Raw genomic sequence first — 115,343 nt, 5'->3', positions numbered from 1 at the left:
TCCGTCTTTTATCAGCAGAATATCCTCGATTAAATCCTCTATTTCGTTCAAGTGATGACTTGAAATGATAATCGTCCGGGGATGGGCAATGTAATCCTTTAATAAGGCGCGATAAAAATCTTTACGGACAGCTGCATCCATTCCAGATGTTGGCTCATCAAAAATGGTAATCGGGCATTTTGCCGCCAATCCTAAAATCATCTTAAACGTACTTTTCATCCCTTTTGAAAGACCATCAAATTGCTGCAGCGGGTGAAAGGAGAAATAGTCAAAAAGACGATGAGCAAGCTCCTCATCCCAGTTTTCATAAAAGCCAGCAGCTGTTTCTAAAATCTCCATCAAACCTAATGCTGAAGGAAGAGTCATTTGCTCATGGATAAAGATTAGGTTTGCCGAAACCTTAAGATTGTTAAAGGGATTTTCAGAAAAAACCTTTATTTCACCGGATGTCTCTTTTAAATGACCGGCAATGATTTTTAGCAAGGTCGTTTTCCCGGCACCATTTCTGCCAATCAGTCCAGTAATTTTATTTTCAGCAATTTGAAACGTTATCGCGTTTAACGCATTTTCTTCCCCATAGACCTTCATCAATCGATCGCATTCAATTACATTCATTCCTCTTCCTCCCCTATTTCTTCCTTTCTGATCATTTCAAGTAATTCATTCTTGCTAACATTAAGTCTTGCGGCTTCCATAACGATTTCCAAAACCAGGCGCTTAAGCGTTTGGTTTTTCCGTTTTTTTAGGATTGTGTCCTTTGCAGCTTCTGCAACAAACATCCCCAGACCACGTTTTTTATAGAGAATTTCTTCATCAGCCAAAATATTGAGACCCTTTGCTGCTGTCGCCGGATTAATAGTAAACATCTCCGCAAGCTGGTACTGGGAGTAAATTTTTTGGTCCTTTTCAAAATTTCCATTTAATATTTCTGTCTCCAGCCACTCTGAAATCTGAACATAAATTGGCTTCGATCCATCCAAATGAGGAATCACCCTTCTCCTCCTCCCCTAACACAGTACATTAGTGTTGTAATGTAGTATATTATAATTCCCAAATAATAACAATACATTTTTGGAAAATACTTCAACAAATAAAAAAGAGCGTCTGTCATCATGCTCAGCATGAAACAGACACCCTTCAATTCGATCAATTAGTTATTTATTTCTATAATTTTCAACTGTCCTCCTAGAGAGGACAAAAAGCTCAACTTGTCCACGAACAGTGACAGGCACCATGTAAAAATTCACATGGTGCCTGTCATGGTCATTTATGCTTCTATTACTTTTGAATTTTGGTAAACTTCTTTTTCGAACTCCCCAGTGACCTTACTTGTTAAGACACCAGCTGTCATCGCACCACTGACATTCAGCGCAGTACGCCCCATGTCAATTAATGGTTCAACAGAGATTAAAAGTCCAACGATCGCAATTGGAAGATTTAATACTGATAATACAATCAGCGCTGCGAAAGTAGCACCGCCACCCACACCAGCCACACCAAATGAACTTAGGGCGACAACTAGGATTAGAGTGAGAATAAATGATGGACTTGTAGGATTAATGCCTGCAGATGGAGCCACCATTACAGCCAACATTGCCGGATAAATACCTGCGCACCCGTTTTGGCCGATAGAAAGTCCGAATGAAGCAGCAAAGTTCGAAATCCCTTCGGAAACCCCAAAATCCTTTGTAAGTGTTTTTGTTGTTAAAGGTAATGTTCCTGCGCTAGTACGGGAAGTAAAGGCAAACGTTAAGGTTGGTAAGCCTTTTTTAACATATTGGACCGGGCTGAGTTTAGCAAGTGACAATAATAATAAATGGACAATGAACATAAGAATAAGAGCTGCGTAAGAAGCAATAACAAACTTGCCTAATTTTGCAATGGCTTCGTAATCGCTTGTTGCAGATACTTTTGTAATAATTGCCAAAATCCCATAAGGCGTTAATCTGAGAATAAGTGTTACAACTCGCATGATGATGGCGTATAAGGTATCTATAATTTTAGCGAAAAATTCCCCTTGCTCTTCATTCTTCTTTCTTACTCCTAAATAAGCAATCCCGATAAAGGCTGCAAAAATAACTACAGCTATTGTAGATGTAGGACGTGCACCCGTTAAATCTTGAAATGGATTACTCGGAAATAGCTGCAATATCTGTTGTGGGATTGTCGCATCTTTCACGGTAACAACGGTTTCCTTTAATTCTGCATTACGAGCAGCCTCCGCGTCACCTTGGCTCAAATGAATACCATCAAGCCCAAATCCAAGTGCGGATCCAATACCGATGGCTGCAGCAATAGCAGTTGTTCCAAGAAGCAAACCAATAACCAGGAAACTGATTTTCCCAATATTTTTCGTAATCTTTAGTTTCGTAAATGCACCAACAATGGAAATGAAAACAAGTGGCATGACCACCATTTGTAAAAGTTTTACATATCCACTTCCAACAATACTAAACCAATCGATGGTGTTAATCGTAACATCCGATGTTGTTCCATAGATTTGATGAATAGCTAAACCAAATATAAGACCTAAACCTAATGCAGTGAAAACACGTTTGGAAAAAGATACATGCTTTTTTTGCATTAAGAACAAACCTGAAATAAGCAATAATAAAACGACTAAATTGACTATTACTAGAATAGTATTCAAAATAATTCCCCCTTTTTCCATTTTTTTATGTATACGGGGATTTTATTACAATTATTCCTATTGGTCAAGTAGGAATTATAATATAGTTCTTCCCTCTTCGAATAATACACAGTCTTTATTTTCAAAATAAAACGTAATGCCTGTCACCATTTACATAGGTGACAGGCACCGCTCGTGGACATTTAGCTTATTTTATCCATTCCAGATGGACAGTTTTGTCGCAACCGCCTCAGCAGTAGTTCGGCAAACTTTCGGCACCGTTTTAGGTCCTGCAGCTGTGGTGTTAATTCCACCTTCAAGGTAACCGCTAATTCGCTCTGGACATAAAGCATGTCCCGGAACTTATCGACAGCCCCGCAATAGTGGGGGTAGAATTGATCTCCTGTGCCGAAAACCCCGGTTACGATTGTATCCGTCTCCTGTGTCTCAAATGCCCTAAACAAAGGCAGTATCTCTTCGGGTATTTCCCCGTTTCCCCATGTATAGGTTCCGACCACCACTCCATCAAATTGACTTATTTGCCATAAAGGAAACTCCTCAATCGTAAACAACTGTGTATCTATGTCATAGCCCTTGATTAATCCTCCTAAAATAGTTGCGAGTTCTTTCGTATTCCCTGTAATCGAGGTATAAACGATGGCTAACTTCATTCCCGTCTCCTCCTACAGTTCATCAAACCCATTCGATTGTGTCACCTTGGAATAAGTTCTGGATTTTTGCTCAAAGAAATCCGACTTCGTATCATTGATCATTTCATCGCTAAATACATGAATCCACGGCATTGGGTTTTCACGATCTGGGTAAAGATTTTGTAATCCCAGCTGCCGCAGGCGTTTGTTCGCCAAATATTCAACATAGCCACTGAATTCCTTCAAATCAATTCCTTCGATATCCTCTAAGATAAATCCGGCCCATTCTTTTTCAAGCTCCACTGCCCGGTCTATCGTTTGGTAGATATACTCCACATTTTCCTCTGTATTCAGCTCCGGATTCTCACTTAAAAGAATACGAATAAACTGCGCGATAAAATAAGCATGCTGCATTTCATCCCGCTGGATATAGCTGATCATCGTGCTCGTTTTGAGCATTTTTTGCTGGCGGGCAAGATGATAGAAAAAGGCAAACCCGGCATAAAAATAGATTCCTTCTAGATTAATAGAATTTACCGCTAGTTTAAATACGTTTAATGGTGTAGGGTTTTGTCGGAAGTTCTCATATGATTCTAAAATTAATTGATTTCTTTTCCGGACAATCGGATCATTTTTTGCTTGGTCAAACCGATTGTTTTGTTCACTTAACGGTACTAGTGAGCTCAAAATATAGGAATAGGATTCAGTATGTACTGCCTCCTGCTGTGAAATCACGGCAAAAATTGCCTTAAAGCTTGAGTCCGATACATAGTCCATGACCTGGCTCATCGTCGGTGTTTGCAGGCTGTCTAAGGAGGCTAGTTGGGTGTTAATCCTTAGAAAAACATCCTGTTCCACCGGTGAAAGGAATTCCCATTGCTTCAGGTCATCCTGCATATTAATCTCCTGAGCTTTCCAGAAGTTTGAAAGCAAGGTTTGATAGAGGTCATACATTTGCGGGTATGCAATGTCATTCCAGTTCAGTAGACCGGAGGATTTCCCGTTGATGACTCCGGTTGATTTATTTGGATATTCCGGGTTTAGTAGTTTTATTTTTTTTAATGGTAGATGGATGTTCATTTTGATGGCCTCCTTCAATAATTATATTGGGTCATTTAGTTAGTTTTGTAATTCAAGAGTTGTTTGAAGGACATTTAGTTTTTGAAGGACATTTCCATTCGGCTCTCCGCTAATTTTGTCCTTCATTTGGCTTTTGAAGAACATTTCCATTCGGCTCTCCGCTAGTTTTGTCCTTCATTCGGCTTTTGAAGGACATTTCCATTCGGCTCTCCGCTAATTTTGTCCTTCATTTGGCTTTTGAAGAACATTTCCATTCGGCTCTCCGCTAGTTTTGTCCTTCATTCGGCTTTTGAAGGACATTTCCATTCGGCTCTCCGCTAATTTTGTCCTTCATTCGGCTTTTGAAGGACATTTCCATTCGGCCCTACGCTAATTTTGTCCTTCATTCGGCTTTTGAAGGACATTTCACTTGGATTTCATGCCAATTCTGTCTTTTAAAATCTTTTTTATACATGTCGATTCGGCGGCTTTCTTAGTCTGTCCTTACTCCATGCAAAAGTGTATTTCCCCTAGCTATGACACGCTTCACACTCCTCAATCTCCGCCTGAGACGTACTCCGGATATAGTAAGTAGTTTTCAGCCCCTGCTTCCATGCCTCCAGATGAAGATTTAGTAACTCCCGTGCCTTAATATCATGACGAACATACAGATTAAAACTGATCGCTTGGTCAACGTGGCGTTGGCGGGCAGCGTTTTGCTTAATACTCCAGACCTGATCTAAATCATGGCGGGCCCGGCGGAAATACTCATACGTCACATGATCCAAATCTGGAGCCGTTACCTTGAACTTAAAGTTTTTCTTTTCCTCCGCGTACTCTACAGAATAAATTGGATCAATTCCATCCGTGGATCCGCCAATTTTAGCCGTCGAAGAATTCGGAGCAACTGCCATTAACCAGCCATTGCGAACCCCGAACCTCGAAACCTCCTGCTTCAATGAAAGCCAGCGGTCCGAGCGATACTTTTTACGTTCAAAATATACCCCAGTCTGCCATTCCGAACCCTCAAACTTGTTGTATGCCCCTTTTTCCCGAGCAAGCTCAACCGAAGAACGAATCGTATAATAAGCTATTTCCTCGTACAGCTCATCAGCTGCCCCGACCGCATCCTCCGATTCCCAATGAATTTTTTTCAAGGCAAGCAAATGATGCCACCCAAAGGTCCCGAGCCCAATGCCACGATATTTTTGGTTCGTTACCTGTGCCTGTCCGACCGCAATCGTATTTAAATCAATCACATTATCCAACATCCGCACCTGAATTGGGATCAGCCGCTCTAATACACCTGCCGGAACCGCCTTTGCCAAATTAATAGACGATAGATTACAAACAACGAAATCCCCAGGTCTGCGGACAATAACAATATTTCCATCCTCATCAACATGCTCTTTAACAACGGTGGAAGCAGACATGTTTTGCGCAATTTCCGTACACAAGTTACTGCAATAAATAGAAGTCCGCCCCGCCCCTAATAAGTGTTTATTTGGATTTTGCCTGTTCACCTCATCTCGATAGAACATATAGGGAGTCCCGGTTTCCAGCTGCGAGACCATAATCCGGGCCATAATTTCCATTGCCCGATAAGTTTTACGCGGAAGAAGCGGATTCCGGACAGCTTCCTCATATTTTTCGGTAAAATAAAGCTTGTCCTCCTCATCGTAAAAATCCTCCAAGCCAAGAGGCTGGCCAAACTCGTCCTTCCAGCCCATTATCTGCTTCACTTGATGTGGACAGAACGTGCACCACTGTCCAATACTTCTACCATTCTCGTCTGCTTCTTCAAGTTTTTTCATAAATAAATCCGGAATCGAGACTCCTGTAAAAATATCATGGGCTTTGCGCCGTTCATCACCATTGTTTGTTTTTAAATCCAGGAATCCATTCATCATATCCTTATGAAAAATATCCAGATAAACCGCAATAGCCCCCTGCCTTTGACCTAACTGATCAACGCTGACCGCTGTATCATTGATCAGCCGGATCCACGGGACAACACCTGAAGAATTGCCTTTAAATCCTTTAATATCGGAGCCAAGGGCGCGCACCTTACCAAAGTAAATGCCGATTCCACCGCCATCCTTACTTAATCTGGCACTGTCCCAATTGTTTAAATAAATCCCATCCAGCGAGTCATCGACAGTATCAATAAAACAGGACGACAACTGACCGAAGCTTTTCCCCGCGTTAGATAAGGTCGGTGTAGCCACGGTCATATAAAGATTGCTCATGGCCCAGTAGGCCTCTCTAACCAAGGCCATTCGGCGGTGAGGCTGCTCTTTTTGCATCAAGGTCATCGCAATTACCATGAATCTCTCCTGTGGAAGCTCGTATAAATTTCGCTCATGATCCTTGGCCAGATAACGATCTGCCAATAAAAATAATCCTATGTAGTTAAACAGGTGATCACGTTCAGGCTTGATTTCTTTACCCAGCTTCTCGATTTCTTCCCGCCCATAGGAATCCAATAATTCACTAGAATAGATTCCTTTATCCGTTAAAGACATAATCAACTGATAAAAATCACCATAATGCTCCACCTGTGAATAACCACGGTTGCGTGCAGCCTCCATATATAATTCCTGTAAATATAATCGTGCAGCGACAAACGTCCAATTGGGCTGATCCATCGCAATCCGGTTGAGTGCGTACATAAGAGCTTGCTGAGTTTGTTCTTTTTCTGTTGCATCTTGTATTTTTTGAACCAGTTCTGCAGTATCAAGACTATATTGCTCCGCCGCCTGCTGGATTACCTCGGAAACGTATTCTTTCGTGATCATTTAAAAACTCCTCCTAAAATAAAAAAATCCGCTCGGGGCGGATTCGAGCAGATGAAACGACAACAGAAATGAGGATTCAAGGCACGACTTTCTTCCTTGACCTAATTTGCCACCGTTCCAGCTCCCAATCCCCGAGGAAGTGAAACATCTCAAATTAGGACAGGTCTCCTGACTCATGCTTCTCCCTACTTTGAGCCCTTCCCGTATAAGCACCTATTTTCACAAGAAACTTATACAGTGGTCATCGCTCATTTCGTCTGCATTTACAGTTGCGGGGGCAGCTCTGGATTCTCACCAGATTCCCTTTTAAGCCGTATGGCATCCTAATTCAAGGCTAACACAATATGTAGATGTTTTATTTCTCACTAAAATCAATATATAGTAATAGATTTATTTTTTCAAGTTTAATTGTTTTCACTTCTATATATTGGTAATATTTATCTAAAAAAATAGGTGATAATCCATGACACTAGGAAAATTGATTGGGCGTGGAAACACAGCGGAAGTGTATGAATGGGGAGAAAATGAGGTCATCAAACTTTTTGATCAGCGGATTCCAGAAAGTCTAGTAGATGAAGAATATCAATCTAATCTGCTGATTCAAGGTTTAAAGCTGCCTTCCCCTCTTGTAAAAGGGAAAACAGAAATAGATGGTACGAAGGCAATTATCTATGAAAAAGTTAATGGCAATAGTCTGACAAAACAGCTTACAAGGAATCCCTTTGCAATACGGGACAAGGCAAAACTTTTTTCACAATTACACCAGCAAATTCATGAAAAAGATGGCGCATCCCTTCCGAAACAAACGGCTCACCTCACCAGAAATATTCAATACACCGATTTATTAACCACTGAAGAAAAGCACACTATTTGTGATTTTTTGCAAGAACTACCTGAAGGTAATCAAGTCTGCCATGGCGACTTTCACCCCGACAATTTACTCGTCTCCGAGAATCAAGTTAAAGTAATTGATTGGATGACTGCAACCTGCGGCAACCCTATAGGAGATATTGCGCGAACTTATATCATTTTAAAACATGCCTATTTGCCAAAAAACATGCCAGCTTTTGTAAGAGCTTCACTCAAGCGAGTTCGAAACAGATTTTGTACCTATTATCTTGAGGAATACGGGAAACAGCAATCGCTGAACATGGAAGAACTAGAAAAATGGACAATTCCAGTCATGGCTGCCCGGTTAATAGAGGGGGTTCACCCGGATGAAAAAGCGGTATTACTCGAGGAAACTCGTAATCTTCTAAAAAAATATTTTTCTCATTAAAAAAACGATCCTGCCCTCCTAATAAGAGTGGCAGGATCAGGTTTCCACAGATCAAGCTGATACTTTTTCAGTGTATACATGCTTCAGTTGTTTTCGAGCCCGATACAGACGGGTCTTAACAGTTGCTATTTTAAGATTTAACAGACTGGCAATCTCATTTTCTTTTAAACCATAATGGATTTTCAGGATCAGCACCTCCTGAAATTCCTTTGATAGACACCCCATCGTCTCGTTTACCTCTTCCTTAAAAAGACGGACTCCAACCTCTTCTTCGAGATTTTCCCCGGACCGTTCCAGTCCGATGATCGGTTCTATGATCGCAGGGTCTACGAGCATCCAGTTTTTTCTTTTTCCATTCGTAAAAAATCAATCGCGGTCCTGGCTGTAATGGCGGACAACCAGGCACCCAATTTATTTGAATCTTCTACTGTATCCAGTTTCTTATAGGCTTTCAATAAGGCTTCCTGAACGATATCCTCCGCGAGAAATCGATCCTTGGCGTAGGAATAAGCAATATAGTGTAGGCGCTGTGAATATTCTCTAAATATTTGATTAAAATCAATGGAGCCCATGACTCCACCTCCTTTATGAGAAAAAACACCATTATTTGAAATGTTCTTTTACAAAATCCGGCGCATGTGCTTCATCGAAAAATAAAACCTCTTTATAGTTACCCTTCTTATAGTAAAAAACAACAGTATAATCTTTTTGAGGATGACTCCCCGCTCTTTGCAGCGCAAGTTCAATTTCTTGCTTATTTGTACTTTTTAGTGAATTATTATCCTTTTCCAGCTGTTCAATCGGTTCCTCTGTTTCGAATGCATGAGAGTAATCCTTCTTTACGACCAGGATTTTTGAAATATCCTTGTTCGTAATTGTCACCCTTTCCAGCTGTTTCTTTTTCGTTAACCACTCTGTAAAATTAACAAAGGACGGTCTCAAAGTGAAATAGATATTTCTGTTTTTTCCCATATCCACTTCAATCCCAGAACCCCGATCCTGGTAATAAAGATTGTCCTCATAGGATTCTGCTAAAATATCGGACTTTAAGATCGAAATAGCCTCTTTTATTTCAATTGGATCAGCAAAAGCGGCTTCTTTGCCAACCGGCCCATTCGTACTAATACGAATCGATCTGATTTGATTCACATTGATTTTAAAAATCTCGTTCGTCGCAAGTTTATATTCTTTCGAATCGTTAATTGTTTTGAATAGATCCGCGTAAAGACGCTTATCCACCCTGTATTCTCGAGTTACATATCTTCCGTTTTTCAATTTATATCGTAAAAATAAATCCTGGGTCTGTTCAGAAATATGCCCCTTATTTAGCTTCTCATTCGCAATAATTTGCTTATGGAGCTTTCGCACCGACTCAATATTTGCTTCTTCTTTCAATGGTTCAGGTACCCGAAATTTTTCAGTTGATGAATATTGACTCATGAAAAGATATGGGTTATCCGTAATTAAAACGTTTTGGATTTCCGTTTGGTTCGGTACCCGTTTTTCATAAACTCCTAGTGTCTTAACACCTAGGATTAGCACTGCCGATATGGCTGAAAATACAACCAAACCCTTTAATCGTCTAAGGCTGAAAACGCGCCATGTTTTTTGCAGAACCATTTCCGCAATAAAATAGCCGATTACTGCTCCAATCACATATCCAAAGATAATCCAGCCGGTGTTAGCATTTTGTACTTCACTGAAATACACTCCGCCAAGGAACATGACGCAAATCGTCACACCATATTTAAAAACTGAACGTAAACGGACAATCGCAATTGCTTCGGTAACTGTTTCCAATTTTCTTTTTTTATAAAAAAACAATGAAAGGCCATAAAGGACCACCGATAAAAGCAAATAAATAACAACATACTCCCATTTTAAATCGGCATTATTAAGGGTGATCGCCGTCGTAATCGGTGACATCTTTTCCAAGTCCCTATTCAAAAGATAATCGCTTGGAAAACCATATAATAATATTTTTAAATTAGAGCAAACCAATATTGTTATTCCCACTGGAAACAGGACAAAAATATAGGTTAACACAGCCTGAACTACCGATAATCCAGTCATCATTGCAATAAACACACCAGCTATAAAAAACAGCAGGTCAAATAAAATCGTGGTTCCTGCCCAAATAAAAATATCGGTTTTGCTATAAATCGCCGTAATATCAAGGTTGATCCGAATGATTAATAGCAAAATCGTTGTAATCGCAACCGGTAAAACCAAAAGGATGATTCCCGTGAGCGCATAGTGATGGAAAATTTTATCCCTTTTAAGCGGAATACTATGCATCAGGTCTGAAGCCTGTTTTACATGTAAAAAACGGAATAAAAACACCGCCAGCAAAACAGGAACTGTAATCATTAAGGTAATTTGAATATCATAATAAAATTGAAAAAGGTTTTCAGGCTTCGTGTAAAAGGCTCTATTTTCTTCCGAAGAATACCTCATGATCAGCTGCAGTGGCAGCGCAAACAACAGTCCAAAAAAATAAACGATGGAAATCCAGCCCGTACCCCTGCCAATCTGCATGATTAGTTCTCTATTAAACAATGACATTTTTGATGGCATAGCCGATATCCCCCATTTCGTAAATAAAGATTTCTTCGAGAGTGAGCGGCAGCAAGTCAAAAATGACCGGATTCGTCTGGCGGATTTGTTTTGCAATTTGATCCTCGTCGCCTCTAATAATGAACAAGTAGATACTGCCCCGTTTTTCTTGATGGAGTAGGTCCAAATTTTTCAGCAAATGTTTTGGAAGTCCATCCTTATACGCAACCTGAACTTTTTGAACATTGGCTTTTAAATCATCCAGTTCTTTTTGTATGATGAGCTTTCCCTTATGGATGATGCCAATATGATCGCAAATATCCTCAATCTCACGGAGATTATGAGATGAAATAAGAATCGTCATTTCCCGTTCCGCCACATCATTGATGAGCAGATTCTTCACTTTTTTCCTCACAACTGGATCCAGTCCATCCATTGGTTCATCTAGAATAAGAATTTCAGGATTTGAAGAAAGAGCAAGGATGAAAGCAATTTGTCTTTGCCAGCCTTTTGAAAACGTGTGGATTTTTTTCGATAGGTTGACTTCAAACAGCTCAGCCAGTTTATGAAAACGCTCCTCACTCCAGGTTGGATAGATGTTTTTATAAAAACGGGCCATTTGCTTGGTTGTATAATGGGATAAAAAATACGGCTGATCTGGTATGTAAAAAACCTTCTGTTTCAGGCTGATGTTTTCAAATACTGGTTGACCCTCCACCGTGATTTCGCCTGACTCTTGGCGGTAAATACCAGCAAGCAGCTTGATTAAGGTTGTTTTCCCTGCCCCATTAGAACCGATTAATCCGTAAATCGATCCTTTTTGGATGGAAAGATTTACTTGGTCTACAGCTTTAAAGCAATCAAATGTTTTGCTGACATTGTTCATTTCAATCATTGCTTTCGCCTCCCCCTTTTGAAGCGTCTAAATCTTCGATTAATTCGATGATTTCTCTAGCTTGGATTCCCAGGTATAGTGCCTCTATAATTAGCTTCTCTAGCTCCTTTTTAACCTCAGTGATTTTCTCATTGTCCTTCACCTGGTTGTTCGGACTGACAAAGCTGCCTTTGCCTTTTATGGAGTAGATAAATCCTTGGGTCTCAAGTTCCCTATAAGCCTTCTGGATGGTATTGGGATTGATGGATAGTTCAGTGGCAAGCGCCCGGACCGAAGGCAGCTGCTCATCCGCTTTGACCACCTCATTCATAATCAATTCCTTCATTTTGTCGACAAGCTGTTCATAAATGGGCTTACGGCTTCGAATATCAAGCTCAAACATAAAGACCCCCCATCTGTACTAAGTGTACTATTATTCGCAATACAGTTGTATTATATTCCATCTACTACCAAAAGAAAAGGGGGATTCGAAAAAAAATTAAAAAAGCCCAGCTCTCAACCAAGAACCAGACTTTGTGATCAATTTAGTATTCGATTCAGAAGCGTCCGTCACACGTGGACAAATCAAGGTAAAAGTCCACGAACGGTGTCAGGCACCGTCTTAGGCATCGCCTTATTTTTTCTTTGCGTGTTTGCGCATGTCAAAGGCTACTGCGACGATGATGATGGCGCCTTTGACGATGAATTGGATGTATGGGCTTACGCCAAGGAAGGCTAGGCCATAGTTGATGATTTGGAAAATCAGTACCCCGGTGATCACGCCAGGTACAGTTCCGATACCGCCAGATAAAGATACCCCGCCGACAACGCAGGCTGCGATTGCATCCAGCTCATACATATTACCAGTATTGTTGGTGGCACTGCCGACACGGCCCGCTTCAAGCGTTCCAGAGAAACCGTACAAAATACCTGCTATCATATAGATAATAATAATATTTCTCGCAACGTTTACCCCAGATACCTTTGCAGCTTCTGGATTCCCACCGATTGCGTACATGTTTTTACCAAGTGTCGTTTTATTCCAAACTACCCAAATGATAGCCGTAACAATAATCGCATAAAGCACTAGATAAGGAATCTCGTATTGTCCAATAGGAATTCCCCGCTGAGCGAAAGTCGTAAATTTTTGACTTAATCCACCGATTGGCTGCGCCCCGTACGGAGGGCGGTCGAAATAGATGGAAGTGATTCCGTAAACTCCAATCATCATCCCTAATGTGGCAATGAACGGAGGAACATGGAATTTAGAAACAATCACACCATTTAGCACTCCAATAAGTCCCGTGATGGCCATTGCAATTAAAATTGGTACAAAAAGCGGCAATTCATGAAGATGAGGATACATTTTATAAGCATAGTCAGATGCCTGTAAAAGAGATGCAGACACAACTGCCGCAAGTCCGACCATCCGTCCAGCCGACAAGTCTGTACCCGCAGTAATCAAAATCCCAGCCATCCCAAGGGCAATAATGATCCGAGAAGATGATTGACTTAAAATATTGATTAAGTTCGTAACGGATAAAAAGTCTGGAGAAGCAATGACAATTCCCACGACTAATAGAATTAAAAACACATAGATTACATTATTAAAGAGCCATTTAGAGACAGTAGTTTTTTGTGAAACTTGATTATTCATTTGCATCTCCTCCTAATACAAAGCTGCTAATCGCATGATTTCTTCTTGCGACGTTGTGGCCGTTTCCACGATTCCAGCTGCTCTTCCATTACTCATGACTAAAATGCGATCAGTAGTCCCTAAAAGCTCAGGCATTTCAGATGAAATCATTATGATTCCTTTTCCTTCAGCGGCTAATTGGTTGATTAATTGATAGATTTCGAACTTCGCCCCTACGTCAATCCCCCGTGTTGGTTCATCCAATAATAGAATATTGGGTTTGGTTAACAACCAGCGGCCAATGATAACCTTCTGCTGATTTCCGCCAGATAAACTACCAATGGAGGTCTTTTGCGAAGGTGTCTTTACTTTCATCGAGTCAATCACCCATTTGGTATCATCAAAAACCCTTTTATCAGATAAGAACAATCCATTTGTCTTATATTGCTTCAGATTCGAAATGATAGAGTTAAAACTGATACTCAGCTCTGGATAGATTCCCGTTGTCCTTCTTTCTTCGGTAACAAGGGCAAAACCATTTTTGATGGCATGCTGCGGGGTAGGATTTTGGACCACTTTGCCATTCACTTCAATCGCCCCGGATTTTAGTGATCTCATTCCAAATAACGATTCCACCACTTCTGTTCGTTTCGAACCCACTAAACCGGCAATTCCTAAGATTTCGCCTTTACGAAGTTCAAAATCCACATTCGAAAAAGAACCTTCTGCTTCCGCTGTTAAATCGGACACCTTTAGGATGACTTCCCCTGGCTGATTGATTTTTGTAGGGAAGCGCTGTGAAAGATCTCGTCCAACCATCAGCTTAATTATTTCGTCGGTGGTTAAGTCCTGCGCACTCTTTGTTGCGATGTACTGTCCATCTCGCATGATCGTTACTTCATCAGAAATTTTTAAAATCTCTTCCATTTTGTGTGAAATATAAATGATCGCTACATTTTCACTTTGCAGTTTCTTAATGATTTTAAACAAATGATTTACTTCATTCTCTGTCAGGGATGATGTTGGTTCATCCATTACAATGATCTTAGAATGATAGGAGACCGCTTTTGCTATTTCCACCATTTGCATTTCCGAAACAGATAAGGTACTTACCTTGCTGCGCGGATCAAGATTAATATCAAGACTTTTAAAAATAGCGACAGTATCGTCATACATTTTTTTCTCATCAATGAAAATACCTTTTTTCGGATAGCGGCCGAGCCAGATATTATCCATGATATTTTGCTGACGGACTTGATTGAGCTCTTGGTGGACCATGGAAACTCCGTTTTCGAGGGCTTGCTTGGAATTCGCAAACGCTACTTCTTTTCCGTTAAAAGCAATCTTGCCTTCGTCCATGGAATAAATCCCAAATAGGCATTTCATCAACGTCGACTTTCCAGCACCATTTTCGCCCATCAAGGCATGAACGGATCCCGCTTTTACTTTTAAGGAAACATTTTGCAGCGCCATAACCCCTGGGAATTTTTTTGTTATATTAAGCATTTCAAGTAGATTAGTAGTACTTGATTCTGACATGAGCGAACCTCCTCGCGTAAAGTGAAACTTCGATCAGGAATATATTAGGGTGAAAAAGTGTCCAGCTTCACTAACGATGGAAGCCTAACCCCGAACGAAGGAAAAGCATGATCTTTTCCTTCGTTCGAGGAGCGCCATGCCCCTTGTGATCAGCTCAAGGTGCTGGACTAAGGCGCTGCCTCTATGAAACTAAACAAAATCGCTTCTGCTTTTTTATTGTCTAGCTGCAGCGCCCTTGGTCAAGGCGCTTCCGCTTTTTTTATTTATAAGCGTCTTTACCTTCTTGGATGTTATCCTTAGTGATTTGCACGTAAGGTACACGAACTGCCTTTGCATCGTCCAGCTTCCACTGAGTTCCGTCTAAAACATCCTTGCCTTTTGCAGCATTTGCAGCTAAGTCAATCGTAGCCTTCCCTTGGTTTTTCGCATCATTCAAGATGGTTCCAACCATTTTGCCTTTTTCAATCATTTCAAGTGCTTCCGGAATGGCGTCAACCCCTACAACCGGCATGAATTTGCCGCCAGTGAAATATCCTGCTTTTTCGAGAGAAGCAATCGCACCTAAGGCCATGCCGTCGTTGTTAGCAATAACAAATTCAATTTTGTCGCTGTATTTTGCTAACCAAGCATCCATTTTCTCTGTCGCTTTTGTAGCATCCCACATTGCGGTATCTAATGCTAACTGTTCTACCTGAATGCCTTTTTCTTTGATCGTATCCACCGCATATTTTGTACGTGCCTCTGCGTCCGGGTGCCCTGGCTCACCTTTTAATAAAACGTATTGGAGTTTGCCATCATGGTTTTTGTCCCATTTATCTTTGTTTGCTTCCCAAGCCTTAGCAATTAATTCACCTTGAAGGACACCAGATTCAGATGAAGTTGTACCAACATAGTAAGCTTTGTCATAGCCTTTCAATACAGCAGCATCCGGCTCTTTGTTAAAGAAGATAACAGGGATGTTTTTCGGTTTCGCTTTATCGATAATCGTTTGAGCCGCTTTTGGATCGACTAGATTAATAGCCAGTGATTTTGCGCCTTTTGCAATCAACGTATCCACTTGTTCAATTTGTTTGGATTGGTCATTTTGAGAGTCATTCAACATTAATTTCACATTGCCTTTTGCCGAGTCTTCCATTGAACGGCGTACATAGGACATGAAGTTATCGTCAAACTTATAAATCGTAGCGCCAACAGCCGGAAGGTCGCTGCCCTTGCCGCTTGCAGAATCTCCAGAGGTTGAGCTGCTGCAGCCCGTAGCTAAAAGAATACTAGAAGCAACCGATAATGAGAGGATGAGGCCTTTTTTCTTATTAAACATCGAATCAATCTCCTTTATGATAAAGTTATTGGAACCAGTTTCAGCATTTGATGTAAACCCTTACATTCATGGTAGCATGGAGCTTATTTTTCAAATAGTTCAAAACAATAGCACTAATTTGTGATTATCTAGACTATTTTGTTTTTCGAGAATTTCTCCAAAAAAATACTCTGTTACACTTAGCTGTTGATTTCCGCTCCAATCAACTTTGTTTTAAAGATCAACATTGATCTTTAACATAGCAAAAAAATAAGACCAAATCCGATTTGGTCTTATAAGCTATTATTCTTTTATTACCGCCTTGCGGAATTCTGATGGTGATGAGCCTGTCAGCTTTTTAAACACACGGCTAAAATAATTGGGATCCTTATAGCCAACGGAATAACAAATCTCCTTCAAGCTTTTCCCCGGATTCTCCATTAAGGCCTTTGCCTCTTTAATCCTAATTTCTGTTAAATAATCGATAAACGTCATCCCAAACCGGTCCTTAAACAATTTGCTAAAATAAAACGGACTTAGCTCGACATACTCTGCAACAGATTCTAATGTAATTGTATCGGCAAAATTCTTTTCAATATAATCCTTTGCTTTTTGCAGCATTCCTTTCGCATGATTGGTCCGCCATTGCTGCACGGATTGGACAATGGATATAAGGTGTGCTTTTCCGGCTTCAAGCATCTCAGCAACCTCCTCTGACTGATGAACCACAGGAGTTCGTTCTAAATTCACACCTAGATCATGCAGCATACGGGAAATCAATATGAAGAGCTCATCAAATGATTTTTTTACAACAGCAGCCTCTATCTTTGAGTTCGACTGGTGTTTGGTAATAAAGGAATCAAAGAGAAATAGTACCTTATTCACATCGCCTTGACGAACCGCTTCTAATAATTTTTTCTCCATCTCAAGGATTTCTGAAGCAATGGTTGAATTTTCTTCTTGTTCAGCTTGTTTTACCCCGATTAAATACTTTTGGTTTGGATTTTTCATGAGGTGGTTTAATGCCATCACAGCCTCATGATAGGATTTATTGAGTTCATAGGCATGATGGTAAGGGTGGCCAACGCCAATCCGTAATTCTGCTTGAAAGGACTCTTTTTGAAAATGGGTCAATAAACTTTCAATTACATACTGTGACAGCGATTTAAACAGCAATTTCTCGTTCGATTTTTTCCAAAGAAACAATACAGGCACTTGTAATTCTATTAATGGGCCAATCATGATTTCCTGCTTTTTTACGACCGAATGCAGGGCCTCCTTCAACCAGGTGTACCAAATTTGTTTCTCCGTAGCGGTAAACTCCCTTTGGTCCTTGGGCTTTAGAGAGAAAAGCATGATATAGCCCGTGGTAATCTCCACCCCTAACAATTGTCCCCATTCTTCAAAGGTGATGTCCTGAACTTGGTTAATAATAAGGGAAGAGACCCATTCTTTTTGTGCGAGGGTTACCGCACGGTTTAGGCTTTCCCGGAGACTTTGCTGTTCTTCCTGCTGTTTGCGCTCTTCCTGAATTTCAGAGGAAACCCGCGCGAGGGAGTCTAAAATATCCTGTTTTCTGCTGGGTTTAAGAATATACTCCTTAACTCCCTGCTGCATAACTTCTTTGGCATATTCAAACGTATTAAAGGCCGAAACCATGATGAATTTAATGGCCGCGTTGAGCTTTTTGATTTCCTTGACAGCTTGCACCCCATCCATTCCCGGCATTTTGATATCCATAAAAATAATGTCGGGATTAAGTTCGACGGCCAGTTCTACCGCTTTCCTCCCATTCGGGGCTTCACCAATTACTTCAACATCTTCCACGCTTTTTTGAATCATTTTTCCGATTGCCTTCCGCTCAAGGGCTTCATCATCGACAAGTAGAATTTTAACCACGTTCTCCTCCACCTTCCCCTTCATCAGGCAGGACTAGTCTAAACGTTGTCCCTTTCTCTAGTTCAGATTCAATTTCAACGATCTTGTTTCGCTGATAAAATAACTGAAGCCGTTTAATTACATTTTTCACGCCAATGCCCGTCGAATGGCCCGTCGATTTTTCCAGCTCAAAGTTCTCTTCTTTTTCAATCCCTTGAACATAGTCTTGAAGTTTTTTCTTGGTTGCCGCATCCATGCCTCCCCCGTTATCCTTCACTTCCACGAAAATCCGGTCCACTAGCCGATATATATTTAAGCTGATCACTGCATTTTCCTCGTATTCCTCCACTCCATGGATGAAGGCGTTTTCAACTAAAGGCTGAAGAATTAAACTTGGCATTTCAATATCTAAACAATCCTCTTGAATATCTGTCTTAAACTGAATTCGTTCCCCAAACCTTGTTTGCTGGATATAAAAATACTCTTTCACCACTCTAACCTCATCTCGAAGCGTGGATGCCTTATTTAAATCACCAAGATTATAACGGAGCAAGGCCGCAACCGCTTCAATTAATCTTGAAGTCTCTTCTGCGTCCTCTAGGTAAGCCATTTTAGAAACGGTGTTCAAGGTGTTAAAAAGAAAATGTGGATTGATTTGATTTTGCAGGCTCTTTAATTCCAGTTCCTTTAAGAGCTTGTCCAATTCGGACTTTTGTTTGATTTCAATAACCAGCTGCCTGATATTCGTCCGCATTTGGTTAAACGTTTCTGTTAATAATTTTAATTCATCATTTGTAGAAACCTTAATATCCTCTCCGGAAAAATTTCCTTTCGAAATTTCTTTTGCGGCCTTCGAAAGCTGGCGGATTGGTTTCGTAATTCCACCTGAAATCCACAAAGCAAGTAAGGTACTAAGAAAAAAAGTGGCAGCAAAAAGCGAAATCGCCATTAATTTGTAGTAATGGTTTTGCAATTCGATTTCACCATAAAATTTCTGATAGTCTGTCAGCTTATTATTTAACAATGATAGTGTACTTTCTTGCAGGAACGATGCAATTTTCAACGCTTCATTATAATGATTTGAATAGCGATTTATATCATCTTTTTGAAAAAAATGAATCGAGGAATCGCATTCTTCCAAAAAGCTGTCGATCATATTTTTATAGTTTACAAGGGTAATATCATTGGTGTTAATATCTTGATATAATCTCTTTTGATCTTTGAGCAGTTTTGTCTTTTTTGCTGTATAGTCCTCTAAATAACGTTCTTCTTTATCCAAAATATACGCATGCAGGCTCTCGGTAATTTGGTTAGTCCGTTTTGAGATATCATTTAACAAAAGGAACTGTTCAAAGCTGTTATCGTATTCTACCACCAGTTTTTCACTGCTATTATAAAAATAAAAACCGATGGAGGTTAACAAAACGACAAGCACAATAAAATAAAGCAACAGTTTGGATCTAATTCGGAATAGCATTTTTTTTGCCCGCCTCCATTCTGTTCTGATGTAAGTCGGACAAATCCTTTTTTCTGATTACCTGTGTTTCTGTATGGACAATCGACGGGATATGTTTCTTCTCCATTAGTTCAACCATCATTTTGACCGAACCATATCCCATTTCATAAGGCTGCTGGACTACGGTTGCATTTATGGTTCCTTTTTGAAGATTTGCAATGGTTTCCGGCAGGACATCAAAGCCAATTATATAGATGTCATGCTCTCTCTTTTTCAATTCAACCACTTTAGCAATACTGATTCCATCTAGGGCACTTGTCCCGTAAAAGGCATTGACTTCAGGGTGTTCCTGCAGGATTTGATAGGCCTTCTCCGCTGCCCGAATCCGGCTGATTTGTGATTCTTCGATCGCAACAATATGAATGCCTTTTGCTTTTTTTACTGCATCCTTAAACCCTTTTACCCGCTGAATCATATGATTCGCGTAAAAACTCCCGGTAATGATGGCTACATTGGCCTTTCCCTTTGTATCGGCAATTAGCGCTTTTCCCGCGAGGTAACCTGCATGATAATTGTCCGTACCAATATAAGCAATGCGATGGCTATTGGCTGCATCTGTATCAATCGTAATGACCGGGATTCCATAGGAGGAGACAACCCGATTAATCAGCGGGGTAAACTGCTTGTTGCTCAATCCCTGTGTGATGACTCCATCGACCTTAGCGGCTGCGGACATTTCAATTGTTTTTAAATGCTCATCAATATTCGCCTGTTTCGGCCCGACGTACTCAAGTACCACTCCATAATGCTTAGCCGCAGCTTTTGCTCCCTTTTCGACAAGCCGCCAATATTCGTTGTCAAGCTCTTCAGGAACTAGCACAAAATGATACCGTGCCTCTTCGATTGTTTTCTTCGTTTTTGGTACGTCATGGGTAAAGATTTTATATCCATAAAAAATCGCAAAAGAGCAGCTGATCAAAAAACAAAAGATGCCTAAAATATAAGCGGTTTTGGTTAATCTGCTCATAAAACAACCCCAGTCCCAGTAAGTGAAAAACTAAACTCATTATACGGAATTTTCACAAAATCAACAACGAAATAAAAAGTGACACATAAGGTGACAGGCACCGTTCGTGGACAAAACGCGAAATTTGTGCGTGTGGAGTGGACACAAGGGGAATTAAAAAACTAATCAAACGTTTGATTAAATCCAGCGGAAGCCTTGCGACATATGGCCTTTTTGGAACTAATCAAACGTTTAGTTAAATTTTGAGGGCTGTTTGGGGGAAATGGAGTCACGGTGTTGCTTCGATATAGAATAAATAAGATGAAAAGTCATTTTTTATCAGCGGCAGGTTGAGCCCGATCTGCATGAGTTCGCTGCCAAAATACTCTCGATTCTCATTGTTGAGTTTATAACTTTTTTTAGCCTCCAACCCCCGTAATTTCACACGCTGGAAGGGAGGATTTGGAGATGCCATGGTTTTAAAATAAAACAAGACTGCTTTTATTTTATCCTCTGAAATATACATCCAGGCTGTATCTGTACCAGCAAAGGGACTCATCAGCCGGTAGAGATTTCCAAAACAAACCAACTCCTTGATTTTATGATACTGTTTGATTTGGTCGGCGACCAACTTCTTATCCTCCCTGCTCAGCTTATCGATATTTAATTCAAAGCCAAGATTCCCCGCCATCGCTACATGGCATCTCATTAGGAGAGGTGTTGTCCTGCCCACTTGATGGTTTGGCACATCTGAAACATGGGAGCCCATAGTGATAGCGGGATAGAGCAGGCTCGTTCCGTATTGAATTTTTAACCGCTCGGCAGCATCAGTATCATCACTTGTCCAGGTTTGCGGCATGTAATAAAGCATGCCCGGGTCATACCGGCCGCCGCCTCCAGAACAACTTTCAAATAAGATATCAGGAAAACGTTCAGTCAGCCTCTCTAAGATCCGATACAGTCCCAGCATATAACGGTGAGCGGTTTCCCTTTGCCTTTCAGGCGGCAGTGCTGCGGAACCCACCTCCGTCATATTACGATTCATATCCCATTTAACATAAGCAATTTGGGCACTTCGAAAAACTACAGTTAAGGTATTGATTAAATAATTGCACACGTCTTCCCTGCTTAAATCCAGCACTAATTGATTTCTCGACGGTGTCCGTTTCCTGTCAGGCACATGCAGGCACCAATCCGGATGCTCCCTGTATAGGTTACTATCCGGTGAAACCATTTCCGGCTCCACCCATAATCCAAACTTCATCCCCTTTTTTCGGAGATATTCTTCTAAGCCCTCTAGTCCATTAGGCAGTTTCCTCTTATCAACCACCCAATCCCCCAATGAACTCTTTGCATTGTCCCGATGCCCAAACCAGCCATCATCCAGAACAAACAGCTCAATTCCTAATTCTTTTCCTGCATCAGCGATGGCCTTTAATTTTTTTTCATTAAAATTGAAATAAGTAGCCTCCCAATTATTAATTAAGATTGGCCTCGTTTGATCACGAGAAGCACCACGGCAAACTCTTTTTCTTAAAAATTTATGAAAGATTCGGGACATCCCGCCGAGACCTTCATTTGAATAAACCAGTAGCGCCTCTGGGGCTTGAAAAATTTCTCCCGGTTTTAACAGCCATGTAAAATCAAAGGAATTGATGCCCATGGCAAGCCGTGCGGTTTGAAACGGGTCCACTTCGATGGAAGCCTGAAAATTCCCGCTGTAAACGAGGCTAACCCCATAAACATCACCATTTTCCTCGTCTGCATTTTTGGAAAGCAAGGCGATAAACGGGTTCTGCTGGTGGCTGCTTGCCCCTCTTGCCGATGAAATCATTTGGCTTCCATGGTGCAGCGGCTTTCGCTCAATATGACGCTCCCTGCCCCAGGTGCCGTGGAGATGCAGCCAGTCCCAATTGGCTTGATGGAAATCTACCGACATACTCATACACTTCAAGATTTTTACTTGTTGGGACCCGAGGTGCTCAACGGAGGTGGATCTTGTGATGACTTCGAAGTCCTGATAGATAGAATATTGAAGATGGAGACCAATCCCAAGCTTGGAATCTACCAATGTAATCACGAGGGTTTCGGCTTCAGATCCATCCTCCACATAGGAAGCAGGCAATCCGGTTAAAGGGCGTTTTCCTTGAAAAATTTCATGGGAGTCGTAGATGAATTCTGTAATTGTGGAACCATCGGCGGTTTGGAGTTGATAGCTTGGTGAGCGGAAGTCCCCGTTCCCAAACGCCGGATACTCCTGTGGCAGTGTATCTAGTGAAAATTGCGGATAGGCCGGTTCTGTTGAAGGCGAAAATGCCCTTCCCTTAAATGAAAGAATGGCTGCAGCCTGCTTTGTTTCGACCCGCTTCCCCCAATACAAATGGGCAGGATACTTCCCATGAACAATCTGGATTAGATAGCTGACCTTGCTATTATATAAATGAAAGATTCCATCTTGTTCATTCCACTCAATTGGCATAACCCGTTCCCCCTTAAAACACGTCCTAATTCATCATATTCCCCTGATTGAAAACAATGTTCTATATTTCTAGTAAACCCTGAATGTCCACCTCACACGGACAAAATTAGGGATTTGTCCACGGGCGGTGCCTGTCACTTTGTTATTACTTTGAAGGATATAATTTTGATACACCGAATATATAATTGGGAAGCTATTTTGAAAGGGGAAAGGCTATGAGCTCTGTAAGTGAAAACTTAGCAGTAACAAGGAATGGCTTAGTTGATGAAATTAAATCTCTTACCTATGAGGAATTTAATCATAAGCATGTCAAAGAAAAATGGAGTGTTGCTGAGGTATGCCATCATCTAGTTTTATTGGAGAGACGAACAGCTAAGCTTATTCACCATCTAGTAACCAAGCCAGAAATTAACAAGGCCGAGTCAAAGCCCATCCAACATGCGACTGACCGCTCTACAAAATATATTGCTCCTGAAATCGTGCAGCCCAGCGGAGAGCCATTTGAAGTTCAACAGATGCTGGAAATGTTAAACGATGCTAGAAATAAGCTTCTAAAGGTTTTGGATAGCCTTGAAGATCAAAGCATTTTAGCGGAAAGATCCGCAGCTCACCCTGTCTTTGGAGAACTGCCCTTAACTCAATGGGTAGAACTGATTTATCTCCATGAACTACGGCATATTGAGCAAATAAAAGAGATTAAGCAGCTTGTTAACAGGCATTAAATCTCTCCATAAAAAAGATGCACTCGCCTTTGAGGACATCTTTTTTTATGCGAACAGTATTCCAAATTTTACAAAGGCCCCTTATGCTTCTTAATCATTTTTTTAATAATCCGAATCTGCCCTCGATGGCTTAGTTCATCTTCAAAAACATGGAACCATTTAAAATAGTTGTTCGCAGGGCGGTCCCACCAAAACGGAGTTTGTTCAAACAGCCATTCATCCGGGAGCTTTTTAAACATGGTGATAGTTTCATTCCGAATCTGCGCTAATTTTTCCAAATAATGCTCGATTGGTTGGCCCTTAATCACTTCTCTTGCTGGAGCGCCTAAATCTAACCCAGGGTTCAAACGATCGACCTCTTCATCCGTTAAGTCGCGATTTTCGAAAGTTAAAATTTGATAGGCCTTTTCCACCTCAGCCATATGGTCTAACAGCATACCAATCGAATTTGCTTCCTCATCATAATGAAAGTCGAGCTCCTCAACTGTTAGCGCTTTGACTTCCTCAATGGTGATTGTTCTTGTATAGTTCATCATTGATACTAATTTACTAAACTCAGAACTAAACCCCTCTTTTTGATCAATTAAATATAAAGTATCTAAATTTGCCATATTCCCCTCCAACATTTTGTACAAATACCCAATGTAATAATTCAATTTTTTGAGCCGGAAACCCTTTTTTCAAAAAAATAACCCCTTCGCTTCGGAGGAGGTCAGGGGCTATTATATTCTCAATCTAGAAAAATATGATTATTTATGACGGCACATCTTACAGACTTTGATTGTTACATTTTCCACTGTTTTATACGGATACAATAATTTAATTCTTGTTCTGCCGCACAACGGGCAAGTCCCGCGCCCCCTCGAAGGCAGATAGCTGATCGTTTTCCCCCGATTCCTCTTCGCCATTTCCATCCATCCTATTCAATAAATCTTGTTTCTTTATTAAATGATGGACGGGTACAAAGATTGATAGGCAGATAACTTTTTTCATTAAATTCGGCAAAAAATGGGGACAGTCACGCAAATCAACTGATGTCTCCCCCACACGGACAAAATTGAGGATTTGTCCACGAACGGTGCCTGTCACTTTAATGATTAGGAAGCAGGTCTGAGAGCCTTTTTATTTTTCCATCACCATCTTTAAATACGATATGGTCGCGGGTGAATTTACGAGGGGTATCAATTCCACAGGCTGCTGCTAAGGCGTACAAGCCCTGCCGGACATTTATAATGTAGTTCATAACACGCCATTTCTTTTCCTCCGGGACAAGGGCTTCTTGGTATTTGGGGTCAGTGGTGGTAATACCTGCCGGGCATTTTCCCGTATGACACTGCATCGCCATGATACAGCCACCCGCAATCATGAATCCCCGGGCAGAATTTACGGCATCCGCTCCAATAGCAAGGGCAATCGCAATTTTATCCGCCGAAATCAGCTTTCCAGAAGCAAATATCTTAAATTGATTGCGGACACCATATTCATTTGCCTTATCGACGAATGTAATCAATGCCGGGTACAGCGGCAGCCCCATCGTATCTGCCATTGATTTATAAGTAGCGCCCGTACCGCCTTCGCCGCCATCAATCGTAATGAAATCAGGATAGATATGGAGCTTTTTCATGGTTAAAAATAATTCATCAAGCATGGCCGGCGCCCCAACGACAATCTTGATTCCAACCGGCTTCCCGCCCTCCTTTTGCAGGAGTTTGACAAAGGTAAGCATTTCTACAGCATTTCGTAAAAATGGGAAGCGGTTTGGGGAATTTATGGTCTGACCCACCGGAACCTTTCGGATACTGGCTACTTTAGGAGTAACCTTTGCCCCTTCAAGATGCCCCCCGCGGATTTTTGCGCCTTGGCCAAATTTCAATTCAAACGCTTTAATATTGGGCTCCTCTGCCTTCAACTTAAATTCAGCGAGCGAAAAGTCCCCATTCTGGTCGCGAAATCCAAATAACCCCGGTCCAATCTGGGCGACAACATCCGCCCCGCTATCTAAATGCTCCGGAGCCACTCCTCCTTCTCCTGTATTAATCCACGAACCACCTGCCATTTGGCTGCCGCGACCCGTTGATAAAATATAGTTTTCACCAACTGAACCGTAAGATGTCGCTGAAGCACCGAACGGTCCGAGCAGCCTCCAAGGTACTTTCCGTTCCGGTCCAACAATAATCGCGTCCTCGTTGGGGAATAGCCAGCGGGAGGCTTGATCTTTTTCAAGCTGTTCCCTTCGAGTGAACAGGCCCTCATGTTCAATTTTATATTTCATCGCATGAATCTTTTCCTGATTGTCCACACGAAGTTCCTCTGTTAATAAAGGAAACAAATTATTTGCTATATAGAAACCCGGCTGATCAAAGTTCCTTTTAGAGCCGAAGCTTAAAAGATCATTCCGATATTTTGCCGAAAACACAATACCTAAGAAGTCATATCTTGAAAAAGGTCGGCCGTCATTATCATTTTCATACCAATACTGTCTTAATTTAGGCCCCATCTGTTCTAAAAGGTAACGCGCCCAGCCCAAATACGGATGCAGTCGGATAATCGAGTGCTGAGGTCTTTTTGCGATACTCCGAAGCCATAAGAATAAACTGAGCAGCCCCATAACAAATACAACCAAAATGATAATCAGAGCAGTCATAAATATCCATAATCCCCTTTTGCATGGTAGCTATATTACAATCAATCTATGCAAAAGAAGTGAGGTTGTTATTAAAGGAATCTATTGTATCCTTTTTAAATGTGAAATTGGTGAAAAGACAAACCAAGGATGCCCTTTTAACGAGAGCATCCTTGGTTATTCAAAATATATTCAACCACAGAAACTGTCCATTCCACACGAACAAAATCGCTAATCTGTCCACGAACGGTGCCTGTCACTTTAATAGTGGCACTTTGATTGTGGCACTTTGATTGTCACAATGTTCTATCAACCGCTAATTTTGGTATCAGCCTTTGATGTTTTTTTATCTTTAAAGTAGTATCCAAAGTAGCAGATGAGCAAGAAGCCGATTCCAACTAGTAGTCCTACTAACTGGGTTGGATCAAAGGCCAGGAAGATTAAGATCGATATGCAAAATACGATACAAATAATTGGAATCAACGGATAGAACGGAACCTTGTAGAGCAAATCCTCCAATTTTCCGCCATCCTGTAAATATTTACGACGGAACATCAATTGGGAGAGAGCAATTCCAATCCAGGATATGGTCACAGAGATACCGGCAATCGACATTAATAACACAAACACAGTATCCGCAGCAATCACGCTTGTTAACAAGGATAAAAGGGAAAAAATCATCGTAAATACAAGAGCAGTAAATGGAACTTTACGTTTTGAAAGTTTTCCAAAGTACTTCGGTGCCATTCCCTCCCCTGCCATCGCCCACAGCAAACGAGTCGAAGCATAAATACATGAGTTCCCTACAGATAAAATGGCGGTCAAAATAATAAAGTTCATAATATCAGGGGCGAACGGGATCCCCGCCAAATCCATTAAGGTTACAAACGGGCTCTCTAACAATCCTAATTCTTTCGTTGGGAAAATCGCTGATAAAATCACAATCGAAGCAAGATAAAAAACAATAATTCTAAAAAGAACGTTTCGAATGGCACGAGGGATGTTTTTCTCGGGCTCTTCACTTTCTCCTGCCGCAATCCCAATCAATTCCGAGCCTTGGTATGAAAAAATAACATTCATCATTGTCGTAAAGAGAATGACAAATCCGGTCGGGAACAATCCTGATGGAGCAAAATTTTTCGCGTACGGTGCCGGACGGTCGGATAAAGGAATGATACCAAAAATAGCTCCCAGCCCAATAATTATAAAGAAAATAACCGCAATTACCTTAATCCCAGCAAACCAATATTCAGCCTCGGCAAAGCCTTTTGTCGTTAAGGCATTCAGTAAAAATAACAAGGCGATAAAAATCGCACACCAAATCCAAACCGATATATCAGGAAACCATCGTTTCATCAGAATTCCGGCAGCGGTAAATTCCACCCCGGCCGTTGTTGCCGATCCAATAAAGTACATCCACCCCAGTGAAAATCCTGCCGAAGGATTAATAAATTTAGTTGCATAGGTTTGGAAGGAACCGGTAACAGGCATATAGACAGCTAGTTCACCAAGACAAACCATAACTAAATAAAGAATAATTCCGCCAAATAAATAGCCAATTAACGAGCCGCCCACTCCTGCTTGATGAATCGTATACCCTGCATTTAAAAATAATCCTGTTCCAATGACACCCCCAAGCGACAGCATAAATAAATGCCGGCGCTTCATGGAACGATTCAACTGATTTTGCTGATTTTGCTGAGCCCCTTGTTCCATCACTTCCCACACCCTTCGTTTAATGTATTATGAACGGACAACAGGACATGTAAGACATGTCGGACCGCCAGTTCCCAAGTAAGAAATTTCATTTCCTTCGTACTCATAAACCATTGCCCCGGCATCAAGTAACTGTTGCTTCGTGGAAGGGTTTTCAGAGGCAATCATACAAACACGCGGTGCCAGAGCAAGAACATTACACCCGAGTCGAAGATATTCATCATCTGGAACCTCTATTAATTGAATGCCGCGCTCAATCAGCATTTGCCGTAGAAATACAGGCATTAATCTTGAATAAACAACAGCTAAATCCTCATCAACCAGGCTAATAAACGACATAAGATGGAGACATTCATCCTCGCCTTGGTCATGCGGAAGCTGCACGACAATAAATTCATCCACTAAATCCTTCGTGATTTCTTTTAACTGCCGGATCGCCTCATCATTAGTGCGATAACCACGGCCAACAAGCAGTGTCCGGTCATTAAGCCAGACAATGTCTCCGCCATCACAAACAGCATCGCCAGTAAGTTCCCCAATAATCGGAATTCCTTTTTCCTGTAAAAATTGCTTATATACCTCGGCTTCAGGCTGGCGCAGTTTTTTTCCTGATTTTAAAATCATTGCTCCATTTTTGGTGAACTTAACAGGATCATGGGCATAGAGCGAGTCTAAACCGACACTCTCTGAAGCTGGTAAAAAATCAATCTGTTCTACATGCTGTTTCAAAATAGAAAGGAACTTTTCATATTCATGTTGAGCTTTTGTAAAATCAGGCTCCTCAAGGTAGTTGAACTTTTTCCATTCCTTACTTAAATGTTCCTGGTTAAGAAACGCATCTTTTGGATGCTTCACAATGACATGACCTAGTTTTTTATGCATGGATTGACTGTACGACAAATTTACCCCTCCTACTTTTCCGCATATTGGAATACATTTCCCCATAAAGGAAAAATCTATTAATGAAATAGTATGATAGATGAAATCGTATGTCAATATTTTATGAATTTACTGAATAATTTTGTTTTTAAATTTTTCCCGCTATAGTAGATAATAGAAAGGAATAGGAGTTGAGCATATGCAGACAATTGACCGCGCCATGCAGGTTGCGGCTGTCCTTGCCGGAAGTGAAACAAAAAAGTGGTTTTCTATTACCGATTTATCGAAGGAATGTGAGTTACCTGTAAGTACAATGCATCGAATCTTACAATCCATGAAAAAACATGGTTTGATTCAACAGGACCCCGATTTAAAGCTCTATTCGTTAGGGACTAAGTGGTTAGAGTATGGTTTGCAAATGTATGATACTTTTGACTTTGTTGGTCAGATCCGTCCGGAAATGGAAAAATTAATGCTAGAGGTTGAAGAGAGTGTGTATTTTAGTAAACCAATTGGACTGGAATCGTTGATTGTCGAGAGGATTGACTGCCAGCAAAACCCGATTCGTATCTATGATCAATTAGGGATCCGAATTCCTCTGAATGTCGGTGCTGCTAATAAAGCGATGCTAGCAAACATGCCAAAATCAGAGGCAGCAAAAATCGTAGATGCTCTGGTTCCGAAGGAGGAGAAGGAGGCTTTTATTGGAGTTTTAAATGAGGTTCGTGCAAAGGGATTTGGAGAGAGCCACGGAGAGAAAACACCAGGAACTTCCTCTGTTGCGGCACCGGTTTTTAATCAATTAAATGAACTGATGGGTGCCATTAGCATCGGGTACGTTTCCTTTAATATATCAGAAGAAAGACAAACCTTTTTAAAGGAAAAAGTAGTCGAATATGGAATCCGCATTTCCTCCAAATTAGGATACAAATTTTAAGGCAGAAGCCGATTTCTAAGCTTCTGCCTTTTTGTTTCGCACCTCTATCCAATAGACCGTCCACCCCACACGGACAAATTTGGCCTTTTGTCCACGAACGGTGCCTGTCACCATAGTGGTCACTCTAGGATGATTTGGTGGTTGCTATGGTTGGGCGGCACCATTGGGTATACATTTTCCTCTTCTACTACATCGAATTCTATTAAAGCTGGTCCGCTGTGCTTAAATGCCTCTGCTATCACCCGTCCAGCTTCATTCTCGGTACGAGCCTTATATCCGGGGACGCCATAAGCCTCTGCCAGTTTCGCAAAACTTGGTGAGCCAATTTTTACGGAAGAATAGCGGCCATGGTAAAAGAGCTCCTGCCACTGACGAACCATTCCGAGATATCCATTATTGAGGATCGCAATCTTGATCGGAAGTTGATATTTTACTGCTATGATTAATTCCTGCAGGTTCATTTGAAAGCTGCCGTCACCAGATACACAGAGGACCGGATTTCCCGGACATGCCGCTGCTGCACCAATTGCCGCTGGCAGCCCATACCCCATTGTTCCCAAACCACCGGATGTAATCAGTGTTCTAGGGGTTGAGAAAGCATAATGATGTGCTGTCCAAATTTGGTGCTGTCCCACATCCGTAACAACGATTGTATCCTGAGCTGAATATTCATCCAGCTTTTTTATCACCGTCTGCGGGCTAAGATGACTATGAGACTTGTCAAATCGCGGCACTGTCCGCTTCCACCCAATTACTTCATTTGTCCAAATTTTAACATTTCTTAAACTCTGCTGATAATCTAAACGCCCTTTAAGCTCGAGAAGAAACTCTTTTGCATCACTGACAATCGGCAGGTCCACCGCAATGATCTTGTTGATTTCAGCCGGATCCACATCGACATGGATTTTCTTTGATTTTGGTGAAAACCCGCTGATTTTCCCTGTGACCCGGTCACTAAAACGGACCCCGATACTAATTAGTAAATCACATTGGTGAACAGCTTTATTCGCAGCAAATGTCCCATGCATCCCCAGCATTCCCAAGTACAGCGGATTTGCAGCCTTCATCGCACCAATTCCCATAAGGGAGCTGACCACCGGTATTCGAGCCTGCCGAACAATTTCCCTTAAAAATTCGGCTGCCCCGGAAGAAATCACTCCACCGCCAATAAATAGAACCGGTTTTCTTGCAGCTTCAATCAATTCTACTGCCGATTCAATCGATTTTTCGATCTGTCCCTTTTTTACTTGACCCCGAGGGCGCGGATAACTTAGAAGTCCATCCTGATTATTCGTTGAAGGTCCCGCCGCATATTCAATTAATACAGGGCCGGGTCTGCCCTCTGCTGCTATGGTTAAGGCATTTTGCAGTGCCTCGGATAAACAGCCCCAATCAGTTAGTTTAAAAGAATACTTTGTAATCGGCAGCGTGATTCCCAAAACATCCAACTCTTGAAATGCTTCCTCAATTTGCGGCTTGGTTACGAGCGGACCCGTGACTATGACAAGGGGTACTGAATCGCTATAAGCCGTTGCAATTCCTGTAATTGCGTTAGTTACTCCGGCAGCGCTTGATAGGAGGACGACACCGGGTTTCCCCGTCGCACGGGCAAAGCCATCTGCTGCATGAACCGCGGCCTGTTCATGATTTAATTGAACGTAACGAATATTTGATTGGTCAACGCCTGGAAGCAGGCCACGGTCATCACATCCAAAAACACAATCCACTTCTAAAAGGCTTAAAGACTCAAATAATTCAATTTTTTCTGTAACCTCTTTTTGTAAAAGCATATCTTCACCCGATTTCCAATTTTTTAATATTTTAAATCATCGGAAATCAAAAGTATGTGAGATATATCATGCTTAACTATAATTTTGGGAGTCTATCTAAAAGATATGGGCACCCGGGTCCACCCCACACGGACAAAAATAGCCATTTGTCCACGAACGGTGCCTGTCACTTTTTTTTGATTCCGGTTAGGATGGCGTAGCCGTTTTTGACTTTGGCTGTGGCTAGGATTTCTCCTTTTACTGAGGCCGCTTCCCAATCCATTCCTGTGTTATCCTCAACAAAATATTTATCCAAGCTGTATTGAATGAAGGCAACTTCTTTTTGGTCCCGATTATCCCCTACATAGTCCAAGGTTCCTTTTAGATATACAGCGCCAGATTTCGGTTTTACAAGAGAGACCTTGGCCGGGGTGTCAATTCCATTCTTTTTTACCAGTGTCACGTACACCTTGATCTCACCTCGCCCCTCTTTTAGCTCATTTAGTACTCCCTCTTCCACCAACTCCTTCGGGACCTCCTCCGCTTCATACCGAAGGGTCACATAATCGCCCCGAAACAAATCCGTTGGGTCAACTGGAATGGTTTGAAGAATGACTTCTTTCCCGGTCATCAAAGTATATAAAGGGGTAAAGCACATACCAAGGAGGATGACTACCGGTACCAAGCAAGCCAATATCAACTGCTTTCCCCTCGTCTGCTTATTCATGAACTCTCCCCCTTTTTTCCTCTGTTTTTCAAAATAAAAACCAAATCCAAGCAGGAGAAGTCCGCCTATGATAAACACAAGCGATTTTGGCAGAAAGTCAAATGATAGGTCGATATAAAACCGGAAAATCAATCCGCAAAGAATCACAATGCTAAACAAACTGCCCCGATTCACTAAAAATAGTACAAAAATCAGGTAAAGAATTGAGAACGGAATATACACCCAACCAATCGAAGAAGGCCAGACATCCTCGAAGGATAGCATCAGAGCCGCTACCCCATGAATAAGGTGTCCCAATAAAACATAGACATCTCTAATTTTTGATCTTCTAAGAATAAGCGCGATGCCAAGAGCTAAATAGATTACCCCATAAACATATAAGAACTCATCGTCTCCTCCGATAAAGAAGGTAATAACCGTGCTGATAAAAACAAGTTGCTGCAGCCCGTTCACAAACCCCACTGCTCGCGAAAAACCAATTTTTTCATTCAGGAAATAAATCATCGCTATCAACAGAATCGTCCAAATTGGGATACGGTCTCCTTGAAGGAACGGTTCATCCAGCATATAAATAAGGGTAAACAGAGCAGAAACAAGGAGAATCCATTTGTCCCGCAGCACCCAGGCTAAAGGCAGAATACCAATGGACCACCATAAAAAAGCCCCCTGAAAACTGCCGCCAAAATGGAACATTTGTCCAATCAAGAATATTCCCGCTCCGAAAACCATCACACCCAGATAATAAAAGCTTCTAGATGTTTTTGGTAAGCTTTTTTCCAGCTTGAATCCAGCAAAGTTGCATCCAAGGTACAAACAGAGAATAAACAGAAACTTAATTGTCTTTCCAATTTCACTCCAATTGCTGGCGATAAAACTAAGAATCCCTACCCCAATTAAAATGGATCCAACATATAAGAGAGTTTTTGTAAAAGATAGCTTTTCCTCCACTTTATATAACTCTTGAATTTCTTTGGCTTTCCCCTGGGGATGGTCTCTGAATCCTCTAAAAACTGAAGTTCCCGCTTTAAAAATTCAAACTCATTCTGTTTTACTTTCCGCTTGGTCACTAATCTCGCCCCTTTCTATATAAAAATATCTTTAAGGTACCACTTCTTTCTAATCCCATTTTAACAATTATATGATTTTTTAGTTAATTTTTCCCAAAATCAACCTAATTTTCTTCCGATATGTTATTGTTCCCCCATAAAAATTTCAATCTTTTTCAAGATCATTCTCAGTTGCACGTCATAAAAACTTTTTCCATAAGATAGAAATAAAAGCGGTTTATTCTGCTGAAAAAGGAAGATGTGGTGCTTCCAGATGAGTAAAAATCAAGATTATTTATTTCAAAACCTTCAAGAGCAAAATATGACATTTGAGCATGTATTTAGCCAAATTGTTTCTTTCATGAAATCTGACCCTTTGGGAAACTACAGGTTAATGGTCGGAACAGACTCACAGGTTCATCGATCGTATACTGTTTTTATCACGGGTATTGTCATTCAAAATGAAGGGAACGGGGTATGGGCTTGTATTCGGAAATACGTTGTTCCACGAAAAATGCTTCACCTGCATGAACGGATTTCCCTTGAATTATCCCTGACAGAGGAAATCGTCTCCATGTTTACAGAGGGGCGAAAAAATGAGCTCATCAATATTATTCTTCCGCACCTTTATCAGGGGGCAACCTTTGTTATGGAAGGACATATTGATATTGGGGCAGGAAAACGGAATAAAACCAGCGCATTTGTAAAAGAAATGGTAACCAGAATGGAGTCAATGGGGGTCGAGCCAAAAATCAAACCGGATGCTTTTGTCGCTTCAAGCTATGCAAACCGCTACACAAAATAAAAGCCTGACACCCAGCACGCTAACCAAGCGCCCTGAGAGTCAGGCAAACAGGCTAAAAACAACATTGTCCACCCCACATGGACAAAACGACCGATTTGTCCACGGACGGTGCCTGTCACTTTTCTTATGCTGTCACTTTTAAATTTATAAACAGTCCAATTCTACGGTGACGGTTGTGCCGACACCGATTTGGCTTTGTATTTTCATTGTTCCACAATGTTCTTGGATGATTTTATTGCTAACGGTTAATCCGAGCCCAATTCCTTTATCTTTTGTGGTGTAAAAGGGGGTTCCTAGGTAATTCAAGCGTTCCTGTTCAATCCCCACACCTTCGTCCGTAAAGCTAATCACGACCCGATTGTGGTCCACTTTTTCTACATTAATATGTACAGTCCCGCCTTTTGGCATGGCTTCTATTGCATTTTTCAAAAAGTTAACAAATACTTGTTTAAGCTGATGCATACTGCAATTAATCTCAACATGATCAGTTGGATAATTTATTTTGATTTCTACTCCATGCAAGAGTGCCTGTGGATGCAGGACATTAATGGTGCTGTCCAAGATCAAAGTTAACTGTTCCCGTTCAAAATGGATTGCTTGTGGTTTTGCTAAAGACATAAACTCATTCACAATCATATCAATCCGGTCCAATTCGTTCGTAATAATTGATAAGTATTGGTCATTCTTTTCCTTATTTGTCGTACTTTTTAAAAGTTTGGAGAACCCCTTTAAAGATGTTAACGGATTTCGGATTTCATGGGCAACACCTGCCGCTAATTGTCCAATGATGGAGAGCCTATCCAAATTCCGAAACGCAGCATCATTGTTCACTCTCTCGGTTATATCCCTTCCTACCGTGACATATGATTCAACTTCTTTTTTTTCATTAAAAATTGGACTAATATTGGATTCAGAATGAAAAATTTCGTTCGTACTTGTCTTCATTTTCACTTGAAAAACTTGAGATTCCCCTGTTTCCTCTATTTTTTGAAACATCTTTTTGAAATCTTCCATTTCCTCAGGAAAAACCAAATCAAATATACTTTTGCCTACTAATTGCTCGGGGGTGTATCCAATTCTTTGTTCATGAGATGGGGAAGCATAGAGAATATCATAATCCTTTGAATAAACTTTTATCATATCGGTTGTATTTTCCGTAATTAATTTATACAATTCACGTGTTCGTTTTAACTCTTTTTCCATTAAAACCGTATGGGTGATATCACGATAAGTCGCAATAATGGCGATCATATCACCATTCGAATTTCGAAAAGGTGAATAGGTAACCGATATGTCAAGGGCTGTGCCATCTTTATGAAACCGTTGAATAATCATATTGGTAAACGATTTGCCTTGTTTGACCTCTTTAATAATTTCCTTCACTATATCGGAATGTGGAATTTCATCAAACCTCTTTCCAATAACATCTTCCTCTGTAAAACCGAAAATCTGTGTATACACAGGGTTTATGCGAATGAATCGATTTTCCATATCGACGATCGCAAATCCGTCTGCTGTACAATTGAGAAACAGATCAATTAATTCATCAGGATTATATAAGACCGATTCATTTCCATTACCAAAAATCGGGATACTAATCGACATAGAAATCTCTCCCACCGCTACAAATATTCTCTCCATCCATTTTACTGAATTTTACGGCAAATAAAAGAACTTTTTTGAATATAGCGACAAAACCGAATAAGGTGACAGGCACCGCTCGTGGACAAAGCGGTTGATTTGTCCACACCACGTGGACACGGGTATGATCTCCTTTAATTAAGGAGGACAAAAATATGGATTAGAAAGGCTGCCAAGAGGATCATAGCTGAGGTAAGGTGGAATTTACGCCGAAATCCGGAGGACTTCTTATAACGCAAATAGCCGGCAAATAATGTAACCGAAAGCATTAGGATTGCAAGATAACCGCTTACAAACTTTACATGAGTATAACCTACCAGCGGCCCCACCTTACTTAAATTAATCAACGCATGGGCCAAAATAAGAATGGTGGCGGAGACTCCTATTTTTATATGCCACTTCATTAAAGCTCTTGAAAACTTCGCCAGGCGAATCTTCACATTTCGTTGCGAAGTATTCCGAATCACAAGAAAAATGAAATACATATTCACATTCACGATGAAAAAAATCACAGCAATCTGTGCCAATAATTGAGCTAAAACCACACTGGAACTATCATGAGGGCTTATTATCCAAATATATACTGTCAAAATAACGACTAATGCAGTATTAACAATCAGCCAAAGCCGGTGATACAAAATAATCCCCTTCTTCCATAGTGGATTTGCATGTTGCCTACAAAAAAATTGGGGGCTGACACCAAGATACATTACAACAATAACAACTTGAGACTCAGTCCCCAATATTATATGGCTTCTTTTACTACTTTTTCCATTTCCTTTACAACTTTAAAACCACCATTTCTTAACTATTATGGCCTTCACATTTAGTCAAAAAAACACCTGGATACAGATATCCAGGTGCTACAATTTAATTAAGTTCAAATCTTCCGCACTAGGGTCCCCATCCCAGTTGGACAACAGTTGACATCCCTTATCAACATAATTAAACCGTTTCGGCAACCTTCTGCTGCTGCAGCATTGTCCCGTTCGCTGCAAAGTTGGTGTGCCATGAAAGTGCTTTTTCTAATACGTGAGGGGTCTGACCTCCCCGAACAAGAGCCTCACGATAATATTCTCGAAGCTGCTCGCGATACATCGGATGTGCACAGCGCTCGATGATCAGTTCCACCCGCTGCCGTGGAGCCAATCCGCGCAAATCTGCATATCCTTGTTCCGTCACAATCACATCAACATCATGCTCTGTATGATCAACGTGTGAAACAAACGGAACAATACTTGAAATTTTCCCGCCTTTGGCAATCGATTTTGTAACGAAAATAGCTAAGCGGGCATTCCGGGCAAAATCACCGGATCCGCCGATACCGTTCATCATTTTCGTTCCTAACACATGGGTAGAATTAACATTCCCGTAAATATCTAATTCTAATGCAGTGTTAATCGAAATCAAGCCAAGACGGCGGATGATTTCCGGATGATTGGAAATCTCCTGCGGCCGCATAATCAACTGATCCCGATACCGATCAAAGTTTGCAGAGACCTCTTTCATTTTTGCATCCGAAAGCGTAATCGAACAGCAGGATGCAAACTGAACCTTTCCTGCGTCCATTAAATCAAATACGGCGTCCTGTAATACCTCTGAATAAACCTCTAAATCATGAAACTCTGAATCGACCATTCCATGAAGAACCGCATTAGCAATCGAACCAATTCCAGATTGCAGCGGGGCAAGACGTTCCGTCAGCCTGCCGGCAGCAATCTCTTTACGCAAAAATTCCATTAAATGCTGGGCCATGACAACCGTTTCCTCATCAGGTGGAACAATCGTAGACGGAGAGTCCAGCTGATTGGTAAATACAATCCCCTTAACCTTTTCAAGATCCACCGGAATTCCAATTGTCCCAATCCGGTCATCCACTTTCGTTAAAGGAATCGGGTCCCGTTCTCCCTGTTTTCCAAGCTCATATAAATCATGCAGGCCTTCTAGGTTCACCCGATGAGCCAAATTGATTTCAATAATAATGGACTTGGCATTTGCCGCGAACGATAAGGAGTTCCCAATCGAAGTCGTTGGAACCACCATTCCATCTTCCGTTATTGAGAACGCTTCCAAAATTGCCACATCAATCGGGTCCATTACATTTGCACGAACCAATTCAGCGGTGTGTGATAAATGCTGATCGACAAACAAAATCTCACCATTGTTAATTTTGCTCCTCATGGTAGGATCCGCTTGAAACGGAAGACGTTTTCCTAAAATCCCCGCTTCGGCAAAAAGCTTATCCACATCGGAACCTAAAGAAGCCCCGGTATACACATTCACCTTAAAGGATTCCTTTTCCGCCCGTTTCACTAACGCAAAAGGAACCGCTTTCACATCGCCGGCACGTGTAAATCCACTTAACCCTAATGTCATCCCATCTTGAATCCATGATGCTGCTTCCTCAGGTGTTACCACCCGATCCCAGAGCTTTGAATCACGAATCCGCTCAAGCCGTTTATCCATATCCCATCCAACCCCCTTACCTAAGATTTTACAGATAAGGTTGATCATTTGGGGATTTTAAGGATTAGTTACGAAAAATTCAGATAAAACAGCAATTCCAATGGATAAAACAGAATTTTTAAAATCCAAGCAAGCGGCGAAAATAACTGGAATAGGATTGACTTACAGGAACTTGATCACCATTATCCATCGAAAGAACAAAAGTAGAATGGGTATCAGGATAAATCGCTTTAATATGATTCACATTCACAATAAACGAGCGATGACAGCGGATAAAATAATCCTTTGGCAGCAGAAATTCAAATTCCTGAAGGGAGTATTTATGCGTCCCGCTATGCTCCTTGCCAAAAACATACGTCTTTTTATCCTTGGCTTCAAAGTAAATCACCTGTGAAAAAGGAATCGGAATCCAGCCATCCTCTGTTTTAATCGTTACAACTAATTTCCCGCTCGTTAACGTTGGAAATATAGCTGTTACGCAACCTTCTAGCTTTCCAGCATGAAAAAAGGGCACAGCCATCCCATGATAAGGAATGCCAAAAACATCACGATCAATAAATTCGGAAATTTTTTGCTTCATGTGAAGCGCTTTAAACGCAATTGTCCCTTCTTTTATCGAATCACCAGGTCTAATCTTTAAATCCACCCTCTTACTTGGCCGATAATAGATATATTCCTTTGTATTGGATACCGCAATGGAAATTTCATCAGAAAACAATTCACTGATTACATCTAGAAGAGAAACGACAGTAATGCTTTCCATAATCCGGCCCCTCCTCCTACAAAATTTCACAACGCCCGTTCTACCTCCTAAGGTTGGCACATTGTGACATGCACTTAAAATTCTACTATAATAGTATACCATTTATACATCCGACCCTATCCGCTCAATCCTAGTCCCCCCTAGAAGACCACTTGGTTCCTAAGTTCTAAAAAAACAGACACCGATATACAAGCGGTGTCTGCTTCCATATTTTATTTAATGGCTATGTTAAACTTAGTTGTTGATTTCCGCTCCAGGCACAAGCGGTTCGGGAAGCCTCCTCGTCGCTTCGTTCCTGCAGGGTCTCCCCTATCCCACTTCAAATGTGTCGAAGGTTGTAGAACTTTGTATTCATATTAGTTTGATTTTATCATCACCCGTGACAAAATTTTATTGTAAGTTTTTTCAAATTACCATATTTAAATTTTCATTGAACGAAGTTTATAAGCATGCTAGTATATATAGTAATATAATAATTCCTTTAAAAATCAGTCCAGAGAGGCTGAAAAGGGCGCGTAATAATGAAATAGGCTTAGTCTATCCATGCCCTTTTGTCCTCTGTGATGAAAGGGCATTTTTAGTATTACGCAGTACTCTTTTTAACGTAGTCCTGTGAGGCTTGAAAAGAGAATGGAAGATTCATTTACTGAATTAAGTATCCATTCCCTTCAAACATTTGTAAAAAACTGGAGGGTATCAAAAATGAACTATCAGAAAAAAACAGTTGTTGCGTCTGTAACGGGCTTAACACTAGAAGGCATGGACATTATGTTTATCTCCTTCGCCATGTCGATGATTATTGCCAATTTTCACATTGATTTAGCTACAGGAGGACTTATTTCTTCGATTACGAATCTAGGAATGCTTGCAGGCGGAGTGATTTTTGGAATTCTTGCAGATAAGTTTGGCCGGGTTCGGACGTTTACGTATAGTATTCTCTTCTTTGCCATCGGTACAGCTTTAACCGGAATGGCAACTAATATAGAACAAGTTTACATTTTCAGATTTATCGCCGGGCTCGGTGCAGGTGGGGAATACGGAATTGGGATGACGCTAGTAGCAGAGGCATGGCCAAAGGAAAAACAAGGCAGGGCCTCATCTTATGTAAGTATTGGTGCTCAATTTGGGGTTATTATCGCAGCCGTACTAAGTGCGATCATCCTTCCTGCATTCGGCTGGAGAGCATTGTTTTTTGTCGGAATTATTCCGGTTATATTTGCCATTATGGTACGTAAAAACTTAAAGGAATCACCGGAATGGCTGGCAGCTCAAAAACGCCAAAAGGCAGATAAAAGACTCGAAAAAAGCAAACTTCCTCAATTATTTGCTACACCGAGAACATCCATGACCACCATTTCATTAGCGATTATGGCAACAGTACAAATTGCCGGCTATAACGGCTTGATGATTTGGCTGCCATCTATGCTGCAAAAATCACAAGGATTGTCCGTTTCAAGTTCGGCTTTATGGACGATCAGCACGGCAGTTGGGATGTTGATTGGAATGCTGACCTTTGGTCAATTCATCGACCGCCTTGGAATGAAACGTTCTTACGGGATTTTCTTACTTGCTTCGGCCTCTGCGGTGTTTTTATACTCGCAAGCAGCAGGTAGTGCAGCTGTACTCATTGGCGGGGCAATCGTTGGGTTCTTTTCAAACGGAATGTTTGCCGGCTATGGCGCACTTATTAGCAGTTACTATCCAGTTCAAATCCGCAGTACCGCCACAAACGCCATTTTTAACTTTGGACGTGCACTTGGAGGACTGTCGCCAATCCTGGTTGGCTACATTTTGCAAAACTATGATATGACTGTCGCGATGACTTATTTGGCGGTTCTTTACTGTGTATCCTTTATTGTGATGCTTGCTCTTAAAAGAAATCATCGGGCGGAAGCTGTAGAATTGAAGCGGGCTGGTTAAGCAATCGAGGTATAGATAAAAAGGGAAGTCTGCCCAAGTAAAATGTACCCTATAGAGTAGACACTTAAAAAAAGTGCTTTCTATAGGGTACTTTTTTTATATAATTTAATAACACAACTAGAGACATACTGGAGACGGAGAAATCATGAGTAAAAAGACTTTTACAGAGAAAGAAATCGCTATACTATCTAAGAATCCATATATACAATCTGTTAGTTCAAAAGGAATTACATACTCTGATGAGTTTAAGCAACACTTTATCTCAGAGTTCAATAAGGGGAAATTCTCGAGACAAATATTTGAAGAAGCAGGGTTTGACGTTGATATTATCGGGATACAAAGAATTAAATCAGCTTCAGAACGTTGGAGGAATGCCTTTAAGAAGGCTGGGGTATTGGGACTTAATGACACTAGGAAAGAAAGTTCTGGTAGACCACGTGTAACGGAGTTATCCCTTGAGGAGAAATATGCCAGGTTAGAAGCTCAAATGAATCTCTTAAAGGCAGAGAATGAACTCCTAAAAAAGATCCGCATGCTAGAAAGGGGGCTGGTGAAGTAAAACTCCCTGCTAGTCAAAAATATATCCTCATTCGGTACGTCATTGAGAAATACAACTTGAAGCACATGGTGAGTTTCCTTTGTGAGGCAGCTAATGTTTCACGAAGCGGGTATTATAATTATTTCTCTCAGAAGTCCGTAGAACAGAGAAAACGGCAAGATGCAAAGGATGAAGAATCAAAAGCGTTGATATTAAAGGCCTTTCACTTTAAAGGTAAAATGAAAGGGGCACGTCAAATTAAAATGACATTGGCGGGCCAATTTCAGTGTGTCTTCAATTTGAAGAAGATCCGTAGAATCATGAAAAAATATGATATTGTCTGCCCAATCAGGAAAGCAAATCCATACCGAAGAATGATGAAAGCCACTCAGGAACACAGAGTGGTTCCTAACCTATTAAACCGTCAATTCAAACAAGATGCACCAGGTAAAGTACTGCTCACGGACATCACATACCTAAACTACCATAGTGGACAAAGAGCGTACCTGTCTGTGGTTAAAGACGGGTCTACCGGGGAAGTATTGGCGCACTATCTTTCTAATCGCATCACCATGGATTTGGCCACTAACACCTTACTCAAATTAAAGAAGAATCGAAACTTTAAGAAGGCTGAAAATGCTCTTATCCACTCTGATCAAGGGACACATTATACCCATCCCGATTTCCAAAAACTCGTTCGGAAACTAAGGTTACGTCAGTCTATGTCTAGGAGAGGGAACTGTTGGGATAACGCCCCAATCGAATCATTCTTTGGTCATCTGAAAGACGAGGTAAACATAAAAGCGTGTAAGACGTTCGAGGAGCTTCAATGTGAAATAGACAAGTATATCCGCCACTATAACCATACCAGATATCAATGGAACCTAAAAAAGATGACCCCTGTACAATACAGAAATCATCTTCTTCAGGTTGCTTAATCCCTTTTTTCAAAATGTCCTTTACAAAGGGTACATTTTAAAGCCAAACTTCCCTTTTTAATTTATAGCACCTTGCTCACGAGAGCCTTTTTTCACTCATGCTGTGGGTTACCGAATAACTGAATCGGTTCATTTTCCTCTACAATATACCCTCCATCCATAAAAAATGAGCTTTCTATCACATCATGGCATCTAGCTTTGTTTTAAAATATGGCTTGTTTTAATTATTTTCCTCAAGGCATTGATAGACCGCCATCATATCTCGTTTATTCAATTCACGAATACGATTGAAAATTGGAATATCTCGGGCAGCTTCAAGATTTGAGCTTCCAGCAACTACATCTCTTACTTTTCCAGTTAACCAAGTTTGTACATCTATACCATCGACGATTTCCTTACGACCTTCATCATTAATGCCACTTGCATAACAACTAACACATGGAACCGATAATTTAAACACGCCATCATGAAGATTATCTTCTGAAATTACTTTCTTCCCTTTGCAGAACGGGCATGGCTGACTTGCTTTAATCTTATTAATTTGGGTAACAATTTTTTTGTAACCAAACGCTTCATAGACATAGGTTAGTTTTTTGTATTTACCATTGGTGAAATACTTATCAATAATGGTTTCTCTCGTTTCGGTAATATTGGCAAAATCACAGACGGTGATCCGATTTTTGCTGCTTATTTCTTCGATACTGCCTTTAATACTGTCCCAAAATGGTAATACATTTTGTAACACTATTTCATACCCAACAAAGCTTGCTCGTTCCAGTTCGAACATTTTCAAGCGTACTTGAGTTTCCCTTGGAAGTAAGGAGACATCTTCCGTAAGTGGCATATCTCCGCCGACAATCGCTTTTAGTTTTTCCAATTCCGGTAACTTCCCTATTGTTTTTATGACCTGATCAATAGGCTGATCAATCATCACTCGAATATCAGTATCACTATAGATTAGCTTTTTATGGTGATTCAGCACTGTTCCTTGGCAGACTGGGCAGTTAATCATCTCTCTGGATGCTTTCATTTGCTCTTTAATGATTGATTTCGAAATAACCATATACATCCCAATGATTTTATTAAAGCCCTCCCATGTCCGCCGTGTCTTTCCTTCTTTATCATAGAATGTCTTTTCCCAATAACCGTATAGAAAGGTATGCTTCTCTGCTTCCGTCATTTCATTATAACTTTTACTAATATCTTGACCGAGCTCATTCTTAATCTCTTCAAAGAGGAATTGTAATTTTGGATATTTATAATGTTTTAATACCTTCATCACGTCTGGATGTAGGAGGCCATCCCAGAATGGAACGGTTTTGTCCTGAATAACAACATCTATATCAAATTTTTCAATCATCCTGCGGCCAGAACAATATGGACAATGATTTTCTTGATGATAAAAATCGAAACTTCTTGTATCTTTATTGGTTGGATGCGCCGCAACAATATGGTTGATGATGCCGCCAATTTCATAAAGAAAACTATATTGACTATACAAATGTCTTTCAAGATCAATGGCGATGACGGGTGCTATAGTGTCAGATTCATATTCACCATAAATCAGACGGGCCATGGATGATAAGCTTTTTAAGATACCGCCCTTATAGACGTTTTCGGCATTTTTAAAATAGGCAATATGATTTTCTTGTAAGTAGTAAATACCATTTTGAGGCTTAAGTGTTGAGGAAATGTGCAATGGCGCCACATTTTCTGCACTGTTATTTTGACGAAAAAAATCATCATGACCAACAACATCAAGATGCTCGACAGGTGCAAGCTGTCTTTTACCAAAATCAATAATAAAATCAGAGCTTTCCAGCATATAGGCGTTATGTTCAATCATCACGATAGAAACCGATTCATCTTGTAGAATGACCCGTACACTATCAATAAATTGGTTTAAAATATTTTGTGACAAACCCTTTGAAGGCTCGTCAAAAATAAACAGCGTATGCGGGTTTCTTGAGTTCGAAAACAGCTCAGAAACTAAATGGACACATTGAAATTCACCTGTCGATAAAGACTGTGTTTTTCTTTCCAACGTCAAATAACCAAGCCCAAGTTTGATCAATAAACTCAAGCGCTTGTGAGTAATGTCTTCATTTGGAAGTTCATCAATAATATCTTCAATTGAACGCTGAAAAATATCCTCAATATCTTCACTGTATTTAGTTAGTCTCCTTTTGATATCAAGAAACGTCGCAACGGTTGACCGGCTGGTAATTGATTGGTTTCGGTCCTGCCCTACCATGACCAGTTTATCTTTTGGGTATCGCTTTAGAAAATCCTTGGCAATACACTCATTGACGAGAGTGGATTTACCACTTCCAGACTCACCCGTAAAGGTGACCAGTCTATTTTTAGGAATCTGAATTTCTCTGATTTGAATATTACGACAATAAAGATCTTGAAATTGATAGAATTCAGGTGGCATGGACGGATTTCGTTCCCAATTGATAGGTTTTGGACGTGGCGATTCTTCCACGATTTTCCCACCATATTTCCCACTGCCAGGTCCAAAGAATAATTGCTCTTCCGTTGCATCGAGTACCGTGTCAGAATGATCAATCAGCCAAATTTGATTCCTATAGCCTAATTGTGTAATCTGTTCTAATATCTTCAATAGTGTTTCATGATCCATTCCAACGGAGATTTCATCAATAATAATTACCGTATTGCTACTTGCTGCCATGAATTCCGCCAAGTAAAGCCTTGTTAATTCCCCTCCTGACAATGTGCCCATGATCCGATTTAATGTTAAGTACCCAATATTCATATTGATAATATTTTTAAGAATAAGTTGTTTCGCCTCACTAATATGTAAAACCTCTGCAAGTGAAAGGATGGATTCAATGCTTAATTCATTGATATCTGAAATACTATGTGGTTTTTCAAATAATTCGAGTTGTTTCTGCTCAACTTCTAGATTATAGCGCCGGCCTTTACACTTTGGACATTCGACATTTTTGGTAGTTCCCCGTCCTTTACAAGCCGGACACCAGCCTAATTCATTATTAAAGGAAAAAACTTCTGGGGAAAGATGATATATTTCAGCAAGCCTAACGCGAATCTCTGTAAAGACGCCGGTATGGGTGCCAATTGTTGAACGCGGATTGGAGGAAATCGATGATCTTCCAAGAAAAAGTACTAAAGGCATCTCTTCCATTTTGATGGCACTGAAATTTGTTTCCATAATATTTGGAAATAAATACTGGTATTCAGCCTTTGGTAATAAGGAAACGAGACGCTTCTTGGATTCTTCACCAATGGTTTGACAAAATGTGGTTTTACCAGATCCAGACAAACCAGCGATTCCTAACGATTGATCTTCCGGCAAGACCGCATCTAAACGGTTAATATTGTTGGCAATTAATTGATTTATTTTCATTGGATATCCTCTCCATTTCTCTAAATCTAGTATTGCCATGTTAGCACAACTTCAAATGAATTTGTTGTGTGTTTTGTATTAATATTTGTACTAATAAAAGAAAACGGCCCAGTCCTAAACCGAGCCCTTTTCTTTTTCCCTATTCATTTCACTTGTTACTCCTCAGAATCATCCCCGTACGCCTCAATCGTTTTATCCCGGCAATCCAGACATTCGCTGCGATTCCTTTCACAGGGGGCTAATTCTTGATGGCAACTGATACACTTGTCTACTAAATCTCTGATCATGTTCATATACAATTCCACCTCTCCAGGTTTTTCTAGTGATTCTTTGACTCATATAGCAAAAAAAGCCAGCTGTATTAATCGGAATAATTCCGGATAATACAACTGGCTTTGATCTACTTTATGTATCCGATCTCTCGGAGTTCAGAAGATTCATCAGTTTGTTTACTTATTGAGTTCAAAGAATATATTCACTGCTCTTGAAAGAGGTAATCCTTCTGGGAGTGAATTTTGGTAATTTTATACTATAATATTATAAACACGCTGTCAATAGTAATTACTAATATAAGTAAAATCTCTCTACATTCATTTGAGTATTTCTTCAAGAAGGCCGATTTTCTTATTTCTCTCTCTTCTTACTTGCACCGCTTGGTTTACTGTAACTGCAGTAAACCGGATCTTGGCAGCTGGTCTAAGCTGTGCGATTAAATCAAGATCGGGGCTAATCACCGTTCCTATCGTCATAAAGCCTCCTCCTGTCGTCGCATCTTTTAGAAACAAAATTATTTCTTCACTATTAGGTAGTACAATGCCTCCTAATGGATAAGTCGTATCCACAACATTTGAAAACCCGCTGCCAGCGCCAAACGGAGTTTCGTCATTTTTTATATTTATTGAAGGCCCTTGGCATCGATAGGCTATCCTACTTGATTCAGTGGAGACGGTCCATTCATTATTAAGCAAGGTCCGAACTCCCTCATCGGTTAGCAGGTAACTAGCAAACCCTAAGACTACTCTTACTTGGATTTCTTGCTCGTTGATCGGAATAAACTCAGAAGGAATGGCTTTTCCTACATTTTTAAAAACACCCGGCAGAGGTTCACCAATGTCAATTTCATCTCCAGCTTTTAAATTCCTCCCCTTGAATCCTCCTAAACCGGTCGTTTGATAGGTGGATTTACTTCCCATCACTTCGGGGACTTGAATTCCCCCTGATACACATAAATAGCTGAAAACACCTAATTGGTTAAATTTAAATGACATAACGTCACCTGGTTTAACCTCCACCGCCTGCCACATCGGAATCAGTCGTTCATTGAGATAGGAGGAAACTGGAGCGCCAGTAATGACAATCATCGTTTTTTTGTAAAATTCCAGTTTCGGCCCCAGCAATGTTATTTCAAGCGCTGCATAGTTAACTGGATTGCCCAAAAGTATATTCCCTATCTGATAAGAATATTGATCAGCAGCTCCTGAAGGCGGCATCCCCAGATGATAATAACCATCCCTTCCTAAATCTTGAACAGTGGTTGATAAGCCGGGTTCAATTACTTTAAGCATTTAAAAATCCTCCATCAGTTCACGAATATACATTTTTCCTTTTGTAAGGTACTCCTCAGGGGAAAACACTACTTCTTTGATATGATAAGTGAATGTTCCGCTTTCTACTTCGGAGCGAATTTTCCTATATTCAATTTCATCAATAGGACGGTATTTCCAAATATCCCCTGGACGAGCAAGCACGACATTCTGCAAGTCTTCTAAACGAAACCCAGTATCAAAGACAGGAACGGCTGACATGCCAATCAATTGGTAACTACCTGGGGAATCAACTGGATAGACTGCGGTAAATGCCCCGCCGATACCTACCGCACGATTTGGAGTCTCTGTACGGGGACTGGAGTATTTTGGAACTTGGATGATTTCTTCCTTGGACAAACCTAATGGGAAGCACCAGGCTATTCCCGGAATATAACCCGTCATAGTAATAAAATAGGGTATGGATGAATGGGCCTCTATAAAGGCATTCCTTTCCTTAAAACCATTAACTCTCATGGCAAACTCAAAGTCTGTCAAGTCCGGATGCTGATGTCTATTTTTATATTTAAAGGAGTATTCTCGAGTAAGGGGATCATCGTACCAGGTTGGAATTTCAACGATCTTCGTCAAAAGATTCATTTCAGATAGATGGCTTTTGTTCATGTCTATATCCATCAGATAATCATGCAAATCAGTTGAAGTTATCATCTCGGGATCATATCGAACGAGATAGGAAGTGTTCGCAGGACAGATATCAATAATCCCCGGTATGTTTCTCCTTCGCAATTCATCAGTGATTGCCAGAGCTTTAAAATTATTCTCAAGACTCATCTCTCTGGAAATTTCCGCATAAATATATTCGTCCCCTAGAAAATCAAATTTGGTTTCAGGTAACGTAAACATCGAGGTTACTCCTTTCTCCTTCGTTAAACAGCTTATTGATCCTTCGGCTAATGGTCGCCGGACTTATTCCGAGTACTTGAGCGGCTTTAGCTGCTGTACCATATTTATCCATCGCACTTCTAATTAACTGCGCCTCTACTTCTTCGACTGCTTCTTTTAAGGGAACAATGGAATGAATAATAGCTTTAAACTTTGTTTCTTTTGACTCTCCATAAAGAACTGCCATCACATCTTCTCCGGTAATAGAGTTTTCTCTCGTGGTTACGACTAATCGCTCAATCACATTTTGTAATTCTCTTACATTACCCGGCCAATCATAACATTCAAGAACATCCAATGCCTTTCTCGTTAAGGCCTTTTCCCATTTGTAAGTAGCATTAAACTGTTCTAGGAAATTCACAGATAAACAGCTGATATCATGATTTCTTTCTCTTAGTGGTGGAATCGTTACCGGGATTACATTCAAACGATAGTAAAGATCTTCTCTAAATTTGTTTTCTTCGATCAATTTCTTTATGTCCCTATTCGTTGCCGCGATTACCCTTACATCCACTTTCTTACTTTTAACGCCACCAATTCGCATAACTTCTCTTTCTTGTAACACTCTAAGAAGTTTAACCTGCAAGTTCAAGGGGAGTTCAGTAATTTCATCTAAGAAAATGGTACCCTGATTGGCCAATTCAAACATTCCGGGTTTACCATTTTTATCCGCCCCGGTGAAAGCCCCTTTTTCGTAGCCGAAAAATTCACTTTCGATCAGATTTTCAGGTATGGCTCCGCAATTTACTCTTATTAAAGGATACTCACTTCTCTGACTATAAGAATGAATTGTTTGAGCAAACACTTCTTTCCCTACCCCGGATTCTCCATAAAGCAAAACTGTAGAATCCACTGAGGCGATTTGTTTAATTTGCTCAACTAAATTTTCCATCACTTTAGAACGATAGATTAGTTTTTTTTCATGGTCCTTACGTTTGATCATTTCATCTAGTTCTTGTTTAATTAAATTGGATTTTTGTTTTTCTATCTCCAACTCTTCCCGAAGCTGGTTAATTTCCGTGATATCCCTTGAAATAATGACTACCTTTTCTAATTTATCTTCGTAAAAAATGGGTGTAGCAACGGACCAGATCTTTCTTCCTCTCGCGTTTTCATGAACAAAAATCCCTTTGCCTTTTTTCCGAGTCTCTTCCAGTATATTTTGTTTAAAAAAACCTCTCTGTTGAAGTTCATTTACCTTTTTCCCAATCAATTGATTGGAAGATTGCAACATCCAAAAATCTTTGAGAAAGGTACCTGCTGCACGGATAATTTCTCCTTTAGAATCAATGACAAGAATTTCTTCGTCCGCGGAAGAGTAAATGGCTTTTAAATCTTCATTTAAACTTCTGACCCACTCTAGTTCGTTTATCGCTTCTTCTAATTGTTCGCGGAGATGAAAAATATGAATGATTCCTTCAATCTTTCCGTCATTAAAAAGTGGAGAGAAGTTTCCGATTATCTGCTTAAAATTAATGGAGTTGTTTACATTTACGAACTGTTTTCCATTCAAGACATCTTCTAGCTTATCTATCGCAAGTAATGTTTTATAATTCCTGTTCATTAAGAAACGACTAGATAATCCCAGTATATTTTCCGCCATCTCATTAACAGAGGTGATACCTAATTTATGATCCGTTGTAATGACTCCAATCCGGGCACTATTAAAGATTTGGCTTTTTTGTTGCAATTTAAGTTGTGTTAATTTGTTCCTTGCATCCTCTAACGAACAATATCCCACCACTTTGCCATGCTCATCTATCCCGAGAACAACCGATACATTATGAAAGAACTCAACCGAATTTTGAAATGGTACTAATAACACATCCGTTTGATATTCAACCCTTTTTTGAAGGTCTCCATTTTCAACTATTTGTTTAATTAATTCCTGATGATTGAAGTATCCAACTATCGTCCCATTATCCTTTACAAAAACCACTTCATCTCCTTCGTTACAAATCAACTCCATAGCTTCATGTAAAGAAGACTGATGGTTGATGGTTGTTGAAATCGGTTTCAAAAGATCTTTCCAAAGGATCATCTTTTCACCTCCAGAACTTTATTAAAGAAATAATTCCGTAACAATTTGAACGTATTTTATTCTATTTTACTATTAAATTTCATATTTGAAAATGAATGTTGTTAGACTTTATAAAATCTTTTAATTATTATAATAAATTTCAAAATTGAAATATATATTATATTCAGTGGACAGCGCGTGTAAATTATTAAAACTAAAACCCTTGGTCCTGTAGCAGGATCAAGGGTTTTCTGATACAACCTAATTATTCTTCCCAGTATTGCAACGTTCTTTTATACAACATTTCCCGATACTGCTTCGTAGATTTAGGAAGGATTTCACCTGTGTGATCATCAAGCACCACACCATAACGCCGGATTAAATCAAGCCGATCAATTTCACCCGCATTGTATAATCTTTGCACTTCCGAAATATCCATTGTCAACCAAGCTTTCCGATTGAACCTTATATATCCCCTTTCGCGTGCAGTAGCTTTTTCATCGATCTCATAAAGATCAATTTCTTTATCCATTTCTGAAATAATTACACCATAATCTTTTTTAGCTCGTTCGATAGAAACATAGCCATCAATAATATCTTCCAAGACCTGTTTTGGCTCTCTTTCTAACGGATCCCCTAATCCACCGCCACCAGCAGAAGGGCGAACAAATTCATCACCTTGCCCGACTTTCACATTCGAGAAAATGGTCCCTAAAAACTGCTCACTTTCTTTTCCAGGGTTCAACCAAACCCCTTGCGGATAAGACGGCAGCCCTCCAAAGATTCCCCATGTGATGGATCTTGAACGGTCACAACAATATGACATGACGGTCCGATCGATTTGGGAGAGAATCCCCCCCTTTTCAACCCCACAACCACCACGATACTTACCAGGTCCGCCGGAATCCGTAATGATGCTATGGTGTGTAGTAACGACAGGAGAAAGCCGCTCTTGTCCTTCGCATGGCTGTATGCTTAAACCAACTCCAAATACTGGAGAAAGAGCATTCGCCCCATCTTTTTCATTTCTTCCCCCATGTCCACCTGCCATCCAATCATACCACATAAAATAATTATCATAGTTTTCTCGCTTATCCCATCCGCCAATTAATAAATATTCTAGATTGAAGGAACAGGCTAATGCCCTTTCAGGCATAACATGTGACCAAAGCTCAAAAATGGCATTCATAATTTTCTCATATGCTCCCGAGCAAAAACCGGAAACCGCAGCTGGCCATGGGGCATTTACCACTGAATTCTCAGGGAGATGCACATCTAGAACTCGATAAAACCCTGAATTGAGAGGAATCTCAGGGAAGAACGTTTTGGTTCCTGCCACAACAGCTGAAAAGGAAGCACCGAACCCGGCATTCAGGAAGCACCCAATGTAGTGATGGGATCCACTCAAATCGTAAAGAATCTTGTCATCCTTAATTTCCATTTTTACCTTGATTGGAATCAAGCCGTCACCTAATTGAGGATCCATGTCGATAAAATCGGCCGTTTCCCAAGTACCATTAGGAAGTTCAGCGACTTTTGACTTGGCTAACCTTTCCACATAATCCTGTACTTCTTCAAACGCTGTAAGAACCGTTTCTTTACCATACTTTCCAATCAACTGTAACAATTGCCTTTCTCCAACTCTAGTAGCTTCCGCTTGGGCACGCAAGTCACCCAACCGTTCCTCCGGAAGGCGCATGTTGGCCACTAAAAGATTGGCCACATCTGCCAAATAGACACCCTTTCTCCAGATTCTGATCGGAGGAATTCGAGTACCCTCACCATAATGTTCTTGAGCTTGAACATCAAAGGAACCAGGGACAGATCCGCCTACATCTGCCCAGTGACCAGTGGACTGCATAAGTGCAATGAGTTCTCCCTCATGGAAAACAGGACGGATGATTCCGACATCGCAAAAATGTGTTCCACCGCGATAGGGGTCATTAATCAGAAAGACATCTCCAGGATGAATGTCATCACCAAAATCTTCAAGAATCGCTTTGGCTTTTAAATGTAAAGTTCCGACGTGTACCGAGATATCCTGTGTTCCCTGCATAACTGTGTTCCCTTTTGCATCGCATAGCGCTGAACTAAAGTCACGATTATAGATAACAAAAGAATAACAAGTTCTTAAAATCTGCTCAGAAATTTGGTCTACCAAGTTTACAAATGCATTCTTTAGAACCTCAAATGTTACCGGATCTAACTTACTCTTATATCCCTTTGTTGTCCCTTCATATATCTGGTTCATACTATGCCTCCTTCTTGACATGGGTCATAATGATATTTTTATATTCATCTACTTTTACAATGAATTCTGGCGGTATTACGGTAGTGGAATCCATCTGTTCTACAATTGCCGGGCCGGAAAATTCAGCTAAGGCAGGAATTTTATCACGGTTGTAGATTGGTGTTTTGACGTACCCGCCACCTTCCTCAAAATATACATCTCTATATTCTGCTAAAGCGTCATCTAATGTTCCAATGGGTTCGAACTTAGGAAGCGCAGGTTTTGGTGAAATACCGACAGCTGCCACTCGAATACCGTGAATTTCAACCACTTGTTCACGATCGGAAAAAGAAAATTCCCTTTGATGTTCTTGGTGGAATCGTTCCAACGCTTCCTCCAGGGAACGAATAGGACGACCTACAGGTACCTCTAAGGAACGCCATTGTCCCATATACCTCATTTCTAAATGGCGGATAAGGTTCATATTTTCCGGCTCTATCCCATCTGCTTCCAGCAGTTTCACCGCTTCTTCTTCCAACTTGGCAAATTCACTTTCTAATTCGTTACCCGTTACATCCGCTGCTACAGCTAGATACGTTTTAGAAAGATCATGACGTACATCTACCAATAAACATCCCATCGCCGAAGTGATCCCCGGGAATGGCGGAACAATGACGGTTGGGATTTCCATTTCCTTTGCTAAATGGGCTCCATGAAGTGCGCCTGCTCCCCCAAACACGACCAATGCAAAATCGCGGGGATCATAGCCGCGGCGAACAGAGATAAGACGTAGAGCATCACACATATTGGCATTGGCCACCTTAATGATAGAATTTGCTGCTTCCTCAGTAGTCAAACCAAAGTATTCTCCAATTTGTTCTTGGATTACTTCTCGGGAAGCTTCTTTATTTAAGGTCATTTTCCCGCTTAGCAGCTTGGTATTCAATCTGCCAAGCAATACGTTCGCATCTGTATTCGTTGGTTTATGGCCGCCCTTCATATAACAAGCAGGACCCGGCGCGGCTCCGGCGCTTTGAGGACCGTTTCGTAAAGCTCCCCCATCGTCAACCCAGGCCAAACTTCCCCCACCTGCTCCGATGGTTAATATTTCGATGCTTGGAAATCCGATTGGATAGCCATACTCAATATACCAATCCTTGGTAACCCTTAGGTCACCGTTATACATCAAGGAGATATCTGTGCTTGTCCCCCCCATATCTAAACCGATTGCATTATTGTACCCGCATAATTTTGCTATGTATGAACCTGCAATAGCACCTGCAGCAATCCCGGAACTCGCTAATCTCGCGGCATACTTAGAAACCGTTTCAGATGTCATGACTCCTCCACCGGAGTGAAGTAAAAGAACGTCACCTTTATATCCCTTATCTCTCATTTCTGTCGTAAGATTTTGAATATAATCATTCAAAAGCGGCCCGAGGACGGCATTTACGATGGTCGTGCTCATTCTTTCGTGTTCAAAAATCTCCGGTAGAGTCTCATTGGATGTACAGACATAAACTCCTGGAAGTTCCTTTTCCAGAATTTCTTTCATTTTCAGCTCATTCGCGCCATTGTTATAAGCATTGATAAAACATATCGCAACCGATTCCACTTCACGCCTTTTCAATATACGAGCCAGATCCTTAGCTTTTTCTTCATCTAATGGGGTGATAACCTTTCCTTCAAAATCTACTCTTTCTTCTACTTCAAAGCGATCACGTCTTTTAATATAAGGAGGAGCCACATCAATATAATTGTCCCATAGTTCCAATTTTGTTCCCCGGCGAATTTCCGGAACATCCCTAAAACCTTGGGTTGTAATTAGGGCAGTTTTAGGTAAATTTCTCGTTATCAACGCATTAAGCCCAACGGTTGTACCATGTGAAAAGAAATGAATATCTTCAGTTGAAACATTGGATTGGGTAATTCCTGTCAAGATCCCCTCAGCTGGATTATGCGGTGTTGAAGATACTTTCGTTACTGAAATTTCCCTTGTTTCTTCATTAAATATAAACACATCGGTAAAGGTTCCCCCTACATCTACGGCCAACTGGTATTTACTCATGTTTCACCCTCCATAATAGAATAATTTAGTTATAATGACTGCTTACTAAACTTGCATTATTGGGAATATTCTGAATTTATAAAGTTATCCTCTCCCACCACTTTTCTAGTTGTAAGCGAATTTAAGTTAATAAAAGTTCACTTGTCCAATAATAATGCAAATAACGTGCCAATATTGAAAATTGACCAATGCCTTGATAATAATAAAGTTGTTTTAAAAAAGGGGGTATTTATTTTTCAAAACTGAAATATGTAATTTCTATATTGAAACAAACCTATAAAGAAAGTTATTTTTCATTCACCAATAGGTTTTATACAGCGCTTTCATTCTGAAATCCCTAAAAAAACTATTTTGTTTTCACTAAAAATTTCAAAAATGAAATATTCATATCATTTTTTCTTATCCTGTTCCATAAATATCAAGGTTTTGGAGATATCATATGAACGGCATTATTCTTGCAACTATATTAAATGAGTAAATTGCTTTGTTTTTAGCAACGATTAGGCTGTATCTCAATCAAATTTAGGAAGGTTGATTATGGCTGGTCATAAAATAAATTAGTATTATACTAACAATCATTTAAGGAGATGTTTCCAATGGCTTCCATCCATACTTACTTTCTAGCCGGACATGCACGTTTACCACAAGGAATGGCTGCAAAAAGTGTTTTTGATACATTGACGATAACAGCGGAAATTGACAATAAATATGGGGTTATTATTGAGGCATCATGTACGTTAGCAACGGAACATGGTAGAAATTATGTAGATGAACTTCTAAAGGGATTAAGTCTGAAGGATGGTATTGATGAACCCATTCGTATTTTGCAAAATCACTATAGAGGCCGAGCGACAAATGCTCTAACAGCTGCACTCAAAGATTTGTTTTATCAATATGAACAATTAAACATTCATAAATAAACCTAAAAAATTCCCACTCTAATGGTTGGCATTTTTAGTAGTGTCCATTAAGACACTTTTAATCCAGAAGAATCTGCCGTCAGTAGCCATTTAAAAAGCTACCTTTCTTGTATTCGGCCATTGTATGGCGATAGTTTACCTTAATATCTAATTAGTCGATACTAAACAATCTAACCTTGTTTGTTGAATAGTCCAAAGGATATTGACAGAAAGATGTCTAACATTTTCCATTTTTCTACACTTATTCCCAAGTGGGAATAACTCATATCTTACCTTCAGGTTAGGTTGTATAATAGACTCTTACAGAATTGTTATACACCCAAGTAAATATAACTCAATAATCTCTTTTTATTAAGCTGGGACAGACTTCAATTTAGCTCAAAAATCAAATTACATTTTTCACAAAAAATAACTTCAAGATAGAAAAAACAGCCAAAATCTAGTAAGATATCCACATGTGACATTAGATAAGGGGTTAAAAAAATGAGCGTATTAAACGTACAAAATTTAAGTCACGGTTTCGGTGATCGTGCGATTTTCAATAATGTGTCTTTTCGACTTTTAAAAGGTGAGCACGTTGGACTAGTTGGGGCAAATGGTGAGGGTAAGTCTACCTTCATGAATATTGTTACTGGGAAGCTGCAACCCGACGAGGGGAAAGTTGAGTGGTCACGAAAAGTTCGTGTTGGTTATTTAGATCAGCATGCTGTGCTTCAAAAAGGCTCTACGATGCGTGACGCTTTGAGTACTGCTTTTCAATATCTTTTTGATACTGAATCAGAGATCAATGAACTTTATGCAAAAATGGGTGATGAAGGCGCTGATATCGATGCATTACTTGCAGAAGTTGGAGAGCTACAAGAAACTTTAGATAGTAATGATTTCTATCGAATTAATTCAAAAGTTGAGGAAGTTGCTCGTGGTCTAGGATTAGATGATGTTGGACTCGATCGAGATGTAGATGATCTTAGCGGTGGTCAACGTACGAAAGTTTTGCTAGCTAAGCTTTTGCTAGAAAAGCCCGAAATCCTATTACTAGACGAGCCTACGAACTATTTGGATGAACAGCATATCGAATGGTTGAAGCGCTATTTACAGGAATATGAGAATGCGTTTATCTTGATTTCACATGATATTCCATTTTTGAACAATGTTGTTAACTTGATCTATCATATGGAAAACCAAGAGTTGAATCGGTATGTTGGTGACTATGATAACTTCTTAAAAATATATGAAATGAAGAAGCAGCAGCTAGAGTCTGCTTACAAGCGTCAACAACAAGAAATTGCTGATTTGAAAGATTTCGTGGCCCGAAACAAGGCAAGTGTTGCGACTCGTAACATGGCGATGTCTCGTCAAAAGAAGCTTGACAAGATGGATATTATTGAATTAGGGAAAGAGAAGCCAAAACCAGAGTTTAACTTCAAAGAAGCTCGTGCAGCTAGTCGTTATATTTTTACGGCTGAAGATCTCGTTATTGGTTACAATGAACCACTTTCCCGCCCTCTGAATTTAAAAATGGAACGCGGACAAAAAATTGCATTCGTGGGTGCAAACGGTATTGGTAAGTCTACTCTTTTAAAAAGTATTCTTGGGTTGATTGATCCGCTGGAGGGTAAAGTGGAACGTGGTGAGTATCAATACATCGGTTACTTCGAGCAGGAAGTTAAACAGTCCAACTACAACACTTGTATTGAAGAGATTTGGAGCGAGTTCCCAAGTATGAATCAGGCTGAAGTCCGTGCTGCTCTTGCAAAATGTGGATTAACGACGAAACATATTGAAAGTAAAATCGAAGTCCTTTCTGGTGGCGAAAAAGCTAAAGTTCGATTGTGTAAAATATTAAACACAGAAACAAATTTATTAATTTTAGACGAACCTACCAATCACTTGGATGTGGACGCAAAAGAAGAATTGAAGCGTGCTTTAAAGGCATATCGCGGAAGTATTTTGATGGTATCCCACGAACCTGATTTCTATCGTGAAATTGCGACCGATATTTGGAATTGTGAGGATTGGACTACGAAAGTGTTTTAAATAAAAGAGTAAGGGGGTACCCAATGAATAAAATTTCACTTGGGTACCCCTTTTTATAAACCATCCAAAATTTTTAATAAAAATATACTTTAGATTTCTTAGTTCGCACATGTAATATTGGATTAATTTTTCTATTTAGAGTATAGCTATTTTTCATTTTCCGATTCAGCCATTTTTTCAACAATATTTCTTCCCTCCTCTTTCCACCAAAGGGCCTCATGAGGATCCTCCAGAATTTCCGCAATTTCATGTTTTTCCTCTACTGCTGGTGCTGATCCCCGCAGCGCTTTCCCCGTGGTTTCCTTTACAAAAAACATGGCGACAAGACCAATTAAACATGCAGCCATAATATAATAAGCTGGAACCATCTTGTTATCTGTCACTTTTATAAGCCACGCCATCACCAATGGAGTTGTTCCGCCAAATAGAGAAACAGAAATATTAAATGTAATGGCCAGCGCAACATATCTTACTTGTGTAAAAAAAAAGAAGGTAGCATAGACGGCATGGTTGCTTCGAAGGTAGCTAAAAGAATAGCTAATATCATCAGCCCTAAAAAAACCGTCAAATTATTCCCGCTTTCAATCATCTTGAAAGAAGGGATGGATAAAAGAATTACCCCAATCAAGCCTCCTAAAATAATGCGTTTATTCCCTATTCGATCACTGAAATAACCCATGAGTAAAACAATGGGAATCATGATAAACATCACAATTAGAATCAACAAAAGACCTTTGGTTTCTTCATAACCGAGGACAACATTTAAATAAGCTGGCATATACGATAACAACATATAATCCACAACATTAAAAAATAAAACTAAAACCATCCCTTTTAACAGTTGTGGCCAATGATAAACAAAAACTTTTTTGATTAACCCTTTTTCATTTTCCTTAGGCTTTTCTTCTTTCATTGCTTCAAAGATAGGAGTCTCTTCCAAATGGTTTCTCAAATAAAGACCAATTAGGCCGATCGGAGCAGCTATAAAGAAAGGAATCCGCCATCCCCAATCCTGCATTTTATCGTCTCCAAGCCAAAAACTGAGAATCGTTACGATGCCGGATCCAGCAATATATCCTACTAATGTTCCTACTTCTAACCCGCTTGACAAAAAGCCTCTTTTTTTATCGGGTGAAGATTACACGATGAATGTCATGGCACCTGAATATTCGCCGCCTGTAGAAAATCCCTGAACTAATCTGGCTAAAAGCAACAATATAGGCGCCAGATTTCCAATTTTCGCATAGCTTGGTATCAACCCCATACTTAAAGTAGCTAGAGACATTAACACTAAAGTGATGGTTAATATCTTTTTTCGTCCTAACTTATCACCCAACATGCCAAAAAACATCCCGCCCAAGAGGACGAACGAGGAATGCCACAGCAAAAGTACCAAATGAATATACTAATTGGAGCGGCCCGGTCACGCCCGAAAAGAACACTTTTCCTATTATTACAGCTAAGTAGGAGTAAATTCCAAAATCAAACCACTCCATCGCGTTTCCAAGAGCAGTTGCTACCACTGCTTTTTTTGTAGCATCTGTATCCACAATGGTAATATCATCTTTTCTTAGTCTTCTTTGGGATTTTTTTCTAAACCCTGCCCATTTTTCCGCATTTTCAACCAATCAGTTCACCCTAATTCATATTAAAAGTCAAATCATGATGTTATTTTAAACTGGCTTCTTCATTGCTATTCAAATAAAATTTTCGTGGAGCTTCTTAATTTTTGGCTTATTTCCAATTGTAAAAATCTATCACCTTATTGCATATATGGGCAAAATTGAACAATACATTCAAAAATAAAGTAATGAATTCAAAAGGAGGAGGAATTTTTAATTATGGAGGAAGAAGGTATGAACTTGTATGCAAAGCAACGAACCTTGTTAAAAGCATTAACGACTGAGTGGCGGACACATGAAAGGATAAAATTATTCGATGTAAGAGGATTAAACAATTTTAAAAAGAAGACTGCCCCCTAAATGAGACTGCCTTCTTATATCTTTTATTTGCCCTTCCAGTTAATGAAAAGCCTGATCAAGGGTTAGAACTGAATCGGGCCCAGGAAACGGAAATGTTTATTTTCACACAAAACGAGCACAATCAAAAACGTAAAGTTTTGGGGTTACACTTTTAACATAAGTTGCGACACACACTCCACATGTGTCGTCTGTGGAAACATATCCACCGGCTGGACTTCTAAGGTTTTATAGCCCCCATCTTCAAGGATCCGTAAATCCCTTGCCAACGTTGCGGGGTTGCAGGATACATAGACAACCTTTTTCGGCTTCATTTCAATAATCGTTTGCAGCAGAGCTTCATCACAGCCTTTACGCGGCGGATCGACAACTAATACATCCGCTGTATTGCCTTCCTTATACCACTTAGGGATTACAACTTCCGCTTCCCCAACGGCAAACTCCGCATTGGTGAAACCGTTTAAAGCTGCATTACGCCGCGCGTCTTCAATCGCTTCCGGAACCACTTCCACACCGAAGACCTTCTTCGCCTTTTGTGCTAAAAATAAAGAAATTGTTCCGATGCCGCAATACGCATCAATGACATTTTCATCACCAGTCAAGCCAGCATATTCGAGTGCCTTATTATAAAGCACTTTTGTTTGAACAGGATTCACTTGATAAAAAGAAAGGGCTGAAATTGCAAACTTTACATCGCCAATATAATCGTAAATAACTTCATTTCCCCATAAAACGGTTGTTTTCTCACCAAGAATGACGTTTGTCCGCTTCGAATTCACGTTATGGACAATCGATTTAATCCTCGGCAGCCGCTTTGAAATTTCTTCGATCAGCTTGTTTTTTTGGGGAATATCTGATGTCCTTGTTATGATCACGACCATTAATTCTCCTGTTTGCTTACCATAACGGGCCATAATATGGCGAAGAACCCCTTTATGCGTTTCCTCCTGATAGGCAGGAATATGAAGCTCACCGCAGATTTCTTTTACCACCTGAACAGCCTCATCGATTTCCGGAAGCTGGATGAGGCTTTCATTCGTATCGACAATTTCATGGCTCCTTGGTTTAAAAAAGCCAGAAATCAGCTTGCCGTCCTTTTCTCCGACTGGAACCTGTGCTTTGTTACGGTAATACCAAGGATGTTCCATGCCTAAAATTGGGTGAACCTTCACGTCCTCGAGCTTTCCGATTCGGGTAAGTACCTGGCGTACCAGATTTTCCTTATACTTCAACTGCCCTTCATAACTAATGTGTTCAAGCTGACAGCCACCGTACTTATTGGCCTCACTGCTGTCGACTTCAACCCGGTAGGGGCTTTTTTCATAAAGCTCGATTAATCTTCCAAAACCGTAGCCCTTGTTCACCTTAATTACCTTCACTTTTGCCTTTTCACCAGGCAGTCCATTAGGAATGAAAAGCGGAAATCCATCCACTTTAGCTACACCTGCTCCATCATGGGTTAAATCTTCAAAAACCACATCTATATATTCATTTTTACTCACTGGTAATGTTTTGCTCATCTAATTCTTCCTTTTCTTCGATTTGACTAGCAAGATTGTATCATATTTAGGATTGGAATACGAAGCACACGTGGTAGAATGAACCGATTAGAAGTAAAATAAGCCTAAACCTTTAACATAAGCAGGTGTACAAGTGTGGATATTAAACATTTACAATATTTTATTGAAGTAACGAATTTTAATAGTTTTTCCCGTGCGGCTGAACATTTGTTTATTACACAGCCAACGATCAGTAAGATGATAAAAAACCTTGAAACTGAGCTAGGAGTGGAGCTTTTTGACCGTTCCCGCAAGCAATTAACGTTAACGGATGCCGGCCGGGTGATCCTTGAGCAGGCAAAATTAATTGATAAAGCTTTTAATAATTTAGAAACAGAACTAGACAATTTATTAGGACTTAAAAAAGGGCATATCCGGATTGGTTTGCCGCCGATTTTTGACGCGGCTATTTTCCTCAAAATTGTTGGAAGCTTTCATGAAAAATATCCTGGTATTACCTTTCAATTAGTGGAGGATGGCTCAAAGAAGATCGAAGAAGATGTGGCGAACAATCTTCTTGATGTCGGTATCATTGTGCTTCCGACGAAAAATGAACTTTTTGAGCATTTTTCTTTTATGGAGGAGGATTTGAATCTTATCCTTCACCCCTCTCACCCGTTTTCTGATCGCTCGGAGGTTGAACTGGTTGAACTACAAAATGAGGCGTTTATTTTATTTAATAAGGATTTTGCCTTAAACGACCGGATTATTCTTTCTTGTAATAGTGTGGGCTTTAACCCGCATATTATCTCTGAAAGTTCACAGCGTTCTTTTATTGAAGAGATGGTTGCCAATAAGCTTGGGGTTTCCCTATTACCGGAAAGTGTATGCCATAACTTAAATCAAAACGTTAGGGCAATTAGAGTGGTTAACCCCTCCATCGGCTGGCATTTAGCGATGATTTGGGGGAAGAATCAATACCTTTCTTATGCGGCGAAAGAGTGGCTGGAGTTTACGAAAAAAGAACTTATAAAGCATTATCACAAATAGGTGCGATATTTAGGTTAAGGTCTCTTTCGATGACCGCGGACGCTCTTTTTTTATCTGCTCGGGCATCTTCGGCCTTTATCGGTGACCGCGGACGCTCTTTTTTATCTGCTCGGGCATCTTCGGCCTTTATTGGTGACCGTGGACGCTCTTTTCTTATCTTCTCGGGCATCTACTGCCTTTATCGGTGACCGCGGACGCTCTTTTTTATCTTCTCGGGCATCTACTGCCTTTATCGGTGACCGCGGACGCTCTTTTTTATGCGCTCGGGCATCTACAGCCTTTATCGATGACCGCGAACGCTCTTTTTTTATCTGCTCGGGCATCTTCGGCCTTTATTGGTGACCGCGAACGCTCTTTTTTTATCTGCTCGGGCATCTACACCCTCTATCGGTGACCGCGAACGCTCTTTTTTTTATCTGCTCGGGCATCTACTCCCTCTATCGGTGACCGCGAACGCTCTTTTTTTATCTGCTCGGGCATCTACACCCTCTATCGGTGACCGCGAACGCTCTTTTTTTATCTGCTCGGGCATCTACCCCCTCTCTCGATGACCGCGAACGCTCTTTTTTTATCTTCTCGGGCATCTACAACCTTTATCGGTGACCACAGACGCTCTTTTCTTATCTACTCGGGCATCTACACCTTCTCTCGGTGACCACGGACGCTCTTTTTTTATCTGTTCGAGCATCGAACGCTGAACACGACAATCTTCTATTTCTTTTAATAACAAACCATAACCGTTTTTGCATAACTGAAAGCATTTACATAGATAAAAGCTATACTACTGATAAAATATAACCATTTTACTTACATTGCAACCGGGCGTACACTTGTAAATGCAAGAAAAACCCTTTAGCCACTTGGAAATAGTGCTAACCCTCAACAGACTATATTCCAACTTGAAAGGATGCAACCTAGATGAACGCAAAAAAAGTAAAAGAGAGCCGCATCATTAATACTGCACAAGTATTATCTTGCGATTTAAATAACTATAATACACTATTCGGCGGAGTTTTAATGAAAAAGCTCGATGATGCCGCAACCCTATCTGCACGAAGACATTCCCGGGAAAAAGAATGTGTAACAGCTTCAACCGACTCCATCGATTTCCTATGTCCAATCCACCAAACAGATTCAGTCTGTGTCGAATCGTTTGTTACCTATACAGGAAAAACATCAATGGAGGTCTTCTGCAAAGTCATTGCCGAAGACATCATGACCGGTGAACGCCGAATCGCAGCAACCGCTTTTCTAACCTTTGTTGCCTTTGGAGAAAATAAACGCCCGGTAGAAGTTCCTGGTGTTATACCTGAAACAGAGGAGGAAATATTCCTTTATAAGACCGCGAAAGAACGTGCTGAAATCCGGAAAATCAGAAGACAAAAATCAAAAGAATTAGCTGCTTATATATCACTTAAAAAGCCTTGGGACACAGAAGAGGAGGAGAAATAATGATTACTTTATCAAGCCTTGATGAATTAACTGAAGCAAAAGAAGTACTTGCAACATTAAAAAAGGAATATCCAGGTCTTTTTGAAAAATTCCAGGATATGATTAACCTTACCCGGGCATTTCAATTTAAATACCACTATATGGGATGCTTAATTATGGGAGAAGATCCGGGAGAACATACACCTAAGTTCGTCTATGGCTCTGTGCTTAGACTCTATAAAAGAGAGTTACAGAAATTAGTAACGGATGCTGATATCGAGGTATTAAAGCAAATGTTTACCGATTTTAAATCGATTGGCTACTCTAAAATTAGTCAGCTTATACTGGGTCATGAGCCCGAATCATTAGTTGGGTCCTCAAGTATTCAATAATACTTTTTGGATATAGCAAAGGTCTTCCCCTTAACGGAATTAAAATTCCACCTCTGCAAGGAAAAACAGGAACTACACCCCAGTTCCTGTTTTTTCATCAAAAAGCGCCCCTTACTAAAGGGGCGCCTAATAGAACTTATTCCTGCATTTCTGCAACCTTCTCTTTTACTTCTTCAATATTTTTCATCTTGTTATCCCAGCATTTTTGGCTTAGGTCGACTGGGTAATCTGTTGGGTTCATGGTCCGCTTGTACTCAGGCCAAAGAGCGTTAAGGTTTTGTTTCAGATACTCCCGTGACTCTTCCAGACATGGAATTTCGTACACAAGATCACCCTTTACAAAGATATCTTCATGAAGCTCTTTTGCCGTGTAGTTCGTGACGACCTTATTAATATACGTATGGGTAGGATGGAACATCTTCAACCGCCTTTCCGGCAGCTTTTCATCCTCCATCGCAATATAATCCCCTTCAGCATGATTGTTCTGATTATTAATAATTCGGTAAATTTTCTTCATGCCCGGTGTCGTCACTTTATCCGGATTAGAGGAAATTTTAATTGTATCCTCCATTTCCCCCTGCTCATTTTCAATTGCCACAATTTTATACACAGCACCTAGCGCCGCCTGATCGTATGCTGTAATCAGTTTCGTACCGATTCCCCAGCTTTCAATTTTTGCACCCTGGGCTTTTAAGTTTATGATTGTATACTCATCCAAATCGCTCGATGCAAAGATCTTTGCTTTTTCAAAGCCTGCCTCATCGAGCATTTTACGCGCTTCTTTTGACAAGTAGGCCAAGTCACCGCTATCAAGGCGGATTCCAATGAAATTAATTTTATCGCCTAATTCCTTCGCCACTTTAATCGCATTTGGCACACCCAGCCTAAGCGTATCATAAGTATCAACCAAAAAAACGCAATCCTTGTGGGCTTCGGCATATTTGTGAAAAGCAGTGTATTCATCCTTATAAGCTTGTACCATCGAATGGGCATGGGTACCCGACACTGGGATTCCAAACAATTTTCCCGCCCGGACGTTACTTGTTGCCTCAAATCCTGCTAAATAAGCCGCTCTTGTTCCCCAAATGGCTGCATCCATTTCCTGTGCCCGTCGTGTCCCAAATTCCATCGCCACTTCATCGCCAACTACTTGTTTAATCCTTGATGCTTTTGTCGCAATCAATGTTTGGTAATTCACAATGTTAAGCAAGGCCGTTTCAATTAATTGTGCTTCCCCTAATGGAGCATCTACTCGAAGGATCGCCTCATTACCAAAGACAAGCTCTCCTTCTTTCATCCCGCGAATCGTTCCTGTGAATCTTAACTCCTTAAGATAACTTAAAAAATCATCCTCATAACCAACTTCATTTTTTAAATACGCTAAATCCTCTTCACTAAAACGGAAGCCTTGAATATATTGAATCACTTTTTCCAATCCTGCAAAAACAGCATAGCCATTCCCAAATGGAAGTTTTCGGAAAAATAATTCGAAGACTGCACGTTTATTATGTATTCCGTCTTTCCAATAAGTCTCAGTCATATTAATCTGGTACAGATCCGTATGTAATGTTAAGCTATCATCATGATAAATGTGTTTCATCATAGACCTCCGAATTGCTGCAAGAGCATTTTCACCATTTTAATCATTCTATCATTTTAATGACTATTTAACCATAGCGCCAAGCGATTGTACAAAATGTCCTAGAGCCCATTCATGTCCCTTTTGATTAAAAGAAGCCACTGCTTCTTTATAGACCACAATTTTAAAACCTTTATTATAGGCATCAATTGCTGTGTGCAGGACACAAATATCGGTACAAACTCCGACAAGATGCACCTCTGTAATTCCCCGTTCACGGAGCTTAATCTCTAAATCAGTACCGGCAAAAGCAGAATATCTTGTCTTATCCATAAAAGTAACATGATCATGAAGCCTATTCTCTTCATAAACTGCCTGAAGCCCGCCAAATAAATGCCGGCCATCGGTTCCCCGTAAATTATGCGGTGGAAACAATTTTGTTTCGGGATGGTATTCATCCCCTTTGTCGTGAACATCAATGGCAAAAACAACATAATCATCGTTTGCAATAAATTCCTTTGTTAAAGCGATGATTTTTTCTTCAATCGCTTGGCCTGGCTCACCGCAGGTCAACGCACCGTTATCCGCTACAAAATCATTGGTATAATCGATATTGATTAATGCTCTTTTTGACATATTTCGTTCACTCCTTCACATTCCCGTCTTGACTACTGTCTTTCATCCATTATACACAAAATTCTACTTATCTCACTAAAAAATCCGCTCTCAAAGGAACGGATTTTTTAGCTATATCTTTTCCCCGGCACCCAATCTGTCGGGCGGTCAAGCGGGCGAATATCATCTAGTGGAACAAACACTTCCAAATGGCGATACAGATTTTCAAATTCTGCCGGGAGCAAACCACCGAATTCTCCGTCTAAATTCAATTGAACCTTTTCGTTTGAATATACCTTGATCCGATTGGCCTGTGTGTAGATGACATTTGAGTCATTAACGTGTTCACCACGAATCGCTAAAGTGGCAACCCTGACAAACTCGGCAAGGTTAATTTTTTTCAAAATTAATAATGAAAAAAGGCCATCATTAATCGATGAGTCAGGGGCAAGCTTCTCAAACCCTCCAATTGAATTAGTCAGCCCTACTAGAAACAGCATAGCCTCCCCTTCAAAAAGCTTTCCATCGTATTCGATTCTAACCTCAGAGGCCTTGATGGATGGAAGCATCTCCATCCCTTTTAAATAATAAGCCAGTTGACCAAGCATCGTTTTTAACTTGCTTGGCACTTCGTATGTAAGTTCCGTAATTCTCCCGCCACCTGCAATATTAATGAAATACTTATCATTGATGCGGCCAATATCTACAGGAATTAAATCCCCTTTTGTAATAATATCAACAGCTGCACTAATATCACGGGGAATATGCAGAGCGCGGGCAAAATCATTGGTCGTACCAGCAGGAATAATCCCTAATTTTGGCCGAAATTCCTGTTCTGCAAGACCGTTGACTACTTCATGAATCGTTCCGTCACCGCCTGCTGCAATAACTACATCATACCGACGCTTCACGGCAATCCGTGCTGCTTCGGTCGCATCCCCTGCACCGGTAGTTGCATGACAAGATGCCTCATAGCCGGCCGTCTCTAATTTTGCAAGGATTTCCGGGAGATTACGTTTTAAAATCTCACGCCCCGATGTAGGATTATAAATTAATCTAGCTCTCTTCATTCCATCATCATCCTATTTTTTGAAATCAACAATTGGCTTTTTTGTATGTCTCGTTCCACCTTCTATATTCTACCAATTAATATTCTGCCTTACAATCTTATCGATAGCCATAATGACTATTCTAACCTGAAACGTCCGTCTATTATCATAACGTTTTTTTATTATTTTGCAAAAAAAGCGCTCTTAACACTAAAAAGAAGGCTCAAGTAAGCCCTTTACCATTCCGTAATCTATTCATTTAAGTTTACGGGAATATCCTCTCTTGAGCCAGCATAGCTATTAGCAACTTGACCAAAATCAAATGGTTTCGAAATGGGCTCCTTCTTGATTGCTGAATAATAAGCTTTCCATGAAAATAATACCATTTTAGATTGCTAGAGTGCTATAAATACTTTGACAAGGGATGGATGAAAATGTTTTGGTTGCTCCTACTTGCTTCCTACTTAATAGGAAGTATTCCGACCGCCTTAATTGTAGGCAAACTAATCTTTGGTGTTGATATTCGTGAGCACGGAAGCAAAAATCCTGGCGCAACCAATACCTTAAGGGTTTTGGGGAAAAAATCAGCGATTTTCGTACTGCTTATTGATGCTGGGAAGGGGGCGGCTGCCTCCTATCTGCCGTTGTACCTCCATCTTGACCACGAGCCGCTTTTCTTCGGGTTTGCTGCCGTTTTGGGACATTGCTACCCGATTTTTGCCGGGTTTAGAGGCGGGAAAGCGATTGCTACTACTGCAGGGGCCTTATTAGTTGCCAATCTCCCTTTATTTATCATTGCATATTTTACCTTCTTTTCCGTTATCTTTTTAACCAAATACGTATTCTTTGGCTCCATCTCAGTCGGCCTTAGTATGCTCACCTATGCTTTTTTATCTCCCAAATTGGAGTCTGAACTCATCTTTCTCGTATTCTCAATTTTTTTAATTTACCTTCATCGTTCAAACATCCGTAATTTCATCCTTGGAATCGAGCCAAATATTAATGATAAAAACATAAAAAGCGATCGAATACCACCAATAAAAAAATGAGAAGTCTCCGGCTGCCTTTTCAGCCGGAGACTTCTCATTCTATTTTAGGCTGTGTTAAACTTGTCTGTTGATTTCTGTTCCAGGGACAAGCCGTTCGCGGGCGTGCCTTCCACTCCATTCAACAGAGTTAAAAAATCAATAATGTCCTTTAACACAGCCTTATTTTAAAAGAGTTGCTAATATGCTATTGGCTACGGTCTGCCAAACGCCTGTGTCTGTTTGGTAGGATTTCGCCAAGCGTTTATATAAAGCCATTTGTTTTTCTTGAAAATCAGGCGCTTCTTTATCCGGCAATTCTGTACGGCCCTTTTCCACAAGTGCCTGAATTTCAGGTGCTCTTGGTCCCCAAACACCTATTTCATTTCCCTCTTGGTCAATAAAAATAAAAATTGGAATCGCACGGGAGGTCCCATTGGTTAAGTATTGATCCATCAGCTCAAGGTTCTGGTCACGAAGTACAAAACGAACCTCCATGTTAGCCGCCTCCGAAATTCTCAGCAAGATTGGATTATTCAATAATGCGTCCCCACACCAGTCCTCCGTAATAACAATTGCACGAAGGCCCTTTACTTTTAAAGGCTCTAGCTTTGTTTGGTCCTCTTCACTAACCCGATAGCCCTCAAAAATAGAAAGCATTTCCTCTTTATTCCTGGTCATTGAACTAATGTATTCATCCGTGGTGAGTCCCTTATGAAACCATTCATTTAAGTTCATTTTGTTAACGCCCCTTCCATTTTCTTCAAGGATAATTGATTAGATTATTAGGTGCAACGCATGTGCTCACGACTAAAGATAACATTATTTTACAATTATATAATACTATTTCAAAAAAATAATTATTAGGGACTAGTCATATTTATACAAAGTTGATAGAATATTTTCTATAGAGGAAATATTATTTTTAATTATTTCCAATATAATAAAGGGGGAAAATGAATGTCTCATCAAACTTTACAACTAGTTTCGATCGGGATTTACCTGGCCGGGATGTTGTTAATTGGATGGTATGCATATCGCAAAACAAGCAACCTCACAGATTACATGCTTGGCGGCCGTTCTTTGGGGCCTGCTGTAACCGCTTTAAGTGCCGGCGCTGCAGATATGAGCGGCTGGTTACTAATGGGTCTGCCTGGCGGTATCTATGTTACCGGTCTTGCAAGCGCATGGATTGCTATCGGGCTAACCATTGGTGCTTACCTAAACTGGAAACTCGTTGCACCACGCCTGCGCTCATACACACAAGTCGCAAATGATTCCATCACCATTCCAAGCTTCTTAGAAAACCGTTTTAAAGACAACACAAAATTACTCCGTATTGTTTCTGGTATTGTTATTCTTATTTTCTTTACTTTTTATGTATCATCTGGGATGGTTTCCGGTGCTGTCTTTTTCCAAAGCTCTTTTGGGACTAGCTACCATACGGGTCTTTATATCGTTGGCGGCGTTGTTGTTGCCTACACTTTATTCGGCGGTTTCCTTGCCGTAAGTTATACCGACTTTATTCAAGGATTAATGATGCTTCTTGCCTTGTTATTCGTTCCACTTCTTGGCATTTTTAAAACAGGAGGACCGGCGGAAACGTTTGAAACCATCCGCCATATTGACCCAACATTACTCGATTGGTTCAAAGGTACAACATTCGTTGGAATCATTTCTGCAATGGCTTGGGGCCTCGGATACTTTGGCCAGCCGCATATTATTGTGCGCTTTATGGCAATTAGTACGGTTAAAGAAACAAAAAGCGCCCGCCGTATTGGGATGAGCTGGATGATTATCACATTAATTGGGACAATCTTCACTGGTTTAATTGGTAAAGCTTATTTCTATCATAATGCTGCACATAAACTGGATAATCCAGAAGCTGTATTTATTTCATTGAGCCAGATCTTCTTCCATCCATTATTTGCAGGATTTGCTTTAGCCGCAATTCTTGCCGCTGTTATGAGTACGATTTCTTCACAATTAATCGTTACCTCTAGTGCGTTAATTGAGGACTTATATAAGGTTGTTGTCCGTAAAGGCGCTAAGGATAAAGAACTTGTATTCTTAGGAAGAATGGCAGTGCTAATTGTCGCTGTTGTTGCTTCCGCTCTTGCCTTCAAGCAAAATAGCACAATTTTAAGCCTTGTTGCTTATGCCTGGGCAGGATTTGGAGCTTCTTTCGGTCCAATCATTCTTTTAAGTTTATTCTGGAAAAAAATGAACAACTGGGGTGCCCTATTCGGAATGATTGTGGGTGCGGTTACAGTTATCGTTTGGAAGAACGTTGGTTTAGGTGATACTCTTTACGAAATCGTTCCAGGCTTCGTCCTCAACTTTATCGTTTCTGTTATCGTCAGCTTGGCTACACATAAGAAAAACGATGAAATTGAAAAAGAATTTGATGAAAGTGTCCGTTTGTTAAAAACTGGAGCATAATCGTTCAACCCGCTCGGAATTGATCCGGGCGGGTTTTATTTTTTGTTTTGAATGCCATTTCATCAGCGCTCTTTCTGAGATTTAGTCTTCATGACCCTATGAAGACCGTTTCGTTGGCTCTCTTTCTAAGATTTTGCCTTCATTGACCCTTTGAAGACCGTTTCGTTGGCTCTCTTTCTAAGATTTTGCCTTCATTGACCCTTTGAAGAACATTTCGTTGGCTCTCTTTCTGGGATTTGGTCTTCGTCCCCCTTTTGAGGACCAATTCATCTGCTTCCCTCATGAGATTTGGTCTTCATCTCCCTTTTGAAGAACATTTCGTCGACTTCCCTCAAGAGTTTTGGCCTTCATCCCCCTTTTGAAGAACATTTCGTCGGCTTCCCTCATAAGATTTGGTCTTCATCCTCCTTTTTAAAGAACAAATTCAGCACCAATTCTCCCCTGAGACTTTTATATTTCCATTTCTTTCACCATTGAATCTAGTTTCATTACCGTTTTCCAGTTTCGGACAGTCGCAGGAACCCCTAGCTTCGGAAGCTGGGCTGCCAGCTTTGAATTCCGTATACTTTGACGGAAGAATAAGTATACATCCTGCCCTTCAATAAAATATTCGTCATCACCTTTATTAAAGTTTTGAAGATGGCTAATCCCTTCCTCAGGAGGCATACCTGCCAAAAAGGCCACATGGACACTTTCGCCTTCTAAAAGATTGTCAGGAGAATATGGGCATTTCTCGATAATCTGATTCAATTCCAAAGCAGTCCTAATGACAACAGTGACAAAAAAACCAAACTCTTTCTGGATTGCCTCCTCTATTTTTTGAGTCAGTTCCGCGGCAACCTCCTCCGATTCAAAGACAACATTTCCACTTTGAATATAAGTTTTTACTTTTTTTAATCCCATCGATTCTAACAGCTTTTTTAAATCCGCCATTTTAATCTTATTATGACCGCCTACATTAATTCCACGTAATAAGGCAATATAAACCATTCCAAAACCTCACTTTACAGGTTTAAACCTATTTCCCCCAAACCTCATCCAAAGCTTCTCTAAAAAGCCGATTAAGAGATTCTGTTGGATTTGAGATCTCATTCTTTACACCTTTTATATAATTTTCAAGATGTTCAAACTCTTTCTCCACATATTCCTTAATTCGATCCATTTTTAAATCGACTATTAAATCTTCCCCAGCTATTTTTCTATTTAAGAGCATTTCGATGTCCTCTTTCAGCTTTCCGAAAGGGAGAAGCCTCTCAACTAGGAAGCGAAGTTCTATAGGAGGGAAAGTATGATTTATTTCAATCCACTTTATAATCAAAAGAGGGCGGATTACATTCAAATACTTTTTAACTTTAATGTCATTCCCCTGACGGATGTCCCAAAAATTCCCTTTCGCCATTTTAAGATAATGATATATGCAGGAAATCGGAGAAAAAGTTTTCTGTTCTAACTCCCTCATCCGATCCATTGTTGAAAATGGCTCTGTATAAACGATACTAGAATGCAGCCATTCCAAAAGGGAAGGGTTCGATTTCCGAAATAGCCTTAATGCCTTTGTTAATTCCCAACCACTTATATCCAAAATTGATTCACCAAAAGGAAATGCCGATCTTGGAACCTCCAGGACATCTTTTCCTTGGTCAATGGATAAATACCATTCCCTCTTATGAACATAAATAAATCTTACATCATAATCACTAGCGTCAGATGAAAGCCCCCATGCCCTGCTCCCTGAATCACAAGCATAAAGGACCTTCATATCTTTATCCATTTCCAAGGTCATCAAAACCTTTTGAATTTGTTCCCTCATAGCAACCCTCTTTTCATCAAACTTCGACCTAATTCTCCATACATTCTTTCCAATCAATCGTTTGATTAAAAATGCTATAAGCACTTTAAAATAAGAGTTTCTTATAAAATGCGACTAAAAAGAATGTCAATATTTAGAATTGACCTTAGGGTATTATGTAAAACGCTGCTAAACAATGTCATACTAACACCATTTCTACATCTGTCGACACTATTCATTACGTTTCCCTTTTAACCAAACGTTTGAGTAAATCCAAAATAATCCTTTTCACTACTGGCTTTTTTCCTGGGAAATGATAAAAAGAATGTCGATTATTGCATCGACAATTTTCTATAAAAATAGCTGGCAGTTGGAATGCTGCCAGCCAAATTCATTATCTTTTTTGTAATTCCTGTTGCAATAATTTATTAACCACCTGCGGATTCGCTTGTCCTTTGGTAGCTTTCATTAATTGACCGACCAGGAACCCTACTGCTTTCTGTTTACCATTCTTAAAGTCTTCAACTGACTGTGGATTTGCATCAAGAACTTCGGCAACAATTTTCAGCAATGTTCCTTCATCAGAAATTTGCACAAGCCCTTTTTCCTTCACGATTTGCTCCGCATCACCGCCATTTTCAATTAATTCCTTGAAAACAGTTTTAGCAATTTTAGAAGAAATGGTGCCATTTTCGATTAGTTTAATCATACTTGCCAAACCTTCTGAAGTTAAGGCTACCTCGTGCAGTTCTTTTCCTTCAGCATTCAAATAGCCTGAAACCTCGCCCATAATCCAGTTGGAAGCCAGCTTCGCATCAGCACCGGCATTTACGGTAGCTTCAAAGAAATCAGCGGTTTCTTTTATTACCGTAAGAACCTTTGCATCGTAGACAGGTAATCCAAGTTCTTCTACATAACGTTTTTGACGTTGGTCCGGAAGCTCAGGGATTTCCGCACGAATGCGTGCTTTCCACTCATCATCAATATAAAGCTCAAGCAAATCTGGTTCAGGGAAGTAACGGTAATCATCCGAACCTTCCTTCACCCGCATTAAGAGTGTTGCACCAGAAGCCTCATCAAAGCGGCGTGTTTCTTGGTCAATTTTTCCACCTGCAGAAACAACTTCTCTTTGGCGCTTTTCTTCATATTCAAGACCTTTACGAACAAAGTTAAAAGAGTTTAGGTTTTTCAATTCCGTTTTTGTACCAAATTCCTCTTGTCCAAACGGACGAATCGAAATATTAGCATCACAACGAAGCGATCCTTCCTCCATCTTACAATCAGAAACACCTGTGTATTGAATGATTGATTTCAATTTTTCAAGATAGGCATAGGCCTCATCAGGCGTACGGATATCCGGCTCAGAAACGATTTCAACAAGCGGTGTTCCTTGACGGTTGTAATCACATAATGAGTAGCCTTTTTCATGGTTTAACTTTCCGGCATCCTCTTCCAGATGGATCCTGGTAATTCCAATTTTTTTCGTATATCCGTTTACTTCAATTTCAATCCAGCCATGCTCACCAATCGGCTGGTCAAATTGCGAAATTTGATACGCCTTTGGATTATCCGGATAAAAATAGTTTTTACGGTCAAATTTCGTGTGGGTTGCAACCTCGCAGTTCAAGGCCATGGCCGCCTTCATTCCGAACTCCACTGCTTTTTTATTAAGAACTGGAAGAACCCCCGGATAACCAAGGTCAATTACACTAGTATTTGTATTCGGCTCAGCACCAAAATGGTTTGGACTTGCCGAAAAGATTTTTGATTCCGTTTTTAATTCGACATGGACCTCAAGTCCAATTACTGTTTCAAATTCCATTCTCTTCACCCCCTACAGTCCTGGCTTCTGTTTATGAAAGTCTGTTGCCTGCTCAAAGGCATGTGCTACACGATAAACCGTTGCTTCATCAAAGTGTTTACCAATGATTTGTAAACCAAGTGGCAGACCACCATCAAAGCCGCACGGTACAGAAATACCAGGTACTCCTGCCAAGTTCACAGGAATTGTTAAAATATCATTTACATACATCGTTAACGGATCATCGATTTTTTCTCCAATTTTAAAAGCTGGAGTTGGTGTTGTTGGACCGACAATCACATCATATTTTTCAAAAACATCCTCAAAATCTTTCTTAATCAATGTACGAGCCTGCTGTGCTTTTTTATAATAAGCATCATAATAACCTGAGCTTAAAGCAAAGGTACCGAGCATAATCCGGCGTTTTACTTCATCACCAAAGCCTTCTGCTCTTGTCTTTTTATATAAATCGATTAAATTTTCAGCGTCCGGTGTACGGTATCCATAACGAACCCCATCAAAGCGGGCCAGGTTAGCAGATGCTTCTGAAGAAGAAAGTAGATAATAGGTTGCAAGCGCATATTTGGAATGCGGCAGAGAAACCTCTTCCCAAACGGCCCCTAATCCTTCAAGAACCTTTAAGGCATCTAAAACAGATTGACGAACCGTTTCATTGACACCTTCCCCAAGGTATTCCTTTGGAACAGCAATCCGTAAGCCTTTAATATCACCTGTTAAAGCTTGAGTGAAATTAGGAACATCCACATTGGCAGAAGTAGAGTCCATTGGATCTAGACCAGAAATCGCCTGCAACAGATAGGCATTGTCTTCAACCGTTCTAGTAATCGGACCAATTTGATCAAGTGATGATGCGAATGCCACTAAACCAAAGCGTGATACCCGGCCATATGTAGGCTTCAAACCAACAACACCGCAAAATGATGCCGGTTGACGAATGGATCCGCCGGTGTCAGAGCCAAGTGAAAACAAAACTTCCCCTGCAGCAACAGAAGCAGCAGACCCGCCGGATGAACCGCCTGGAACAGTTTCCAAGTTCCACGGATTGCGTGTTTTTTGGTATGCAGAGTTTTCATTTGAAGACCCCATGGCAAACTCGTCCATATTTAATTTACCGATTGTCACAGTTTCAGCCTTTTGCAGCTTTTGTACAACGGTTGCATCGTAAATAGGATCAAAGTTTTCGAGAATTTTACTTGCACAAGTCGTCCTTAATCCCTTTGTGACAATATTGTCCTTAACACCTATAGGCATTCCAAATAGCAGACCCTCTGCAGAATCTGCGTTAAACTTTTCATCTAGCTCCTTCGCTGTTTGACGGGCACGCTCTTCGTTTAATGTTAAGAAGGCTTGTACTTTGTCCTCTACCTCGCTGATACGTTTATACGATTCATCTACCAGGTCAGAGACTTTCAGTTCTTTTTTATGTAAAAGCTCATGAAGATCTGAAACTTTATAATCAAATAAACCCACTATTCTTGCACTCCTTACTCTCCCAAAATTGACGGTACTTTAATTTGGCCATTCTTATGCTCCGGCGCATTTTTGAGTACCTCTTCACGCGGCAGCCCTTTTTGTGGGATATCTTCGCGCAGCACATTTTTCATATCCAAAACATGATAAGTTGGTTTTACATTTTCGGTGTCCAGCTCATTTAACTGTTCAGCAAAGCTAATAATTGCGTCAAGCTGTTTTGTAAACTTTTCTGCTTCTTCTTCCGTGATGGCAAGCCGTGCAAGATTCGCAACATACTTTACCTGTTCACTTGAAATTCGTGACATATACTTTGGACCTCCTGCTAAAGTTAACAATGTTATTTTAATATTGATGATACCAAACTTTTCTGCGTTACCGCAATGATTCCTCATCAGTATTGGCAAGAGTTTTTACTTTTAATTTAATATTTTTTGAAAAATAAAATTATTTTACCTTATAATGGTAATCTTGGGAATTAGGAGATTTTTTAAGGAGTTTACATTTTGTTCGTGTGGCTGGGTGTCGGAGGTGACCTCAGTTGATTATAGTAACCGGATTATTAAAAAGAATATGTTTGGGAACTAACCGAATGGCATAATTCCCATGTCGTTGAAATTAACACGAGGCGGGCACTATCAGGGCTCCGTTGTTCCTGTGATTCCGATATTTTCACAGGTTCGGGCACTATCCTTGGTCCCCATTACTCTCATTTCTATTTGTCATAAAATTTCATATGCTGTTTCTCCTGCTTATAATAATCCAATCTGTCCTGTAATGTCCCTGTATGAAATTCAAACTTATGACCATCCGGATCGGTGAAGTAGATAGATTTTTTATCCTTTTCATCCCTTGACCGGCCTGAAAGAATCGTAACCTGCAAATCTTCGAGTTTATTATATATTTTAATATAATCTTCCTCATCGATTGAAAAAGCAAGATGAGTATAGGACTCGCTTATTTCATTACGAGGGATATTCTCCTCAACATTTAATGCCAGCCATATACCATTTAAATCAAAATAAGCCGTACTTCTCCCTTTCACTAATAGCTTGGCACCAAATACATTTTGGTAAAATTCTATTGATTTCTCCAAATTGGAAACTGAAAAAAGTAAATGATTTAATCCTTTAATCCCCATACCACAACACCTGCTTAATGAGTTATTGAAACCGGCTCCCATTATTATATCCCCGATGCTCAACTGAACTTTCAACGGCCCATTTTAATAGACTTGTTCGTTCGAAGTATTGTTTTCCGTTCACAACGATATAAGGAAGCATTGTGCCACTAAATTCACCGGATTCAGTCAAGCTTTGGCTTTCAGCTGAAATAATCATTTTTAACTCATCTGTTTTTAATCCTAGTAATTTGGAAGCTTCGTTGATATTCATCATTACGGCTACTTGATCCGCATTTGTTGCAACTTTTGAAACAGATTGTTCCTGAAAAGGCTTGAAAGTAACAATTGAGCATCCAAGGACAATTCCCAAGGACAAAATGATGGAAGCTGCTAAAAAAGATTTATTCTTAGAGTCACATCCTAATCCGACAATTTTTTTGCTTGGTTTGATGTAAATAACCATTTAAATAGGCAACAGTGGGATTTTTAAATAAACGTTTGTTTAAAGAAGAAATCCGTCATACCAAGTCGAAAAAAGTCTATTAGCTGTTTTAACTTCAATCCTTATACTATATTCTCGATAATTCCAATAAATCCCTCTATTTATGCAACCCCTCATATTTCCTTACTATTTAAGATTACGTTATAATAATCAGGTAGAATTAGAAATTGGAGAGGTAAGTGAATGAAACGAAGACGGAAAAAGAAATCCCGTTTGATTACGCTCCTGTTTATGCTTTGTTTTGCCTTTATTCTCATCAGCAAATTGCTTGAAGGCAATCCTCCTGATATTTTCAACAAGTCCTTCGTAAATGTTAAAAAATATGAACCTTTAATTCACAATGAATTGAAACAATACAATATGGAAAAATACACTCCGGTCCTCGTTGCTTTAATGCAGCAGGAAAGCCACGGCAAGGGCGGGGATCCGATGCAAGCCTCTGAATCGGCCGGACTCGCACGAAATACGATTCAAGACCCGAAGGAAAGCATCCGTCTCGGGGTAAAACATTTTCGACGGGCAGTCATTTATGGAAAACAAAGAAAGGTAGATTTTCCAACCATCATCCAAGCATATAACATGGGGACAGGGTATATCGATTATATCGCCGAGCACGGCGGTAAGCATAGTGAGGAATTAGCGAAAAAATTCTCCTTACAACAAGTTAAAAGAAATCCAACCATTTATAATTGCGGCGGAAACAAGTTTAATTTCCGTTATCCTTATTGTTATGGTGATTATACGTATAGTACGAAGGTAGCCAAAAACATTCAATCATTAGCAGAAAACGTTCCGGCTTCCGGGATCGAAAAATCGTTCAACTTTTAAAATCTAGGAGGTTCAACATGGCTGAACATCGATTTCTTTTAAAAGCAAACTGGCCGGGATTACGAAATGATGTGGGGGAAATTGAGGCACGAAACTTAAAAACGAAAATCTCAATCCCACCTGAAATGGATGGCCCCGGGGTTGGCACCAATCCTGATGAAATGCTGCTTGGTGCAGCAGCAACCTGTTATATCATCACTCTCGCAGCGATGATGGAGCGAAGCCATTTGGATAAGGTGAGTTTGACCATGGATTCAGAAGCGATTGTCGATGTAACAAACGGGGTTTTTACGTATAAAAAAATCATCCATCGGCCGCATATTGTGTTGAGAGCCGCAGCCTCTGAAAAGGATTATTCTCTGGCCCAAAAGCTTGCTAAAAAGGCTGAGACCTCTTGCATGATCAGCCGGGCTATTCAGGGAAATGTTGAGTTGGAATTGCAGGCTTTGGTAGAACGAGTATCTGGTGAATTATAGTTACTACCATTCGTCATTTTTTTCATACAATTGCATGGAAAAATCCTTTACTAATAACCTTTTTAACCATTTTAATCAAACGTTTGGTTAAACAGGGAATTTGTTGAAGGTACCCGAGAATTGTTGTAAATAGTAAATAGCGCTTGGTTCCATCCAAGCGCTATTTCCGATTAAAGAGTTTTGCAAAAAGGCTCTTTTTCTTTTTCGTGTCAAATTGAATCGGTGCCTTTTTAGTAATAAAGATTTCTTCTTTGTCTATCGCATGGTCTAACGCTAAGACAAGCCCAATCTCTGTATCGTGGTCCTTATTGGTCACAATCGTATGCTCCATTTTATATTTGGCCGCCAGTTTTACATACTTCGATAATTGTCCGTAGTTCATTGTTCCGTTTAAAAACAAATGAGCTTTCGGGTTCTTCTTTATCTCCTGCTCCACTTGAGGATAGATCTCAGCTTCGCCAACCTGACCTTTTTTAAGAGCAATGATAATCCGCTCACGTAATGTCCCTAAAAATTTCCGCCTTTCCTCCGGCTTAGTTTCTAGGGGGCCGTAGATTCCCTGCTGTAACACCTCATCAACAGATGGCTTTCTCAAAAAATCAACTCCATTATAAAGGCTACTTATTTTTATGATAGGACAAGGAAAAAGGTTCCCTACTAAACATTCATCCACTAATCCCTTCTATCAGTTTATTATATGTTTACTTTCCAGTTGTTGCACTTTACCTTCCACTTTTGCTCATTTACTTTCCACTATGACCAAAATACATTCCACTACCATTTAATCATGATAATAATTCTAGTAGAGACAAAAAAATCCCTCCCCCACACATAAGGAGAAGGATTCGCTCTTTATTTTTTCGAAGAACTAAATTGCTCTTCTTCAGTTGATCCTTTTAACGCTGTGGTTGAAGAGGTGCCTCCTGTAATGACCATGGATACTTGGTCAAAGTAGCCAGTACCAACCTCGCGTTGGTGGCGGGTAGCCGTGTAGCCGTATTGCTCACTGGAAAACTCAGCCTGCTGCAATTCGGAGTAAGCCGCCATACCGCGCTCTTTGTAGCCGCGGGCAAGCTCGAACATGCTGTGGTTCAAGGCATGGAACCCTGCAAGTGTAACGAATTGGAACTTATAGCCCATTTTTCCGAGCTCTTGTTGGAATTTCGCAATTGTTTCTGGGTCAAGTTTCTTTTTCCAGTTGAAGGAAGGTGAACAGTTATAGGCCAGTAGTTTGCCAGGGAACTGTTCATGAATCGCTTCCGCAAACTTTCTTGCTTCCTCTACATTTGGTTCAGAAGTTTCACACCAAATTAGGTCAGCATATGGTGCATAGGCTAAGCCGCGGGCAATCGCTTGATCAATTCCGGCTTTTGTCCGGTAAAATCCTTCAGGAGTCCGTTCTCCGGTAATGAATGCCGCATCGTTCATATCGATATCACTGGTAATCAAATCGGCAGCATTAGCATCTGTACGGGCAACAAGCACAGTTGGAACACCCATTACATCAGCAGCCAAACGAGCTGCAATCAGGTTACGAACAGCAGTTTGAGTCGGCAGCAATACTTTTCCGCCCAAGTGACCGCATTTTTTCTCAGAAGAAAGCTGGTCTTCAAAGTGTACACCGGCTGCGCCTGCTTCAATCATGCCTTTCATCAATTCAAAGCAGTTTAGCTGCCCGCCAAAGCCTGCTTCCGCATCGGCTACAATTGGGGCAAACCAATCGATAGAGTCGTCACCTTCAGAATGGGTAATTTGATCAGCACGTTGAAGCGCTTGGTTAATTCGCTTTACCACGCTTGGTACACTGTTTGCAGGGTACAAGCTTTGGTCAGGGTACATATGTCCTGAAAGGTTGGCGTCAGCTGCTACCTGCCAGCCGCTTAAGTAGATCGCTTTCAGTCCGGCTTTTACCTGTTGAACCGCTTGATTTCCTGTCAGCGCACCAAGCGCATTGATGTACTCTTCTTCATTTAATAGCTTCCAAAGCTTTTCTGCACCTTTTTTCGCTAAAGTATGTTCGATATCAATCGAACCGCGAAGCTTAATAACGTCTTCTCCCGTATACGGTCTTGTAATTCCATTCCAACGGCTATCCATTTCCCAGCTTTCTTGTAATCTTGCAGCTCTTTCATTTGTCATCTTAAATTCCTCCCTATTAATTTAGTAAACTATTATTTATCAAACTTTCTATAAAAGCTCGTAACCCGGTAAGGTTAGAAACTCAGCAAACTCATCATTTTGAATCATTTGGTCAAATAGTTCTGAAGCTTCAGCAAACCGCCCATTCTTATAAGCTTCAGCACCTATTTCCTGTTTGATTTTTTCTAGTTCTTCCACCTTGAAGGCCTGATACAGTTCTGCTGTTACCTTTCGGCCGTCCGTTAACACACCTTTGGGATGGCGGATCCACTGCCAAAGCTGTGCTCTTGAAATTTCAGCCGTTGCCGCATCTTCCATAAGGTTGTGAATTGGCGCTGCACCTTTTCCATCTAACCAAGAAGCAACATATTGAATTCCAACATTAATGTTGACGCGAACTCCTTCTTCGGTAATCGTTCCATTCGGCACCTCAAGTAAATCTTGAGCCGTAACCGTGATGTGCTGCTGTTTTTGTGTATTAATTTGGTTAGATGCAGGCATTTCGCGGTTAAACACCTCTAATGCAACCGGGACAAGTCCAGGGTGGGCAACCCATGTCCCATCATGACCATCGCGAGCCTCTCGTTCCTTATCGGCACGAACCTTCGCAAAGGCTCCTTCATTCGCCTGCGGGTTATTGCGAATCGGAATTTGTGCTGCCATCCCTCCCATTGCCGGTGCCTTTCGTCGATGACAGGTTTGGATGGTCAATAACGAGTATGACCTCATAAAGGGAACCGTCATGTTAACCTGCGAGCGATCCGGAAGAATTACATCCTTCTGGTTACGGAGCTTTTTCAAGTAACTGAAAATATAATCCCATCTGCCACAGTTTAAGCCGGCAGAGTGTTCCTTTAATTCATATAAAATTTCGTTCATTTCAAATGCTGCCAAAATGGTTTCGATTAATACAGTTGCTTTAATCGTTCCTTGCGGGACACCGAGTTTATCTTGTGCGAAGACGAAGACATCATTCCAAAGGCGGGCTTCTATATGACTCTCAAGCTTTGGAAGGTAAAAATATGGACCCGTCCCTCTTGCGAGCAAATTATTTACGTTATGGAAAAAGTACAATCCGAAATCGAAAAGGCTTCCGGAAATCGGCTTTCCGTCTAGTAGTACATTTTTTTCTTCTAAATGTAATCCTCGTGGTCGAACGAGCAGTACTGCTGTTTTTTCATTCAGGGTGTATTTTTTACCATTTTGATTTTCAAAAGAAATCGTCCGATTTACTGCATCCCTCAAGTTGATTTGTCCTTCGACGATGTTCTTCCATGTCGGTGAAGTGGCGTCTTCAAAGTCGGCCATAAAGATTTTCGCATCAGAATTCAGAGCATTAATGACCATTTTCCGGTCAGTCGGACCGGTAATTTCAACCCGGCGGTCCTGAAGATCCTGTGGCAGGGGAGCAATTGTCCAATCTCCATTACGAATATGTTTCGTTTCAGGAAGGAAATCCGGAAGCTTTCCGTTGTGAATTTCCTCCTGTCGTTTCATTCTGTACTGTAACAGTTCAACTCTTCTTTCCCCAAAGTTTCGCTCTAGTTCTTCAATAAAATTTAAAGCATCGGATGTCAAAACCTCATCATACTGGGCGTTTATGGCACCCACCACTTCAATACCAGTCGTTTGCGTCGACATGAACTTAATCACCTCTTTGTTATAATACAGCATCTATCCTCGTTTTGTATTATATAACACTAAAAATAAAAAGGGAACTACTTTTCAGAAAATTTTTTAAAAATAGTCAAAATAATCCTAAAGTAGTATTTTTCAGCGACAGAGATAATAAAAAGGCCGTTGGATCAATCCCAACGGCCTGAAATTTTTACATAATCCGTTCATATTTCTCTTTCGCTAATATATACAGGGCGCTTCCCCACCCCAATGGCGTGTTGGAATTATAGTCCGAAGATTGGGCAAAATAAAGTTCCGGAAGACTGCCATCACTGAGCATGACTTTTTCTGTCTGCTGAATATAAGCATGGGCTTTTTCCATATTTCCTAATTCTAAATGACAAAGGGCAAGCCACGGAAGCCCAAAGGTCCATTCTGCTTCCGAACCAAAATAAAAAGATAACTCATGATGCCGTCCTTCATGCTCCAAAAGTGAATAATAGGAGTCACCCTGATAGCGAATCACGCCCCGGTCCCTTAGTAGATTTATTTCAACCTGCTTGAGGATTAATTTTGCATCTTCCCCATCTACAACACCGTAAGGATAGATTAAGCTCATCTGCGCTAAGTCACAGGGACGGTCGATACTTTCACGTGGAAATAAGGCAGATAAAGTCCATTTCCCTTTTTCAATCCATTCTCCCGGAACAAAGACCAAATCTTGAACAGCCTTAAGTCCAGCCACACAGGCACCAACAGAACTGGTATGCACTTCGCGCCATTCTTCCCACATCCCATTATCCGCATCCTCCCAATAGTGAACGCAGCCTAAATACCCGACAAGCTTTTGAACGATTTCATGATCTTTTCCATCTCGAATAATCTGCTTCCCTCGTTTTTGCCCCATTCCGATTCCCCAAAGAATTGCCCCAATCGCATCATGCTGGGCATGTCCCCATGGTGTATCGATTTCTCTTACATCATGGGCTGAATAGCGGGAATGTATATATTCCCATTGCTCAATTGGCCTTTGGAGATTATGGATATCCAGTTTCCATTCATATTCTCGGAATAAATCTAAAATCCGGTGATAGGTCATTTCATAAATCCCATTGTCCTGTTCTAAATAAGGTAAGGACATGTAAAAAGAATCTCGAAGCCAAACGTAGTGATAATCATTTGATGAAGAGGCCAAGTATAATCCATGCGGCAATCGTAACTGATCCAAAATTTGATAGCTGTTGCTTATTTTTTTGTTATACATCCTACACCCTCTGTTCTGTGTTTTACCTCCTTTTTTTCCAAATTCTTATGTATTTATACGAAAAAAGCAGGCACCTGTAACGGTACCCGCTTAAACCAACTCGTTATATAATTTTTGAAAGTCTTCTTCTCGATTGTTGCTTTTTAAAAATTCCTGGCTGACAATAGCCGTTAATAGCTTTCTTTTTACAGAAGGGTCTTTCACTTCTTCCAAAATCCGCTGCCGTACCGTAAAAAGAAACTCAAGATAGCTCTCATAGGATTCATCAAACTGCTGTTCCAGCCCTGAACGGATTCGACTTGCCAAAATCGGGCTTGCCCCGCCCGACGAAACCGCAATATTTAAACGCCCCCGTCGAACCACTGCCGGAACATGAAAATCTGAGCCATCAGGATCATCCGCGATAGTAATAAGTTGATGGGGACCTGCTGCAGCTTTGACCAACTGATTGATTTCCCTATCATTCGTCGCGGCGAACACTAAAGGGGTTTCGGCTAGGTCCTCTTCAGAAAATGCCCGGCAATACCATGAAACCTTACCCTCAGTAACCAGTATTTGAATTTCTTCGGTTACTTCCGGGCTAATCACAGAAATCTCCGCGCCAGTATTAAGCAGACCAAATATCTTGCGCTCCGCAACCTTTCCGCCGCCAACAATCACTGCCTTCTTTCCTTCCAAATTCATCATAATTGGATAACTTACCTTCATGTTCTCGCCTCGTTATGCCCGCTTATAAATGAGCAGAAACATTTTTTATTGTAACTCTACACCATTTTGCTCCGCTAAATACTCTATCAAAGCGGCTTTTGTTGCCTTTGCCGGCATATTGGGATTCATCAACCCCGCTCCCCTAACAGCAGCCATCGTTTGTTTTCCCATACAAACCACATGTGAATCTCTTACATCCTCCTCTATAGCAATGCCGCATTCCCTTAATGCTTCAAGAACGGGTTCCACGGATGCACTGCATGGAAAAATGATTGTATCGACCTGAGCTTCCCCGAACATTCGCTTAAAAATCGGCATGAATTGCCTATCAATTTCTTTTATACTCGTCACGATTACATCAAATACTCCATAATTCTCTGTATTTTTCAAAACACTGTTGTCACCGACAATGAGCAAACTCCCTGAACCATACATTTCTTCCGCCAACGTGGCGGTAAATCCCCGGTCATTTAAGGCTTTTATCGTCTTAAATGAAGGACCGTAAAAATTAGCCCTGATATTTCGAATATCGATTTGATTGTCAATTAACGCTTCGAAAAATTCAGCAACGCTTTCGGGCTGGGCAAACAGGATCTTATCATAGGCTGTCACTTTTTCTAAGTCAATATGAACCGATGTCTTTTTCCATTTTGGAAATTCTATTACATCCGCTCCATAATCCATTAATTCCTTTGCCAATTCGCTCAGACCATTGCTTGTCCGGGCTAATAATATTTGCCGGCCATACAACGGCTTTTTTTCAAACCAGTTGATTTTTTCCCGAAGTGAAATTACATCGCCCACCAGGATAATGGAAGGATTCTTAAACTTGGCAGCTAATGCCTTCTCTGAGATATCTGCTAATGTCCCCTGCAATGTCTTCTGACGGCCAAACGTGCCCCATTGAATTAATATCGCAGGAGTCGAAGAAGATTTGCCGTGTGCGATAAGGTTTTCACAAATGAGCGGTAAATTTCCAACTCCCATGTAAAAAGCAATCGTATCCACTCCGCGTGCAAGGCTTTCCCACTCAAGCAACGGCTCTCCATCTTTAGACTTTGCATGAGCGGTTACGATTGCAAACGATTCTCCATATTCCCGGTGAGTGACAGGAATTCCTGCATAAAGGGGGGCCGCAATTCCCGATGTGATTCCTGGAACGATTTCAAAAGGTATCTGAAACTGTGCTAGGGATTCCGCCTCTTCCCCAACGCGGCCAAATACACCCGGGTCTCCGCCTTTTAAACGAACAACCTTCTTGCCTTCTAATGCTTTAGCGACTAAAAGTTCATTGATATTCTCTTGCCGCAAAATATGACGGTCAGGTAATTTTCCACAATATATAAACTCACACTCTGAGGGTGCATATTCTAGCAGCTTTGGATTGGCAAGCCGGTCATAAAGTAAAACTTCAGCCTGCTTAATGGCCTCCAAGCCTTTTACCGTAATTAACCCGATATCCCCTGGGCCTGCACCAACTAAAAATACTTTGCCTTTTCTCATCATGCTGCCTCCTTCCCATCTTTGGTGTCCTATAAAACAATAAATACAATGTTCTCTTTTATTTCTACCTTAAATGTACGTACCTTACCACTTTCCGGCTCCTGAACTTTACCATCCGCTAAGGAAATCTTCAAATCATAGACAGGACAATATAAGTATTCGCCGTTGATAATTCCTTTAGAAAGTACTCCACCTTTTGGAATCGGACTGCGATTTTCAATTGCAAAAATCTTTCCGTTTGACAATTTAAAAAGTGCTATTTCAATTTGATCAATTTTGATAGAAAATCCTTTTCTTTCTTTAAGATTCGAATAATGCGCTACAGGAATTCGTGTGATTGTTTTAAACATTTTACTCCACTCCCTGCCTTGATTGAAAGCCTTAATATATTATATATTCCCGAATTTTTTTAATCTTTCTTATATTTTAACACGGATTTCAACTCTCATTTTTGCTTTTTCTATAACTAAATTGTAATCATTGTTCTCATAATAAATTGTGGGATTTGTCACTTTTAACCCCTATAAGCGAATTGTTTCACAATATTGTCATATAAAAAAGGTGTCCCTTTGAGGAACACCTTTCATCTTTTATGCAGGTTGCTTTCTTTTGGGCCGAATTGGCAGTTTTACTACTTCGGAAGCAATCACCGGAACAAACAAGCCGATTATCGCAACCGGTATAGCCTCCCACCATACTAATGGCGGTGTGATTAGTAAGCCAAGGCGATTAATGGCAAACAAAGTTAGAAAATAGAACAAACTACCGGCAAGTCCGGCGAGCCAACTATCCCTTCTGAAAACTAAATAAAAAATCGGGATAAATAAAAGTGTCACCGGGACATAGGATGTTGGATAATGAACAAGATAAAAGGCCGATTTAAAGATAAAACGTAATAGGATATAAAGTGCCGCTGCCATAACTGGAATAGTATATTCCCGGCAAAGTTTATTAACAATGACTGTAAACAGGGCTACAAATAATACCGAATAAAGCGGATACACCCATTGGGGGATCCCCCCAAAGATTTGCGACGCAGGGTCTGAGATCAACTGTAGAATTTCTTTTGAGGCAATGGAACGTCCATGAATATATTGATCATAGGATATTGCTCCGTTTTCCTGCTGCATATTTGGAAACATTAAGCATTCCAGCAAAAACATCGCAAACCAAGTATGCAGTGATTTCCATGATGGTATTTGATCCTGAGAAAACTTAAAATAGGCCCGCCATACACCGATAATCATAATATCTGTCGCAATATAATAAATAAAGTGGGTTGGACTCCAGGTGGTTAAATCAATGCCGTAAGCGATATGATAGCTAAAGTCTAAGGGGATACCAATTAAAAATAAAACATATCCAATCGTTACAAGATTTCGCGAAAACCGATCCATGTAATGCAGCTTCCGCCACTCTTTAAATAATAAAAATGCCCCAATCGCAAAGCCAGTAAAATTAACAATATGCGGTATGGAATATTCCTCAAATAAATACTTAAAATGGTAAGAGGCATCCCAAGCAGATCCAATGAACTTTAATAAGAAGGCAATGACCCAAATTCGATAATATTTCAAAAATTTAAACCTCCTCTTTATCCCCTATCCAAGCAGGTCAAATATATCCCCGTACACTGCAATTAAAATATAATTAATCGCCAGTGCAATTCCGAAAGTAATTCCCGATTTAAGGACATTTTTTTGTCTAAATAATTTAACAATAAAGAAGACCCCCGCAATGACCAAGAAAATGTTACAGGCTAATAGGGACCAAATCAAGCTGGGGCTCTCACTGTGGGGCACAGCGGTAACATGTAATAAATATTGTGGCAACAATGAAAAAATCTCCATCTTTTTCAATCCACTCACCTTTGGTAAAAGTAAAAAACTAGATCATTTATTCCTTAATCATAGCATTCTCCGCTTGTTATTTGGATATTTATTTACATTATTACCTCATATTGGATTGATAGGTAATCTCCGTAATTTTTATTATAATCAATAATGCATATAAAGTTATTAAGGAATAATTAAATTTGTCGTAATTCTTTTGACTTCGATGTATGATCCATTTTTATCAATCATTTGTATTCCTTTACTTCTTTTGAATGCTTGCTTAGTATTAATTAGTATATGCAATCGATTAGCAAACTAAAATAACTTCTTGTAAAAATTGATTAAGTTGGAAAGGAGCCTGTCCGTTTTGAAAAGCGTTAAATTGATTTCAATCCTTTTAGCTATCACCCTACTAACCTCCTGTAATCCCATTAGGGTTCCGAAATCGACAATGGACCATCAAATGAGCTCAATGCCTCAGAATGTAATCCCGACAAAATCTGAATGGAAAACACCTGAGACACTAAAGCCGAATAAGAGAATTCCCATTTCAATTCTGATAAGAGATAAATCCAATAAACCAATCCAAGCGTTTGAAACGGTCCATACCAAAAAAATGCATTTAATTATTGTTAGTAAAGATTTATCTTATTTTTCTCATCTCCATCCGATTTATAAAGGAAATGGGGAATTTGATATTTCGACGGCCTTTCCAGCAGGCGGGGATTACCAACTAATTGCAGAAGTTACACCAAAAGGCGGCGGGGATAATAGTGTGGAAAAGCATTGGCTTCATATCGACGGGCCTATCCCTAAATCTAAACCACTCATTCCAGATCAAAAGTTAACGACAATGGTCGATGGCTTAAAAATAACTTTATCCTTCGACCATTTAATGGCAGAAATGAACTCAAACATGACCTTTATGATTCGGGATGCGAAGACGAATAAACCAATCAAAAACCTCCAGCCCTATTTAGGTGCACTGGGCCATGCCGTTGCCATAAAAGATGACCTGCACGAATATCTTCACATTCACCCAATGACAACCAAAGGAAACGGACCAAAAGTAACATTCATGACCTACTTCCCCCAAAAAGGTATCTATAAAATTTGGGGACAATTTCAATACCAAGGACGCATCATCGTTGCTCCCTTTATCGTGGACGTACCTAAAATGAATATGTAATTCGACAAAATTCGGGTGGTGACAGGCACCACCCGAATTTTGTCGATTCTATTAGTATAATTCAGAGGTTGTTTTTGCTTGCATGTGTAGCAATAGATAATCTGGGCCGCCTGCTTTGGAGTCAGTTCCGGACATGTTGAAGCCGCCGAATGGCTGGTAGCCAACGATGGCACCTGTACAGCCGCGGTTGAAGTAAAGATTACCAACATGGAAATCCTCTCGGGCTTGTTCCATATGCGCACGGTTTGAAGTGATGACCGCACCTGTTAAGCCGTATTCAGTGTTGTTGGCAATTTCAATTGCTTCATCAAAGTTTTTCGCCTTTGTGATGCCGACAACTGGTCCAAAGATTTCTTCCTTCATAATGCGGGCGTTTGGAGCAAGGTCAGCAAAAACAGTTGGTTGAATGAAGTAGCCCTTTGAATTGTCCCCTTCACCTCCGGCCATTAATTTACCTTCTTGTTTTCCAATTTCGATGTATTCCATGATCTTTTTGAACGCGTTGTTATCAATTACTGGACCAGTGAAAGTGCCCTGTTCAGTAGGTTCCCCCACTGTTAATGGTTTTGTTAACTCAATAACACGGTTTAGGACTGTATCATATACATCTTCAACGATTACTGCACGAGAACATGCAGAACATTTTTGACCGGAGAAACCGAAGGCAGAAGCAACAATGGATTGTGCAGCAAGCTCAAGATCTGCTTCACTGTCAACAACAATGGTATCTTTACCTCCCATTTCTGCAATCAAGCGCTTCATCCAGATTTGACCTTCATTTATTTTTGAAGAACGTTCAAAAATACGGAGACCAACATCACGGGAACCTGTGAAGCTGATGAAACGAGTATCTTTATGATCAACTAAATAGTCACCCACTTCTGCACCGCTTCCTGGCACAAAGTTTAAGACACCCTTGGGAAGACCTGCTTCTTCCATTACTTCAACAAATTTAGCAGCAATAATTGGCGTAGTAGACGCTGGTTTTAATAGGACCGTATTACCAGATACAATTGCAGCAACCGTTGTACCTGCCATGATTGCAAATGGGAAGTTCCAAGGTGAAATAATGATTCCTACACCAAGAGGTATATAGTCATAACGGTTGAATTCATTTGGACGGCTTTGAACGGGTACACCATTTTTAATTGCCAGCATTTGACGGCCATAGTATTCCAGAAAGTCAATACCTTCTGCTGTATCAGCATCTGCTTCTCTCCATGGCTTACCTGCTTCTTTTGTCATCAAAGCTGAAAACTCATGCTTGCGTCGGCGAATAATCGCAGCCGCTTTAAAAAGCACATCAGCACGAACTTCAGCTTTCGTTTTTTTCCACGTTTTGAATGCTTCTACTGCTGCCTGCATCGCTTTTTCAGCAAGATCTTTGTTTGCTTTCGAAACGCGGCCAATTACCTCTTCTTTATTCGCTGGGTTATAGGAAACAATTTTATCTTCAGTCGCAATTTTTTCACCGCCAATCACAAGGTCATAATCCTTGCCTAAATAACCTTTAACGGTTTGTAATGCCTGAAGATAAGCTTGGCGGTTTTCATCAACCGTAAAATCTGTGAGTGGCTCATGTTTGTAAGGTTGTACCATGTTTGAAACCCTCCTATGTATTAAAAACGTTTACATCCAATTCACTTTATAGTATCAATCATTTGAACTATAGTTATAACCTGAAAAAAAGATCCGGGGCCGGCCCCGGATCTGGTTTTAAAAAAGTATAATATTTAGTAAATATGAACAAACGGTTCTGTTTCGTTTGCCTTTTTGACTATAAGTGCCTCAGGACCATCAACGGATGTTACACTGACGGAAACCGAAATATATTTCGGAAAACGATCCATGACCAGACCTGTTACATATTGGGTAAAGCCGACAGCTTCCATTTTTCCATAGAATTGAATCGGAATTGAGATTTTAAGATCTTGGAGTTGATCGCCAACATAAAAGGCTCTGCCAATTACGCCGTTATAATTTGGAAAATACTCTTCAACATCCTGCTTAAAGTTTAAAAATGCAGTAAGGTCATCCCTATGCTTATCTTGTGCGTCGGTTGACGGGAATAAGAAGTATTTTTCGTTTACTTTTTCCCAGCCATCTATACTTGAACTGCCGGCATCTACATTCGTGTACGCAAAGAAATTACCTGGAACAACCGATGATTTGCTCTGTGTTTCAAATAAGGCAATTGTCACTGGTATATTCCCCAATTTTTTCATACTGCGAATACGTTTTAATACTTCCGCGGCAATTTGTTCTCCTTCGCTTTTCATTTTAGAATAGTCTATTTTCTTCTCATAGGTCGGCCCGTATTGAACCGTTTGATAATAATAAATCGAATTTAATGCAAGTCCAATTGTGATTCCGCCCAATTTAACTGTACCTTTATCCGTTTTTGTCAAATAATCATGCTCCAAAATATGAGCAAGGTAAATCGGCGTTTCCCCTTTTCCGGTATCGAGCGGATTTAAACCGATATTTTCAGATGATTTTAATCCTTGTTCCTTTAACTGAGCCTTTGTAAATTTTCGATTTAACCAAAGTTTAATCGTATCCCGTTTAATTTGCTGTCCCTCTTGAAAGTAATATTGATCTGTATCAAAGGTATTTTGGGCAATCCGCATTAAACCTGTTTCAAATTCATCAATATCGTATCTCGTGTTAAGATTGCCGACAATCATCCCGCGGGCTTCCCCAGGTTCAAATGGTAAAATCGTCCGATAATACTTGTCGGAAATATTATATTTAGGAATAATTGCTTTTCCTTTCGTTTTCTCTTTTGTTTGCACGACCTCATCCTGCTTTTGAAAGTTTAATGAACAGCCGCTGAGCAGAAGGACAAACGAAAAGACAAGCAGTATAAGCTTTTTCACGGTGGTAACACCTCTTATTTATTTAATTCAACTAATAGCTTCTCTTCGTCCCATACTTCAATTCCTAGTTCCTGCGCTTTGGAAAGCTTAGAACCGGCTTCTTCTCCGGCAATAACCAGATGCGTTTTTTTACTAACACTTCCAGCAACATTGCCGCCTAGTGCTTCAATTTTTTCCTTGGCTTCATTCCGCGATAGTTTCTCTAGTTTCCCTGTAAGGACAATTGTTTTTCCGGCAAAAATGGAATCAGACTCCGCTGCTAAAACTGGTTTGGCCCCTTTGTAGTCCATATTGACTCCATAAGAGGATAGTTCCTTAATCAACGAGGACACTTCTTCTTGTTCAAAAAAAGTAACAATAGAATCGGCCATTTTCTCCCCAATTTCGTTAATAGAAATCAATTGTTCCTTTGTCGCGGCGGCAAGATGATCCATTGAACCAAATTCCTGCGCTAATGTTTTTGCCGCTTTTGCGCCTACATGACGAATTCCAAGACCGAAAAGCAGTTTCTCAAGTGAATTGCTTTTTGAAGCCTCAATTGCCTTTAACAGATTGGAAACTGATTTTTCCCCCATTCGTTCAAGGGCTAAAAGCTGCTCTCTTGTAAGCTTATAAAGATCAGCGACATCGGCAATTAATTTTTCAGTAAAAAGCTGGCTGATGACTCTTTCCCCTAGACCCTCGATATTCATGGCATCTCGCGAGACAAAGTGTATCAGACCTTCGCGGATTTGTGCCGGGCATTTTGGATTGATACACCGTAAAGCAACTTCCCCGTCAAGACGGACAAGCTCACTTTCACATTCAGGACAATGCGTTGGCATGTAAAAATCTCTTTCCGTGCCTGTCCGCTCTTCAGCAAGGACATTTACGACCTCCGGAATAATATCGCCAGCCTTTTTAATCACGACTTTATCGCCAATTTTTAAATCCTTTTCACGGATTAAATCTTCATTATGCAAAGAGGCACGCTGTACAGTTGTCCCAGCTACCTTAACCGGTACAAGAATCGCGGTTGGAGTTACCACCCCTGTACGGCCAACACTCAGTTCAATATCTAATAATGTTGTGACTACCTCTTCAGCTGGGAATTTATACGCAATCGCCCAACGTGGGCTTTTAGCTGTTGTCCCAAGCTGTTCCTGCTGCTCAAGTGAATCTACTTTAATAACAATCCCATCAATCTCATAAGGAAGATGCGGGCGCTTTTCAACCCAGCTGTTGACATACTCAATCACATCATCAATTCCTGAACATTTTCTTCGCTCTTTATTGGTTTTAAACCCGAGAGCATCCAAGTAATCAAGTCCTTCACCATGGGAGGTTACACCTAACCCTCCAATATCACCAATACCGTATAAAAAAACATCGAGATTTCGCGACGCTGCCATTTTCGGGTCAAGCTGTCTAAGGGAACCAGCAGCTGCATTTCTCGGGTTTGCGAAAGGTTCTTCACCATTCTCCTCTTTCACCCGGTTTAATGCTTCAAAGGAACGCTTCGGCATAAATGCCTCTCCACGAACCTCGATGGAAACATTCTCACGTAAACGTAATGGAATTGATTTAATCGTTTTTAAGTTGGCCGTAATATCTTCGCCAATCGTACCGTCCCCACGCGTAGCCCCTTGAAGGAACAATCCATTTTCATAGCGTAAGGAAACGGCCAGCCCATCAATTTTCAATTCGCAAACATAGGAAACGGTATCACCCACCGCTTGACGAACCCGGCGGTCAAAATCTCTTAAATCTCCGTCATTAAAAGCATTACCAAGGCTAAGCATCGGGGTACGGTGCTCAACCTTTTCAAAAAGATCTAATATAGGACCGCCAACACGTTCAGAAGGCGAATCAGATGTTTTCAATTCAGGATACTTTTCTTCTAGCTTTAACAGTTCCTGCATTAAACGGTCATACTCCAAATCCGGAACGGTTGGTTTGTCCAGCACATAATATTCATAGCCATATTGATTTAATAGGCTTTTTAGTTCATTGATTCTTTGTTCCGTTAGTTGAAGGTCCATAAATCCAGCCCTTTCTTCATTGATTCTTATGCCTTTTTAATCGGCGCAAATTTGGCAAGCAAACGTTTGATTCCTGTTGGACTAGGAAAAGCAATATCGAGTTCAGTTCCTTCTCCTTCGCCCTTCACGCTGACAACCGTTCCTATTCCCCACTTACCGTGTTCGGCTTTATCGCCAACTTTCCAGCCAACTTGATCTCCGCCGGTCGTGGCTGCAACTGGCCGCATCACCGGTTTTCTCGCAGCAGGGGCTCCAAATCCAGTACCGGAACCGGCAAACGAACCTCCTCTTGAACCAAATGTAGAACTCTTCCCAGCTTTTGGAACCGCATCTTCCAAAAGATCTTCAGGGATTTCCTTAATAAAACGGGAAGCCGGATTCATGTTTGTTCGGCCAAAAAGCGTCCGCATTTGAGCATTAGTCAGAAATAGGCTTTGTTCCGCCCTGGTAATTCCCACATAGGCCAAGCGGCGTTCCTCTTCCATTTCCGCTTCCTCCATAAGGGAACGGCTGTGTGGGAATACTCCCTCCTCCATGCCAATAAGGAAGACAACAGGAAATTCCAACCCCTTTGCTGAGTGCAAGGTCATCAGCACAATCGAATCCGCTTTTTCCACTTCTTCATCCATTGAATCAATATCCGCAACAAGGGCTAAATCCGTTAAAAAGGCAACAAGGCTTTTGTCCTCGCTTACGTCCTCAAAGTTTTTCGTAACAGATAATAATTCGTCCAAGTTTTCAAGACGGCTTTGTGCTTCAAGTGATTTTTCTGCCTTTAGCATCTCACGATAACCGGATTTCTCTAGGATTTCCTCGACCAATTCCGTTACGGATAGGAATTCCTGCATTTGTGTATAGTTTCGAATGAAGTCCCTGAAATCACGGGCTGCCTTCGTAATTTTAGGACTTAAACCAATTAATTCAATTGAATCTAAGGCTTGGTACAATGAAAGATCATGCATTGCTGCAAAGTCAGCAATTTTATCAACTGAGCTTGAGCCGATACCGCGTTTCGGAACATTTATGATTCTCCGCAGGCTGATATCATCGTCTGGATTTGAAATCAATCTTAAATAGGCTAACATGTCCTTGATTTCTTTTCTGTCATAGAACTTGGTACCGCCGACAATGCTGTACTCAATATTTGATTTCAGCAAAACTTCCTCCATTACACGGGACTGTGCGTTCGTCCGATAGAGGATAGCAATTTCCGAAAGCTTGTGCTTACCATCACGGGTCAATTCTTTAATTTTGCCAGCAACAAACTGTGCCTCACTCTGTTCGCTATCGGCACGGTAATACATAAGTTTATTTCCCTCTGGATTTTCTGTCCAAAGGTTTTTCGCTTTTCTATTCAAATTGTTTTCAATCACTTTGTTCGCCGCAAGAAGGATTCTTTTCGTCGAGCGATAGTTTTGTTCTAAAAGGATAACGGTGGCGTTTGGATAATCTTTTTCAAAAGATAATATATTCGCAATATCCGCACCACGCCATCTATAAATCGACTGATCAGAATCACCGACTACGCAAAGATTTTTAAATCGCATTGCCAGCAGCTTTACTAATAAATACTGGGCTTTATTCGTATCCTGATACTCGTCGACATGAATATATTGGAACTTCCGCTGATAATATTCTAAAACATCCGGAACACGACGGAACAATTGAATGGTCATCATGATTAAATCATCGAAATCAAGCGCCTGATTTTTTCGCAAACGTTTTTGATATTCTTCATACACATCACTAACGACCTGATCAAAGTAACCGCCTGCTGTTTTTGAATATTCCTCAGGGTCAATTAATTCGTTTTTGGCAGAACTGATTGCCCCGAGCATCGCCCTCGGGTCAAACTTTTTCGGGTCAATATTCTTATCTTTTAAAATTCCTTTAATAACCGATTGTTGATCCGTTGTGTCAAGAATCGTGAAATTTCGATTAAAGCCAATCCGGTCAATATCTCGGCGTAAAATTCTTACGCACATTGAGTGAAAGGTGGAAATCCAAATTTCTTCCGCAGCTCCGCCCATCACTTTTCCGATTCTTTCTTTCATCTCTCTTGCCGCTTTATTTGTAAAGGTGATCGCCAAAATATTATATGGATTCACCCTTTTTTCCACAATTAAATACGCAATCCGATGTGTTAACACTCTTGTTTTACCGCTCCCGGCACCGGCCATTAGTAATAAAGGTCCGTCCGTACACTTCACAGCGCTTTGCTGTTCCGGATTTAAGCCATTTAATAGCTTTTCGGATAAGTATTGCATTTTCATCACCGCCAAATCAAACATTTGTTCTTATTTTATCATTATCTTTACTCTTCCAGCAAATTTCTATCGAACTGCCTGCACTGTTTTTAAGGCATTTTTAAAATCTTCATAAATCGCATTTCCTACGACAATTACATCTGCAAACTTTGCCATTTCCACTGCCTGTTCATATGTGGATATACCACCGCCATAAAAAAAGGTCGCTTTTTCAAGGACTTTTTTCACCTCTGAAACCATTTCTGGTTGTCCATATTGCCCGCTAAACTCGAGATAAAAAATAGGCAGTTGAAACATTTTTTCAGCCATCATCGCATAGGCCCTTACATCTTCAGCCGTAATCTCCGTTACAGCATTTGTCAGTTTGGCTGCTTTGCATTCACTATTCATGATGCAATAGCCTTCCATAACGATTTCTTCCCAATCCATAAGGTCGCCAAATTCTTTCACTGCTTGATGGTGAAGCCCAGTAATCCATTTTGTATCCTTACTATTTAGAATCGTTGGAATAAAATAGAGATCAAATCCAGGGGTAACTGTTTCAACACTTGATACCTCCAGAACACATGGTACAGCAAACTTGCGTATTCTGGCCATTAAATCGAGGACATTTTCGAGTGTAACTCCATCTGTACCTCCCACTATCACTGCATCCGTACCTGATTCACAAATTTCTTCTAAATGTTCATCCGATATCTGTTTATTAGGGTCGAGTTTAAACACATGGCGCCACTCGCGAAAATCATACATCCCAAGGTCCTCCTACATTCATTTCATTACACCATTATAGCATTAGAGGAAACGTAATAAAAAAGAAAACCTAATAGAAAGAAAATCCAACTAGAAAAGCGGAAGCACCCTGTTCAGCCTAAGGCAAGTGCTGAAGCAACCTAAAGGGTCTAGGCGCTGGAGCCGGACAAAAGAAAAACCGAAGAATATCTCTCCGGTTTTTGGCTTTATGATTCCTCAGTTGTAGTCGACTTTTCTTCTTTGACTCGTTCTAGCACCAATTCATAGGTGTCATTGCCATAGTTTAAGCAGCGTTTTACACGTGAGATAGTTGCAGTACTCGCACCGGTTTCTGCTTCAATTCGGTGATAGGTATTTCCTTCACGAAGCATTCTGGCTACCTCTAAGCGTTGGGCCAATGACTGAATTTCATTAATCGTGCAAAGGTCATCAAAAAAACGATAACACTCTTCAAGATCTTTTAACGAAAGAATCCCTAGAAAAAGTTGATCCAGTTCTTTCCCTCTTAGCTTATTTATTTGCATATTTTATACCCCTTTAGTTTGAATAAAATTATTTCACATTAAACGAAACACTTTTTTGCATTCCCGGATCTGTTGGAACAACATTTACCCATGTTTTACCTTGGACAAATGGAACCTCTTCTCCATTCTTCATTGGGACAATCCTACCGTTCTCATTTTTCCATTCCACTTCGTTTACTTTCCCCATCTGCACTAAATAACCTTTTCCTCCGGATTGAAAATCAATCGTACGACGTCCTTTTTTGTCGATTACTTCATGCTTTGCCTCAACAATGAAAATATTATCTAGAAGAATCGGGTCTTTTGTTTCTAAATCAACAGTTTGTTCCCCGCCCTGGAAACGTTTATATTTCCCTGTAGCGGAATCATACTCATACACACAATCAAAATCGCCGCTAGCATAATAAGAAATCTTTACCGATTTAGCATCGGCGCCGGTAACCTTTTTAGCGTCCTCTTCTGAAAGAAATTTAAAGGCAGGTGGTGTTTTGTCCATTGAATATTTGTTCATTTTCGCACCCTTTAAAATATTATCATAGGTGATATACGAATTGTGCGGTGCTACTCTAAAACTCGCCCGATGGAAAAGTGTTCCGTCATAAACCATGCCATTCAAGTTGTCAATATAGCCTGATTCAAGCATTTTTTTGGCTTCCGGACTATAGCCGTGAGCAATATAAAGTGCATTTAAACCTTTGGCTAAATCAATATAATAATCCCGGGCGCTCCGTACCGGCCCGATATTTTTTGGCCTTTCGCTTTGAAATACGGCAAGAAATCTTGTGATATTCCCTTCAGCCAAAATTTCATAAACGATATCAGCCTTGTTTAAACCAGATTGCGGTCTTGCTGCAGGATGGTTATTAATCATTACAGCAACAGCTCTGCTGTCTGTTTCAGTCTGTGAACCCTTTCCGGTTAAAGGAAAATAATATGGGAATTCATTCTTTTCATCCGCTTTTTGTTCAACTTTTCCTACATCTTTTTTCACATTCTCATCAGGCTTTTTGACAGTTTCCTTTTTGCTGCATCCGGACACCAATAAGAAGACAGCTGCCACTATGACCGCCCATTTCTTCATCTAATAGCCACCCCTATTTTTGGTTAAAAGACTTTTACACTGTAATGCATTAACCTATTTACATTTTAACGCATTATAGACGGAAAGAGTACTGTTTTATTCATAACATCGTACATTCCTTGCTGTGTGATTCGAATATACGGTAAATGGGTTGAAGAGAAAAATAATAAACTACTAATGGGGTCTCCAAATGAATACCCTCGTTCACTCAATTCTTCAAGAAGTCTTTTTTCTTCCTCCATTAAATGTTCCATCGGCTTTTCCGACATGATTCCTCCCAATGATAAAGGAACCTCACAAATCACTTGACCATCCTGAACTAACACAATTCCTCCGCCAAGTTCTTTCATTCGATCAAATGCATGGATCATATCTTTTTTATTTTTACCAATTAAAATAATATCCCCAGTGCCTGAAAATGAACTTGCAAGCGCGGATAACTTTGAAGTAAATCCTTTTAGCATGGTATTGATTCTCCACTTACCTTTACGGTCAATCAGTGTAAAGAAGCTTTCATCATGATTGGTTGGCAGTTCATCTCCTGAAACATCAATGGCAATGGAATAGGGCTTCGTGATAACAGAATTCTCCATTTTAATCCCAAATGGCATTGAAAATTGCAAATCATCAATAGACAAATTCCAATCGAGTTCTAGTGGCTTAAGTCCGAAGTCCGGCCAGTTAATCTCAGCATTTACTTCCGTTTGTTTCCCGTCGCGTTTAACCCATTTACCTTTCGCAAGAACAGAAATAGGAGTTGGGTCTTCAATACTCGATAAGAAGTTAATATTGGCAACCCGTCCGGTTGCAATACTTCCGTGTAAATGCTCAATATTATAGTACCTTGCGACGTTAATCGTTGCCATATTATAAGCATCGATGCTCGGAACATCCTTTTCGATTGCAATCCGGATCATTTGATCAATAATCCCCTGCTCGTAAAAGTTTGATGTTGACCCATCTGTCGTAAACATGAACCGATCATACGTTTGAATCCCTAATCGTTTTATATCGTCAAGAAGTACTGGTAAATCTGGCCGAATCGATGAATGGCGCAATGTTACCATATAACCTTGCATTAGTCGATTATAAACTTCTTCACCTGTCATTGATTCATGGTCACAATCTGCCCCAAGCAGCATCAGCTTCGCTAAAGTCTTTTCAGACGCACCCGGAAAATGACCTTCAATTTTCTTCCGCATCCGCTTTGCTTCTTGAATCCAATGAAGCATCATATCGTCCCCGTCTAGAAGCTTCGGCCAACCGGTTAATTCCCCACCCTGAAGGACAGCATCATGCTCAAGCCACAATTTTACATTACTGTGTGAAAATGTTTCTTCTTCCCCTAATATTTCCGTTTGAGAATCAAAACGGCTCCACCAAAACATTGTAGTCGGAATGGTCCGCAGCTCTCTCAATAATGAAAACGCTTCCCTTTTTTTTAAGTTTAAAATTAGCGCCATATTGTCATTGATTAAGGTTGTCGTTCCAAATTGTGATGCATATTCCGCTAATGTATGGGGATTATATAATTGAAACGGATGGGCATGCGGTTCAATGTATCCAGGAACAAGAATTTCATTTGTACAATCGATCACTTCGCAGTTCTTTAATGTAGCCGGCAAGTTTTCGCCGACATAAACAATCCGATCATCATAAATCCAAATATTGGCTCTCATCCATTGACGAATAGCCTGATTTAAATACAAAGCATTTTTTAATAAAATGGTGGGAGAAGTTCTCCCCTCTAATACTGATACATGCGTCCGTAAATGTTTATTTTTCCATCGATAACGTTGTTCCAGCACATGATATCCCTCCCTCTTTAAGTCTATTTATCTATATAAGAATATTGATTTAATCGTAAAGAAAACCCTTACAAAATCCATTTGTTAATATACTATCATATTTCGCAATGTAAAGCAGTAAAGACTTGATAAATAATGTTAAAATTTTGTGAAGGAGTGAACAAAATGAATATTAAACCAAATATTGGGATTTTAAATGCGTTGATTCGCATTACCTTTGGCTTGACTGTTCTTGCTTGGGCAACCGCCAAGCTTGTTAAAAGACCTTGGAGAGACTCTTATTTATTGGCCGCTGTTTGTGGTGCAATGAAGGTGGGAGAAGGCATTGTCCGTTACTGTCCAGTAACGGCTTTTTATAAAAAATGTCCTGTAATGAATTCTGAAATTAAACAGTCTGAGGCTCATCATGATTCAATGGATGGGTTGGAGGGATTAACAAATCTGGATGGGGATGAGGTTTTGCCTTATAACCCGACTTAAAGATCTAAAGCCTTCTCTAGGGAGGGCCTTTTTGTTTTTAAACGCTTGTTTAGTTACCTCGTACACTCTTTTTTCTCTTTACGGGTATCTATACCCACTTTCGATTACCGCGTGCACTCTTTTTTCATCTTCTCGGGCATCTATAGCCTCGCTCGGTTACCGCCAACACCCTTTTTTCCTCTTTACAGGCATCTACAGCCTCTTTCGGTTACCGCGTGCACTCTTTTCTCATCTTCTCGGGCATCTACAGCCTCGCTCGGTTACCGCCAACACCTTTTTTTCCTCTTCTCGGGCATCTATAGCCTCGCTCGGTTACCACCAACACCTTTTTTTCCTCTTCTCGGGCATCTACAGCCTCGCTCGGTTACCGCCAACACCTTTTTTCCTCTTTACAGGCATCTATAGCCTCGCTCGGTTACCGAATTCTCAAAATAATGAAGAGGGCTGGCAGCGTAGCCAGTCCTCTTTCATTTAGCTATTTACAAACCTTGCTGCTTTATAACCAATATCTTTTCGATAAAAAACACCATCACATTGCAGATTTTCAAGTTCCGCATAAACCTTTTTCTGGGCATCCTCAATCGTTTCCCCAAGTCCACCTACAAGCAAGACTCTGCCGCCATTCGTAATGAATTCATCCTGCTCATTTTTCACTGTTCCTGCATGAAAAATATAAGCCTGTTCACTAAATTTATTTAACCCATTAAGAACGGCACCCTTTTCATAGGTTTCAGGATATCCCTTTGCTGCCACAACAACCCCGATCATCGTCTGCTCGTCCCATACAAGGCTTGGTGCTTGGCCATCCAAAAGCTCAAGAATCACTTCAACCAAATCAGATTTTAACCTTGGTAAAATCACTTGGGTTTCCGGATCTCCAAATCTTGCGTTAAATTCAATAACCTTTGGACCCTTTTCCGTTGCAATCAGTCCAGCGTATAAAATCCCGCAAAAGCTTCTTCCTTCTGTAACCATGGCTTCTGCTGCAGGCTTAAGAATCGTTTCCACCGCTGTTTGAATCATATCGTCACTAATTTGTGGGACAGGAGAATACGCGCCCATTCCCCCCGTATTCGGACCTTGGTCCCCATCAAACGCTCGCTTATGGTCCTGAGCGATTTCAAGTGGGACCACCGTCTGACCATTTACAAAGGCCATAAGGGAAAACTCTTCACCGGCCAAAAACTCCTCAATCACAACACGAGAAGACGCTGCACCGAACTTAGCGCCAACTAGCATTTCTTCAAGGCTTTCCAAGGCTTCCTCTTTGGTCATCGCCACGGTAACACCTTTTCCTGCTGCAAGTCCATCCGCTTTTATTACAATCGGAGCACCTTTTTCTTCTATATAATTACTTGCCTCATCAAAGGAAGTGAAAACTGCATAATCTGCAGTTGGAATTTGGTATTTCTTCATTAATTCCTTCGCAAACGACTTACTGCCTTCAATTTCGGCTGCTGCTTTTTTAGGACCAAACACAGGAAGACCCGCTTCCGTGAATCGATCTGCCAGTCCTTCAAGGAGCGGAACCTCAGGTCCAATAATCGTTAATCCAATTCCTTCCTCTTTCGCAAACTGAATCAATTTTTCTGATTCAGACTCCTGCAGCGGAATCAGCTCAGCAAAGTCCTCCATCCCTGGATTCCCAGGAGCGGCAAAAACACGTTCCACCTTGCTGCTTTCACTCACTTTTCGGCAAATCGCATGCTCTCTTCCACCACGGCCAATGATTAAAACCTTCACAAACTCGCCCCCATTAGTGTTTGAAATGTCTTACTCCTGTAAAGACCATGGCAATTCCATACTCATCCGCTTTTTTAATCGAATCTTCATCGCGAATCGATCCACCCGGTTGAATAATTGCAGTGATTCCTGCATTTGCCGCTGCCTCAACGGTATCATCCATTGGGAAAAAGGCATCAGAGGCAAGTCCTGCACCTACCGCTTTTTCTCCAGCTTGTTTAAAGGCAATTTCAGCTGCTCCAACGCGATTCATCTGACCAGCGCCAATTCCAATGGTCATCCCATTTCTTGCAACAACAATGGCATTTGATTTAACATGTTTCACAACCTGCCAGCCAAGCTTCAATGATTCCCACTCAGCTTCCGTTGGTTGTCTTTTTGTTGGAATCGTGATCGTCGCATCTTCAAGTGTGTAACGATCTTGTTCTTGAACAAGCAGTCCTCCTTCAATCGTCGTCATTTTGAATTCAGGTTTTTTAGCTTGATCAAATGGAATAGTTAAAAGGCGAAGATTCTTCTTCCCGGTTAAAATGGACAAAGCTTCTTCAGAAAATGCCGGAGCAATAATAATTTCTAAGAAAATTTCACGAAGCTTCCCTGCAGTCGCCGCATCCACTTCCCGGTTGAATGCGATAATTCCGCCAAAAATCGAAACAGGGTCCGCAGCAAATGCTTTTTCAAAAGCTTCATACGCTGTTTTTCCTGTGCCAACACCGCATGGATTCATATGCTTAACCGCTACAGCAGCTGGCTCTGAGAATTCCTTCACAATCTGAAGCGCAGCGTCTGCATCATTAATATTATTATAGGAAAGCTCTTTCCCGTGAAGCTGCTTCGAATTTGCGATTGAAAAAGCAGAACCTAATGGTTTTTTATAAAAAGCTGCTTTTTGGTGTGGATTTTCTCCGTAACGGAGTGATTGTTTCAATTCATAGGTTACCGTTAAATTTTCCGGTGTTTCCTCTTGAGCCAAATCTGTCATATACTGAGCAATCAGCGCATCATATGCAGCAGTGTGACGGAATACCTTTGCGGCAAGCTTTACTCTTGTCTCAAGCTTCGTTTGACCTTCCGCTTTTAATTCCTCTGCAACCGTTTGATAATCCGCTGGGTCAACTACGACTGTAATATATTGATGATTTTTCGCGGAAGCACGGAGCATTGTCGGCCCGCCAATATCAATATTTTCAATAGCATCTGCTACCTTCACATCCGGCTTCTCAATGGTTTGTTGGAATGGATAAAGGTTTACACATACTAGTTGAATCGGTTGAATTCCGTGCTCTTCTAATTGACCTTGATGTGCTGGATCATCGTGTTTTGCCAATAAACCACCATGGATTAGTGGATTCAAGGTTTTAACACGGCCTTCTAAGATTTCAGGAAACCCGGTAACATCACTTACACTAAGAACCGGAATTCCTTGTTCTTGAATAGCTTTCTTTGTTCCGCCCGTAGAAATAATTTCAAAACCAAGATTTACGAGTTCTTTTGCAAACTCAATTACTCCAGTTTTATCTGAAACACTAATAAGTGCTCGCTTTTTTGCCATTTACAATACCCCCTTGTGTTAAAAGCACCTGTAAAATTGCCGGATATAGCTTGTGTTCAACTGCATGGATTTTGTTCTGCAGGCTTTCACGTGTTTCATCTTCTTCCAAACGAACGCGTTCCTGAACGATAATCGGCCCAGTGTCCATTCCCTCATCAACAAAATGAATGGTTACACCGCTCCACGTTGCTTTGGCTTCAAGCGCCTGACCAATGGCATCTTTACCGGGAAAAGCAGGAAGTAAGGAAGGATGAATATTGACGATTCTCCCTTGAAACTCTCGCAGTAAGGTCGGTCCTATTAAACGCATATAGCCTGCGAGGACAATGAATTCCACGCCACGTTTTTTTAACTCCGCAAGAATTTCCGCCTCATAGGCATCCTTTGATGGATAATCCTTAGCCGAAAAAGCAAAGCTTGGAATTCTGGCGGCATTTGCCCGATCAACCGCAAAAGCACCAGGTTTGTCACAAACAAGAAGTGAAATATCGGCCTTTAGTTCTCCAGATTGAACGACATCAATGATGGCTTGAAAGTTACTTCCGCTCCCTGATGCAAATACAGCGATTTTTTTCATTTTTTTCCTCCAGCCGGGATGATGCTAATTCCATCCGTTTCGGTTACAATCCCAATTTCATAAGCTGTTTCACCGCATTGCCCAAAATGTTCAAGCACATCAGAAGCAATTGTCTGGTCTACTGCAATCACCATACCAATTCCCATATTAAAGATATTATACATCTCCTGCCGGTCAATTTGTCCAACAGATTCCATCAGATTGAACACAGGTGGAATGTTAAAGCTTTGTTCCTGAATTTCTGCACCAAGTCCCTCTGGGAGCATTCTTGGGATATTCTCGATAAAACCACCGCCGGTAATATGAGCCATTCCTTTTAAGGTGAATTTTTTCAAAGCTGATAAAATTGATTTCACATAGATTTTTGTTGGCTTCAGCAGTTCTTCCCCTAACGTACAGCCAAGTTCATCAACATACTCTGATAAAGACCGATCAGCAAAAACCTTGCGTACAAGGGAATAGCCATTGCTATGGATTCCACTTGATGCCAAACCGATAAGAACATCCCCAGGCTTAATCGCTTCACCTGTAATCAATTGTGTTTTTTCACAAGCCCCTACTGAAAATCCTGCTAAATCATATTCCGATTCATTGTACAAACCAGGCATCTCTGCCGTTTCTCCGCCAATCAAGGCACATCCTGCCTGTTCACAGCCATCCGCGATTCCTTTGACAATTGCCTCAATCTTCTCAGGCACAGCCTTTCCACAGGCTATGTAGTCAAGAAAATACAAAGGCTCTGCTCCTTGGACAACAATGTCATTCACACACATTGCTACCGCATCAATGCCGATTGTATCGTGCTTATCCATCATAAAAGCAAGCATCAGCTTGGTTCCGACTCCGTCCGTTCCCGACACGAGGACGGGCTCTTTTAATTGAAGCGCAGATAGGTCAAACATGCCCCCAAAACCGCCTAAACCGCCCAATACTCCGGCCCTTGCTGTTTTTTGAACATGCTTTTTCATTCGTTCAACCGCCTCATAGCCTGCTTCGATGTTTACTCCTGCTTCTTTATATGCATTTGCCACGACAGTTCCCCCTATCTACTTTTGGTAATAGTATTGAAGTGTATCCGGATAAATTTCTGTCGGGTAATTTCCTGTAAAGCAGCCTAGGCAATACCCGCCTGTTCCGTTCGCATCTTTTTTACCAATTGCTTCAACCATCCCTTCGACGCTTAAGAAGGTAAGCGAATCGGCTCCTATAAGTTCTCTGATTTCCTCAACTGATTTATCGGAAGCAATCAATTCTTCCTTTGTTGATGTATCAATTCCATAGAAACATGGATTTTTTATTGGTGGAGAGCTGATCACAACATGGACTTCTGTCGCTCCAGCATCTTTTAGCATAGTGACAATGCGTCTGCTAGTCGTCCCGCGGACGATTGAATCATCAACCATGACGACCCGTTTTCCTTCCACAACTCCGCGAACCGGTGAAAGTTTCATTTTAACCCCTTGCTCACGTAACGATTGTGAAGGCTGAATAAACGTTCTGCCAACATAACGGTTTTTAATTAACCCCATTTCGTATGGGATACCGGAGGCTTCCGCATAACCAATCGCAGCAGAGATGCTTGAATCGGGTACCCCAGTTACAACATCGGCTTCAATAGGGGCCTCTTTAAATAATTGCTTACCAAGATTTTTCCGAGCTGTATGAACATTTATTCCTTGAATATCACTATCAGGTCTTGAAAAATAAATATATTCCATCATACAAATAGCTTTTGTAGAACTCACCGCAAATTGTTCTGAGACAATACCATTATCATTAATGATGAGCAGTTCTCCCGGCATAATATCACGGATATATTCCGCCCCAATGACATCAAATGCACAGGTTTCCGATGCTACTACATAAGCATCGCCAAGGCAGCCAAGCGATAGTGGCCGTAATCCATGCGGATCAAGCGCAACTAATAATTCTGTTTCGGTCATGATCAAGTAGGCATAAGCCCCTTTTAGCATGGAAAGTGCGTTTTTCGCCTGATCTTTCAATTCAGAATAACCGCTTCTTTTCATCAAGTGAGCCAAGACCTCTGTATCTGAACTTGTTTGAAAAATACTTCCCTGTGATTCCAGCTGATGTTTAAGCGAATTAACATTAACGAGATTTCCATTGTGTGCAAGGGCAAGACTTCCAACTTGGGAATGGAACAGCAGGGGCTGGACATTTTCATATCCTCCGCCCCCAGCAGTTGCATAACGCACGTGACCAATTGCCCCGTTCCCTGTTAATTCTTTCATTGCATCGGCAGTAAAAATTTCCGTAACCAGTCCTTCACCTTTTACGCCTTTAAGTGCTTTACCATCGGTTACAACAATGCCGGTACCTTCTTGTCCGCGGTGCTGCAGACTGTGAAGTGCGTAATAAGCAAGCTGAGCCGCGTCTTGATGTCCCCAAACTCCAAAAACTCCGCACTCTTCATTTAATCCCTTGATTTCAGCAAGCATGGGATAGCTCCTTTCCAAGCAGCTTTTAATTCGTTCACCGAAGCTTCAAATACAAAGCCGTTATCACCTGATACCTGTAATGTTGCTGTATCGGTTACTTCCCCGATCAATTTTGCATCTACTAAACGCTCTAACTCTGTTTGATTTTCTTTTTTCACTGTTAATAGAAAACGAGATTGTGTTTCACTAAACAAAGCTGATACAGCATTTCCTGTGATACTCACTTCTGCTCCAAGCTGATTGTCGGCAAAAAGGCATTCTGCTAAAGCTACTCCTAGGCCGCCTTCAGAAAGGTCATGAGCTGATTCAACCACTCCCGCACGGATTGCCGCGAGCACTTTATTTTGTCTTTCTTTCTCAATCTTAACGTTCAACTCAGGGGCACGGCCAAAAACTTTTCCGTTCAATAGTTTTTGCAGCTCACTACCGCCAAACTCATCTTTTGTTTCTCCAACAAGATAAATTAAATCTCCGCTGTTTTTAAAATTTTGTGTTGTAATATGATCAAGATCCGTTACTAAACCGACCATTCCAACAACCGGTGTTGGATAGATGGCTGTTCCGCTTGTTTCGTTATATAAAGAGACGTTTCCACCAATGACCGGTGTCTCAAGAACACGGCAAGCTTCACTCATGCCGTCTGCTGCTTTTTCAATCTGCCAGAAAACTTCAGGTTTTTCCGGATTACCGAAATTTAAGTTATCGGTAATCGCTAATGGTTCGGCACCTGAGCAAACAATATTGCGGGCTGCTTCAGCAACAGCAATTTTTCCGCCCATTTCCGGATCTAAATATACATAACGTGAATTACAATCCGTTGTCATGGCCAAAGCTTTACGTGTACCGCGAATTCTGACTACCGCTGCGTCCGAGCCTGGTGATACAACCGTATTTGTCCGGACCATGTGGTCATACTGCTCATAAACCCATTCCTTGCTGGCAATCGTTGGCTGACTTAAAAGGTTTAATAGCGTTTCTTTCAAATCCTCTACTTGAGGAATTTCATTCTCCATTACTTGGAACTCTGCAAAATAACCAGGTTCTTTTGATGGCTTATGGTAAACTGGTGCATCTTCCGCTAAGGCGTCTGCGGGCACATCTGCAACAATTTCACCATTATGAAGCAAGCGAAGCTGCTTATCACTTGTAACCTTACCGATGGAGACAGCATCTAAATCATACTTTTTAAATAGATCAACGATTTCTTGCTCTCTTCCCTTTTTTACAACAATGAGCATTCGTTCTTGTGATTCAGAAAGCATCATTTCATATGGAGTCATTCCTGTTTCACGCTGTGGAACAAGATCCAAGTTCATTTCAATTCCCATTCCGGCTTTACTTGCCATTTCCGCTGAAGAACTGACCAGGCCTGCTGCACCCATATCTTGAATACCAACAAGGGCATCAGATTGGATAAGCTCTAAACACGCTTCTAATAACAGTTTTTCCATAAACGGATCGCCAACCTGAACAGCTGGGCGGTCTTCACTGGATTGCTCTGTTAATTCCTCCGACGCAAAGGTAGCTCCATGGATTCCATCACGGCCTGTTTTTGCACCGACATACATAACCGTGTTTCCTTCGCCATGCGCCTGACCTTTTTTAATATCCTTATGGTCAATTAGACCAACACACATTGCATTGACTAATGGATTTCCTTCATAGCATGGATCAAATTGAATTTCGCCGCCTACAGTTGGAATTCCGATACAGTTGCCGTATCCGGCAATCCCAGCGACAACTTCTTTAAATAAATAGCGGACACGTGCAGAATCTAACTCTCCAAAACGAAGAGAATTTAGCATCGCAATCGGACGTGCTCCCATTGAAAATACGTCACGGATAATCCCGCCGACACCTGTTGCTGCACCTTGGTATGGCTCGATAGCTGAAGGATGGTTATGACTTTCAATTTTAAACACAACCGCCTGATTATCACCGATATCAACGATACCTGCCCCTTCCCCAGGGCCCTGAAGTACACGCTCACCTGTAATCGGGAATTTTTTCAATACTGGCTTGGAATTTTTGTAGCTGCAGTGTTCAGACCACATAACCGAAAATAAGCCTGTTTCTGTATAATTTGGCGTACGTCCAAGGATTTTTTCAACCAACGCAAACTCTTCATCGGACAAACCCATTTGCTGATATACTTTTTCCGCTTTAATCTCATTCGGATTTGGTTCACGCGTTAACAACATGTGCTTCCCTCCAAGTCTTTACAATCGATTGAAACAATTTAAGCCCGTCGGCACTGCCTAAAAGAGCATCTACAGCTCTTTCCGGGTGCGGCATCATACCTAATACGTTGCCTTTATCGTTCATTATACCAGCGATATTTTCTAAGCTTCCGTTCGGATTTTCCTGGTAGGTAAAAACGATTTGGTTATTGGCCTTTAGCTTTGCCAGCGTTTCCTCGTCGCAATAGTAATTTCCTTCACCATGTGCAACTGGAATCGTGATGGTTTCTCCTGCAGCTAAATCAGAAGTAAACATCGTTTGATTGTTTTCAACCTTTAATTCAACTTGCTTACAAATAAAGGATAAACTCGCGTTTCGTCTCATTGCTCCCGGAAGCAAGCCTGCTTCCAAAAGAATTTGAAATCCGTTACAAACACCCATAACCGGCTTGCCAGCTCTTGCCGCCTTCACAACCTCTTTCATGACATTACTGAATCGAGCAATGGCTCCTGAGCGCAAATAATCTCCGTATGAAAAGCCGCCTGGAAGTAAAATTCCATCAAATTCATCTAGGCTTTCTGTATCATGCCAAACGTATTCAACTTCTTCCCCAAGTTCATCTTTAATCGCATGAAACATGTCAATATCACAGTTTGATCCTGGAAAAACGATTACTGCGAATTTCACTGGGCCACACACTCCTCTACTTCATAACGGTAATCTTCAATAACCGGGTTTGCTAAAAGGTTTGTGCAAATCTCATTGACTACTTCATGAATATCACGGTCAGACTTTTCAATTGTTAACTCCATATATTTACCGATTCGGACATCGGCCACTTCCTTGTAATTTAAAGAGTGTAAGGAATTTGTTACTGCTTTCCCTTGCGGATCTAATACGCTCTCTCTTAATGTGACAAATACCTTTACTTTATACATGCTGATGTCCTCCCAATCTCGCTAAAATATTTTCATATGCATCTGTTAAACTTCCAAGGTCCCGACGGAATACATCTTTATCGAGCTTTTTATTTGTTTCTTTCTCCCACAATCTGCAGGTATCAGGTGATATTTCATCGGCAAGCAGGATTTGCCCATCCGTGTCTTTTCCAAACTCTAATTTAAAGTCAATCAGACGAATACCCAATTCTTCGAAAAAGCTCGATAAAACTGCATCAACTTCTAAGGCCTTCTCTCTTAATACCTTGATTTCTTCTTCTGTAGCTAAATTCAATTCAAGAATATGGTCGACGGTAACAAGCGGGTCGCCAAGTTCATCATCTTTTAAGTAAAATTCAACAATTGGAGCCTTCAACGGCGTTCCTTCTTCAACACCCAGTCTTTTGGAAAAGCTTCCTGCTGCAACATTACGGACAACTGTTTCAAGTGGGATAATAGTAACCTTTTTCACAAGTTGTTCTAATTCCGATACGCGCTCGATAAAATGAGAGTCAATGCCCTTTTCTTTTAACTTTAAAAATAGCAAACTAGTAATCTCATTATTTAAACGCCCTTTACCGGTAATGTCTGCTTTCTTTTGCCCATTAAAGGCAGTTGCAGAATCTTTATATTCCACTAAAACAACCTGGTCATTTTCCGTTTTATAAATTCTTTTCGCTTTTCCTTCGTATAGAAGTTCTTTCATCAGGAACGCCTCCAAATTTTGCAATATTGGGAATTTTATTAGTAAAAGGGGGGCCCAACTGCAGCCCCTTATTTTTTTAGTTCAAACCTAAACGGTCAAAAATTGTATCCACATGCTGCAGGTGATAGCTGTAATCAAAACAGTCTGCAATTTCTTCCGCATTAAGAAGGCTGGTGATTTTTGTTTCAGCCTCAATCAACTGACGGAATGGCACTTGTTTTTCCCATGCTTCCATTGCTTTTGGCTGAACGGTATCGTAAGCCTCTTCACGTGATAATCCTTTATCAATTAATGCAAGCAATACACGCTGTGAATAAATTAATCCAAGTGTACGATCCATATTGCGCTTCATATTTTCTGGATAAACTGTAAGGTTTTTAATAATATTACCGAAACGGTTCAACATGTAATTTAATGCGATTGTCGCATCCGGTAAAATAACTCTTTCAGCAGATGAATGAGAAATATCACGTTCATGCCATAATGGAACATTTTCGTAGGCTGTTAACATATAGCCGCGAATCACGCGAGCCATTCCCGTCATGTTTTCAGAACCAATTGGGTTCCGCTTATGCGGCATCGCTGATGACCCCTTTTGCCCTTTCGCAAAAAATTCTTCAACTTCACGCGTTTCACTCTTTTGCAGGCCGCGAACTTCAACCGCAAACTTTTCAATCGAAGTGGCGATTAAAGCAATCGTTGACATATAGTGAGCATGACGGTCGCGCTGCAGGGTTTGTGTTGAGATTGGCGCTCTTTGTATGCCAAGCTTTTCACACACATATTGTTCAACAAATGGGTTGATATTGGCATAGGTTCCTACAGCACCGGAAATTTTACCAAATTCAACACCCGCTGCAGCTTGCTTGAAGCGATCAAGATTCCGTTTCATTTCCTCATACCAAAGGGCAAGCTTTAATCCAAAAGTAGTAGGTTCTGCATGAACTCCATGGGTACGCCCCATCATAACGGTCATTTTGTGTTCTTTTGCTTTATTCTTTAAAATTTCTACAAAGTTTTCGATATCTTTTAGTAAAATCGCATTGGCCTGTTTTAAAACATATGATAAAGCAGTGTCGACCACATCTGTCGAGGTTAAGCCGTAATGAACCCATTTGCGTTCTTCTCCTAAAGTTTCCGATACAGCACGGGTAAAGGCTACAACATCGTGTCTAGTTTCTTCTTCAATTTCTTTAATTCGGTCGATATTGAAGGAGGCATTTTCGCGAAGCTTTTTTACATCCTCCTTCGGAATTTCACCAAGCTCTGACCAAGCTTCGCAAGCAAGGATTTCCACTTCAAGCCATGCATTAAAGCGATTTTCTTCTGTCCAAATAGCACCCATTTCCGGTCTTGTATAACGATCAATCATGTTTTATCCTCCGATCTTTTCTGTTACTTTCCAAATGCCGCTTTGTTCAATTTCTGTAAGGGCCTCTGTTACATTATCACGTAAAATTGTTACGTGTCCCATTTTACGTTTTATTTTTGGTTCTTTTTTTCCGTAAAGATGAACCTTCCAGTCTTTCATACCCGGAATTTCCTCATACATACTTTCAAGATGCTCCCCTAATAGGTTGACCATAACTACTGATTTTAATAGCTTTGTGCTTCCTAAAGGCAGATTGCAGATTGCACGTACATGCTGTTCAAACTGTGACGTCTCGCAGGCTTCAATCGAATAATGTCCTGAATTATGAGGCCGTGGAGCCAGTTCATTGATATATATTGTCCCATCACTAGTTAAAAACATTTCAACCGCAAGTGTTCCGACTAAATTTAATGAATCCGCAATTTGTTTTGCCTTTTGAATTGCATTTTCTTGGATACCTTCCGAAATGCGGGCGGGAACAATCGTTTGATGCAATATATTGTCCTGATGGATGTTTTCTGCCACAGGGAATATCGCTGTTTCTCCATCAAGCTTGCGTGTGACGATAACCGATATTTCCTTTTCAAAGGGAATCCATTTTTCGAGCACACATGCACCCTGTTTGATGAGTTCCTCCGCTTTTTGCAAGTCCTGCTGAACTTTTATGACCAGCTGTCCCTTTCCGTCGTAGCCGCCTCTTGCCGTCTTCAACACAGCGGGATAGCCAATTGCTTGAATTTTTAAAAATAAATCCTCTAAACTGTTAATGATTTCATACGGTGCTACTTCCACACCCGCCTGCTGGATTGCCGCCTTTTCCTTAATCCGATCCTGGGTAACTGTCAGCAATTTCGGTCCTTGTGGAACGTACGCACGTTCACAAATCCATTCAAGTGTATCTGCATCAATGTTTTCAAATTCATAAGTTATAACGTCACTGATTACTGCTAATTTACTAATAGCCTCACGATCATCATAAGCTCCAATGACTTCAAAATCTGCCACTTGCCCACAAGGTGAGTCTGAGGTTGGCTCTAGGACGGCGATTCGATACCCTTGAGCCTTAGCCGAGAGGGCCATCATTCTTCCCAATTGACCACCGCCGATAATCCCAATTGTCGACCCCGGTAAAATTATTTTGTTAGACAAGCTGCTCACCGCTTTCTAGAACTTCTTCCTTGATTGCATGGCGTCTTGCTTCTAATTTTTTCGCTAGTTCACTATCTTCTGTTGCTAAAATTTGTGCAGCTAAAAGGCCTGCGTTGACTGCTCCTGCTTTACCAATTGCAACGGTTGCCACCGGTACTCCGCCCGGCATTTGCACAATCGAAAGCAGGGAGTCTAAACCATTTAAGGCCTTTGATTGGACCGGAACCCCGATGACAGGAAGCGTTGTTTTTGCTGCAACCATTCCAGGGAGATGTGCCGCACCGCCTGCTCCTGCAATAATTACCTTTAAACCTCTATCTCTTGCTTCTTGCGCATAGGTAAACATTAAATCCGGTGTCCGATGCGCAGAAACTACCTTTTTTTCATATGCAATTTCAAGTTCTTCTAATATTTCACAGGCATGTTTCATTGTTTCCCAGTCTGATTTGCTTCCCATGATGACACCAACAAGATTCGTCATGCCGCATCCCCCTTTTAGCCAAATAAAAAGCCCAGACAAATAGCATCCTCTAAAAGAGAAAGCCATTTGTCCGGGCATCTTGATGAAAAGGTCAACAAAGTTAAGGGCTGTCCCTAACTGTATTGTTGCCGAACATATTGACTTTCCCTCATAGTCCAATAATTTACGGTTATTGGGTAGAAACTTATGGGCCCTATTCCCATTGATATACGAGGGTAAGATTATTTGTCATTTGCTACTCACTTATCTTACAATCCATTCGAATAACTGTCAACCATTATATCGAACAATAAAATTTGGTTAGCACCATATTGTTCGTGTTTTACTCATTAAATTGCCCTTCAAAGACAATTTGACGGCCAATTGGCTCAAAAATGGTTTCATTTCCCTTTTTGATTTCTTGAAAAATCGGCTTTTCAAGCCTTCTAATTGGGATATATCCCAGCTGTTTCATTCGTGCTAGGCATGCATCAATGGTTTCATTTTCCTGAACTTCAAATTGCAATTTTTTTTGCTTCTTTTGACTCATGAAAATAATTTCCCTCTTTTCACGGATTTGACCCAGAACCCCCCATGGATGGATTTGGGTTCGTACGAAATAATAAATGCCTTTGGATCTAGATTCTTGATTGTATCATAGAGCTTTAATTCAAATTTTCTCGGGGTTAAGATTTGCATCGCCATCCGATCCCCTTCAAGCCCGTTTGCTTCCCAGTTTGTCACTCCATATCCCTTTTCCCGCAGTATTCCAGGTAAATTTTTATCATACTCGGTTGTGATTACATTGACAGTAATATAACCAAGTGCGAGCTTTTCCTCTATTTTCATTCCGACTACAACACCGATTCCATATCCCACCGCATACGCAATGAGGTTCTGGATTTCATTTAAGTTATTTAACACTAGGCCTAGGCCCAGTACATAGATAACTACTTCAATCATGCTGAGGAATGCAGCCAAATACCGTTGTCCTTTTAAGGTTAAGATCATTCTAATTGTAAAAAAGGAGACATAGACAATATTGATAACAAGGATTATGGCTACCATCATAAAACTATTCTCTAACAAAATAATTACCCCCTTTATATATCCTTCCCCCACTTTAGCACAATTTTTACAAAGGTCTAGTAGCTAGATTGTGTATTAAGAGAAAAATTTTCTTACTAAAAATTTTTGTTCCATGTTGCATCAAATATGTTCCGTTTTGTCTGTTTGATTTTCCATTTTAAAATTTATGTACAAAACAAAATTAGTCCATTTTATATTTCTAT

The 115,343-nt window shown here is 40.6% G+C and carries 98 protein-coding genes, 2 pseudogenes and 2 riboswitches (1 of these 102 only partly in view); of the genes and pseudogenes, 18 read left to right on the top strand and 82 right to left on the bottom strand.

The genetic code is table 11. The features are described from left to right. The 6 genes from RCG21_RS04530 to RCG21_RS04505 form a co-directional block, all read right to left on the bottom strand. On the bottom strand, nucleotides 1–615 hold the 5' portion of the coding sequence (locus RCG21_RS04530) for an ATP-binding cassette domain-containing protein (protein ID WP_133338160.1). Its footprint begins 288 nt before the window's first position; the window shows 615 of its 903 coding nt (coding positions 1–615); its start codon is at nucleotides 613–615; its stop codon lies off the left edge, out of view. Next, nucleotides 612–992 (bottom strand): GntR family transcriptional regulator, encoded by a 381-nt coding sequence (locus RCG21_RS04525; protein WP_133338158.1) that lies wholly within the window; start codon nucleotides 990–992, stop codon nucleotides 612–614. The genes RCG21_RS04530 and RCG21_RS04525 overlap by 4 nt, the downstream gene beginning before the upstream one ends. Before the next feature lie 275 nt (nucleotides 993–1,267). Beyond that, nucleotides 1,268–2,671, bottom strand: coding sequence for an L-cystine transporter (locus RCG21_RS04520; protein WP_308912903.1), 1,404 nt, complete (start codon nucleotides 2,669–2,671; stop codon nucleotides 1,268–1,270). Nucleotides 2,672–2,832: 161 nt separating this feature from the next. Then, complete coding sequence (locus RCG21_RS04515) at nucleotides 2,833–3,300, bottom strand: flavodoxin domain-containing protein (protein WP_133338154.1); 468 nt, start codon at nucleotides 3,298–3,300, stop codon at nucleotides 2,833–2,835. Between the two features lie 12 nt (nucleotides 3,301–3,312). Beyond that, the gene (locus RCG21_RS04510) at nucleotides 3,313–4,359 is read right to left on the bottom strand and encodes a ribonucleotide-diphosphate reductase subunit beta (RefSeq protein ID WP_133338152.1); all 1,047 of its coding nucleotides are present in this window, start codon (nucleotides 4,357–4,359) and stop codon (nucleotides 3,313–3,315) included. Nucleotides 4,360–4,868: 509 nt separating this feature from the next. Next, entirely contained in the window at nucleotides 4,869–7,136 is a 2,268-nt protein-coding gene (locus tag RCG21_RS04505; RefSeq protein WP_133338151.1) for a ribonucleoside-diphosphate reductase subunit alpha, read from the bottom strand. 141 nt (nucleotides 7,137–7,277) lie between these two features. Continuing rightward, nucleotides 7,278–7,477, bottom strand: a riboswitch (cobalamin riboswitch). Between the two features lie 122 nt (nucleotides 7,478–7,599). Between RCG21_RS04505 and RCG21_RS04500 the strand changes: the two genes are divergently transcribed. Then, on the top strand, nucleotides 7,600–8,415 hold the full coding sequence (locus RCG21_RS04500) for a phosphotransferase family protein (RefSeq protein ID WP_308912902.1): 816 nt from the start codon (nucleotides 7,600–7,602) through the stop codon (nucleotides 8,413–8,415). 51 nt (nucleotides 8,416–8,466) lie between these two features. On the opposite strand, the gene RCG21_RS04495 is transcribed toward RCG21_RS04500, so the two are convergent. The 12 genes from RCG21_RS04495 to RCG21_RS04440 form a co-directional block, all read right to left on the bottom strand. Further along, nucleotides 8,467–8,751 carry an RNA polymerase sigma factor gene (locus RCG21_RS04495; RefSeq protein ID WP_308912901.1) on the bottom strand — a complete coding sequence of 95 codons (285 nt, stop codon included), beginning with the start codon at nucleotides 8,749–8,751 and terminating at the stop codon, nucleotides 8,467–8,469. Further along, complete coding sequence (locus tag RCG21_RS04490) at nucleotides 8,742–8,987, bottom strand: RNA polymerase sigma factor (protein ID WP_308912900.1); 246 nt, start codon at nucleotides 8,985–8,987, stop codon at nucleotides 8,742–8,744. The genes RCG21_RS04495 and RCG21_RS04490 overlap by 10 nt, the downstream gene beginning before the upstream one ends. 31 nt (nucleotides 8,988–9,018) lie before the next feature. Next, a complete protein-coding gene (locus tag RCG21_RS04485) occupies nucleotides 9,019–10,992 on the bottom strand; it encodes a DUF6449 domain-containing protein (RefSeq protein WP_308912899.1) in 1,974 nt (657 codons plus the stop codon). Continuing rightward, nucleotides 10,967–11,866, bottom strand: a complete 900-nt coding sequence (locus RCG21_RS04480) for an ABC transporter ATP-binding protein (protein WP_133338143.1) — start codon at nucleotides 11,864–11,866, stop codon at nucleotides 10,967–10,969. Before RCG21_RS04480 ends, RCG21_RS04485 begins: the two co-directional genes overlap by 26 nt. Next, nucleotides 11,859–12,248 (bottom strand): GntR family transcriptional regulator, encoded by a 390-nt coding sequence (locus RCG21_RS04475; protein ID WP_133338141.1) that lies wholly within the window; start codon nucleotides 12,246–12,248, stop codon nucleotides 11,859–11,861. Before RCG21_RS04475 ends, RCG21_RS04480 begins: the two co-directional genes overlap by 8 nt. Nucleotides 12,249–12,479: 231 nt before the next feature. Beyond that, entirely contained in the window at nucleotides 12,480–13,502 is a 1,023-nt protein-coding gene (gene mglC / locus RCG21_RS04470; RefSeq protein ID WP_133338139.1) for a galactose/methyl galactoside ABC transporter permease MglC, read from the bottom strand. 12 nt (nucleotides 13,503–13,514) lie between these two features. Beyond that, on the bottom strand, nucleotides 13,515–15,020 hold the full coding sequence (gene mglA, locus RCG21_RS04465; RefSeq protein ID WP_308912898.1) for a galactose/methyl galactoside ABC transporter ATP-binding protein MglA: 1,506 nt from the start codon (nucleotides 15,018–15,020) through the stop codon (nucleotides 13,515–13,517). A 259-nt stretch (nucleotides 15,021–15,279) separates the two neighbouring features. Then, entirely contained in the window at nucleotides 15,280–16,338 is a 1,059-nt protein-coding gene (gene mglB, locus RCG21_RS04460) for a galactose/glucose ABC transporter substrate-binding protein MglB (protein ID WP_308912897.1), read from the bottom strand. 282 nt (nucleotides 16,339–16,620) lie between these two features. Continuing rightward, on the bottom strand, nucleotides 16,621–18,216 hold the full coding sequence (locus tag RCG21_RS04455; RefSeq protein ID WP_308912896.1) for a response regulator: 1,596 nt from the start codon (nucleotides 18,214–18,216) through the stop codon (nucleotides 16,621–16,623). Continuing rightward, entirely contained in the window at nucleotides 18,209–19,672 is a 1,464-nt protein-coding gene (locus tag RCG21_RS04450; RefSeq protein ID WP_308912895.1) for a sensor histidine kinase, read from the bottom strand. The genes RCG21_RS04455 and RCG21_RS04450 overlap by 8 nt, the downstream gene beginning before the upstream one ends. Further along, entirely contained in the window at nucleotides 19,656–20,678 is a 1,023-nt protein-coding gene (locus RCG21_RS04445) for a sugar-binding protein (protein ID WP_133338130.1), read from the bottom strand. Before RCG21_RS04445 ends, RCG21_RS04450 begins: the two co-directional genes overlap by 17 nt. A gap of 268 nt (nucleotides 20,679–20,946) precedes the next feature. Further along, nucleotides 20,947–23,136, bottom strand: a complete 2,190-nt coding sequence (locus tag RCG21_RS04440; RefSeq protein WP_308912894.1) for an alpha-galactosidase — start codon at nucleotides 23,134–23,136, stop codon at nucleotides 20,947–20,949. A gap of 215 nt (nucleotides 23,137–23,351) precedes the next feature. On the opposite strand from RCG21_RS04440, the gene RCG21_RS04435 reads away from it, so the two are divergent. Further along, a complete protein-coding gene (locus RCG21_RS04435; protein WP_133338126.1) occupies nucleotides 23,352–23,858 on the top strand; it encodes a DinB family protein in 507 nt (168 codons plus the stop codon). A 68-nt stretch (nucleotides 23,859–23,926) separates the two neighbouring features. Here RCG21_RS04435 and RCG21_RS04430 read toward each other — a convergent pair whose 3' ends face one another. The 5 genes from RCG21_RS04430 to RCG21_RS04415 all read right to left on the bottom strand — a co-directional run bounded on the left by RCG21_RS04430 (nucleotide 23,927) and on the right by RCG21_RS04415 (nucleotide 29,079). Continuing rightward, nucleotides 23,927–24,469 (bottom strand): DinB family protein, encoded by a 543-nt coding sequence (locus tag RCG21_RS04430; protein ID WP_235824907.1) that lies wholly within the window; start codon nucleotides 24,467–24,469, stop codon nucleotides 23,927–23,929. Nucleotides 24,470–24,607: 138 nt separating this feature from the next. Continuing rightward, on the bottom strand, nucleotides 24,608–24,766 hold the full coding sequence (locus RCG21_RS33750; protein ID WP_165976348.1) for a hypothetical protein: 159 nt from the start codon (nucleotides 24,764–24,766) through the stop codon (nucleotides 24,608–24,610). A gap of 182 nt (nucleotides 24,767–24,948) precedes the next feature. Next, nucleotides 24,949–26,502 carry a glutamate synthase-related protein gene (locus tag RCG21_RS04425; RefSeq protein WP_372512571.1) on the bottom strand — a complete coding sequence of 518 codons (1,554 nt, stop codon included), beginning with the start codon at nucleotides 26,500–26,502 and terminating at the stop codon, nucleotides 24,949–24,951. Between the two features lie 288 nt (nucleotides 26,503–26,790). Beyond that, nucleotides 26,791–28,197: an amino acid permease gene (locus RCG21_RS04420; RefSeq protein ID WP_133338122.1), complete on the bottom strand. Its 1,407-nt coding sequence runs from the start codon at nucleotides 28,195–28,197 to the stop codon at nucleotides 26,791–26,793. A gap of 27 nt (nucleotides 28,198–28,224) precedes the next feature. Continuing rightward, entirely contained in the window at nucleotides 28,225–29,079 is an 855-nt protein-coding gene (locus tag RCG21_RS04415; RefSeq protein ID WP_133338238.1) for a dimethylarginine dimethylaminohydrolase family protein, read from the bottom strand. A 196-nt stretch (nucleotides 29,080–29,275) separates the two neighbouring features. Between RCG21_RS04415 and RCG21_RS04410 the strand changes: the two genes are divergently transcribed. Next, on the top strand, nucleotides 29,276–30,013 hold the full coding sequence (locus tag RCG21_RS04410) for an IclR family transcriptional regulator (RefSeq protein WP_308912893.1): 738 nt from the start codon (nucleotides 29,276–29,278) through the stop codon (nucleotides 30,011–30,013). A gap of 119 nt (nucleotides 30,014–30,132) precedes the next feature. Here the strand turns inward: RCG21_RS04410 and ilvB are convergent, their stop codons facing one another. Next, nucleotides 30,133–31,803 (bottom strand): biosynthetic-type acetolactate synthase large subunit, encoded by a 1,671-nt coding sequence (ilvB, locus tag RCG21_RS04405; protein WP_308912892.1) that lies wholly within the window; start codon nucleotides 31,801–31,803, stop codon nucleotides 30,133–30,135. A 166-nt stretch (nucleotides 31,804–31,969) separates the two neighbouring features. After that, nucleotides 31,970–33,475: a GDYXXLXY domain-containing protein gene (locus tag RCG21_RS04400; RefSeq protein WP_308914245.1), complete on the bottom strand. Its 1,506-nt coding sequence runs from the start codon at nucleotides 33,473–33,475 to the stop codon at nucleotides 31,970–31,972. A 354-nt stretch (nucleotides 33,476–33,829) separates the two neighbouring features. Between RCG21_RS04400 and RCG21_RS04395 the strand changes: the two genes are divergently transcribed. Then, a complete protein-coding gene (locus tag RCG21_RS04395; RefSeq protein ID WP_133338112.1) occupies nucleotides 33,830–34,360 on the top strand; it encodes a ribonuclease H-like YkuK family protein in 531 nt (176 codons plus the stop codon). Nucleotides 34,361–34,504: 144 nt separating this feature from the next. On the opposite strand, the gene RCG21_RS04390 is transcribed toward RCG21_RS04395, so the two are convergent. From RCG21_RS04390 to RCG21_RS04375, 4 genes are all read right to left on the bottom strand, one after another. After that, nucleotides 34,505–35,965, bottom strand: coding sequence for a PAS domain-containing sensor histidine kinase (locus tag RCG21_RS04390; RefSeq protein WP_133338110.1), 1,461 nt, complete (start codon nucleotides 35,963–35,965; stop codon nucleotides 34,505–34,507). Nucleotides 35,966–36,135: 170 nt separating this feature from the next. After that, nucleotides 36,136–36,639, bottom strand: a complete 504-nt coding sequence (locus RCG21_RS04385) for a hypothetical protein (RefSeq protein ID WP_133338108.1) — start codon at nucleotides 36,637–36,639, stop codon at nucleotides 36,136–36,138. Between the two features lie 307 nt (nucleotides 36,640–36,946). After that, on the bottom strand, nucleotides 36,947–38,467 hold the full coding sequence (gene scpC, locus RCG21_RS04380; protein WP_133338106.1) for a succinyl-CoA:acetate CoA-transferase ScpC: 1,521 nt from the start codon (nucleotides 38,465–38,467) through the stop codon (nucleotides 36,947–36,949). A gap of 118 nt (nucleotides 38,468–38,585) precedes the next feature. Then, the gene (locus tag RCG21_RS04375; protein WP_133338104.1) at nucleotides 38,586–39,230 is read right to left on the bottom strand and encodes a LytTR family DNA-binding domain-containing protein; all 645 of its coding nucleotides are present in this window, start codon (nucleotides 39,228–39,230) and stop codon (nucleotides 38,586–38,588) included. 702 nt (nucleotides 39,231–39,932) lie between these two features. Between RCG21_RS04375 and RCG21_RS04370 the strand changes: the two genes are divergently transcribed. After that, a complete protein-coding gene (locus RCG21_RS04370; RefSeq protein ID WP_133338102.1) occupies nucleotides 39,933–41,150 on the top strand; it encodes an MFS transporter in 1,218 nt (405 codons plus the stop codon). A gap of 145 nt (nucleotides 41,151–41,295) precedes the next feature. Continuing rightward, nucleotides 41,296–42,626, top strand: a protein-coding gene (locus RCG21_RS04365) for an IS3 family transposase (protein ID WP_308912891.1) whose coding sequence is annotated in 2 segments (ribosomal slippage) — nucleotides 41,296–41,668 and nucleotides 41,668–42,626 — 1,332 coding nt in all. Because the reading frame shifts where the segments join, the coding sequence is not laid out codon by codon here. A gap of 92 nt (nucleotides 42,627–42,718) precedes the next feature. Here the strand turns inward: RCG21_RS04365 and RCG21_RS33455 are convergent. The 8 genes and pseudogenes from RCG21_RS33455 to RCG21_RS04330 form a co-directional block, all read right to left on the bottom strand. Next, nucleotides 42,719–42,811: pseudogene (locus RCG21_RS33455) on the bottom strand (peptide ABC transporter ATP-binding protein); the annotation flags it as partial. A gap of 35 nt (nucleotides 42,812–42,846) precedes the next feature. Beyond that, on the bottom strand, nucleotides 42,847–46,017 hold the full coding sequence (locus RCG21_RS04360) for an ATP-binding cassette domain-containing protein (RefSeq protein ID WP_133338100.1): 3,171 nt from the start codon (nucleotides 46,015–46,017) through the stop codon (nucleotides 42,847–42,849). Nucleotides 46,018–46,172: 155 nt separating this feature from the next. Further along, nucleotides 46,173–46,310: a hypothetical protein gene (locus RCG21_RS04355; RefSeq protein WP_155925532.1), complete on the bottom strand. Its 138-nt coding sequence runs from the start codon at nucleotides 46,308–46,310 to the stop codon at nucleotides 46,173–46,175. Between the two features lie 297 nt (nucleotides 46,311–46,607). Then, on the bottom strand, nucleotides 46,608–47,582 hold the full coding sequence (locus RCG21_RS04350; protein WP_133338098.1) for a 5-oxoprolinase subunit C family protein: 975 nt from the start codon (nucleotides 47,580–47,582) through the stop codon (nucleotides 46,608–46,610). Continuing rightward, on the bottom strand, nucleotides 47,583–48,464 hold the full coding sequence (locus tag RCG21_RS04345) for a 5-oxoprolinase subunit B family protein (protein ID WP_133338096.1): 882 nt from the start codon (nucleotides 48,462–48,464) through the stop codon (nucleotides 47,583–47,585). It abuts the gene before it with no gap. Next, nucleotides 48,448–50,544: a sigma 54-interacting transcriptional regulator gene (locus RCG21_RS04340; protein ID WP_133338094.1), complete on the bottom strand. Its 2,097-nt coding sequence runs from the start codon at nucleotides 50,542–50,544 to the stop codon at nucleotides 48,448–48,450. The genes RCG21_RS04345 and RCG21_RS04340 overlap by 17 nt, the downstream gene beginning before the upstream one ends. Nucleotides 50,545–50,788: 244 nt before the next feature. Beyond that, nucleotides 50,789–52,774: a hydantoinase B/oxoprolinase family protein gene (locus RCG21_RS04335; RefSeq protein WP_133338092.1), complete on the bottom strand. Its 1,986-nt coding sequence runs from the start codon at nucleotides 52,772–52,774 to the stop codon at nucleotides 50,789–50,791. Nucleotide 52,775: 1 nt separating this feature from the next. Then, nucleotides 52,776–54,821 (bottom strand): hydantoinase/oxoprolinase family protein, encoded by a 2,046-nt coding sequence (locus RCG21_RS04330; protein WP_308912890.1) that lies wholly within the window; start codon nucleotides 54,819–54,821, stop codon nucleotides 52,776–52,778. 596 nt (nucleotides 54,822–55,417) lie between these two features. On the opposite strand from RCG21_RS04330, the gene RCG21_RS04325 reads away from it, so the two are divergent. Then, nucleotides 55,418–55,741 (top strand): DUF3870 domain-containing protein, encoded by a 324-nt coding sequence (locus RCG21_RS04325; RefSeq protein ID WP_208025408.1) that lies wholly within the window; start codon nucleotides 55,418–55,420, stop codon nucleotides 55,739–55,741. A gap of 483 nt (nucleotides 55,742–56,224) precedes the next feature. Beyond that, on the top strand, nucleotides 56,225–57,778 hold the full coding sequence (locus tag RCG21_RS04320) for an ABC-F family ATP-binding cassette domain-containing protein (protein WP_133338088.1): 1,554 nt from the start codon (nucleotides 56,225–56,227) through the stop codon (nucleotides 57,776–57,778). 146 nt (nucleotides 57,779–57,924) lie between these two features. On the opposite strand, the pseudogene RCG21_RS04315 reads toward RCG21_RS04320, so the two are convergent. Next, a pseudogene (locus tag RCG21_RS04315) lies at nucleotides 57,925–59,406 on the bottom strand (MFS transporter). Nucleotides 59,407–59,619: 213 nt separating this feature from the next. Here RCG21_RS04315 and RCG21_RS04310 point away from each other — a divergent pair. Then, nucleotides 59,620–59,760 (top strand): hypothetical protein, encoded by a 141-nt coding sequence (locus RCG21_RS04310; RefSeq protein WP_165976346.1) that lies wholly within the window; start codon nucleotides 59,620–59,622, stop codon nucleotides 59,758–59,760. 143 nt (nucleotides 59,761–59,903) lie between these two features. Here RCG21_RS04310 and rlmD read toward each other — a convergent pair whose 3' ends face one another. Next, a complete protein-coding gene (rlmD, locus tag RCG21_RS04305) occupies nucleotides 59,904–61,277 on the bottom strand; it encodes a 23S rRNA (uracil(1939)-C(5))-methyltransferase RlmD (protein ID WP_133338086.1) in 1,374 nt (457 codons plus the stop codon). 135 nt (nucleotides 61,278–61,412) lie between these two features. On the opposite strand from rlmD, the gene cidR reads away from it, so the two are divergent. Continuing rightward, nucleotides 61,413–62,306: a cidABC operon transcriptional activator CidR gene (gene cidR, locus RCG21_RS04300; protein ID WP_133338084.1), complete on the top strand. Its 894-nt coding sequence runs from the start codon at nucleotides 61,413–61,415 to the stop codon at nucleotides 62,304–62,306. A 101-nt stretch (nucleotides 62,307–62,407) separates the two neighbouring features. Here cidR and RCG21_RS04295 read toward each other — a convergent pair whose 3' ends face one another. Beyond that, complete coding sequence (locus RCG21_RS04295) at nucleotides 62,408–62,629, bottom strand: hypothetical protein (protein ID WP_308912889.1); 222 nt, start codon at nucleotides 62,627–62,629, stop codon at nucleotides 62,408–62,410. Nucleotides 62,630–63,224: 595 nt separating this feature from the next. On the opposite strand from RCG21_RS04295, the gene RCG21_RS04290 reads away from it, so the two are divergent. Continuing rightward, nucleotides 63,225–63,758, top strand: a complete 534-nt coding sequence (locus tag RCG21_RS04290) for an acyl-CoA thioesterase (RefSeq protein WP_133338082.1) — start codon at nucleotides 63,225–63,227, stop codon at nucleotides 63,756–63,758. After that, nucleotides 63,758–64,129, top strand: coding sequence for a hypothetical protein (locus RCG21_RS04285; protein WP_026573578.1), 372 nt, complete (start codon nucleotides 63,758–63,760; stop codon nucleotides 64,127–64,129). Before RCG21_RS04290 ends, RCG21_RS04285 begins: the two co-directional genes overlap by 1 nt. 136 nt (nucleotides 64,130–64,265) lie before the next feature. Here the strand turns inward: RCG21_RS04285 and RCG21_RS04280 are convergent, their stop codons facing one another. From RCG21_RS04280 to RCG21_RS04270, 3 genes are all read right to left on the bottom strand, one after another. Continuing rightward, nucleotides 64,266–65,729: a nicotinate phosphoribosyltransferase gene (locus RCG21_RS04280; RefSeq protein WP_133338080.1), complete on the bottom strand. Its 1,464-nt coding sequence runs from the start codon at nucleotides 65,727–65,729 to the stop codon at nucleotides 64,266–64,268. Between the two features lie 63 nt (nucleotides 65,730–65,792). Further along, entirely contained in the window at nucleotides 65,793–66,344 is a 552-nt protein-coding gene (locus RCG21_RS04275) for a cysteine hydrolase family protein (RefSeq protein WP_133338078.1), read from the bottom strand. A 107-nt stretch (nucleotides 66,345–66,451) separates the two neighbouring features. Beyond that, nucleotides 66,452–67,393 carry a diacylglycerol kinase gene (locus tag RCG21_RS04270; RefSeq protein WP_026573575.1) on the bottom strand — a complete coding sequence of 314 codons (942 nt, stop codon included), beginning with the start codon at nucleotides 67,391–67,393 and terminating at the stop codon, nucleotides 66,452–66,454. Between the two features lie 413 nt (nucleotides 67,394–67,806). Between RCG21_RS04270 and plsY the strand changes: the two genes are divergently transcribed. Further along, entirely contained in the window at nucleotides 67,807–68,421 is a 615-nt protein-coding gene (plsY, locus tag RCG21_RS04265; protein WP_133338076.1) for a glycerol-3-phosphate 1-O-acyltransferase PlsY, read from the top strand. A 159-nt stretch (nucleotides 68,422–68,580) separates the two neighbouring features. Here the strand turns inward: plsY and RCG21_RS04260 are convergent, their stop codons facing one another. Continuing rightward, on the bottom strand, nucleotides 68,581–69,135 hold the full coding sequence (locus RCG21_RS04260; protein ID WP_133338074.1) for a thioredoxin family protein: 555 nt from the start codon (nucleotides 69,133–69,135) through the stop codon (nucleotides 68,581–68,583). Nucleotides 69,136–69,357: 222 nt separating this feature from the next. Here RCG21_RS04260 and putP point away from each other — a divergent pair, with 222 nt between their 5' ends. Continuing rightward, nucleotides 69,358–70,839, top strand: a complete 1,482-nt coding sequence (gene putP / locus RCG21_RS04255; protein ID WP_308912888.1) for a sodium/proline symporter PutP — start codon at nucleotides 69,358–69,360, stop codon at nucleotides 70,837–70,839. Nucleotides 70,840–71,289: 450 nt separating this feature from the next. Here the strand turns inward: putP and RCG21_RS04250 are convergent, their stop codons facing one another. The 7 genes from RCG21_RS04250 to RCG21_RS04220 all read right to left on the bottom strand — a co-directional run bounded on the left by RCG21_RS04250 (nucleotide 71,290) and on the right by RCG21_RS04220 (nucleotide 77,506). Further along, a complete protein-coding gene (locus RCG21_RS04250; RefSeq protein WP_133339823.1) occupies nucleotides 71,290–71,829 on the bottom strand; it encodes a DUF1697 domain-containing protein in 540 nt (179 codons plus the stop codon). A 28-nt stretch (nucleotides 71,830–71,857) separates the two neighbouring features. Then, entirely contained in the window at nucleotides 71,858–72,649 is a 792-nt protein-coding gene (locus RCG21_RS04245; protein WP_133339825.1) for a nucleotidyltransferase domain-containing protein, read from the bottom strand. A gap of 373 nt (nucleotides 72,650–73,022) precedes the next feature. Continuing rightward, nucleotides 73,023–74,450, bottom strand: coding sequence for an Asp-tRNA(Asn)/Glu-tRNA(Gln) amidotransferase subunit GatB (gatB, locus tag RCG21_RS04240; protein ID WP_133339827.1), 1,428 nt, complete (start codon nucleotides 74,448–74,450; stop codon nucleotides 73,023–73,025). A 12-nt stretch (nucleotides 74,451–74,462) separates the two neighbouring features. Continuing rightward, a complete protein-coding gene (gatA, locus tag RCG21_RS04235; RefSeq protein ID WP_133339829.1) occupies nucleotides 74,463–75,920 on the bottom strand; it encodes an Asp-tRNA(Asn)/Glu-tRNA(Gln) amidotransferase subunit GatA in 1,458 nt (485 codons plus the stop codon). Nucleotides 75,921–75,934: 14 nt separating this feature from the next. Continuing rightward, nucleotides 75,935–76,228, bottom strand: a complete 294-nt coding sequence (gene gatC / locus RCG21_RS04230; RefSeq protein ID WP_133339831.1) for an Asp-tRNA(Asn)/Glu-tRNA(Gln) amidotransferase subunit GatC — start codon at nucleotides 76,226–76,228, stop codon at nucleotides 75,935–75,937. A 407-nt stretch (nucleotides 76,229–76,635) separates the two neighbouring features. Next, a complete protein-coding gene (fosM, locus tag RCG21_RS04225; RefSeq protein ID WP_133339901.1) occupies nucleotides 76,636–77,061 on the bottom strand; it encodes a FosM family fosfomycin resistance protein in 426 nt (141 codons plus the stop codon). Between the two features lie 22 nt (nucleotides 77,062–77,083). After that, the gene (locus RCG21_RS04220) at nucleotides 77,084–77,506 is read right to left on the bottom strand and encodes a hypothetical protein (RefSeq protein ID WP_133339833.1); all 423 of its coding nucleotides are present in this window, start codon (nucleotides 77,504–77,506) and stop codon (nucleotides 77,084–77,086) included. A gap of 222 nt (nucleotides 77,507–77,728) precedes the next feature. Between RCG21_RS04220 and RCG21_RS04215 the strand changes: the two genes are divergently transcribed. Continuing rightward, on the top strand, nucleotides 77,729–78,373 hold the full coding sequence (locus RCG21_RS04215) for a lysozyme family protein (RefSeq protein ID WP_133339835.1): 645 nt from the start codon (nucleotides 77,729–77,731) through the stop codon (nucleotides 78,371–78,373). Nucleotides 78,374–78,390: 17 nt separating this feature from the next. Continuing rightward, the gene (locus tag RCG21_RS04210; RefSeq protein WP_133339837.1) at nucleotides 78,391–78,849 is read left to right on the top strand and encodes an OsmC family protein; all 459 of its coding nucleotides are present in this window, start codon (nucleotides 78,391–78,393) and stop codon (nucleotides 78,847–78,849) included. Nucleotides 78,850–79,009: 160 nt separating this feature from the next. Here RCG21_RS04210 and RCG21_RS04205 read toward each other — a convergent pair whose 3' ends face one another. The 9 genes from RCG21_RS04205 to RCG21_RS04165 all read right to left on the bottom strand — a co-directional run bounded on the left by RCG21_RS04205 (nucleotide 79,010) and on the right by RCG21_RS04165 (nucleotide 87,939). Further along, complete coding sequence (locus RCG21_RS04205) at nucleotides 79,010–79,444, bottom strand: YueI family protein (RefSeq protein ID WP_133339839.1); 435 nt, start codon at nucleotides 79,442–79,444, stop codon at nucleotides 79,010–79,012. Between the two features lie 257 nt (nucleotides 79,445–79,701). Further along, nucleotides 79,702–80,988 carry an isocitrate lyase gene (gene aceA, locus RCG21_RS04200; RefSeq protein ID WP_133339841.1) on the bottom strand — a complete coding sequence of 429 codons (1,287 nt, stop codon included), beginning with the start codon at nucleotides 80,986–80,988 and terminating at the stop codon, nucleotides 79,702–79,704. A gap of 48 nt (nucleotides 80,989–81,036) precedes the next feature. Beyond that, nucleotides 81,037–82,629: a malate synthase A gene (aceB, locus tag RCG21_RS04195; protein ID WP_133339843.1), complete on the bottom strand. Its 1,593-nt coding sequence runs from the start codon at nucleotides 82,627–82,629 to the stop codon at nucleotides 81,037–81,039. Between the two features lie 187 nt (nucleotides 82,630–82,816). Beyond that, nucleotides 82,817–83,869, bottom strand: a complete 1,053-nt coding sequence (locus tag RCG21_RS04190; protein ID WP_133339845.1) for a glycoside hydrolase family 15 protein — start codon at nucleotides 83,867–83,869, stop codon at nucleotides 82,817–82,819. A 90-nt stretch (nucleotides 83,870–83,959) separates the two neighbouring features. After that, nucleotides 83,960–84,577, bottom strand: a complete 618-nt coding sequence (locus RCG21_RS04185) for an NAD(P)-binding protein (protein ID WP_133339847.1) — start codon at nucleotides 84,575–84,577, stop codon at nucleotides 83,960–83,962. A 45-nt stretch (nucleotides 84,578–84,622) separates the two neighbouring features. Continuing rightward, on the bottom strand, nucleotides 84,623–86,080 hold the full coding sequence (gene cobA / locus RCG21_RS04180; protein WP_133339849.1) for a uroporphyrinogen-III C-methyltransferase: 1,458 nt from the start codon (nucleotides 86,078–86,080) through the stop codon (nucleotides 84,623–84,625). Nucleotides 86,081–86,109: 29 nt separating this feature from the next. Continuing rightward, nucleotides 86,110–86,430, bottom strand: a complete 321-nt coding sequence (gene nirD, locus RCG21_RS04175; protein WP_133339851.1) for a nitrite reductase small subunit NirD — start codon at nucleotides 86,428–86,430, stop codon at nucleotides 86,110–86,112. Nucleotides 86,431–86,670: 240 nt separating this feature from the next. Next, nucleotides 86,671–87,657 carry a hypothetical protein gene (locus RCG21_RS04170; protein ID WP_133339853.1) on the bottom strand — a complete coding sequence of 329 codons (987 nt, stop codon included), beginning with the start codon at nucleotides 87,655–87,657 and terminating at the stop codon, nucleotides 86,671–86,673. A 24-nt stretch (nucleotides 87,658–87,681) separates the two neighbouring features. Then, nucleotides 87,682–87,939 (bottom strand): hypothetical protein, encoded by a 258-nt coding sequence (locus RCG21_RS04165; RefSeq protein ID WP_165976407.1) that lies wholly within the window; start codon nucleotides 87,937–87,939, stop codon nucleotides 87,682–87,684. Nucleotides 87,940–88,282: 343 nt separating this feature from the next. Here RCG21_RS04165 and RCG21_RS04160 point away from each other — a divergent pair, with 343 nt between their 5' ends. After that, nucleotides 88,283–89,104 (top strand): DUF8832 domain-containing protein, encoded by an 822-nt coding sequence (locus tag RCG21_RS04160; protein WP_133339857.1) that lies wholly within the window; start codon nucleotides 88,283–88,285, stop codon nucleotides 89,102–89,104. A 51-nt stretch (nucleotides 89,105–89,155) separates the two neighbouring features. On the opposite strand, the gene pruA is transcribed toward RCG21_RS04160, so the two are convergent. From pruA to RCG21_RS04120, 8 genes are all read right to left on the bottom strand, one after another. Further along, the gene (gene pruA / locus RCG21_RS04155) at nucleotides 89,156–90,703 is read right to left on the bottom strand and encodes an L-glutamate gamma-semialdehyde dehydrogenase (protein WP_133339859.1); all 1,548 of its coding nucleotides are present in this window, start codon (nucleotides 90,701–90,703) and stop codon (nucleotides 89,156–89,158) included. Between the two features lie 134 nt (nucleotides 90,704–90,837). Further along, nucleotides 90,838–91,983 carry a CamS family sex pheromone protein gene (locus tag RCG21_RS04150; RefSeq protein WP_133339861.1) on the bottom strand — a complete coding sequence of 382 codons (1,146 nt, stop codon included), beginning with the start codon at nucleotides 91,981–91,983 and terminating at the stop codon, nucleotides 90,838–90,840. A gap of 14 nt (nucleotides 91,984–91,997) precedes the next feature. Further along, complete coding sequence (ligA, locus tag RCG21_RS04145; RefSeq protein ID WP_133339863.1) at nucleotides 91,998–94,004, bottom strand: NAD-dependent DNA ligase LigA; 2,007 nt, start codon at nucleotides 94,002–94,004, stop codon at nucleotides 91,998–92,000. A 26-nt stretch (nucleotides 94,005–94,030) separates the two neighbouring features. After that, nucleotides 94,031–96,271 carry a DNA helicase PcrA gene (pcrA, locus tag RCG21_RS04140; RefSeq protein WP_308912887.1) on the bottom strand — a complete coding sequence of 747 codons (2,241 nt, stop codon included), beginning with the start codon at nucleotides 96,269–96,271 and terminating at the stop codon, nucleotides 94,031–94,033. Between the two features lie 66 nt (nucleotides 96,272–96,337). Continuing rightward, nucleotides 96,338–97,021: a heptaprenylglyceryl phosphate synthase gene (gene pcrB / locus RCG21_RS04135; RefSeq protein ID WP_133339867.1), complete on the bottom strand. Its 684-nt coding sequence runs from the start codon at nucleotides 97,019–97,021 to the stop codon at nucleotides 96,338–96,340. A gap of 206 nt (nucleotides 97,022–97,227) precedes the next feature. Continuing rightward, entirely contained in the window at nucleotides 97,228–97,545 is a 318-nt protein-coding gene (locus RCG21_RS04130) for a YerC/YecD family TrpR-related protein (protein WP_133339869.1), read from the bottom strand. Between the two features lie 28 nt (nucleotides 97,546–97,573). Beyond that, complete coding sequence (locus tag RCG21_RS04125; protein WP_133339871.1) at nucleotides 97,574–98,626, bottom strand: DUF3048 domain-containing protein; 1,053 nt, start codon at nucleotides 98,624–98,626, stop codon at nucleotides 97,574–97,576. A 65-nt stretch (nucleotides 98,627–98,691) separates the two neighbouring features. Then, a complete protein-coding gene (locus tag RCG21_RS04120; protein WP_133339873.1) occupies nucleotides 98,692–100,434 on the bottom strand; it encodes an adenine deaminase C-terminal domain-containing protein in 1,743 nt (580 codons plus the stop codon). 165 nt (nucleotides 100,435–100,599) lie between these two features. Between RCG21_RS04120 and RCG21_RS04115 the strand changes: the two genes are divergently transcribed. Further along, complete coding sequence (locus RCG21_RS04115) at nucleotides 100,600–100,914, top strand: YgaP family membrane protein (RefSeq protein ID WP_133339875.1); 315 nt, start codon at nucleotides 100,600–100,602, stop codon at nucleotides 100,912–100,914. Between the two features lie 471 nt (nucleotides 100,915–101,385). Here the strand turns inward: RCG21_RS04115 and purD are convergent, their stop codons facing one another. The 14 genes from purD to RCG21_RS04045 all read right to left on the bottom strand — a co-directional run bounded on the left by purD (nucleotide 101,386) and on the right by RCG21_RS04045 (nucleotide 115,122). Beyond that, nucleotides 101,386–102,657 carry a phosphoribosylamine--glycine ligase gene (purD, locus tag RCG21_RS04110; RefSeq protein ID WP_133339877.1) on the bottom strand — a complete coding sequence of 424 codons (1,272 nt, stop codon included), beginning with the start codon at nucleotides 102,655–102,657 and terminating at the stop codon, nucleotides 101,386–101,388. A 13-nt stretch (nucleotides 102,658–102,670) separates the two neighbouring features. Then, on the bottom strand, nucleotides 102,671–104,209 hold the full coding sequence (gene purH, locus RCG21_RS04105) for a bifunctional phosphoribosylaminoimidazolecarboxamide formyltransferase/IMP cyclohydrolase (protein WP_133339879.1): 1,539 nt from the start codon (nucleotides 104,207–104,209) through the stop codon (nucleotides 102,671–102,673). Continuing rightward, nucleotides 104,184–104,786, bottom strand: coding sequence for a phosphoribosylglycinamide formyltransferase (purN, locus tag RCG21_RS04100; RefSeq protein ID WP_133339881.1), 603 nt, complete (start codon nucleotides 104,784–104,786; stop codon nucleotides 104,184–104,186). The genes purH and purN overlap by 26 nt, the downstream gene beginning before the upstream one ends. Further along, a complete protein-coding gene (gene purM / locus RCG21_RS04095) occupies nucleotides 104,783–105,817 on the bottom strand; it encodes a phosphoribosylformylglycinamidine cyclo-ligase (RefSeq protein ID WP_133339883.1) in 1,035 nt (344 codons plus the stop codon). The genes purN and purM overlap by 4 nt, the downstream gene beginning before the upstream one ends. A gap of 15 nt (nucleotides 105,818–105,832) precedes the next feature. Beyond that, entirely contained in the window at nucleotides 105,833–107,245 is a 1,413-nt protein-coding gene (purF, locus tag RCG21_RS04090) for an amidophosphoribosyltransferase (protein WP_133339885.1), read from the bottom strand. Next, nucleotides 107,221–109,446, bottom strand: coding sequence for a phosphoribosylformylglycinamidine synthase subunit PurL (gene purL, locus RCG21_RS04085; protein WP_133339887.1), 2,226 nt, complete (start codon nucleotides 109,444–109,446; stop codon nucleotides 107,221–107,223). The genes purF and purL overlap by 25 nt, the downstream gene beginning before the upstream one ends. Next, on the bottom strand, nucleotides 109,430–110,113 hold the full coding sequence (gene purQ, locus RCG21_RS04080) for a phosphoribosylformylglycinamidine synthase subunit PurQ (RefSeq protein ID WP_133339889.1): 684 nt from the start codon (nucleotides 110,111–110,113) through the stop codon (nucleotides 109,430–109,432). The genes purL and purQ overlap by 17 nt, the downstream gene beginning before the upstream one ends. Continuing rightward, the gene (gene purS, locus RCG21_RS04075; protein ID WP_133339891.1) at nucleotides 110,110–110,364 is read right to left on the bottom strand and encodes a phosphoribosylformylglycinamidine synthase subunit PurS; all 255 of its coding nucleotides are present in this window, start codon (nucleotides 110,362–110,364) and stop codon (nucleotides 110,110–110,112) included. The genes purQ and purS overlap by 4 nt, the downstream gene beginning before the upstream one ends. Beyond that, the gene (gene purC / locus RCG21_RS04070) at nucleotides 110,357–111,070 is read right to left on the bottom strand and encodes a phosphoribosylaminoimidazolesuccinocarboxamide synthase (protein ID WP_372512568.1); all 714 of its coding nucleotides are present in this window, start codon (nucleotides 111,068–111,070) and stop codon (nucleotides 110,357–110,359) included. The genes purS and purC overlap by 8 nt, the downstream gene beginning before the upstream one ends. 76 nt (nucleotides 111,071–111,146) lie before the next feature. Beyond that, a complete protein-coding gene (gene purB, locus RCG21_RS04065; RefSeq protein ID WP_133339893.1) occupies nucleotides 111,147–112,442 on the bottom strand; it encodes an adenylosuccinate lyase in 1,296 nt (431 codons plus the stop codon). Nucleotides 112,443–112,445: 3 nt separating this feature from the next. Then, entirely contained in the window at nucleotides 112,446–113,591 is a 1,146-nt protein-coding gene (gene purK, locus RCG21_RS04060; RefSeq protein ID WP_133339895.1) for a 5-(carboxyamino)imidazole ribonucleotide synthase, read from the bottom strand. Then, nucleotides 113,584–114,072, bottom strand: coding sequence for a 5-(carboxyamino)imidazole ribonucleotide mutase (purE, locus tag RCG21_RS04055; protein WP_133339897.1), 489 nt, complete (start codon nucleotides 114,070–114,072; stop codon nucleotides 113,584–113,586). The genes purK and purE overlap by 8 nt, the downstream gene beginning before the upstream one ends. 131 nt (nucleotides 114,073–114,203) lie before the next feature. Then, nucleotides 114,204–114,305: riboswitch (purine riboswitch) on the bottom strand. A gap of 89 nt (nucleotides 114,306–114,394) precedes the next feature. Further along, nucleotides 114,395–114,601, bottom strand: a complete 207-nt coding sequence (locus RCG21_RS04050; RefSeq protein WP_133339899.1) for an NETI motif-containing protein — start codon at nucleotides 114,599–114,601, stop codon at nucleotides 114,395–114,397. Then, complete coding sequence (locus RCG21_RS04045; protein WP_372512742.1) at nucleotides 114,598–115,122, bottom strand: DUF2179 domain-containing protein; 525 nt, start codon at nucleotides 115,120–115,122, stop codon at nucleotides 114,598–114,600. Before RCG21_RS04045 ends, RCG21_RS04050 begins: the two co-directional genes overlap by 4 nt. Between the last annotated feature and the right edge of the window lie 221 nt (nucleotides 115,123–115,343).

This window comes from Bacillus salipaludis, from assembly GCF_030938565.1.
GTDB classification, from domain to species: Bacteria; Bacillota; Bacilli; order Bacillales; family Cytobacillaceae; genus Neobacillus; species Neobacillus salipaludis_A.
This window is presented reverse-complemented; position numbering and strand designations above follow the sequence as displayed.

Bases quoted from the DNA above. Each gene is read 5' to 3' on its own strand.
- purL (WP_133339887.1), bottom strand. From the start codon at position 109,446: ATGTTGTTAACGCGTGAACCAAATCCGAATGAGATTAAAGCGGAAAAA.
- RCG21_RS04260 (WP_133338074.1), bottom strand. From the start codon at position 69,135: ATGAACTTAAATGAATGGTTTCATAAGGGACTCACCACGGATGAATAC.
- purE (WP_133339897.1), bottom strand. From the start codon at position 114,072: ATGACGAATCTTGTTGGTGTCATCATGGGAAGCAAATCAGACTGGGAA.
- RCG21_RS04270 (WP_026573575.1), bottom strand. From the start codon at position 67,393: ATGAAGAGAGCTAGATTAATTTATAATCCTACATCGGGGCGTGAGATT.
- RCG21_RS04050 (WP_133339899.1), bottom strand. From the start codon at position 114,601: ATGAGTCAAAAGAAGCAAAAAAAATTGCAATTTGAAGTTCAGGAAAAT.
- fosM (WP_133339901.1), bottom strand. From the start codon at position 77,061: ATGGGGATTAAAGGATTAAATCATTTACTTTTTTCAGTTTCCAATTTG.
- RCG21_RS04115 (WP_133339875.1), top strand. From the start codon at position 100,600: ATGAATATTAAACCAAATATTGGGATTTTAAATGCGTTGATTCGCATT.
- pcrB (WP_133339867.1), bottom strand. From the start codon at position 97,021: ATGTATGATTTTCGCGAGTGGCGCCATGTGTTTAAACTCGACCCTAAT.
- rlmD (WP_133338086.1), bottom strand. From the start codon at position 61,277: ATGAGCAAAACATTACCAGTGAGTAAAAATGAATATATAGATGTGGTT.
- purH (WP_133339879.1), bottom strand. From the start codon at position 104,209: ATGGCAAAAAAGCGAGCACTTATTAGTGTTTCAGATAAAACTGGAGTA.
- nirD (WP_133339851.1), bottom strand. From the start codon at position 86,430: ATGTTTAAAACAATCACACGAATTCCTGTAGCGCATTATTCGAATCTT.
- aceA (WP_133339841.1), bottom strand. From the start codon at position 80,988: ATGACAAATGAAAGAGCTGCAAGATTACAAGAAAGCTGGGAAATGGAT.
- RCG21_RS04280 (WP_133338080.1), bottom strand. From the start codon at position 65,729: ATGAAACACATTTATCATGATGATAGCTTAACATTACATACGGATCTG.
- gatC (WP_133339831.1), bottom strand. From the start codon at position 76,228: ATGTCACGAATTTCAAGTGAACAGGTAAAGTATGTTGCGAATCTTGCA.
- RCG21_RS04430 (WP_235824907.1), bottom strand. From the start codon at position 24,469: ATGGCAAATTTAGATACTTTATATTTAATTGATCAAAAAGAGGGGTTT.
- RCG21_RS04360 (WP_133338100.1), bottom strand. From the start codon at position 46,017: ATGAAAATAAATCAATTAATTGCCAACAATATTAACCGTTTAGATGCG.
- RCG21_RS04250 (WP_133339823.1), bottom strand. From the start codon at position 71,829: ATGGTTTATATTGCCTTATTACGTGGAATTAATGTAGGCGGTCATAAT.
- mglA (WP_308912898.1), bottom strand. From the start codon at position 15,020: ATGTCAGAATCAAGTACTACTAATCTACTTGAAATGCTTAATATAACA.
- RCG21_RS04500 (WP_308912902.1), top strand. From the start codon at position 7,600: ATGACACTAGGAAAATTGATTGGGCGTGGAAACACAGCGGAAGTGTAT.
- scpC (WP_133338106.1), bottom strand. From the start codon at position 38,467: ATGGATAAACGGCTTGAGCGGATTCGTGATTCAAAGCTCTGGGATCGG.
- RCG21_RS04275 (WP_133338078.1), bottom strand. From the start codon at position 66,344: ATGTCAAAAAGAGCATTAATCAATATCGATTATACCAATGATTTTGTA.
- RCG21_RS04345 (WP_133338096.1), bottom strand. From the start codon at position 48,464: ATGTTTACGTTACCTGAAACCAAATTTGATTTTCTAGGGGACGAATAT.
- RCG21_RS04420 (WP_133338122.1), bottom strand. From the start codon at position 28,197: ATGGAACAAGGGGCTCAGCAAAATCAGCAAAATCAGTTGAATCGTTCC.
- RCG21_RS04290 (WP_133338082.1), top strand. From the start codon at position 63,225: ATGAACGCAAAAAAAGTAAAAGAGAGCCGCATCATTAATACTGCACAA.
- mglC (WP_133338139.1), bottom strand. From the start codon at position 13,502: ATGAATAATCAAGTTTCACAAAAAACTACTGTCTCTAAATGGCTCTTT.
- RCG21_RS04295 (WP_308912889.1), bottom strand. From the start codon at position 62,629: ATGCCCGAGCAGATAAAAAAAGAGCGTTCGCGGTCATCGATAAAGGCT.
- RCG21_RS33750 (WP_165976348.1), bottom strand. From the start codon at position 24,766: ATGGCGAAGAGGAATCGGGGGAAAACGATCAGCTATCTGCCTTCGAGG.
- RCG21_RS04485 (WP_308912899.1), bottom strand. From the start codon at position 10,992: ATGCCATCAAAAATGTCATTGTTTAATAGAGAACTAATCATGCAGATT.
- RCG21_RS04440 (WP_308912894.1), bottom strand. From the start codon at position 23,136: ATGCCAATTGAGTGGAATGAACAAGATGGAATCTTTCATTTATATAAT.
- RCG21_RS04435 (WP_133338126.1), top strand. From the start codon at position 23,352: ATGAGCTCTGTAAGTGAAAACTTAGCAGTAACAAGGAATGGCTTAGTT.
- RCG21_RS04340 (WP_133338094.1), bottom strand. From the start codon at position 50,544: ATGATCCTTTGGAAAGATCTTTTGAAACCGATTTCAACAACCATCAAC.
- RCG21_RS04415 (WP_133338238.1), bottom strand. From the start codon at position 29,079: ATGCATAAAAAACTAGGTCATGTCATTGTGAAGCATCCAAAAGATGCG.
- RCG21_RS04185 (WP_133339847.1), bottom strand. From the start codon at position 84,577: ATGAAGGTAAGTTATCCAATTATGATGAATTTGGAAGGAAAGAAGGCA.
- gatB (WP_133339827.1), bottom strand. From the start codon at position 74,450: ATGGAATTTGAAACAGTAATTGGACTTGAGGTCCATGTCGAATTAAAA.
- RCG21_RS04395 (WP_133338112.1), top strand. From the start codon at position 33,830: ATGAGTAAAAATCAAGATTATTTATTTCAAAACCTTCAAGAGCAAAAT.
- purC (WP_372512568.1), bottom strand. From the start codon at position 111,070: ATGAAAGAACTTCTATACGAAGGAAAAGCGAAAAGAATTTATAAAACG.
- RCG21_RS04520 (WP_308912903.1), bottom strand. From the start codon at position 2,671: ATGGAAAAAGGGGGAATTATTTTGAATACTATTCTAGTAATAGTCAAT.
- ligA (WP_133339863.1), bottom strand. From the start codon at position 94,004: ATGGACCTTCAACTAACGGAACAAAGAATCAATGAACTAAAAAGCCTA.
- purS (WP_133339891.1), bottom strand. From the start codon at position 110,364: ATGTATAAAGTAAAGGTATTTGTCACATTAAGAGAGAGCGTATTAGAT.
- RCG21_RS04375 (WP_133338104.1), bottom strand. From the start codon at position 39,230: ATGGAAAGCATTACTGTCGTTTCTCTTCTAGATGTAATCAGTGAATTG.
- pcrA (WP_308912887.1), bottom strand. From the start codon at position 96,271: ATGCAATACTTATCCGAAAAGCTATTAAATGGCTTAAATCCGGAACAG.
- RCG21_RS04215 (WP_133339835.1), top strand. From the start codon at position 77,729: ATGAAACGAAGACGGAAAAAGAAATCCCGTTTGATTACGCTCCTGTTT.
- cobA (WP_133339849.1), bottom strand. From the start codon at position 86,080: ATGAGAAAAGGCAAAGTATTTTTAGTTGGTGCAGGCCCAGGGGATATC.
- RCG21_RS04495 (WP_308912901.1), bottom strand. From the start codon at position 8,751: ATGCTCGTAGACCCTGCGATCATAGAACCGATCATCGGACTGGAACGG.
- RCG21_RS04505 (WP_133338151.1), bottom strand. From the start codon at position 7,136: ATGATCACGAAAGAATACGTTTCCGAGGTAATCCAGCAGGCGGCGGAG.
- RCG21_RS04320 (WP_133338088.1), top strand. From the start codon at position 56,225: ATGAGCGTATTAAACGTACAAAATTTAAGTCACGGTTTCGGTGATCGT.
- RCG21_RS04335 (WP_133338092.1), bottom strand. From the start codon at position 52,774: ATGAACCAGATATATGAAGGGACAACAAAGGGATATAAGAGTAAGTTA.
- purF (WP_133339885.1), bottom strand. From the start codon at position 107,245: ATGCTTGCTGAAATCAAGGGATTAAATGAAGAGTGCGGAGTTTTTGGA.
- RCG21_RS04210 (WP_133339837.1), top strand. From the start codon at position 78,391: ATGGCTGAACATCGATTTCTTTTAAAAGCAAACTGGCCGGGATTACGA.
- RCG21_RS04475 (WP_133338141.1), bottom strand. From the start codon at position 12,248: ATGTTTGAGCTTGATATTCGAAGCCGTAAGCCCATTTATGAACAGCTT.
- purN (WP_133339881.1), bottom strand. From the start codon at position 104,786: ATGAAAAAAATCGCTGTATTTGCATCAGGGAGCGGAAGTAACTTTCAA.
- RCG21_RS04310 (WP_165976346.1), top strand. From the start codon at position 59,620: ATGGAGGAAGAAGGTATGAACTTGTATGCAAAGCAACGAACCTTGTTA.
- pruA (WP_133339859.1), bottom strand. From the start codon at position 90,703: ATGGTACAACCTTACAAACATGAGCCACTCACAGATTTTACGGTTGAT.
- RCG21_RS04355 (WP_155925532.1), bottom strand. From the start codon at position 46,310: ATGAACATGATCAGAGATTTAGTAGACAAGTGTATCAGTTGCCATCAA.
- RCG21_RS04425 (WP_372512571.1), bottom strand. From the start codon at position 26,502: ATGACTGCTCTGATTATCATTTTGGTTGTATTTGTTATGGGGCTGCTC.
- RCG21_RS04390 (WP_133338110.1), bottom strand. From the start codon at position 35,965: ATGTCGATTAGTATCCCGATTTTTGGTAATGGAAATGAATCGGTCTTA.
- RCG21_RS04510 (WP_133338152.1), bottom strand. From the start codon at position 4,359: ATGAACATCCATCTACCATTAAAAAAAATAAAACTACTAAACCCGGAA.
- RCG21_RS04125 (WP_133339871.1), bottom strand. From the start codon at position 98,626: ATGAAGAAATGGGCGGTCATAGTGGCAGCTGTCTTCTTATTGGTGTCC.
- RCG21_RS04350 (WP_133338098.1), bottom strand. From the start codon at position 47,582: ATGCTTAAAGTAATTGAACCCGGCTTATCAACCACTGTTCAAGATTTA.
- ilvB (WP_308912892.1), bottom strand. From the start codon at position 31,803: ATGCTTTTACAAAAAGAGGTTACAGAAAAAATTGAATTATTTGAGTCT.
- RCG21_RS04330 (WP_308912890.1), bottom strand. From the start codon at position 54,821: ATGAGTAAATACCAGTTGGCCGTAGATGTAGGGGGAACCTTTACCGAT.
- putP (WP_308912888.1), top strand. From the start codon at position 69,358: ATGTCTCATCAAACTTTACAACTAGTTTCGATCGGGATTTACCTGGCC.
- RCG21_RS04190 (WP_133339845.1), bottom strand. From the start codon at position 83,869: ATGTATAACAAAAAAATAAGCAACAGCTATCAAATTTTGGATCAGTTA.
- RCG21_RS04410 (WP_308912893.1), top strand. From the start codon at position 29,276: ATGCAGACAATTGACCGCGCCATGCAGGTTGCGGCTGTCCTTGCCGGA.
- RCG21_RS04515 (WP_133338154.1), bottom strand. From the start codon at position 3,300: ATGAAGTTAGCCATCGTTTATACCTCGATTACAGGGAATACGAAAGAA.
- RCG21_RS04450 (WP_308912895.1), bottom strand. From the start codon at position 19,672: ATGCTATTCCGAATTAGATCCAAACTGTTGCTTTATTTTATTGTGCTT.
- RCG21_RS04445 (WP_133338130.1), bottom strand. From the start codon at position 20,678: ATGAGCAGATTAACCAAAACCGCTTATATTTTAGGCATCTTTTGTTTT.
- RCG21_RS04045 (WP_372512742.1), bottom strand. From the start codon at position 115,122: ATGATGGTAGCCATAATCCTTGTTATCAATATTGTCTATGTCTCCTTT.
- RCG21_RS04130 (WP_133339869.1), bottom strand. From the start codon at position 97,545: ATGCAAATAAATAAGCTAAGAGGGAAAGAACTGGATCAACTTTTTCTA.
- RCG21_RS04285 (WP_026573578.1), top strand. From the start codon at position 63,758: ATGATTACTTTATCAAGCCTTGATGAATTAACTGAAGCAAAAGAAGTA.
- RCG21_RS04370 (WP_133338102.1), top strand. From the start codon at position 39,933: ATGAACTATCAGAAAAAAACAGTTGTTGCGTCTGTAACGGGCTTAACA.
- RCG21_RS04490 (WP_308912900.1), bottom strand. From the start codon at position 8,987: ATGGGCTCCATTGATTTTAATCAAATATTTAGAGAATATTCACAGCGC.
- aceB (WP_133339843.1), bottom strand. From the start codon at position 82,629: ATGTCGACGCAAACGACTGGTATTGAAGTGGTGGGTGCCATAAACGCC.
- RCG21_RS04220 (WP_133339833.1), bottom strand. From the start codon at position 77,506: ATGGTTATTTACATCAAACCAAGCAAAAAAATTGTCGGATTAGGATGT.
- RCG21_RS04480 (WP_133338143.1), bottom strand. From the start codon at position 11,866: ATGATTGAAATGAACAATGTCAGCAAAACATTTGATTGCTTTAAAGCT.
- mglB (WP_308912897.1), bottom strand. From the start codon at position 16,338: ATGTTTAATAAGAAAAAAGGCCTCATCCTCTCATTATCGGTTGCTTCT.
- RCG21_RS04325 (WP_208025408.1), top strand. From the start codon at position 55,418: ATGGCTTCCATCCATACTTACTTTCTAGCCGGACATGCACGTTTACCA.
- RCG21_RS04245 (WP_133339825.1), bottom strand. From the start codon at position 72,649: ATGAGGGAACAAATTCAAAAGGTTTTGATGACCTTGGAAATGGATAAA.
- purB (WP_133339893.1), bottom strand. From the start codon at position 112,442: ATGATTGATCGTTATACAAGACCGGAAATGGGTGCTATTTGGACAGAA.
- plsY (WP_133338076.1), top strand. From the start codon at position 67,807: ATGTTTTGGTTGCTCCTACTTGCTTCCTACTTAATAGGAAGTATTCCG.